Origin of the sequence: Pseudomonas sp. B10 (assembly GCF_900156235.1) — a bacterium.
Taxonomy (GTDB): Bacteria; Pseudomonadota; Gammaproteobacteria; order Pseudomonadales; family Pseudomonadaceae; genus Aquipseudomonas; species Aquipseudomonas siliginis.
This window is the reverse complement of sequence record NZ_LT707063.1, coordinates 2785986-2890000: the sequence shown is the minus strand read 5'-3', so window position 1 is coordinate 2890000 and position 104015 is coordinate 2785986. Positions and strand designations below refer to the sequence as shown.

At 59.0% G+C, this 104015-nt stretch carries 105 protein-coding genes, 4 tRNA genes and 2 rRNA genes (1 of these 111 only partly in view); 79 read left to right on the top strand and 32 right to left on the bottom strand.

From position 1 onward, the window contains the following. From BXA01_RS13130 to bfr, 52 genes are all read left to right on the top strand, one after another. Window positions 1-2792, top strand: a 23S ribosomal RNA gene (locus BXA01_RS13130); it begins 102 nt to the left of the window's first position. Between the two features lie 156 nt (window positions 2793-2948). Continuing rightward, a 5S ribosomal RNA gene (gene rrf / locus BXA01_RS13125) occupies window positions 2949-3064 on the top strand. A gap of 132 nt (window positions 3065-3196) precedes the next feature. After that, a complete protein-coding gene (gene birA, locus BXA01_RS13120; RefSeq protein WP_076564326.1) occupies window positions 3197-4150 on the top strand; it encodes a bifunctional biotin--[acetyl-CoA-carboxylase] ligase/biotin operon repressor BirA in 954 nt (317 codons plus the stop codon). Continuing rightward, window positions 4140-4892, top strand: coding sequence for a pantothenate kinase (locus BXA01_RS13115; RefSeq protein WP_076564325.1), 753 nt, complete (start codon window positions 4140-4142; stop codon window positions 4890-4892). The genes birA and BXA01_RS13115 overlap by 11 nt, the downstream gene beginning before the upstream one ends. Before the next feature lie 7 nt (window positions 4893-4899). Then, window positions 4900-5331, top strand: a complete 432-nt coding sequence (locus BXA01_RS13110; RefSeq protein WP_076564324.1) for a hypothetical protein — start codon at window positions 4900-4902, stop codon at window positions 5329-5331. A 142-nt stretch (window positions 5332-5473) separates the two neighbouring features. Beyond that, a tRNA-Tyr gene (locus BXA01_RS13105) sits at window positions 5474-5558 on the top strand. Between the two features lie 25 nt (window positions 5559-5583). Continuing rightward, window positions 5584-5657: transfer RNA gene (locus BXA01_RS13100), tRNA-Gly, on the top strand. A gap of 26 nt (window positions 5658-5683) precedes the next feature. Beyond that, window positions 5684-5759: transfer RNA gene (locus BXA01_RS13095), tRNA-Thr, on the top strand. Between the two features lie 85 nt (window positions 5760-5844). Beyond that, window positions 5845-7038 (top strand): elongation factor Tu, encoded by a 1194-nt coding sequence (gene tuf, locus BXA01_RS13090; protein ID WP_064361246.1) that lies wholly within the window; start codon window positions 5845-5847, stop codon window positions 7036-7038. Between the two features lie 53 nt (window positions 7039-7091). Beyond that, window positions 7092-7167: transfer RNA gene (locus BXA01_RS13085), tRNA-Trp, on the top strand. A 45-nt stretch (window positions 7168-7212) separates the two neighbouring features. Next, window positions 7213-7581, top strand: coding sequence for a preprotein translocase subunit SecE (gene secE, locus BXA01_RS13080; RefSeq protein WP_016772937.1), 369 nt, complete (start codon window positions 7213-7215; stop codon window positions 7579-7581). 9 nt (window positions 7582-7590) lie between these two features. Continuing rightward, window positions 7591-8124: a transcription termination/antitermination protein NusG gene (gene nusG, locus BXA01_RS13075; RefSeq protein WP_007957598.1), complete on the top strand. Its 534-nt coding sequence runs from the start codon at window positions 7591-7593 to the stop codon at window positions 8122-8124. Between the two features lie 118 nt (window positions 8125-8242). Beyond that, a complete protein-coding gene (gene rplK, locus BXA01_RS13070; protein ID WP_003176435.1) occupies window positions 8243-8674 on the top strand; it encodes a 50S ribosomal protein L11 in 432 nt (143 codons plus the stop codon). Further along, window positions 8674-9369 (top strand): 50S ribosomal protein L1, encoded by a 696-nt coding sequence (gene rplA / locus BXA01_RS13065; protein ID WP_024014523.1) that lies wholly within the window; start codon window positions 8674-8676, stop codon window positions 9367-9369. Before rplK ends, rplA begins: the two co-directional genes overlap by 1 nt. A gap of 198 nt (window positions 9370-9567) precedes the next feature. After that, complete coding sequence (gene rplJ / locus BXA01_RS13060; RefSeq protein WP_008081912.1) at window positions 9568-10068, top strand: 50S ribosomal protein L10; 501 nt, start codon at window positions 9568-9570, stop codon at window positions 10066-10068. A gap of 73 nt (window positions 10069-10141) precedes the next feature. Continuing rightward, window positions 10142-10507, top strand: a complete 366-nt coding sequence (rplL, locus tag BXA01_RS13055) for a 50S ribosomal protein L7/L12 (protein WP_007962228.1) — start codon at window positions 10142-10144, stop codon at window positions 10505-10507. Window positions 10508-10728: 221 nt separating this feature from the next. Next, window positions 10729-14802: a DNA-directed RNA polymerase subunit beta gene (gene rpoB, locus BXA01_RS13050; RefSeq protein WP_076564323.1), complete on the top strand. Its 4074-nt coding sequence runs from the start codon at window positions 10729-10731 to the stop codon at window positions 14800-14802. Window positions 14803-14866: 64 nt separating this feature from the next. Then, a complete protein-coding gene (gene rpoC, locus BXA01_RS13045; RefSeq protein WP_016772940.1) occupies window positions 14867-19066 on the top strand; it encodes a DNA-directed RNA polymerase subunit beta' in 4200 nt (1399 codons plus the stop codon). 216 nt (window positions 19067-19282) lie between these two features. Further along, on the top strand, window positions 19283-19654 hold the full coding sequence (rpsL, locus tag BXA01_RS13040; protein WP_003186084.1) for a 30S ribosomal protein S12: 372 nt from the start codon (window positions 19283-19285) through the stop codon (window positions 19652-19654). A 107-nt stretch (window positions 19655-19761) separates the two neighbouring features. Then, complete coding sequence (rpsG, locus tag BXA01_RS13035; RefSeq protein WP_016772941.1) at window positions 19762-20235, top strand: 30S ribosomal protein S7; 474 nt, start codon at window positions 19762-19764, stop codon at window positions 20233-20235. Window positions 20236-20265: 30 nt separating this feature from the next. Then, window positions 20266-22371: an elongation factor G gene (gene fusA, locus BXA01_RS13030; protein ID WP_016772942.1), complete on the top strand. Its 2106-nt coding sequence runs from the start codon at window positions 20266-20268 to the stop codon at window positions 22369-22371. 31 nt (window positions 22372-22402) lie between these two features. Continuing rightward, window positions 22403-23596, top strand: a complete 1194-nt coding sequence (tuf, locus tag BXA01_RS13025; RefSeq protein ID WP_076564322.1) for an elongation factor Tu — start codon at window positions 22403-22405, stop codon at window positions 23594-23596. A gap of 154 nt (window positions 23597-23750) precedes the next feature. Beyond that, the gene (gene rpsJ / locus BXA01_RS13020) at window positions 23751-24062 is read left to right on the top strand and encodes a 30S ribosomal protein S10 (RefSeq protein ID WP_003186070.1); all 312 of its coding nucleotides are present in this window, start codon (window positions 23751-23753) and stop codon (window positions 24060-24062) included. 80 nt (window positions 24063-24142) lie between these two features. After that, window positions 24143-24778 carry a 50S ribosomal protein L3 gene (rplC, locus tag BXA01_RS13015; RefSeq protein ID WP_003228738.1) on the top strand — a complete coding sequence of 212 codons (636 nt, stop codon included), beginning with the start codon at window positions 24143-24145 and terminating at the stop codon, window positions 24776-24778. A 12-nt stretch (window positions 24779-24790) separates the two neighbouring features. Beyond that, window positions 24791-25393: a 50S ribosomal protein L4 gene (gene rplD, locus BXA01_RS13010; protein WP_003228735.1), complete on the top strand. Its 603-nt coding sequence runs from the start codon at window positions 24791-24793 to the stop codon at window positions 25391-25393. Next, a complete protein-coding gene (rplW, locus tag BXA01_RS13005; RefSeq protein WP_002555488.1) occupies window positions 25390-25689 on the top strand; it encodes a 50S ribosomal protein L23 in 300 nt (99 codons plus the stop codon). Before rplD ends, rplW begins: the two co-directional genes overlap by 4 nt. Window positions 25690-25703: 14 nt before the next feature. Further along, the gene (gene rplB, locus BXA01_RS13000) at window positions 25704-26528 is read left to right on the top strand and encodes a 50S ribosomal protein L2 (protein ID WP_016772943.1); all 825 of its coding nucleotides are present in this window, start codon (window positions 25704-25706) and stop codon (window positions 26526-26528) included. Between the two features lie 16 nt (window positions 26529-26544). Then, window positions 26545-26820 (top strand): 30S ribosomal protein S19, encoded by a 276-nt coding sequence (gene rpsS / locus BXA01_RS12995; RefSeq protein WP_011336172.1) that lies wholly within the window; start codon window positions 26545-26547, stop codon window positions 26818-26820. A gap of 11 nt (window positions 26821-26831) precedes the next feature. Then, on the top strand, window positions 26832-27164 hold the full coding sequence (gene rplV, locus BXA01_RS12990) for a 50S ribosomal protein L22 (protein WP_003103908.1): 333 nt from the start codon (window positions 26832-26834) through the stop codon (window positions 27162-27164). 13 nt (window positions 27165-27177) lie between these two features. Then, window positions 27178-27864, top strand: coding sequence for a 30S ribosomal protein S3 (gene rpsC, locus BXA01_RS12985; RefSeq protein WP_003176422.1), 687 nt, complete (start codon window positions 27178-27180; stop codon window positions 27862-27864). A 12-nt stretch (window positions 27865-27876) separates the two neighbouring features. Beyond that, window positions 27877-28290: a 50S ribosomal protein L16 gene (rplP, locus tag BXA01_RS12980; RefSeq protein ID WP_003228729.1), complete on the top strand. Its 414-nt coding sequence runs from the start codon at window positions 27877-27879 to the stop codon at window positions 28288-28290. Then, a complete protein-coding gene (gene rpmC, locus BXA01_RS12975) occupies window positions 28290-28481 on the top strand; it encodes a 50S ribosomal protein L29 (RefSeq protein WP_002555481.1) in 192 nt (63 codons plus the stop codon). Before rplP ends, rpmC begins: the two co-directional genes overlap by 1 nt. Before the next feature lie 2 nt (window positions 28482-28483). Continuing rightward, entirely contained in the window at window positions 28484-28750 is a 267-nt protein-coding gene (gene rpsQ, locus BXA01_RS12970) for a 30S ribosomal protein S17 (RefSeq protein ID WP_003194644.1), read from the top strand. Between the two features lie 23 nt (window positions 28751-28773). Next, a complete protein-coding gene (rplN, locus tag BXA01_RS12965) occupies window positions 28774-29142 on the top strand; it encodes a 50S ribosomal protein L14 (RefSeq protein ID WP_002555479.1) in 369 nt (122 codons plus the stop codon). 11 nt (window positions 29143-29153) lie between these two features. Beyond that, on the top strand, window positions 29154-29468 hold the full coding sequence (gene rplX, locus BXA01_RS12960; RefSeq protein ID WP_003186046.1) for a 50S ribosomal protein L24: 315 nt from the start codon (window positions 29154-29156) through the stop codon (window positions 29466-29468). 20 nt (window positions 29469-29488) lie between these two features. Beyond that, entirely contained in the window at window positions 29489-30028 is a 540-nt protein-coding gene (gene rplE / locus BXA01_RS12955) for a 50S ribosomal protein L5 (RefSeq protein WP_003210069.1), read from the top strand. A gap of 13 nt (window positions 30029-30041) precedes the next feature. After that, a complete protein-coding gene (rpsN, locus tag BXA01_RS12950; protein WP_003186042.1) occupies window positions 30042-30347 on the top strand; it encodes a 30S ribosomal protein S14 in 306 nt (101 codons plus the stop codon). A 208-nt stretch (window positions 30348-30555) separates the two neighbouring features. Then, window positions 30556-30948 (top strand): 30S ribosomal protein S8, encoded by a 393-nt coding sequence (rpsH, locus tag BXA01_RS12945; RefSeq protein WP_016772944.1) that lies wholly within the window; start codon window positions 30556-30558, stop codon window positions 30946-30948. A gap of 12 nt (window positions 30949-30960) precedes the next feature. After that, window positions 30961-31494 (top strand): 50S ribosomal protein L6, encoded by a 534-nt coding sequence (rplF, locus tag BXA01_RS12940; RefSeq protein ID WP_003228722.1) that lies wholly within the window; start codon window positions 30961-30963, stop codon window positions 31492-31494. A 10-nt stretch (window positions 31495-31504) separates the two neighbouring features. After that, window positions 31505-31855 (top strand): 50S ribosomal protein L18, encoded by a 351-nt coding sequence (gene rplR / locus BXA01_RS12935; RefSeq protein ID WP_003186037.1) that lies wholly within the window; start codon window positions 31505-31507, stop codon window positions 31853-31855. Window positions 31856-31858: 3 nt separating this feature from the next. Further along, window positions 31859-32359 carry a 30S ribosomal protein S5 gene (gene rpsE, locus BXA01_RS12930; protein WP_007955637.1) on the top strand — a complete coding sequence of 167 codons (501 nt, stop codon included), beginning with the start codon at window positions 31859-31861 and terminating at the stop codon, window positions 32357-32359. Between the two features lie 2 nt (window positions 32360-32361). Next, window positions 32362-32538 (top strand): 50S ribosomal protein L30, encoded by a 177-nt coding sequence (rpmD, locus tag BXA01_RS12925; RefSeq protein WP_003176408.1) that lies wholly within the window; start codon window positions 32362-32364, stop codon window positions 32536-32538. A 3-nt stretch (window positions 32539-32541) separates the two neighbouring features. Further along, the gene (rplO, locus tag BXA01_RS12920) at window positions 32542-32979 is read left to right on the top strand and encodes a 50S ribosomal protein L15 (RefSeq protein ID WP_003228720.1); all 438 of its coding nucleotides are present in this window, start codon (window positions 32542-32544) and stop codon (window positions 32977-32979) included. Further along, window positions 32980-34308, top strand: coding sequence for a preprotein translocase subunit SecY (gene secY, locus BXA01_RS12915; RefSeq protein ID WP_016772945.1), 1329 nt, complete (start codon window positions 32980-32982; stop codon window positions 34306-34308). It abuts the gene before it with no gap. A gap of 27 nt (window positions 34309-34335) precedes the next feature. Then, window positions 34336-34452, top strand: coding sequence for a 50S ribosomal protein L36 (gene rpmJ, locus BXA01_RS12910; protein WP_002555468.1), 117 nt, complete (start codon window positions 34336-34338; stop codon window positions 34450-34452). Between the two features lie 130 nt (window positions 34453-34582). Further along, window positions 34583-34939 (top strand): 30S ribosomal protein S13, encoded by a 357-nt coding sequence (rpsM, locus tag BXA01_RS12905; RefSeq protein WP_003186020.1) that lies wholly within the window; start codon window positions 34583-34585, stop codon window positions 34937-34939. A gap of 30 nt (window positions 34940-34969) precedes the next feature. Further along, complete coding sequence (gene rpsK, locus BXA01_RS12900) at window positions 34970-35359, top strand: 30S ribosomal protein S11 (protein WP_002555466.1); 390 nt, start codon at window positions 34970-34972, stop codon at window positions 35357-35359. 18 nt (window positions 35360-35377) lie between these two features. Further along, on the top strand, window positions 35378-35998 hold the full coding sequence (gene rpsD, locus BXA01_RS12895) for a 30S ribosomal protein S4 (RefSeq protein ID WP_003176404.1): 621 nt from the start codon (window positions 35378-35380) through the stop codon (window positions 35996-35998). A gap of 22 nt (window positions 35999-36020) precedes the next feature. After that, entirely contained in the window at window positions 36021-37022 is a 1002-nt protein-coding gene (locus BXA01_RS12890; RefSeq protein WP_016772946.1) for a DNA-directed RNA polymerase subunit alpha, read from the top strand. A 42-nt stretch (window positions 37023-37064) separates the two neighbouring features. Then, entirely contained in the window at window positions 37065-37451 is a 387-nt protein-coding gene (rplQ, locus tag BXA01_RS12885; RefSeq protein WP_003176402.1) for a 50S ribosomal protein L17, read from the top strand. A 239-nt stretch (window positions 37452-37690) separates the two neighbouring features. Continuing rightward, window positions 37691-39127, top strand: coding sequence for a catalase (locus BXA01_RS12880; RefSeq protein WP_076564321.1), 1437 nt, complete (start codon window positions 37691-37693; stop codon window positions 39125-39127). A gap of 167 nt (window positions 39128-39294) precedes the next feature. Then, the gene (gene bfr / locus BXA01_RS12875) at window positions 39295-39762 is read left to right on the top strand and encodes a bacterioferritin (protein ID WP_016772947.1); all 468 of its coding nucleotides are present in this window, start codon (window positions 39295-39297) and stop codon (window positions 39760-39762) included. Window positions 39763-39826: 64 nt separating this feature from the next. On the opposite strand, the gene uvrA is transcribed toward bfr, so the two are convergent. Beyond that, a complete protein-coding gene (gene uvrA / locus BXA01_RS12870) occupies window positions 39827-42661 on the bottom strand; it encodes an excinuclease ABC subunit UvrA (RefSeq protein ID WP_041477664.1) in 2835 nt (944 codons plus the stop codon). 191 nt (window positions 42662-42852) lie between these two features. On the opposite strand from uvrA, the gene BXA01_RS12865 reads away from it, so the two are divergent. Together BXA01_RS12865 and BXA01_RS12860 are read left to right on the top strand one after the other, a co-directional pair. Then, window positions 42853-44250 (top strand): MFS transporter, encoded by a 1398-nt coding sequence (locus BXA01_RS12865; RefSeq protein ID WP_041477665.1) that lies wholly within the window; start codon window positions 42853-42855, stop codon window positions 44248-44250. A gap of 9 nt (window positions 44251-44259) precedes the next feature. Beyond that, entirely contained in the window at window positions 44260-44781 is a 522-nt protein-coding gene (locus tag BXA01_RS12860; protein WP_041477666.1) for a single-stranded DNA-binding protein, read from the top strand. Window positions 44782-44975: 194 nt separating this feature from the next. Here BXA01_RS12860 and BXA01_RS12855 read toward each other — a convergent pair whose 3' ends face one another. From BXA01_RS12855 to BXA01_RS12825, 7 genes are all read right to left on the bottom strand, one after another. Next, on the bottom strand, window positions 44976-46133 hold the full coding sequence (locus BXA01_RS12855; RefSeq protein WP_076564320.1) for a glutathionylspermidine synthase family protein: 1158 nt from the start codon (window positions 46131-46133) through the stop codon (window positions 44976-44978). Window position 46134: 1 nt separating this feature from the next. Continuing rightward, window positions 46135-46839: a DUF1190 domain-containing protein gene (locus BXA01_RS12850; protein ID WP_076564319.1), complete on the bottom strand. Its 705-nt coding sequence runs from the start codon at window positions 46837-46839 to the stop codon at window positions 46135-46137. A gap of 18 nt (window positions 46840-46857) precedes the next feature. Continuing rightward, complete coding sequence (locus BXA01_RS12845) at window positions 46858-47283, bottom strand: DUF350 domain-containing protein (protein ID WP_016772952.1); 426 nt, start codon at window positions 47281-47283, stop codon at window positions 46858-46860. A gap of 15 nt (window positions 47284-47298) precedes the next feature. Beyond that, the gene (locus tag BXA01_RS12840; RefSeq protein WP_076564318.1) at window positions 47299-47949 is read right to left on the bottom strand and encodes a DUF2491 family protein; all 651 of its coding nucleotides are present in this window, start codon (window positions 47947-47949) and stop codon (window positions 47299-47301) included. 210 nt (window positions 47950-48159) lie between these two features. Beyond that, window positions 48160-48858: a PspA/IM30 family protein gene (locus BXA01_RS12835; RefSeq protein WP_041477670.1), complete on the bottom strand. Its 699-nt coding sequence runs from the start codon at window positions 48856-48858 to the stop codon at window positions 48160-48162. A gap of 17 nt (window positions 48859-48875) precedes the next feature. Further along, a complete protein-coding gene (locus BXA01_RS12830; RefSeq protein WP_408005061.1) occupies window positions 48876-49457 on the bottom strand; it encodes a YjfI family protein in 582 nt (193 codons plus the stop codon). A 230-nt stretch (window positions 49458-49687) separates the two neighbouring features. Then, complete coding sequence (locus BXA01_RS12825) at window positions 49688-50242, bottom strand: cysteine hydrolase family protein (protein ID WP_076564316.1); 555 nt, start codon at window positions 50240-50242, stop codon at window positions 49688-49690. Between the two features lie 101 nt (window positions 50243-50343). Between BXA01_RS12825 and BXA01_RS12820 the strand changes: the two genes are divergently transcribed. The 3 genes from BXA01_RS12820 to BXA01_RS12810 all read left to right on the top strand — a co-directional run bounded on the left by BXA01_RS12820 (window position 50344) and on the right by BXA01_RS12810 (window position 53480). Next, entirely contained in the window at window positions 50344-51324 is a 981-nt protein-coding gene (locus BXA01_RS12820) for a GlxA family transcriptional regulator (RefSeq protein WP_076564315.1), read from the top strand. 298 nt (window positions 51325-51622) lie between these two features. After that, complete coding sequence (locus tag BXA01_RS12815; RefSeq protein ID WP_076564314.1) at window positions 51623-52732, top strand: DUF3182 family protein; 1110 nt, start codon at window positions 51623-51625, stop codon at window positions 52730-52732. Continuing rightward, window positions 52722-53480, top strand: coding sequence for an alpha/beta hydrolase family protein (locus tag BXA01_RS12810; RefSeq protein WP_076564313.1), 759 nt, complete (start codon window positions 52722-52724; stop codon window positions 53478-53480). Before BXA01_RS12815 ends, BXA01_RS12810 begins: the two co-directional genes overlap by 11 nt. Window positions 53481-53591: 111 nt before the next feature. On the opposite strand, the gene BXA01_RS12805 is transcribed toward BXA01_RS12810, so the two are convergent. From BXA01_RS12805 to BXA01_RS12790, 4 genes are read right to left on the bottom strand one after another with little or no spacing between them, the layout of a single operon-like run. Next, complete coding sequence (locus tag BXA01_RS12805; protein WP_024014510.1) at window positions 53592-54578, bottom strand: lysylphosphatidylglycerol synthase domain-containing protein; 987 nt, start codon at window positions 54576-54578, stop codon at window positions 53592-53594. Next, on the bottom strand, window positions 54575-55849 hold the full coding sequence (clsB, locus tag BXA01_RS12800) for a cardiolipin synthase ClsB (protein ID WP_016772961.1): 1275 nt from the start codon (window positions 55847-55849) through the stop codon (window positions 54575-54577). The genes BXA01_RS12805 and clsB overlap by 4 nt, the downstream gene beginning before the upstream one ends. Further along, complete coding sequence (locus BXA01_RS12795; RefSeq protein WP_076564312.1) at window positions 55846-56643, bottom strand: endonuclease/exonuclease/phosphatase family protein; 798 nt, start codon at window positions 56641-56643, stop codon at window positions 55846-55848. Before BXA01_RS12795 ends, clsB begins: the two co-directional genes overlap by 4 nt. Then, window positions 56640-57566, bottom strand: a complete 927-nt coding sequence (locus tag BXA01_RS12790) for a DUF72 domain-containing protein (protein ID WP_076564311.1) — start codon at window positions 57564-57566, stop codon at window positions 56640-56642. The genes BXA01_RS12795 and BXA01_RS12790 overlap by 4 nt, the downstream gene beginning before the upstream one ends. Before the next feature lie 291 nt (window positions 57567-57857). Here BXA01_RS12790 and BXA01_RS12785 point away from each other — a divergent pair, with 291 nt between their 5' ends. Next, window positions 57858-59960, top strand: a complete 2103-nt coding sequence (locus BXA01_RS12785; protein WP_076564310.1) for a mechanosensitive ion channel family protein — start codon at window positions 57858-57860, stop codon at window positions 59958-59960. A gap of 121 nt (window positions 59961-60081) precedes the next feature. Here BXA01_RS12785 and BXA01_RS12780 read toward each other — a convergent pair whose 3' ends face one another. Then, window positions 60082-64368: a DEAD/DEAH box helicase gene (locus BXA01_RS12780; protein WP_076564309.1), complete on the bottom strand. Its 4287-nt coding sequence runs from the start codon at window positions 64366-64368 to the stop codon at window positions 60082-60084. 303 nt (window positions 64369-64671) lie between these two features. Between BXA01_RS12780 and BXA01_RS12775 the strand changes: the two genes are divergently transcribed. Together BXA01_RS12775 and BXA01_RS12770 are read left to right on the top strand one after the other, a co-directional pair. Then, on the top strand, window positions 64672-65556 hold the full coding sequence (locus BXA01_RS12775; protein WP_076564308.1) for a sugar nucleotide-binding protein: 885 nt from the start codon (window positions 64672-64674) through the stop codon (window positions 65554-65556). After that, a complete protein-coding gene (locus BXA01_RS12770; RefSeq protein ID WP_076564307.1) occupies window positions 65549-66481 on the top strand; it encodes an NAD-dependent epimerase/dehydratase family protein in 933 nt (310 codons plus the stop codon). Before BXA01_RS12775 ends, BXA01_RS12770 begins: the two co-directional genes overlap by 8 nt. A gap of 184 nt (window positions 66482-66665) precedes the next feature. Here BXA01_RS12770 and BXA01_RS12765 read toward each other — a convergent pair whose 3' ends face one another. From BXA01_RS12765 to BXA01_RS27305, 8 genes are all read right to left on the bottom strand, one after another. Then, a complete protein-coding gene (locus BXA01_RS12765) occupies window positions 66666-67364 on the bottom strand; it encodes an OmpW/AlkL family protein (protein WP_016772968.1) in 699 nt (232 codons plus the stop codon). A gap of 220 nt (window positions 67365-67584) precedes the next feature. Further along, complete coding sequence (locus BXA01_RS12760; protein WP_024014502.1) at window positions 67585-68103, bottom strand: DUF3299 domain-containing protein; 519 nt, start codon at window positions 68101-68103, stop codon at window positions 67585-67587. Between the two features lie 11 nt (window positions 68104-68114). Beyond that, window positions 68115-69380 (bottom strand): ABC transporter permease, encoded by a 1266-nt coding sequence (locus tag BXA01_RS12755; RefSeq protein WP_024014501.1) that lies wholly within the window; start codon window positions 69378-69380, stop codon window positions 68115-68117. Between the two features lies 1 nt (window position 69381). Next, entirely contained in the window at window positions 69382-70092 is a 711-nt protein-coding gene (locus BXA01_RS12750; protein WP_076567723.1) for an ABC transporter ATP-binding protein, read from the bottom strand. Between the two features lie 139 nt (window positions 70093-70231). Then, window positions 70232-70825: a DUF2796 domain-containing protein gene (locus tag BXA01_RS12745; protein ID WP_076564306.1), complete on the bottom strand. Its 594-nt coding sequence runs from the start codon at window positions 70823-70825 to the stop codon at window positions 70232-70234. A 155-nt stretch (window positions 70826-70980) separates the two neighbouring features. Then, window positions 70981-71547, bottom strand: a complete 567-nt coding sequence (locus BXA01_RS12740) for a hypothetical protein (RefSeq protein ID WP_024014498.1) — start codon at window positions 71545-71547, stop codon at window positions 70981-70983. Beyond that, window positions 71544-72491 carry a CHAP domain-containing protein gene (locus BXA01_RS12735; RefSeq protein ID WP_056790741.1) on the bottom strand — a complete coding sequence of 316 codons (948 nt, stop codon included), beginning with the start codon at window positions 72489-72491 and terminating at the stop codon, window positions 71544-71546. Before BXA01_RS12735 ends, BXA01_RS12740 begins: the two co-directional genes overlap by 4 nt. Next, the gene (locus BXA01_RS27305; protein ID WP_225930982.1) at window positions 72488-73069 is read right to left on the bottom strand and encodes a PAAR domain-containing protein; all 582 of its coding nucleotides are present in this window, start codon (window positions 73067-73069) and stop codon (window positions 72488-72490) included. Before BXA01_RS27305 ends, BXA01_RS12735 begins: the two co-directional genes overlap by 4 nt. 135 nt (window positions 73070-73204) lie before the next feature. Between BXA01_RS27305 and BXA01_RS12720 the strand changes: the two genes are divergently transcribed. After that, window positions 73205-73564: a hypothetical protein gene (locus BXA01_RS12720; protein ID WP_076564305.1), complete on the top strand. Its 360-nt coding sequence runs from the start codon at window positions 73205-73207 to the stop codon at window positions 73562-73564. Window positions 73565-73568: 4 nt separating this feature from the next. On the opposite strand, the gene trxA is transcribed toward BXA01_RS12720, so the two are convergent. The 3 genes from trxA to BXA01_RS12705 all read right to left on the bottom strand — a co-directional run bounded on the left by trxA (window position 73569) and on the right by BXA01_RS12705 (window position 75760). Then, the gene (gene trxA, locus BXA01_RS12715; RefSeq protein ID WP_076564304.1) at window positions 73569-74441 is read right to left on the bottom strand and encodes a thioredoxin; all 873 of its coding nucleotides are present in this window, start codon (window positions 74439-74441) and stop codon (window positions 73569-73571) included. 204 nt (window positions 74442-74645) lie between these two features. Next, the gene (locus tag BXA01_RS12710; RefSeq protein ID WP_076564303.1) at window positions 74646-75299 is read right to left on the bottom strand and encodes a class I SAM-dependent methyltransferase; all 654 of its coding nucleotides are present in this window, start codon (window positions 75297-75299) and stop codon (window positions 74646-74648) included. Further along, window positions 75296-75760 (bottom strand): YbaY family lipoprotein, encoded by a 465-nt coding sequence (locus tag BXA01_RS12705; protein ID WP_024014493.1) that lies wholly within the window; start codon window positions 75758-75760, stop codon window positions 75296-75298. The genes BXA01_RS12710 and BXA01_RS12705 overlap by 4 nt, the downstream gene beginning before the upstream one ends. 128 nt (window positions 75761-75888) lie before the next feature. Here BXA01_RS12705 and nrdR point away from each other — a divergent pair, with 128 nt between their 5' ends. The 12 genes from nrdR (at window position 75889) to BXA01_RS12645 (ending at window position 84604) form a co-directional block, all read left to right on the top strand. Beyond that, a complete protein-coding gene (gene nrdR / locus BXA01_RS12700) occupies window positions 75889-76353 on the top strand; it encodes a transcriptional regulator NrdR (protein ID WP_007910946.1) in 465 nt (154 codons plus the stop codon). Further along, a complete protein-coding gene (gene ribD / locus BXA01_RS12695) occupies window positions 76350-77483 on the top strand; it encodes a bifunctional diaminohydroxyphosphoribosylaminopyrimidine deaminase/5-amino-6-(5-phosphoribosylamino)uracil reductase RibD (protein ID WP_076564302.1) in 1134 nt (377 codons plus the stop codon). The genes nrdR and ribD overlap by 4 nt, the downstream gene beginning before the upstream one ends. Before the next feature lie 47 nt (window positions 77484-77530). Then, window positions 77531-78193, top strand: coding sequence for a riboflavin synthase (locus BXA01_RS12690; protein WP_016772981.1), 663 nt, complete (start codon window positions 77531-77533; stop codon window positions 78191-78193). 21 nt (window positions 78194-78214) lie between these two features. Beyond that, window positions 78215-79306: a bifunctional 3,4-dihydroxy-2-butanone-4-phosphate synthase/GTP cyclohydrolase II gene (gene ribBA, locus BXA01_RS12685; RefSeq protein ID WP_039761895.1), complete on the top strand. Its 1092-nt coding sequence runs from the start codon at window positions 78215-78217 to the stop codon at window positions 79304-79306. 90 nt (window positions 79307-79396) lie between these two features. After that, window positions 79397-79873 (top strand): 6,7-dimethyl-8-ribityllumazine synthase, encoded by a 477-nt coding sequence (gene ribH, locus BXA01_RS12680; RefSeq protein ID WP_003228649.1) that lies wholly within the window; start codon window positions 79397-79399, stop codon window positions 79871-79873. Beyond that, window positions 79870-80370 (top strand): transcription antitermination factor NusB, encoded by a 501-nt coding sequence (nusB, locus tag BXA01_RS12675; RefSeq protein WP_024014489.1) that lies wholly within the window; start codon window positions 79870-79872, stop codon window positions 80368-80370. Before ribH ends, nusB begins: the two co-directional genes overlap by 4 nt. A 27-nt stretch (window positions 80371-80397) precedes the next feature. Further along, the gene (gene thiL, locus BXA01_RS12670) at window positions 80398-81363 is read left to right on the top strand and encodes a thiamine-phosphate kinase (RefSeq protein WP_076564301.1); all 966 of its coding nucleotides are present in this window, start codon (window positions 80398-80400) and stop codon (window positions 81361-81363) included. Further along, entirely contained in the window at window positions 81360-81863 is a 504-nt protein-coding gene (locus BXA01_RS12665; protein WP_076564300.1) for a phosphatidylglycerophosphatase A family protein, read from the top strand. The genes thiL and BXA01_RS12665 overlap by 4 nt, the downstream gene beginning before the upstream one ends. A 25-nt stretch (window positions 81864-81888) precedes the next feature. Beyond that, a complete protein-coding gene (locus tag BXA01_RS12660) occupies window positions 81889-82626 on the top strand; it encodes a substrate-binding periplasmic protein (RefSeq protein ID WP_076564299.1) in 738 nt (245 codons plus the stop codon). Between the two features lie 144 nt (window positions 82627-82770). Then, window positions 82771-83388: a GTP cyclohydrolase II gene (gene ribA / locus BXA01_RS12655; RefSeq protein WP_024014485.1), complete on the top strand. Its 618-nt coding sequence runs from the start codon at window positions 82771-82773 to the stop codon at window positions 83386-83388. After that, the gene (locus BXA01_RS12650) at window positions 83385-83804 is read left to right on the top strand and encodes a hypothetical protein (RefSeq protein ID WP_041477693.1); all 420 of its coding nucleotides are present in this window, start codon (window positions 83385-83387) and stop codon (window positions 83802-83804) included. Before ribA ends, BXA01_RS12650 begins: the two co-directional genes overlap by 4 nt. Continuing rightward, a complete protein-coding gene (locus BXA01_RS12645; protein ID WP_076564298.1) occupies window positions 83804-84604 on the top strand; it encodes a cobalamin-binding protein in 801 nt (266 codons plus the stop codon). The genes BXA01_RS12650 and BXA01_RS12645 overlap by 1 nt, the downstream gene beginning before the upstream one ends. 137 nt (window positions 84605-84741) lie before the next feature. Here BXA01_RS12645 and BXA01_RS12640 read toward each other — a convergent pair whose 3' ends face one another. The 5 genes from BXA01_RS12640 to BXA01_RS12620 form a co-directional block, all read right to left on the bottom strand. Continuing rightward, window positions 84742-86622: a TonB-dependent receptor domain-containing protein gene (locus BXA01_RS12640; protein ID WP_076564297.1), complete on the bottom strand. Its 1881-nt coding sequence runs from the start codon at window positions 86620-86622 to the stop codon at window positions 84742-84744. 165 nt (window positions 86623-86787) lie between these two features. Then, window positions 86788-88686, bottom strand: a complete 1899-nt coding sequence (gene dxs, locus BXA01_RS12635) for a 1-deoxy-D-xylulose-5-phosphate synthase (protein WP_076564296.1) — start codon at window positions 88684-88686, stop codon at window positions 86788-86790. 91 nt (window positions 88687-88777) lie between these two features. Beyond that, the gene (ispA, locus tag BXA01_RS12630; RefSeq protein WP_056790708.1) at window positions 88778-89665 is read right to left on the bottom strand and encodes a (2E,6E)-farnesyl diphosphate synthase; all 888 of its coding nucleotides are present in this window, start codon (window positions 89663-89665) and stop codon (window positions 88778-88780) included. After that, a complete protein-coding gene (locus BXA01_RS12625; RefSeq protein ID WP_016772991.1) occupies window positions 89662-89904 on the bottom strand; it encodes an exodeoxyribonuclease VII small subunit in 243 nt (80 codons plus the stop codon). The genes ispA and BXA01_RS12625 overlap by 4 nt, the downstream gene beginning before the upstream one ends. A 105-nt stretch (window positions 89905-90009) precedes the next feature. After that, a complete protein-coding gene (locus tag BXA01_RS12620) occupies window positions 90010-91143 on the bottom strand; it encodes a Fic family protein (protein WP_076564295.1) in 1134 nt (377 codons plus the stop codon). Between the two features lie 278 nt (window positions 91144-91421). Here BXA01_RS12620 and BXA01_RS12615 point away from each other — a divergent pair, with 278 nt between their 5' ends. The 6 genes from BXA01_RS12615 to BXA01_RS12590 are packed head-to-tail and all read left to right on the top strand — an operon-like array spanning window position 91422 to window position 101601. Then, entirely contained in the window at window positions 91422-92213 is a 792-nt protein-coding gene (locus BXA01_RS12615) for a YfaP family protein (protein ID WP_076564294.1), read from the top strand. 35 nt (window positions 92214-92248) lie between these two features. Then, the gene (locus BXA01_RS12610) at window positions 92249-93961 is read left to right on the top strand and encodes a DUF2138 domain-containing protein (protein WP_076564293.1); all 1713 of its coding nucleotides are present in this window, start codon (window positions 92249-92251) and stop codon (window positions 93959-93961) included. Continuing rightward, window positions 93946-94596 carry a DUF1175 domain-containing protein gene (locus tag BXA01_RS12605; protein ID WP_076564292.1) on the top strand — a complete coding sequence of 217 codons (651 nt, stop codon included), beginning with the start codon at window positions 93946-93948 and terminating at the stop codon, window positions 94594-94596. Before BXA01_RS12610 ends, BXA01_RS12605 begins: the two co-directional genes overlap by 16 nt. Next, the gene (locus BXA01_RS12600; protein WP_076564291.1) at window positions 94593-99164 is read left to right on the top strand and encodes an alpha-2-macroglobulin family protein; all 4572 of its coding nucleotides are present in this window, start codon (window positions 94593-94595) and stop codon (window positions 99162-99164) included. The genes BXA01_RS12605 and BXA01_RS12600 overlap by 4 nt, the downstream gene beginning before the upstream one ends. 1 nt (window position 99165) lies before the next feature. Beyond that, a complete protein-coding gene (locus tag BXA01_RS12595) occupies window positions 99166-100785 on the top strand; it encodes a DUF2300 domain-containing protein (protein ID WP_076564290.1) in 1620 nt (539 codons plus the stop codon). 3 nt (window positions 100786-100788) lie between these two features. Further along, window positions 100789-101601 (top strand): YfaP family protein, encoded by an 813-nt coding sequence (locus BXA01_RS12590; RefSeq protein ID WP_076564289.1) that lies wholly within the window; start codon window positions 100789-100791, stop codon window positions 101599-101601. Between the two features lie 6 nt (window positions 101602-101607). Here the strand turns inward: BXA01_RS12590 and BXA01_RS12585 are convergent, their stop codons facing one another. From BXA01_RS12585 to ppa, 3 genes are all read right to left on the bottom strand, one after another. Further along, window positions 101608-102042, bottom strand: a complete 435-nt coding sequence (locus BXA01_RS12585) for a hypothetical protein (RefSeq protein ID WP_076564288.1) — start codon at window positions 102040-102042, stop codon at window positions 101608-101610. Between the two features lie 408 nt (window positions 102043-102450). Beyond that, the gene (locus tag BXA01_RS12580; RefSeq protein ID WP_071173711.1) at window positions 102451-103197 is read right to left on the bottom strand and encodes a S24 family peptidase; all 747 of its coding nucleotides are present in this window, start codon (window positions 103195-103197) and stop codon (window positions 102451-102453) included. A 217-nt stretch (window positions 103198-103414) separates the two neighbouring features. Then, a complete protein-coding gene (ppa, locus tag BXA01_RS12575) occupies window positions 103415-103942 on the bottom strand; it encodes an inorganic diphosphatase (RefSeq protein WP_003205933.1) in 528 nt (175 codons plus the stop codon). Between the last annotated feature and the right edge of the window lie 73 nt (window positions 103943-104015).

Sequence of the window (104015 nt, the reverse complement as noted above, 5' to 3'; positions counted from 1 at the left end):
ATCCGGAGATGTCTGAATGGGGGAACCCAGCCATCATAAGATGGTTATCTTGTACTGAATACATAGGTGCAAGAGGCGAACCAGGGGAACTGAAACATCTAAGTACCCTGAGGAAAAGAAATCAACCGAGATTCCCTTAGTAGTGGCGAGCGAACGGGGACTAGCCCTTAAGTGGCTTTGAGATTAGCGGAACGCTCTGGAAAGTGCGGCCATAGTGGGTGATAGCCCTGTACGCGAAAATCTCTTGGTCATGAAATCGAGTAGGACGGAGCACGAGAAACTTTGTCTGAATATGGGGGGACCATCCTCCAAGGCTAAATACTACTGACTGACCGATAGTGAACTAGTACCGTGAGGGAAAGGCGAAAAGAACCCCGGAGAGGGGAGTGAAATAGATCCTGAAACCGTATGCGTACAAGCAGTGGGAGCAGACTTTGTTCTGTGACTGCGTACCTTTTGTATAATGGGTCAGCGACTTATTTTCAGTGGCGAGCTTAACCGAATAGGGGAGGCGTAGCGAAAGCGAGTCTTAATAGGGCGTCTAGTCGCTGGGAATAGACCCGAAACCGGGCGATCTATCCATGGGCAGGTTGAAGGTTAGGTAACACTGACTGGAGGACCGAACCGACTACCGTTGAAAAGTTAGCGGATGACCTGTGGATCGGAGTGAAAGGCTAATCAAGCTCGGAGATAGCTGGTTCTCCTCGAAAGCTATTTAGGTAGCGCCTCATGTATCACTGTAGGGGGTAGAGCACTGTTTCGGCTAGGGGGTCATCCCGACTTACCAAACCGATGCAAACTCCGAATACCTACAAGTGCCGAGCATGGGAGACACACGGCGGGTGCTAACGTCCGTCGTGAAAAGGGAAACAACCCAGACCGTCAGCTAAGGTCCCAAAGTTATGGTTAAGTGGGAAACGATGTGGGAAGGCTTAGACAGCTAGGAGGTTGGCTTAGAAGCAGCCACCCTTTAAAGAAAGCGTAATAGCTCACTAGTCGAGTCGGCCTGCGCGGAAGATGTAACGGGGCTCAAACCATACACCGAAGCTACGGGTATCACCTTCGAGTGATGCGGTAGAGGAGCGTTCTGTAAGCCTGTGAAGGTGAGTTGAGAAGCTTGCTGGAGGTATCAGAAGTGCGAATGCTGACATGAGTAACGACAATGGGTGTGAAAAACACCCACGCCGAAAGACCAAGGTTTCCTGCGCAACGTTAATCGACGCAGGGTTAGTCGGTCCCTAAGGCGAGGCTGAAAAGCGTAGTCGATGGAAAACAGGTTAATATTCCTGTACTTCTGGTTATTGCGATGGAGGGACGGAGAAGGCTAGGCCAGCTTGGCGTTGGTTGTCCAAGTTTAAGGTGGTAGGCTGAGATCTTAGGTAAATCCGGGATCTTAAGGCCGAGAGCTGATGACGAGTGTTCTTTTAGAACACGAAGTGGTTGATGCCATGCTTCCAAGAAAAGCTTCTAAGCTTCAGGTAACCAGGAACCGTACCCCAAACCGACACAGGTGGTTGGGTAGAGAATACCAAGGCGCTTGAGAGAACTCGGGTGAAGGAACTAGGCAAAATGGCACCGTAACTTCGGGAGAAGGTGCGCCGGTGAGGGTGAAGGACTTGCTCCGTAAGCTCATGCCGGTCGAAGATACCAGGCCGCTGCGACTGTTTATTAAAAACACAGCACTCTGCAAACACGAAAGTGGACGTATAGGGTGTGACGCCTGCCCGGTGCCGGAAGGTTAATTGATGGGGTTAGCTAACGCGAAGCTCTTGATCGAAGCCCCGGTAAACGGCGGCCGTAACTATAACGGTCCTAAGGTAGCGAAATTCCTTGTCGGGTAAGTTCCGACCTGCACGAATGGCGTAACGATGGCGGCGCTGTCTCCACCCGAGACTCAGTGAAATTGAAATCGCTGTGAAGATGCAGTGTATCCGCGGCTAGACGGAAAGACCCCGTGAACCTTTACTATAGCTTTGCACTGGACTTTGAATTTGCTTGTGTAGGATAGGTGGGAGGCTTTGAAGCGTGGACGCCAGTTCGCGTGGAGCCATCCTTGAAATACCACCCTGGCAACTTTGAGGTTCTAACTCAGGTCCGTTATCCGGATCGAGGACAGTGTATGGTGGGTAGTTTGACTGGGGCGGTCTCCTCCTAAAGAGTAACGGAGGAGTACGAAGGTGCGCTCAGACCGGTCGGAAATCGGTCGTAGAGTATAAAGGCAAAAGCGCGCTTGACTGCGAGACAGACACGTCGAGCAGGTACGAAAGTAGGTCTTAGTGATCCGGTGGTTCTGTATGGAAGGGCCATCGCTCAACGGATAAAAGGTACTCCGGGGATAACAGGCTGATACCGCCCAAGAGTTCATATCGACGGCGGTGTTTGGCACCTCGATGTCGGCTCATCACATCCTGGGGCTGAAGCCGGTCCCAAGGGTATGGCTGTTCGCCATTTAAAGTGGTACGCGAGCTGGGTTTAGAACGTCGTGAGACAGTTCGGTCCCTATCTGCCGTGGACGTTTGAGATTTGAGAGGGGCTGCTCCTAGTACGAGAGGACCGGAGTGGACGAACCTCTGGTGTTCCGGTTGTCACGCCAGTGGCATTGCCGGGTAGCTATGTTCGGGAAAGATAACCGCTGAAAGCATCTAAGCGGGAAACTTGCCTCAAGATGAGATCTCACTGGAACCTTGAGTTCCCTGAAGGGCCGTCGAAGACTACGACGTTGATAGGTTGGGTGTGTAAGCGCTGTGAGGCGTTGAGCTAACCAATACTAATTGCCCGTGAGGCTTGACCATATAACACCCAAGCAATTTGCTGACCTGAGAAGGCACCAGATTGCGGTGTGTGAAGACGAAACGAACCGAAAGTTCGAAACGCACAAACACCGAAAGCTGTCACATACCCAATTTGCTGAAGCGAGGCCATCTGGTCACGAGTCAGTACCCGAATTTCTTGACGACCATAGAGCGTTGGAACCACCTGATCCCATCCCGAACTCAGCAGTGAAACGATGCATCGCCGATGGTAGTGTGGGGTTTCCCCATGTGAGAGTAGGTCATCGTCAAGATTAAATTCCGAAACCCCAATTGCGAAAGCAGTTGGGGTTTTGTTTTGCCTGCGAAAAATGTGTCCGCTTGATTTCTATGCAACGGCCCGGGGCATGGCTATTATGCGGGCCTCATTGTGAGGCGATACCTGCATGCTGACGTTGTTGAATCTACTGAAGGATGGACGATTCCATTCCGGACAGGACCTGGGCGTTGCCCTGGGAATAAGCCGAAGTGCTGTATGGAAGCAGCTACAACAGCTTGAAGCTGAACTTGGCCTGTCGATCCATAAAGTTCGCGGTCGCGGATATCAATTGTCTACGCCTCTGACGCTCCTTGATCCTCGTGAAATATTCAGGAAAATGCCTCAATGGCCGGTGCGTGTGTTCGACTCCGTCGACTCGACAAATGCCGAAGCTCTGCGCTCCATCAGTGAGGGCGCCCCCGCGCCGTTTTTGGTGCTCGCGGAGCGACAATTGGCAGGCCGTGGTCGTCGAGGCCGCAAGTGGGTGAGCCCATTTGCGGAAAATCTTTATTACAGCCTGGTTCTTCGAATAGATGGCGGCATGCGTCAGCTTGAGGGGTTGAGCCTTGTTGTTGGCTTGGCCGTGATGCAGACCTTGCGAAGCGCCGGCGTGCCCAATGCCGGTTTGAAGTGGCCCAACGATGTTTTGGTGGGTAACAAGAAAATAGCCGGCATCCTGCTCGAACTCGTCGGCGATCCGGCGGATGTATGTCATGTTGTATTGGGTATAGGAATCAACGTGAATATGCAGGTTGCCGATGAGGTCGACCAGCAATGGACTTCTATAAAGCTGGAGTCAGGGAAAGCCTGCGATCGCAATGCTCTGGTGGTTGAGTTGAGTAATCAACTCAAAGCTTATACCCATAAACACCAGCTCAACGGGTTCGCAAGTCTGCAGGCAGAATGGGCGGAAAATCACCTGTGGCAGGGGCGGTCCGTGTCGTTGATCGCGGGTAACAGCCATATCGATGGGATAGTGCTCGGGATTGATAACCAAGGCGGGTTGCGCTTGATTGTAGATGGTGTTGAAAAAGTCTTTAGTGGTGGAGAGCTCAGCCTGAGGTTGCGTGATGATTCTTGAGCTTGACTGCGGCAATAGTTTTATCAAATGGCGCGTGCTGGATGCGTCGGCGAGTGGGCTGGTTTCGGAAGGGGTTGTAGATTCCAATCAGGCTTTGCTTGAGAGTCTACAGATCATAAAGCCGCTCTCGCTGCGCAAGTGTCGTTTGGTAAGCGTCAGGACTAACGAGGAAACCAGCGCTTTAATCGAAATGCTTGAGCGTGCGTTCGGTATTCCTATCGTGTGTGCGAAACCCGCCCGCGAGATGTCCGGTGTTCGAAACGGCTATGAAGACTATGAGCGTCTGGGGCTTGATCGCTGGCTGGCGATGCTCGGCGGCTTCCATCTGGCTGCCGGAAGTGCTTGCCTGGTTCTCGACTTCGGTACCGCGGTCACTGCCGATTTTGTCGCGGCTGACGGTGAGCATCTCGGGGGGTTCATTTGTCCTGGTATGCCTTTGATGCGAAACCAGTTGCGCACCCATACCCGTAAAATTCGTTATGGTGATGAAGCAGCAGAGCGCGCCCTTTCCAGTCACGTCCCGGGACGGACCACCGTTGAAGCGGTGGAGCGCGGTTGTTCTTTGATGCTGAGGGGCTTCGTTCTCACTCAATTAGAGCTGGCTCGAGCGTACTGGGAAGAGCAATTCACCGTCTTTATTACGGGAGGGGATGCCGAGCTGGTTAAAGGCGTCGTGCCTGACGCCAGGGTTGTGCCCGACCTGGTTTTTGTCGGCTTGGCGATGGCTTGTCCCTTGTCTTGAGGTTTATATGCGTTGGCTGTTCCTGCTGCTGGTTGTACTCAATGTTTTTTACTATGTCTGGCATCAGCAGGAAGCGCCCTTGCGAGCCAAAGATGTAACGCCTCTTAATCTGTATCGTGGTTCGCAGCAGGATATCCGTCTGCTGAGCGAAACCGCAGGTGAAGGTCGAAGAGGCGAGGTGGCGCCGCGTCAGCAGTGCTTGTTCCTTGGTGGATTTTCTGACGAAGATTCAATTGCCAGGTTGCAACAGCGTCTGGTGGCGATGAAAGTCAATGTGCAATCTGTGCCGAAATATGCTGCCGGAAGCGGGTACTGGCTGGCAGCTGCGCCGGACAGCCAGCGTTTGTTAGGCGATCAGCAGTTGCAAAACCTTTCCAAGGAATTCAATGAGTTAAAACATAAAATAATGCTGTGCGAAGGGGTTGCACCTGCTCAATAGTTTGCATAGAATGGCGCCCGCTCCACAGCGAACACCTTAATCGGGATTCGAAGTGAAGTGTGTCAACGCAGCTAACCTCAGGTTTTTAAATGAGAAAATGCTTGACAGAGGCTTGGCATGATATAGAATGCCGGCCTGATTAGGAGGGGTTCCCGAGCGGCCAAAGGGATCAGACTGTAAATCTGACGTCTACGACTTCGAAGGTTCGAATCCTTCTCCCTCCACCAGATTTAAGCGTGAGCTGCAGGCTCCGCGGGTATAGTTTAGTGGTAGAACCTCAGCCTTCCAAGCTGATGATGCGGGTTCGATTCCCGCTACCCGCTCCAAGTTTGCAGGTTGTGCAAGGGGTTTTGCTCTTGTAGCTCAGTTGGTAGAGCACACCCTTGGTAAGGGTGAGGTCAGCGGTTCAAATCCGCTCAAGAGCTCCATATAACAAGGCAGATATGAAAATATCTGCCTTTGTTTTAATGGTTGATATTGTTTGTCTAATTTCTTCTGTAGAGGGTGATATCGATGGCTAAGGAAAAATTTGATCGTTCCCTGCCCCACGTCAACGTTGGGACCATTGGTCACGTTGACCACGGTAAAACCACTCTGACTGCTGCTCTGACTCGCGTTTGCTCCGAAGTTTTCGGTTCTGCAATCGTTGACTTCGACAAGATCGACAGCGCACCAGAAGAAAAAGCTCGCGGTATCACCATCAACACCGCGCACGTTGAGTACAACTCGAAGATCCGTCACTACGCTCACGTTGACTGCCCAGGTCACGCTGACTACGTGAAGAACATGATCACCGGTGCTGCTCAGATGGACGGCGCTATCCTGGTTTGCTCGGCCGCTGATGGTCCGATGCCGCAAACCCGTGAGCACATCCTGCTGTCTCGTCAGGTTGGCGTTCCGTACATCGTGGTCTTCCTGAACAAGGCTGACCTGGTAGACGACGCTGAGTTGCTGGAATTGGTTGAGATGGAAGTTCGTGACCTGCTGTCGACTTACGACTTCCCGGGCGACGACACTCCGATCATCATCGGTTCGGCTCGTATGGCGCTGGAAGGCAAAGACGACAACGAGATGGGCACCACTGCCGTCAAGAAACTGGTTGAAACTCTGGATGCCTACATCCCAGAACCAGTTCGTATGATCGACAAGCCATTCCTGATGCCAATCGAAGACGTATTCTCGATCTCGGGTCGCGGTACTGTTGTGACTGGTCGTATCGAGCGCGGTATCGTTCGCGTTCAGGATCCGCTGGAAATCGTTGGTCTGCGTGACACCACCGTTACTACTTGCACCGGTGTTGAAATGTTCCGCAAGCTGCTCGACGAAGGTCGTGCTGGCGAGAACTGCGGCGTTCTGCTGCGTGGTACCAAGCGTGACGACGTTGAGCGTGGCCAGGTTCTGGTCAAGCCAGGTTCGGTCAAGCCGCACACCAAGTTCACCGCAGAAGTTTACGTTCTGAGCAAGGAAGAAGGCGGTCGTCACACTCCGTTCTTCAAAGGCTACCGTCCACAGTTCTACTTCCGTACTACTGACGTGACTGGTAACTGCGAGCTGCCAGAAGGCGTTGAAATGGTAATGCCAGGTGACAACATTCAGATGACTGTTACCCTGATCAAAACCATCGCGATGGAAGACGGTCTGCGTTTCGCTATCCGTGAAGGCGGTCGTACCGTCGGCGCTGGCGTCGTAGCCAAAATCATCGAATAAGCGGTTGTAATGTATTTTTCGGGCCGGCATAATGGTCGGCCTGATTTTGTTTTAGGTCAGTAGCTCAATTGGCAGAGCGACGGTCTCCAAAACCGTAGGTTGGGGGTTCGATTCCCTCCTGACCTGCCAGATTCACTCGGTGTGTCTGGCTTTCTTTTCACAGGATCTTCATAGATGACTCCTAAAGCTGAAGCTCAAGGCTCTCGCTTCGATCTGCTCAAGTGGCTTGTAGTAGTCGCTTTGGTGGTTGTTGGCGTTGTTGGCAATCAGTATTACGCTGCTTCGCCGATCCTGTACCGTGTACTTGCTTTGCTTGCCATTGCTGCCGTAGCTGCCTTTGTAGGCCTGCAGACCGCGAAGGGCAAGTCTTTCTTTGTACTGGTTAAGGAAGCTCGCACCGAGATTCGTAAAGTCGTGTGGCCAACTCGCCAAGAAACCACGCAGACCACGCTGATTGTCGTGGCTGTTGTTCTGGTTATGGCGTTGCTGCTGTGGGGGCTTGATTCCCTGCTCGGCTGGCTTGTTTCCTTGATTGTCGGCTAAGGGTGTCCCGTGGCTAAGCGTTGGTATGTTGTGCATGCTTACTCGGGTTACGAGAAGCATGTGATGCGCTCGCTGATCGAGCGCGTAAAGCTGGCTGGCATGGAAGATGGCTTCGGCGAAATTCTGGTTCCCACTGAAGAAGTGGTAGAGATGCGTAACGGCCAGAAGCGCAAAAGCGAGCGGAAGTTCTTTCCAGGCTATGTGCTGGTCCAGATGGATATGAACGAGGGTACTTGGCACTTGGTCAAGGATACTCCTCGGGTGATGGGTTTCATCGGAGGTACTGCCGACAAGCCTGCACCAATTACCGATAAAGAGGCAGAAGCGATTCTGCGTCGCGTTGCTGATGGTAGCGACAAGCCTAAACCGAAGACATTGTTCGAGCCAGGTGAGACGGTGCGTGTCAACGACGGCCCATTCGCTGATTTCAACGGCGTTGTGGAAGAAGTTAACTACGAAAAGAGCCGGATCCAAGTGGCAGTGCTCATTTTCGGTCGCTCTACTCCGGTGGAGCTCGAGTTCAGTCAGGTCGAGAAGGTCTAGCTGGGCAAGCAATCCCAACCCCGCAGCCTTAGGCTGTGGGGTTTTGTCGTCACTGGGATAAACGCGCAAGTAACCGGGGAGCCTTTCGAGGCGTTCGAACCCGTAATTGGAGTGCCTCATGGCCAAGAAGATTACCGCTTACATCAAGCTGCAAGTGAAGGCCGCTCAGGCTAACCCAAGTCCACCGGTTGGTCCTGCTCTGGGTCAGCACGGCGTGAACATCATGGAATTCTGCAAGGCTTTCAACGCCCGTACCCAGGGTCTTGAGCCAGGTCTGCCGACTCCAGTGATCATCACTGTCTACAGCGACCGTAGCTTCACTTTCGAAACCAAATCCACCCCTGCTTCGGTTCTGCTGAAGAAGGCGGCCGGTCTGACCAGCGGTTCCGCTCGTCCGAACACCGTTAAGGTTGGCACTGTTACCCGTGCTCAGCTGGAAGAAATCGCGAAAACCAAAAACGCGGATCTGACTGCAGCTGATATGGATGCAGCCGTGCGTACTATCGCCGGTTCTGCTCGTAGCATGGGCCTTAACGTGGAGGGTGTGTAATGGCTAAGCTGACCAAGCGTCAAAAGGCTATCGCCGGCAAAATCGAAGCAGGCAAGGCCTACAACATTGTAGACGCCGCTGCTCTGCTGGCCGAGCTGTCGACAGTCAAGTTCAGCGAGTCGTTCGACGTTGCTGTAAACCTGGGTGTAGATCCGCGTAAATCCGACCAGGTTGTTCGTAGCGCTACTGTGCTGCCACACGGCACTGGCAAGACTGTTCGCGTTGCTGTGTTCACCCAGGGTCCAGCTGCTGAGGCCGCTCTGGCTGCCGGCGCTGACCGTGTAGGTATGGACGACCTGGCTGCCGAAATGAAAGGCGGCGACCTGAACTATGACGTAGTGATCGCATCCCCGGATGCCATGCGCGTTGTGGGTCAGTTGGGTCAGATCCTCGGTCCACGTGGCCTGATGCCTAACCCGAAAGTCGGCACCGTAACTCCAGACGTAGCCAACGCGGTCAAGAACGCCAAGGCTGGTCAGGTTCGTTATCGCACCGACAAAAACGGCATCATCCACACTTCCGTTGGCAAGATCGGCTTCGACGCCGTCAAGCTGAAGGAAAACGTTGAAGCCCTGATCGCTGATCTGAAGCGTATCAAGCCAGCTTCCTCGAAAGGTATTTACGTCAAGCGCGTTACCCTGAGCACCACTATGGGCCCAGGTCTGGTTATCGATCAGAGCTCGCTCGACGCGTAAGACAAAGGTTGGCGCGGATTGTCGCGCCAATTGAAAGATTGGGGTCCCTGCCTGGCGGGGGCTATCCAAGACCGTAGGCGGCGCAAGCCTTAAACCTCAAGCCTACGCAGATGGTGCTCCCGGTTCCTTACCGAATCAGACACCAAAACGACATTCGGTTCCGATCGAATGAAACGGTAACAAGCAGGAGTTAAACCCGTGGCAATTAATCTCGAAGACAAGAAGGCCATCGTCGCTGAAGTCAACGAGGCTGCCAAAGTCGCTCTGTCCGCTGTCGTGGTTGATGCACGTGGCGTAACAGTAGGCGCAATGACCGGACTCCGTAAAGAGGCTCGTGAAGCTGGCGTTTACGTACGTGTTGTACGTAACACCCTGCTCAAGCGCGCTGTTGCTGACACTCAATACAGTGTCCTCAACGACGTGTTCACCGGCCCGACCCTGATTGCATTCTCGAACGAACATCCGGGCGCTGCTGCCCGTATCTTCAAAGAGTTTGCCAAGGGTCAGGACAAGTTCGAGATCAAGGCAGCTGCGTTCGAGGGCAAGTTCCTCGCAGCTAATCAGATCGACGTACTGGCAACTCTGCCGACCCGTGACGAAGCAATTTCTCAGCTGATGAGCGTGATTCAAGGCGCAACCAGCAAATTGGCTCGTACTCTGGCGGCAATTCGCGACCAGAAAGAAGCTGCCGCAGCCTAAGGCTCGTCACTTCTCGCGTTTTTTGTTTATTTCGATGGTCGCGTAGGCCGTCCCCCAATTCAGGAATTGAGTCATGTCTCTGACTAACGAACAAATCATCGAAGCAATCGGCCAGAAATCCGTAGTGGAAATCGTTGAGCTGATCAAAGCGATGGAAGAAACCTTCGGTGTTACCGCTGCTGCCGCTTCGGCTGGCCCAGCTGTAGCTGCTGCTGCTGTTGAAGAGCAAACCGAGTTCAACGTTGTTCTGCTGGAAGCTGGCGAGAAGAAGGTTAACGTGATCAAGGCAGTTCGTGAACTGACCGGTCTGGGCCTGAAAGAAGCCAAAGAGAAAGTAGACGGCGCTCCTCAGGTTGTAGCTGAAGGCGTTTCGAAAGAAGCGGCTGAAGACGCCAAGAAGAAGCTGGAAGAAGCAGGCGCTAAAGTCGAGCTGAAGTAAGCATCGACTTTGCTCCTCCAGCCCGAGCGTCAAGCGACAGGCTGATGGCTGGTGGCTCTTGCCACCGGCCTTTTTCCGTTATTGGCAGCCGACTGGGTCGGTGCTGATAAAGGCGCTGTAACCACCCGATGCGGTGGCGCAAACCATGGGGTTTGCACGATTTTCTGGCTGCTCCCGTCGGGAGGGGCCAAACAAGCAGGTGACCAAGCTGGGGAACGCTGATGGCTTACTCATATACTGAGAAAAAACGTATCCGCAAGGACTTTAGCAAGTTGCCGGACGTCATGGATGTGCCTTACCTCCTGGCCATCCAGCTGGATTCGTATCGTGAATTCTTGCAAGCGGGAGCGACTAAAGATCAGTTCCGCGACGTGGGCCTGCATGCGGCCTTCAAATCCGTTTTCCCGATCATCAGCTACTCCGGCAATGCTGCGCTGGAGTACGTCGGTTATCGCCTGGGCGAACCGGCATTTGATGTCAAAGAATGCGTATTGCGCGGTGTAACTTTCGCCGTACCTTTGCGGGTAAAAGTGCGCCTGATCATCTTCGACAAAGAATCGTCGAACAAAGCGATCAAGGACATCAAAGAGCAAGAAGTCTACATGGGTGAAATCCCCCTGATGACTGAGAACGGTACCTTCGTAATCAACGGTACCGAGCGTGTTATCGTTTCCCAGCTGCACCGTTCCCCGGGCGTGTTCTTCGACCACGACCGCGGCAAGACGCACAGCTCCGGCAAACTGCTGTACTCGGCTCGCATCATTCCTTACCGCGGTTCGTGGCTGGACTTCGAATTCGACCCGAAAGACTGCGTCTTCGTGCGTATCGACCGTCGTCGCAAACTGCCGGCTTCGGTACTGCTGCGCGCACTCGGTTACACCACCGAAGAAGTGCTGGACGCGTTCTACACTACCAACGTATTCCACCTGAGCGGCGAAACCCTCAGCCTGGAACTGGTGCCATCGCGCCTGCGTGGTGAAGTTGCGGTTCTGGACATCCAGGACGAGAAGGGCAAGGTCATCGTTGAGCAAGGCCGCCGTATTACCGCGCGCCACATCAACCAGATCGAGAAAGCCGGTATCAAGACGCTGGACGTGCCACTGGACTACGTCCTCGGCCGCACCACCGCCAAGGCTATCGTGCACCCGGCTACCGGCGAAATCCTGGCCGAATGCAACACCGAGCTGAACACTGAAGTCCTGGCAAAGATCGCCAAGGCCCAGGTCGTTCGCATCGAGACCCTGTACACCAACGACATCGACTGCGGTCCGTTCGTCTCCGACACACTGAAGATCGACTCCACCAGCAACCAATTGGAAGCGCTGGTCGAGATCTATCGCATGATGCGTCCAGGCGAGCCGCCAACCAAAGACGCTGCCGAGACCCTGTTCAACAACCTGTTCTTCAGCCCTGAGCGTTATGACCTGTCTGCGGTCGGCCGGATGAAGTTCAACCGTCGTATCGGTCGTACCGAGATCGAAGGTTCGGGCGTGCTGTGCAAGGAAGACATCGTCGCGGTCCTGAAGACTCTGGTCGACATCCGCAACGGTAAAGGCATCGTCGATGACATCGACCACCTGGGTAACCGTCGTGTTCGCTGCGTAGGCGAAATGGCCGAGAACCAGTTCCGCGTTGGCCTGGTACGTGTTGAGCGTGCGGTCAAAGAGCGTCTGTCGATGGCTGAAAGCGAAGGCCTGATGCCGCAAGACCTGATCAACGCCAAGCCAGTGGCTGCGGCGGTGAAAGAGTTCTTCGGTTCCAGCCAGCTGTCGCAGTTCATGGGCCAGAACAACCCGCTGTCCGAGATCACCCACAAGCGTCGTGTCTCTGCACTCGGCCCTGGCGGTCTGACTCGTGAGCGCGCAGGCTTCGAAGTCCGTGACGTACACCCGACTCACTACGGTCGTGTCTGCCCGATTGAAACGCCGGAAGGTCCGAACATCGGTCTGATCAACTCCTTGGCTGCGTACGCTCGCACCAACCAGTACGGCTTCCTGGAAAGCCCGTACCGTGTGGTGAAAGAGGGTGTGGTCACCGACGAGATCGTGTTCCTGTCCGCTATTGAAGAAGCCGATCACGTGATCGCGCAGGCTTCGGCGACCATGAACGAGCAGAAAGTCCTGATCGACGAACTGGTTGCCGTGCGTCACCTGAACGAATTCACCGTCAAGGCGCCGGAAGACGTCACCCTGATGGACGTTTCGCCGAAGCAGGTTGTGTCGGTTGCAGCGTCGCTGATTCCGTTCCTCGAGCACGACGACGCCAACCGTGCGTTGATGGGTTCGAACATGCAGCGTCAGGCTGTACCGACTCTGCGCGCTGACAAGCCGCTGGTAGGTACCGGCATGGAGCGTAACGTAGCCCGTGACTCCGGCGTTTGCGTCGTGGCTCGTCGTGGTGGCGTGATCGACTCCGTCGACGCCAGCCGTATCGTGGTTCGTGTTGCCGATGACGAAGTTGAAACCGGTGAAGCCGGTGTCGACATCTACAACCTGACCAAGTACACCCGCTCGAACCAGAACACCTGCATCAACCAGCGTCCGCTGGTGCGTAAAGGTGATCGCGTTCAGCGTAGCGACATCATGGCCGACGGCCCGTCCACCGACATGGGTGAGCTGGCACTGGGTCAGAACATGCGCATCGCGTTCATGGCATGGAACGGCTTCAACTTCGAAGACTCCATCTGCCTGTCCGAGCGTGTGGTTCAGGAAGACCGTTTCACCACGATCCACATTCAGGAACTGACCTGTGTGGCCCGTGACACCAAGCTTGGCCCAGAGGAAATCACTGCGGACATCCCGAACGTGGGTGAAGCTGCACTGAACAAGCTGGACGAAGCCGGTATCGTTTACGTAGGTGCTGAAGTAGGCGCAGGCGACATCCTGGTTGGCAAGGTCACTCCGAAAGGCGAGACCCAACTGACTCCGGAAGAAAAACTGCTGCGTGCAATCTTCGGTGAAAAAGCCAGCGACGTTAAAGACACCTCCCTGCGCGTGCCAACCGGCACCAAAGGTACTGTCATCGACGTACAGGTCTTCACCCGCGACGGCGTTGAGCGTGATGCTCGTGCACTGTCGATCGAGAAGTCCCAGCTGGACGAGATCCGCAAGGATCTGAACGAAGAGTTCCGCATCGTTGAAGGCGCGACTTTCGAACGTCTGCGTTCCGCACTGGTAGGCCACAAGGCCGAAGGCGGCGCCGGCCTGAAGAAAGGTCAGGACATCACCGACGAAGTACTCGACGGTCTTGAGCACGGCCAGTGGTTCAAACTGCGCATGGCTGAAGATGCTCTGAACGAGCAGCTCGAGAAGGCTCAGGCCTATATCGTTGATCGTCGCCGTCTGCTGGACGACAAGTTCGAAGACAAGAAGCGCAAACTGCAGCAGGGCGATGACCTGGCTCCAGGCGTGCTGAAAATCGTCAAGGTTTACCTGGCAATCCGTCGCCGCATCCAGCCGGGCGACAAGATGGCCGGTCGTCATGGTAACAAGGGTGTGGTCTCCGTGATCATGCCGGTTGAAGACATGCCGCACGATGCCAATGGCACCCCGGTCGACGTGGTCCTCAACCCGCTGGGCGTACCTTCGCGTATGAACGTTGGTCAGATTCTCGAAACCCACCTGGGCCTCGCGGCCAAAGGTCTGGGCGAGAAGATCAACCGGATGGTCGAAGAGCAGCGTAAAGTCGCTGAACTGCGCACTTTCCTGGACGAGATCTACAACCAGATCGGCGGTCGTAACGAAGATCTGGACAGCTTCTCCGATCAGGAAATCCTTGATCTGGCGAACAACCTGCGTGGCGGCGTTCCAATGGCCACTCCAGTGTTCGACGGCGCCAAGGAAAGCGAAATCAAGGCCATGCTGAAACTGGCAGACCTGCCGGAAAGCGGCCAGATGCAACTGACCGACGGCCGTACCGGCAACAAGTTCGAGCGTCCAGTTACCGTTGGCTACATGTACATGCTGAAGCTGAACCACTTGGTAGACGACAAGATGCACGCGCGTTCTACCGGTTCTTACAGCCTGGTTACCCAGCAGCCGCTGGGTGGTAAGGCGCAGTTCGGTGGTCAGCGTTTCGGGGAGATGGAGGTCTGGGCACTGGAAGCATACGGTGCTGCTTACACTCTGCAAGAAATGCTCACAGTGAAGTCGGACGATGTGAACGGCCGTACCAAGATGTACAAGAACATCGTGGATGGCGATCACCGTATGGAGCCGGGCATGCCCGAGTCCTTCAACGTGTTGATCAAGGAAATTCGTTCCCTCGGCATCGATATCGATCTGGAAACCGAATAACACGTGACGCGAATCGAGAGCGGGGCAGGATTGCCCGCTCTCTGCTCCGCCAGGAGGAAAGGCCTTGAAAGACCTACTGAATTTGCTGAAAAACCAGGGTCAAGTCGAAGAGTTCGACGCCATCCGTATCGGATTGGCCTCGCCGGAGATGATCCGTTCGTGGTCGTTCGGTGAAGTTAAAAAGCCGGAAACCATCAACTACCGTACGTTCAAACCCGAGCGTGACGGCCTGTTCTGCGCCAAGATCTTTGGCCCGGTAAAGGATTACGAGTGCCTGTGCGGTAAGTACAAGCGCTTGAAGCACCGTGGTGTGATCTGCGAGAAGTGCGGCGTTGAAGTTGCACTGGCCAAGGTTCGTCGTGAGCGCATGGCGCACATCGAACTGGCTTCGCCGGTTGCCCACATCTGGTTCCTGAAATCGCTGCCGTCGCGTATCGGCCTGCTGATGGACATGACCCTGCGTGATATCGAGCGCGTTCTCTACTTCGAGAGCTATGTCGTTATCGATCCAGGCATGACCACCCTTGAAAAAGGTCAGCTGCTGAACGACGAGCAGTACTTCGAAGCGCTGGAAGAGTTCGGTGACGATTTCGACGCCCGCATGGGTGCCGAAGCTGTCCGTGAACTGCTGCACGCTATCGACCTGGAGCACGAGATTGGCCGTCTGCGCGAAGAGATTCCGCAAACCAACTCGGAAACCAAGATCAAGAAGCTGTCCAAGCGACTGAAGTTGATGGAAGCCTTCCAGGGTTCCGGCAACCTGCCAGAGTGGATGGTGCTGACCGTTCTGCCGGTTCTGCCGCCAGATCTGCGTCCACTGGTCCCGCTGGATGGCGGTCGTTTCGCGACCTCCGATCTCAACGATCTGTATCGTCGAGTGATCAACCGTAACAATCGTTTGAAGCGCCTGCTGGATCTGTCCGCTCCGGACATCATCGTGCGCAACGAAAAGCGTATGTTGCAGGAAGCGGTCGATGCATTGCTCGACAACGGTCGTCGTGGCCGCGCTATCACCGGTTCTAACAAGCGTCCTCTGAAATCCCTGGCTGACATGATCAAGGGTAAGCAAGGTCGTTTCCGTCAGAACTTGCTCGGTAAGCGTGTTGACTACTCCGGTCGTTCGGTAATTACCGTAGGCCCGACCCTGCGTCTGCACCAGTGCGGTCTGCCGAAGAAGATGGCTCTCGAGCTGTTCAAGCCGTTCATTTTCGGCAAGCTGGAAATGCGTGGTCTGGCGACCACCATCAAAGCGGCCAAGAAAATGGTCGAGCGCGAACTGCCAGAGGTTTGGGACGTTCTTGCTGAAGTGATTCGCGAACACCCGGTTCTTCTCAACCGTGCACCGACCCTTCACCGTCTGGGTATCCAGGCGTTTGAACCGGTACTGATCGAAGGTAAGGCTATCCAGCTGCACCCTCTGGTCTGCGCCGCGTACAACGCCGACTTCGACGGCGACCAAATGGCCGTGCACGTACCGCTGACACTGGAAGCCCAGCTCGAAGCGCGTGCGTTGATGATGTCGACCAACAACATCCTGTCGCCAGCCAACGGTGAGCCAATCATCGTTCCGTCGCAGGACGTTGTATTGGGTCTGTACTACATGACTCGTGAAGCGATCAACGCCAAGGGCGAAGGTCGTGTGTTCGCGGATCTGCAGGAAGTCGACCGTGTGTTCCGTGCCGGCGAAGCCGCACTGCACGCCAAGGTCAAGGTTCGTATCAACGAAACCGTCAACGACCGTGACGGCAACAGCGTGAGCGGTACCCGTATCGTCGACACCACTGTCGGCCGTGCGCTGCTGTTCCAGGTTGTGCCGAAAGGTCTGTCGTTCGACGTCGTCAACCTGCCGATGAAGAAAAAGGCGATCTCCAAGCTGATCAACCAGTGCTACCGCGTGGTTGGTCTGAAAGAGACCGTGATCTTCGCTGACCAGTTGATGTACACCGGTTTCGCTTACTCGACCATCTCCGGCGTTTCCATCGGTGTTAACGACTTCGTTATCCCGGATGAAAAAGCCCGCATCATCGGTGCAGCCACCGACGAAGTGAAAGAGATCGAGAGCCAGTACGCCTCCGGCCTGGTAACCCAGGGCGAGAAGTACAACAAAGTGATCGACCTCTGGTCGAAAGCGAACGACGAAGTTTCCAAGGCGATGATGGCCAACCTCTCGAAAGAGAAAGTCATCGACCGTCACGGCGACGAAGTCGACCAAGAGTCTTTCAACTCGATGTACATGATGGCCGACTCGGGTGCGCGGGGTTCCGCAGCACAGATTCGTCAGCTGGCCGGTATGCGTGGTCTGATGGCCAAGCCGGACGGTTCCATCATTGAAACGCCGATTACTGCGAACTTCCGTGAAGGTCTGAGCGTACTTCAGTACTTCATCTCGACTCACGGTGCTCGTAAAGGTCTGGCGGATACCGCGTTGAAAACTGCGAACTCCGGTTACCTGACTCGTCGTCTGGTAGACGTGGCGCAGGATCTGGTAGTAACCGAGATCGATTGCGGCACCGAACACGGTCTGCTGATGACTCCGCACATTGAAGGCGGTGACGTTGTAGAACCGTTGGGTGAGCGCGTATTGGGTCGTGTGATTGCCCGTGACGTGTTCAAGCCGGGTACCGAGGACGTTATCGTTCCTGCTGGCACTCTGGTTGACGAGAAGTGGGTCGAGTTCATCGAGCTGAACAGCATCGACGAAGTGATCGTGCGTTCGCCGATCAGCTGCGAAACCCGCTACGGTATCTGCGCCAAGTGCTACGGCCGTGATCTGGCTCGTGGTCACCAGGTGAACATCGGTGAAGCGGTCGGCGTTATCGCTGCCCAGTCCATCGGTGAGCCGGGTACCCAGCTGACCATGCGTACGTTCCACATTGGTGGTGCGGCAAGCCGTACTTCCGCAGCCGACAGCGTTCAGGTGAAGAATGGCGGTACCGTCCGTCTGCACAACCTGAAGCACGTTGAGCGAGTGGATGGCCATCTGGTTGCTGTGTCCCGTTCCGGTGAGCTGGCAATCGCGGACGACTTCGGTCGTGAGCGCGAGCGTTACAAGCTGCCGTACGGTGCTGTGATTTCGGTTAAGGAAGGTGACAAGGTCGACGCTGGCGCAATCGTGGCCAAGTGGGATCCGCACACTCACCCGATCGTTACCGAAATGAAAGGTACCGTGACCTACGTGGGCATGGAAGAAGGCATCACGATCAAGCGTCAGACTGACGAATTGACCGGTATGACCAACATTGAAGTACTTGACGCGAAAGATCGTCCAGCTGCCGGTAAGGAAATCCGTCCAGCAGTGAAGATGGTCGACGACAACGGCAAGGATCTGTTGCTGCCAGGCACTGACGTTATCGCTCAGTACTTCCTGCCAGCCAACGCCCTGGTCGGTGTGGCTGACGGTGCGAAGATTGCGATCGGTGATGTTATCGCTCGTATCCCGCAGGAAACTTCGAAGACCCGTGACATCACCGGTGGTCTGCCGCGTGTTGCTGACCTGTTCGAAGCCCGTCGTCCGAAAGAAGCGTCGATTCTGGCTGAAGTCAGCGGCACCATCGCGTTCGGTAAAGAGACCAAAGGCAAGCGCCGTCTGGTCATTACCCCGAACGACGGTAGCGATCCGTACGAAGAGCTGATTCCGAAGTGGCGTCACCTGAACGTCTTCGAAGGCGAACAGGTAAACCGCGGCGAAGTTATCTCCGACGGTCCAAGCGATCCGCACGACATCCTGCGTCTGCTGGGTGTAAGCGCGCTGGCCAAGTACATCGTCAACGAGATCCAGGACGTTTATCGTCTGCAAGGCGTGAAGATCAACGACAAGCACATCGAGACCATCCTGCGTCAGATGCTGCGTAAAGTTGAGATCTCCGAGTCCGGCGATTCCAGCTTCATCAAGGGCGACCAGATGGAACTGACTCACGTTCTGGTAGAGAACGAGCGTCTGAGCGCGGAAGACAAGTTTGTCTCCAAGTTCACTCGCGTTCTGCTGGGTATCACCAAGGCGTCGTTGTCCACCGAATCGTTCATCTCGGCGGCTTCCTTCCAGGAAACCACTCGCGTACTGACCGAAGCGGCAGTCACCGGCAAGCGCGATTACCTGCGCGGCCTGAAAGAAAACGTAGTCGTGGGTCGTCTGATCCCGGCCGGTACCGGTCTTGCCTATCACAGCGAGCGCAAGCGTCGCCGTGATGCCGACAAGCCGTTGCGCGTAAGCGCCAGTGAAGTGGAAGCTGCACTGACCGAAGCGCTGAACTCGAGCGGTAACTGAGTTCTGCGATAAACGAGCGTGAGGCCCTGATCGCTCCGTTCGTCGAATCGAGACATCAAGTCAAGGTTCGATGGGCGGGGAGGTCGGGGCCTTGCCTTGACTGGAATCAAGATCCTCTTTAGACTCTTGATCCCCTAAATTTGGCGGGAATTCGTTCCTGCCATTTTGCTTTTCTTGCAAGACAATAGCGTCGCAAGACAACAGTGGAGCTAGTAGATGGCAACTATCAACCAGCTGGTACGTCAGCCGCGTAAGCGTATCGTCGAGAAATCCGACGTACCTGCGCTGCAGAACTGCCCGCAACGTCGTGGCGTGTGCACCCGTGTGTACACCACCACGCCGAAAAAACCTAACTCGGCACTGCGTAAAGTATGCCGTGTGCGTCTGACCAACGGTTTCGAGGTTTCCTCGTACATCGGTGGTGAAGGCCACAACCTGCAAGAGCACAGCGTGGTACTGATCCGCGGCGGTCGTGTAAAAGACTTGCCAGGTGTTCGTTACCACACCGTTCGCGGCTCCTTGGATACTTCCGGCGTTAAAGGCCGTAACCAGGGTCGTTCGAAGTACGGTACCAAGCGTCCGAAGTAATCGGCCGTTTTGCAGATTTTTATTTTATTGAGTCGATAAGAGTAAGGTCGGGCACGCATCCTCTGGATCTGTCCCGAGCTAACCTGAAGACCGCTTGAGGGCTTATCATGCCAAGACGTCGCGTAGCAGCAAAGCGTGAGATTCTGGACGATCCGAAATACGGAAGCCAGATCCTCGCCAAATTCATGAACCACGTTATGGAAAGCGGCAAGAAAGCCGTTGCCGAGCGTATCGTTTATGGTGCCCTGGAAACCGTTGCGGCCCGTAAGGCTGGCACCGATCCCCTGGAACTCTTCGAAAAAGCACTCGACGCCATCGCTCCGCTGGTCGAAGTGAAGTCGCGCCGCGTTGGTGGTGCTACTTACCAGGTTCCGGTCGAGGTTCGTCCTTCCCGTCGTAACGCTCTGGCAATGCGCTGGTTGGTAGACTTCGCCCGTAAGCGCGGCGAGAAGTCTATGGCTCTGCGTTTGGCTGGCGAACTGCTGGATGCTGCTGAAGGTAAAGGTGCTGCTGTTAAGAAGCGTGAAGACGTGCACCGTATGGCCGAAGCTAACAAAGCTTTCTCGCACTACCGCTTCTAATTTTAGCTTCACTAATTTTGCGAGGGCTTTATGGCTCGTACTACTCCGATTAGCCGCTACCGTAACATCGGTATCGTCGCTCACGTGGATGCTGGTAAAACCACAACCACCGAGCGCGTGCTGTTTTACACCGGCAAAAGTCACAAAATGGGCGAGGTGCATGATGGCGCCGCGACCACAGACTGGATGGTTCAGGAGCAGGAGCGTGGTATTACCATTACTTCTGCTGCCATTACCGCCTTCTGGAAAGGTTCCGAGAAGCAGTACTCTCACGAGCACCGTTTCAACGTAATCGATACCCCGGGCCACGTTGACTTCACCATTGAAGTTGAGCGTTCCCTGCGCGTACTCGACGGCGCTGTCGTTGTGTTCTGCGGTACTTCGGGTGTTGAGCCGCAGTCGGAAACCGTATGGCGTCAAGCCAACAAATACGGCGTTCCACGTCTTGTTTACGTAAACAAGATGGACCGTGCCGGCGCCAACTTCCTGCGCGTGATCGGTCAGATCAAGCAGCGTCTGGGTCACACTCCGGTGCCGATCCAGTTGGCCATCGGTTCCGAAGACAACTTCCAGGGTCAGATCGATCTGATCAACATGCAAGCTGTCTACTGGAACGACTCTGACAAAGGTATGGTCCCTGTTCGCAAGGATATTCCTGCCGAGCTGCAAGAGCTGGCGGAAGAGTGGCGCAACAACATGGTTGAAGCTGCCGCCGAAGCCAACGAAGAGCTGATGAACAAGTACCTGGAAGGCGAAGAGCTGTCGATCGAAGAGATCAAGGCTGCTTTGCGTCAGCGTACTATCGCCGGCGAAATCGTTCTGGCCGTATGCGGTTCTTCGTTCAAGAACAAGGGCGTTCCCCTGGTTCTCGACGCCGTTATCGACTACCTGCCTGCTCCGACCGACATTCCTGCTATCAAGGGTTCCAACCCTGATAACGAGGAAGAAGAGATGGAGCGTCATGCAGACGACAACGAGCCTTTCGCGGCTCTGGCGTTCAAGATCGCTACCGACCCATTCGTGGGTACTCTGACCTTCGTCCGCGTTTACTCGGGCGTGTTGAACTCCGGCGACGGCGTGATCAACTCGGTCAAAGGCAAGAAAGAGCGCGTGGGTCGTATGGTGCAAATGCACGCAAACGCCCGTGAAGAGATCAAGGAAGTACGCGCTGGTGACATCGCGGCCCTGATCGGCATGAAGGACGTCACCACTGGTGAAACCCTCTGCAACGCTGACAAGCCAATCATCCTGGTTCGCATGGACTTCCCGGAGCCGGTTATTTCGGTTGCCGTAGAGCCTAAGACCAAGGATGACCAGGAAAAAATGGGTATCGCTCTGGGCAAACTTGCTCAGGAAGACCCGTCTTTCCGCGTTAAAACTGATGAAGAGACTGGTCAGACGATCATCTCCGGCATGGGCGAGCTGCACCTGGACATCCTGGTTGACCGGATGCGCCGTGAGTTCAACGTCGAAGCCAACATCGGCAAGCCTCAGGTTTCGTATCGTGAGCGCATCACGAAGAACTGTGAAATCGAAGGCAAGTTCGTTCGTCAGTCCGGTGGTCGCGGCCAGTTCGGTCACTGCTGGATCCGTTTTGCTCCTGCTGACGAAGGTCAGGAAGGTCTGCAATTCGTGAACGAAGTTGTAGGTGGTGTGGTTCCTAAGGAATACATCCCGGCTATCCAGAAGGGTATCGAAGAGCAGATGAAGAACGGCGTTGTTGCCGGCTATCCGCTGATCGGCCTGAAGGCTACCGTGTTCGATGGTTCTTACCACGACGTCGACTCCAACGAGATGGCGTTTAAAGTGGCTGCTTCCATGGCGACCAAGCAACTGGCCCAGAAGGGTGGTGGTGAGTTGCTCGAGCCGATCATGGCGGTAGAGGTTGTTACGCCTGAAGACTATATGGGTGATGTGATGGGCGACCTTAACCGTCGTCGCGGCATGATCCAGGGTATGGAAGACACAGTGTCCGGCAAGGTTATCCGTGCCGAGGTTCCACTGGGTGAGATGTTCGGTTATGCGACCGACGTTCGTTCCATGTCCCAGGGTCGCGCAAGCTACTCTATGGAATTCAAAAAATATGATACGGCTCCGTCGCACATCGTCGAATCCGTAACCAAAAAACAAGGCTGATTCAGCCCCTTTAGGCTAGGAGTTAATTGTCGTGGCTAAAGAAAAATTTGATCGTTCCCTACCGCACGTCAACGTTGGCACCATCGGTCACGTTGACCACGGTAAAACCACTCTGACTGCTGCTCTGACTCGCGTTTGCTCCGAAGTTTTCGGTTCTGCAGTCGTTGACTTCGACAAGATCGACAGCGCACCAGAAGAAAAAGCTCGCGGTATCACCATCAACACCGCGCACGTTGAGTACAACTCGAAGATCCGTCACTACGCTCACGTTGACTGCCCAGGTCACGCTGACTACGTGAAGAACATGATCACCGGTGCTGCTCAGATGGACGGCGCTATCCTGGTTTGCTCGGCCGCTGATGGTCCGATGCCGCAAACCCGTGAGCACATCCTGCTGTCCCGTCAGGTTGGCGTTCCGTACATCGTGGTCTTCCTGAACAAGGCTGACCTGGTAGACGACGCTGAGCTGCTGGAACTGGTTGAGATGGAAGTTCGTGACCTGCTGTCGACTTACGACTTCCCGGGCGACGACACTCCGATCATCATCGGTTCGGCTCGTATGGCGCTGGAAGGCAAAGACGACAACGAGATGGGCACCACTGCCGTCAAGAAACTGGTTGAAACTCTGGATGCCTACATCCCAGAACCAGTTCGTATGATCGACAAGCCATTCCTGATGCCAATCGAAGACGTATTCTCGATCTCGGGTCGCGGTACTGTTGTGACTGGTCGTATCGAGCGCGGTATCGTTCGCGTTCAGGATCCGCTGGAAATCGTTGGTCTGCGTGACACCACCGTTACTACTTGCACCGGTGTTGAAATGTTCCGCAAGCTGCTCGACGAAGGTCGTGCTGGCGAGAACTGCGGCGTTCTGCTGCGTGGTACCAAGCGTGACGACGTTGAGCGTGGCCAGGTTCTGGTCAAGCCAGGTTCGGTCAAGCCGCACACCAAGTTCACCGCAGAAGTTTACGTTCTGAGCAAGGAAGAAGGCGGTCGTCACACTCCGTTCTTCAAAGGCTACCGTCCACAGTTCTACTTCCGTACTACTGACGTGACTGGTAACTGCGAGCTGCCAGAAGGCGTTGAAATGGTAATGCCAGGTGACAACATTCAGATGACTGTTACCCTGATCAAAACCATCGCGATGGAAGACGGTCTGCGTTTCGCTATCCGTGAAGGCGGTCGTACCGTCGGCGCTGGCGTCGTAGCCAAAATCATCGAGTAAGACTTTTAAAGTCAGCTTGATGGATTGAAAAAGCCCCCGCTCAGCGGGGGCTTTTTTATTGGGTTGACACCTATCGGGGGCGTCTATAGAATTGCGCCTCCTTTTAACGGGCGTATTGCGCCCGGTGGGAATAGCAGCCGGAGTCTGAAATCCAATGCAAAATCAGCAAATCCGTATCAGGTTGAAGGCTTTTGACCATCGCCTGATCGACCAATCAACCCAGGAAATCGTGGAAACCGCGAAACGTACTGGTGCTCAAGTGCGTGGTCCAATTCCACTGCCTACCCGTAAAGAGCGGTTCACCGTTCTGGTTTCCCCGCACGTCAACAAAGACGCGCGTGACCAGTACGAGATCCGCACTCATAAGCGTGTTCTGGACATCGTCCAGCCAACGGATAAAACCGTTGACGCGCTGATGAAGCTTGATCTTGCGGCCGGTGTGGAAGTGCAGATCAGCCTCGGCTAAGACTCGGTCTTGGTCGTGTAACGCTCTGAAATGGGCGGCCATAGCGGGTGAAAGCCCCGTACACTCATGAGGTTTACAACATGACTATTGGTGTAGTCGGTCGTAAATGCGGTATGACCCGTATTTTCACCGAAGAAGGTGTCTCCATTCCGGTCACGGTCATTGAGATCGAGCCGAATCGCGTCACCCAGTTCAAAACTGAAGAGACCGATGGCTATCGTGCAGTGCAAGTCACTGTCGGCGAGCGTCGCGCTTCGCGTGTAACAGCAGCTCAGGCTGGCCACTTCGCTAAAGCGAACGTTGCCGCTGGTCGCACCACCATGGAATTCCGCCTTGAAGAAGGCGAGTACCAGGCTGGCGATCTGATCAACGCTGAAATCTTCGCCGCTGGTCAACTGGTTGATGTAACCGGTCAGTCCAAGGGTAAAGGCTTCCAGGGTACGATCAAGCGTTGGAATTTCCGCGGGCAAGATAACACCCACGGTAACTCCGTATCCCACCGCGTCCCAGGCTCTATCGGCCAGTGCCAGACTCCTGGTCGTGTATTCAAGGGCAAAAAAATGTCCGGTCATATGGGCGCTGAGCGCGTGACCGTGCAGTCCCTGGAAGTAGTGCGCGTGGACGCTGAACGCAATCTGTTGTTGGTCAAGGGTGCTGTTCCTGGCGCTACTGGCGGCAACCTGGTTGTACGTCCAGCAGCCAAGGCTCGCGGTTAAGGGGAAGCTGACATGCAATTAAATGTAAATGACGCTCAAGCGATCGAAGTTTCCGAACTGACATTTGGCGGCGAATTCAACGAGACGCTGGTTCACCAAGCAGTCGTGGCCTACATGGCCGGCGGCCGTCAAGGTAGCAAGCAGCAGAAGACCCGTTCCGACGTTCGTGGTGGCGGCAAGCGCCCATGGCGTCAGAAAGGTACTGGCCGTGCTCGTGCCGGTACTATCCGTAGCCCAATCTGGCGTGGCGGCGGTACCACTTTCGCAGCTCGTCCACAGGATCACTCCCAGAAGCTGAACAAGAAGATGTATCGCGCAGCAATGCGTTCCATCCTTGCTGAGCTGGTGCGTACTGATCGTCTGGTCGTGGTTCAGGATTTCGCTGTTGAAACTCCGAAAACCAAAGATCTGCTGGGCAAACTGAACAACATGAGCCTGACCGACGTTCTGATCGTGTCGGACGCTGTTGATCAGAACCTGTACCTGGCTGCTCGCAACCTGCCGCACGTAGATGTACGTGACGTGCAAGGTTCCGATCCAGTTAGTCTGATCGCATACGACAAGGTGTTGATCACCGTGTCGGCCGTGAAGAAATTCGAGGAGCTGCTGGGATGAACCAGGAACGCGTATTTAAAGTTCTGCTTGGCCCGCACGTTTCCGAGAAGGCTACGGTTCTGGCAGACAAGAAAGGCCAGTTCGTTTTCAAGGTTGCTACCGATGCAACCAAGCTGGAAATCAAGAAGGCCGTCGAAAGCCTGTTCAGCGTGAAAGTAGAGCGCGTCACTACCCTGAACGTTCTGGGTAAGAGCAAGCGCACTGCTCGCGGTCTGGGCAAGCGTAATGACTGGAAGAAGGCAGTTATCTCCCTTCAGCCAGGCCAAGATCTCGATTTCAGCAGCAGTGCTGAGTAAGGAAGGGGTGCATCATGGCAATCGTTAAATGCAAACCGACTTCCCCTGGCCGCCGTTTTGTGGTCAAGGTGGTCAACCAGGAGCTGCATAAAGGCGCTCCTCACGCACCGCTGCTCGAGAAAAAATCGAAGTCTGGTGGTCGTAACAACAATGGCCGTATTACCACTCGTCACATCGGTGGTGGTCATAAGCAGCATTACCGTATGGTCGATTTCCGTCGCAACGACAAAGATGGCATCGTCGCCACTGTCGAGCGTATCGAATACGATCCAAACCGTACTGCTCACATCGCACTGCTGTGCTACGCAGACGGCGAGCGCCGCTACATCATCGCGCCTAAAGGCGTGAGTGCTGGCGACCAGCTGATTGCAGGCGCTCTGGCTCCAATCAAGCCAGGCAACGCTCTGCAACTGCGCAACATTCCAGTCGGTTCTACCGTACACGGCATCGAATTGAAGCCAGGTAAAGGTGCACAGATCGCTCGTTCCGCTGGTGCTTCGGCTCAGCTGATCGCTCGTGAAGGTGTCTACGTGACCCTGCGTCTGCGTTCCGGTGAAATGCGTAAAGTCCTGGCTGAATGCCGTGCGACCCTGGGTGAAGTCTCGAACTCCGAGCACAGCCTGCGTTCGCTGGGTAAAGCTGGTGCCAAACGCTGGCGTGGCGTTCGCCCAACCGTTCGTGGTGTTGCCATGAACCCGGTTGACCACCCACATGGTGGTGGTGAAGGTCGTACCTCTGGTGGTCGTCATCCGGTATCGCCATGGGGCTTCCCGACTAAGGGCGCGAAGACTCGTGGTAATAAGCGTACCGACAAAATGATCGTCCGTCGTCGCAAGTAAATAGAGGGATACGACAGTGCCACGTTCTCTGAAAAAAGGTCCTTTTATTGATCTTCACCTACTGAAGAAGATCGAAGTGGCGGCGGAAAAGAACGATCGCAAACCAATTAAAACCTGGTCGCGTCGTTCGATGATCCTGCCACAAATGGTCGGTCTGACCATCGCAGTACACAACGGTCGTCAGCACGTCCCAGTTCTCGTTAACGAAGACATGGTCGGCCACAAACTGGGCGAGTTCGCCGGTACCCGCAACTATCGCGGGCACGTGGCTGACAAGAAAGCCAAGCGTTAAGGGGTAAGGAAATGGAAGTAGCCGCTAAGTTGTCGGGCGCTCGAATCTCCGCCCAGAAAGCCCGCTTGGTCGCCGACCAGATCCGCGGGAAGAAGGTGGGCGAAGCGCTCAACCTGTTGGCTTTCAGCAGTAAGAAAGCCGCCGAGATCATGAAGAAAGTGCTGGAGTCGGCCGTAGCCAACGCCGAGCATAACGAAGGCGCGGACGTTGATGACCTCAAGGTCAGCACCGTTTTCGTCAACGAAGGGCGTTCGCTGAAGCGCATCATGCCACGTGCCAAAGGCCGTGCTGATCGCATCGTCAAGCGGTCTTGCCATATCACTGTCAAGGTTGCTGACAAGTAACGGAGTCGAAGAGATGGGTCAGAAAGTACATCCCATTGGCATTCGCCTGGGAATCGTCAAGGAGCACACCTCCGTCTGGTACGCAGACGGTCGGACTTATGCGGACTACTTGTTCGCAGATCTGAAAGTGCGTGAGTATCTCCAAGACAAACTAAAAAGCGCGTCCGTAAGCCGTATCGATATCCATCGTCCGGCCCAAACTGCACGCATCACCATCCACACCGCTCGTCCAGGTATCGTTATCGGGAAGAAAGGTGAAGATGTTGAGAAACTGCGTCAGGACCTGACCAAGCAAATGGGTGTGCCTGTGCACATCAATATCGAAGAGATCCGCAAGCCGGAGCTCGACGGTATGCTGGTTGCGCAGAGCGTAGCTCAGCAGCTGGAGCGTCGTGTAATGTTCCGTCGCGCTATGAAGCGCGCTGTACAGAACGCCATGCGCATTGGTGCCAAAGGCATCAAAATCCAAGTGAGCGGTCGTCTCGGCGGTGCTGAAATCGCACGTACTGAATGGTATCGCGAAGGTCGTGTGCCACTGCACACCCTGCGTGCCGACATCGACTATGCCAACTACGAAGCTCACACCACTTACGGTGTGATCGGTGTAAAGGTTTGGATCTTCAAAGGCGAAGTTATTGGTGGTCGCCAAGAAGAACTGAAACCACAAGCACCAGCGCCTCGTAAAAAAGCTGCTAAGTAAGGGGTGCGCCAAATGTTGCAACCAAAGCGTACGAAGTTCCGCAAGCAGATGACCGGCCACAACCGTGGTCTGGCACTGCGCGGTAGCAAAGTCAGCTTCGGCGAGTTCGCGCTGAAGTCTGTTGCTCGTGGTCGTCTCACCGCTCGTCAGATCGAGTCAGCGCGTCGTGCTCTGACCCGTCACGTAAAACGTGGCGGCAAGATCTGGATCCGTGTATTCCCGGACAAGCCGATCTCCAAGAAACCTCTCGAGGTTCGTATGGGTAAAGGTAAGGGTAACGTGGAGTACTGGGTTGCCCAGATTCAGCCAGGCAAAGTCCTGTATGAAATCGAGGGTGTTTCTGAAGAGCTGGCGCGTGAGGCTTTCGCCCTGGCTGCTGCAAAGCTGCCGCTCGCCACCTCCTTTGTTAAACGGACGGTGATGTGATGAAAGCGAATGAACTTCGTGAAAAATCCGCACAGCAGCTGAACGAGCAACTGCTCGGCTTGCTGCGCGACCAGTTCAATCTGCGTATGCAGAAAGCAACTGGCCAGTTGGGGCAGTCTCATCTGCTCTCGCAAGTTAAGCGTGACATCGCTCGCGTGAAGACTGTGCTCAACCAGCAGGCAGGTAAGTGATCATGGCTGAAGCCGAAAAAACTGTCCGTACGCTGACTGGCCGTGTTGTCAGCGACAAGATGGACAAAACCATCACCGTTCTGATCGAGCGTCGCGTAAAGCACCCGATCTACGGTAAATACGTTAAGCGTTCGACTAAGCTGCACGCGCACGACGAAACCAATCAGTGCCACATCGGCGACAAAGTCACTATTCGTGAAACTCGTCCGATGGCCAAGACCAAGTCTTGGGCGCTGGTTGATGTTCTCGAACGCGCTGTGGAAGTCTAAGGGCTAGGGGTCGGAGAAATTATATGATTCAGACTCAATCCATGCTCGATGTGGCCGATAACAGCGGCGCTCGCCGTGTTATGTGCATCAAGGTGCTGGGTGGCTCCCATCGTCGTTACGCTGGTATCGGTGACATCATCAAAGTTACCGTGAAGGAAGCAATTCCTCGCGGTAAAGTGAAAAAAGGCCAAGTGATGACTGCTGTTGTAGTCCGCACTCGTCACGGCGTACGTCGTGCTGATGGCTCCATTATCCGCTTTGATGGCAACGCTGCTGTTCTTCTGAACAACAAGCAAGAGCCGATCGGCACCCGTATCTTTGGGCCAGTGACCCGTGAGCTTCGTACTGAGAAGTTCATGAAGATCGTCTCGCTCGCCCCAGAAGTGCTGTAAGGAGATCCGACATGCAAAAGATTCGTCGTGACGACGAGATCATCGTGATCGCCGGCAAAGACAAAGGTAAGCGCGGTAAGGTGCTGAAGGTTCTTGCTGACAACCGTCTGGTTGTTGGTGGTCTGAACCTGGTCAAGCGTCATACCAAGCCTAACCCGATGTCGGGCGTACAGGGCGGTATCGTCGAGAAAGAAGCGCCACTGCACGCTTCCAACGTCGCCATCTTCAACGGCGAAACCAACAAGGCTGACCGCGTTGGTTTCAAAGTAGAAGACGGTAAGAAAATTCGTGTCTTCAAGTCGACCCAAAAAGCGGTTGATGCTTGAACACTGCTAGGTAGAAGACCATGGCACGACTAAAAGAGATTTACCGGAAGGAAATCGCTCCGAAACTTAAGGAAGAACTTAAGCTTTCGAACGTGATGGAAGTTCCGCGCGTTACCAAAATCACCCTGAACATGGGTCTGGGCGAAGCGATCGGCGACAAAAAAGTCATCGAGCACGCTGTTGCTGACCTGGAAAAGATCACCGGCCAGAAAGTCGTTGTGACCTACGCTCGTAAATCCATCGCTGGCTTCAAAGTCCGCGAAGGATGGCCGATCGGCGTCAAAGTGACCCTGCGCCGTGAGCGTATGTACGAGTTCCTGGATCGTCTGCTGTCGATCTCCCTGCCTCGGGTTCGCGACTTCCGCGGCCTGAATGCCAAGTCCTTCGATGGTCGTGGCAACTACAGCATGGGCGTGAAAGAGCAGATCATTTTCCCGGAAATCGACTACGACAAGATCGATGCTCTCCGCGGTCTGGACATTACCCTGACCACCACTGCCAAGAACGATGATGAAGGCCGCGCTCTGCTGCGTGCTTTCAAATTCCCGTTCCGCAACTGATTGGAGTAGGAAAATGGCCAAGAAGAGCATGAAGAACCGTGAGCTGAAGCGTCAGCTCACCGTTGCCAAGTACGCCACCAAGCGTGCAGCGCTGAAAGCTATCATCGTCGATCTGAACGCAAGTCCAGAAGCGCGTTGGGAAGCTACCGTAGCTCTGCAGAAGCAACCACGTGACGCTAGCGCTTCGCGCATGCGTAACCGTTGCCGCCTGACTGGTCGTCCGCACGGCGTGTACCGCAAGTTCGGCCTCGGCCGTAACATGCTGCGTCAAGCTGCAATGCGTGGTGACGTGCCAGGTCTGGTTAAAGCCAGCTGGTAATTGTTGTCAAAGTCTCGATGTTCGGGTTCGCAAGAACCTGACCATCGGTGGCCTTGAATCTGAATCAAGCCCCTTTTGGGGCTTGATTCATTTCTGGGGTGTGTCTAGAATGACCGGCTCGCCTGAGCCCGTGTTTTTCTGCCCGGAAGTTCTCGGCGACAAGTAGTAGCCGCAAGGCTAATTTTTTTGTATTAGGAGCGTCTAGCCCATGAGTATGCAGGACCCGTTAGCGGACATGCTAACTCGAATCCGTAATGCCCAGATGGCTGAAAAGTCTGTCGTAAGCATGCCGTCTTCCACGTTGAAGGCTGCTGTAGCAAAAGTCCTGAAGGACGAAGGTTACATCGCGGATTTTCAGATCACCACCGACGCCAAGCCGTCGCTGTCCATCTCGCTGAAGTACTTCGAAGGCCGTCCGGTTATCGAAGAAGTGAAGCGCGTTAGTCGTCCAGGCCTGCGTCAGTACAAGTCCGTTGAAGATCTGCCGAAAGTTCGTGGCGGTCTTGGCGTGTCTATCGTCTCCACCAACAAAGGTGTGATGACTGATCGTGCTGCGCGCGCTGCCGGTGTCGGCGGCGAAGTTCTTTGCACTGTGTTCTAAGGGGGGATAAGCATGTCTCGCGTCGCTAAGAACCCCGTTAAGCTGCCAGCCGGTGTCGAAGTCAAATTCGCAGGCCAACAGCTTTCGGTGAAGGGTGCCAAGGGCACTCTTGAACTGAACATCCATTCGTCCGTTGAGATCGTTGAAGAAGCTGGTGAGCTGCGTTTCGCTGCTCGCAATGGCGATCAACAAACTCGCGCAATGGCCGGTACCACGCGTGCGTTGGTAAACAACATGGTCCAAGGCGTAAGCCAAGGCTTCGAGCGTAAGCTCCAGCTGGTCGGTGTTGGTTACAAAGCGCAAGCAAAAGGTCAGGTTCTGAACCTGGCTCTTGGCTTCTCGCACCCAGTGGATTACGAACTGCCGGAAGGCATCACCGCTGAGACTCCTAGCCAGACCGATATCCTGATCAAGGGCATCGACAAGCAGCTGGTAGGTCAAGTGGCCGCCGAGATCCGCGACTTCCGTCCACCAGAGCCGTACAAAGGCAAAGGTGTGCGCTACGCGGACGAAGTCGTCCGTCGTAAAGAAGCCAAGAAGAAGTAGGGCATAGCAAATGACCGACAAAAAAGTTACTCGACTGCGTCGCGCTCGCAAAGCACGCCTGAAAATGCACGAACTCGAAGTCGTGCGTCTCTGCGTGTTCCGCTCGTCGCAGCACATCTACGCCCAGGTCATCTCGGCCGACGGCAACAAAGTCCTGGCAAGTGCCTCGACTTTGGATAAAGAACTGCGTGATGGTGCCACTGGCAACATCGACGCGGCCACAAAGGTTGGCCAGCTGGTCGCTACGCGTGCTAAGGCCGCTGGCGTATCGCAAGTGGCTTTCGACCGCTCTGGCTTCAAGTACCATGGCCGCGTTAAAGCGCTGGCTGATGCTGCTCGTGAAGCTGGGCTGGAGTTCTAAGTTATGTCAAATAACGACCAAAAGCGCGACGAAGGCTACATCGAGAAGCTGGTTCAAGTTAACCGCGTAGCCAAAACCGTTAAAGGCGGCCGTATCTTCACTTTCACCGCGTTGACCGTGGTTGGTGATGGTAAAGGGCGTGTTGGCTTCGGCCGTGGCAAGTCGCGTGAAGTGCCTGCTGCGATCCAGAAGGCAATGGAAGCTGCTCGCCGCAACATGATTCAAGTTGACCTGAACGGCACCACTCTGCAGTACGCAATGAAGTCCGCTCACGGCGCTTCGAAGGTGTACATGCAGCCTGCTTCTGAAGGTACCGGTATCATCGCTGGCGGCGCTATGCGTGCTGTCCTCGAAGTTGCTGGCGTTCAGAACGTTCTGGCCAAGTGCTACGGCTCGACTAACCCGGTAAACGTGGTTCACGCCACTTTCAAGGGTCTGAAGGCTATGCAGTCTCCTGAGTCCATCGCTGCCAAGCGTGGCCTGCGTGTTGAGGAGATCAAGTAATCATGGCTACCGTTAAAGTTACGCTGATCAAAAGCATGACCGGCCGCATCCCTAACCACAAACTGTGCGTTAAGGGTCTGGGTCTGCGTCGCATCGGTCACACTGTAGAAGTCCAGGATACTCCCGAGAATCGCGGGATGATCAACAAGGCTTACTACATGCTGCGTGTCGAGGGTTAATCGATGAAACTCAATGATCTGAGTCCAGCGCCGGGTTCCCGTCGCGAAAAGCATCGTCCGGGCCGTGGTATCGGTAGTGGTTTGGGCAAGACTGGTGGCCGTGGTCACAAAGGTCAGACCTCCCGCTCCGGTGGCACCATCGCTCCAGGCTTTGAAGGCGGTCAACAGCCGCTGCATCGTCGTCTGCCTAAGTTCGGTTTCGTTTCCCTGAAAGCCATGGATCGCGCAGAAGTGCGTTTGTCCGAGCTGGCCAAAGTGGAAGGCGACATCGTTACTGTGCAGTCCCTGAAAGATGCCAACGTGATCAACGTCAACGTACAGCGTGTGAAAATCATGCTGTCCGGTGAAGTGACTCGCGCTGTCACTATCGGCAAGGGAATCGGCGCCACCAAAGGTGCGCGTGCGGCTATCGAAGCAGCTGGCGGCAAGTTCGAGGAATAAATGGCTAAGCAAGGTGCTCTCTCTGCGCTCGGCAAAGGCGGTATGTCTGAACTCTGGGCTCGTCTGCGTTTTCTGTTCCTGGCGATTATCGTCTACCGAATAGGCGCACACATCCCGGTTCCAGGTATCAACCCGGACCGACTCGCAGACCTGTTTCGACAGAATGAGGGGACCATTCTTAGCTTGTTCAACATGTTCTCCGGCGGCGCGCTGGAACGGATGAGCATTTTTGCACTGGGGATCATGCCGTACATTTCGGCATCGATCATCATGCAACTGATGACCGCCGTCAGCCCGCAGCTGGAGCAGTTGAAGAAGGAAGGTGAAGCTGGCCGTCGCAAGATTAGCCAGTACACCCGCTACCTCACCGTCGCTCTCGCTCTGGTCCAGGCTATTGGCATGTCCATTGGTCTGGCGGGGCAGGGCGTCGCGTTCACTGGTGACTTTGGCTTCCATTTCGTCGCGGTAACCACATTTGTGGCTGGTGCGATGTTCATGATGTGGCTGGGTGAGCAGATTACTGAGCGTGGTGTTGGCAACGGTATCTCGATGTTGATTTTTTCGGGTATCGTCGCCGGTCTTCCGAGAGCAATCGGGCAGTCTTTCGAGTCTGCGCGTCAGGGCGATATCAACATCTTCGCCCTGGTTGCCATCGGTTTGCTGGCAGTAGCGATTATCGGTTTCGTGGTGTTCATTGAGCGTGGTCAGCGTCGTATCGCTGTTCACTACGCCAAGCGTCAGCAGGGCCGCAAGGTTTTTGCTGCGCAGACAAGCCACTTGCCGCTGAAGGTGAACATGGCCGGTGTTATTCCGGCTATTTTCGCGAGCAGCATTTTGCTGTTCCCGGCTTCGTTGGGTGCCTGGTTCGGTCAGTCTGAAGGTATGGGCTGGTTGCAGGACATCTCGCAGTCGATCGCTCCTGGTCAGCCGTTGAATATTCTGCTGTTTAGTGCAGGGATTATTTTCTTCTGCTTCTTCTATACGGCGTTGATGTTCAATCCGAAAGACGTAGCGGAAAACCTGAAGAAGTCCGGTGCCTTTATTCCGGGCATTCGTCCAGGTGAGCAGTCTGCGCGCTATATTGATGGCGTTCTGACCCGCTTGACCCTGTTCGGTGCTCTTTACATGACGGCCGTGTGCCTGTTGCCCCAATTCCTGGTGGTTGCAGCAAACGTTCCGTTCTACCTTGGCGGGACCTCGTTGCTGATCGTGGTCGTGGTTGTGATGGACTTCATGTCCCAAGTACAATCGCACCTCGTTTCGCACCAGTATGAATCCCTGATGAAGAAAGCCAACCTGAAGGGTTACGGCAGCGGCATGTTGCGCTGAGTACCCATAAGGTTCGAGGAGTTGGTGATGAAAGTTCGTGCATCGGTGAAAAAGCTGTGCCGTAACTGCAAGATTATTCGCCGCGAAGGTGTTGTTCGAGTAATTTGCAGCGCGGAACCGCGTCACAAACAGCGCCAAGGCTGAGTGTGATTGTGCTTCAAGCCCGGTAGCTAGTGCGCTACCGGGTTGATTATTTGTTATTACAGCGATATTATCTCGCGCCCTATTTCTTGGCTTCCGGGGCGTAGGTAGCTGTCAATTGGAGTCCCACTGAATGGCCCGTATTGCAGGCGTTAACATTCCAGATAACAAGCATACTGTTATCTCGCTGACCTACATCTATGGTGTTGGTCGCACTACTGCGCAGAAGATCTGTGCAGTGACTGGGGTAAACCCAGCAGCAAAGATCAAAGATCTGAGCGACGAGCAAATTGAACAGCTGCGTGGCGAAGTGGCGAAGTTCACCACTGAAGGTGACCTGCGTCGCGAAATCAACATGAAAATCAAGCGCTTGATGGACCTCGGTTGCTATCGCGGTCTGCGTCATCGTCGTGGTCTGCCAGTACGCGGTCAGCGTACCAAGACCAACGCGCGTACCCGTAAAGGTCCGCGTAAGCCGATCCGCAAGTAATCGCCCCAGCGAATCGACAGGAATTTAATCATGGCAAAACCTGCTGCTCGTCCTCGTAAAAAAGTTAAAAAGACAGTGGTTGATGGCATCGCCCACATCCATGCATCTTTTAACAACACCATCGTGACCATTACCGACCGTCAAGGTAACGCTCTTTCCTGGGCTACCTCCGGTGGTTCGGGTTTCCGCGGTTCCCGCAAGTCCACCCCGTTCGCTGCTCAAGTAGCTGCTGAACGTGCTGGTCAAGCTGCGCTGGAATACGGCCTGAAAAACCTCGACGTCAACGTCAAGGGTCCAGGTCCAGGTCGTGAATCCGCAGTCCGCGCTTTGAACGGCTGTGGCTACAAGATCGCCAGCATCACCGACGTGACGCCAATCCCGCACAACGGGTGCCGTCCGCCGAAGAAGCGCCGCGTGTAATCCAGGAGATTGTAAAGAATGGCTCGTTACATTGGTCCAAAATGCAAACTCGCTCGTCGCGAAGGCACCGATCTCTTCCTGAAGAGCGGCGTGCGCGCGATCGAATCGAAGTGCAACATTGAAGCAGCACCTGGTATCCACGGCCAGCGCCGCGGTCGCCAGTCCGACTACGGCACCCAACTGCGTGAAAAGCAGAAGGTCCGTCGTATCTACGGCGTTCTCGAGCGTCAGTTCAGCGGCTACTACAAAGAAGCTGCTGGCAAGAAAGGTGCAACCGGTGAAAACCTGCTGCAACTGCTCGAATGCCGTCTGGACAACGTTGTATACCGTATGGGCTTTGGTTCGACTCGTGCCGAATCCCGTCAACTGGTATCGCACAAGTCGATCAGCGTTAACGGTCAGACCGTAAACGTTCCGTCGTATCAGGTTCGTGCTGGTGACGTGGTTGCAGTTCGCGAGAAAGCAAAAAACCAGCTTCGCATTGTCCAAGCTCTCGATCTGTGTGCCCAACGTGGCCGCGTAGAATGGGTAGAAGTAGACACTGAGAAGAAGTCGGGCGTTTTCAAGAACGTTCCTGCTCGCAGTGATCTGTCCGCCGACATCAACGAAAGCCTGATTGTCGAGCTCTACTCCAAGTAAGGGCTAGAAAATAGGTGCATCCATGCAGATTTCGGTAAATGAGTTCCTGACACCCCGCCACATTGATGTGCAGGTTGTCAGTCCAACCCGCGCCAAGATCACTCTCGAGCCTCTCGAGCGTGGTTTTGGCCACACCCTGGGCAACGCGCTGCGCCGCATCCTGTTGTCCTCAATGCCCGGCTGCGCAGTAGTCGAGGCCGAGATTGACGGTGTGCTCCACGAGTACAGCGCCATCGAAGGTGTACAGGAAGACGTAATTGAAATCCTGTTGAACCTTAAAGGTCTGGCCATCAAGCTGCACGGTCGTGACGAAGTTACGCTGACCTTGTCGAAGAAGGGTTCGGGGGTGGTTACCGCTGCCGATATTCAGCTGGATCATGATGTCGAGATCGTTAATCCCGATCACGTAATCGCTAACCTGGCGTCTAACGGCGCCCTGAACATGAAGCTCACCGTAGCTCGTGGTCGTGGTTATGAACCAGCCGACTCGCGTCAGAGCGATGAAGACGAAAGCCGCAGCATCGGTCGCTTGCAGCTCGACTCTTCGTTCAGCCCGGTTCGCCGTATCGCTTACGTGGTGGAAAACGCCCGTGTCGAACAGCGTACCAACCTCGACAAGCTGGTTATTGATCTGGAAACCAACGGTACCCTGGATCCTGAAGAGGCTATCCGTCGCGCTGCAACCATCCTGCAACAGCAGCTGGCTGCGTTCGTCGACCTCAAAGGTGAAAGTGAGCCGCTGGTTGTCGAGCAGGAAGACGAGATCGATCCGATCCTGCTTCGCCCGGTTGACGATCTGGAACTGACTGTACGTTCGGCTAACTGCCTTAAGGCGGAAAACATCTACTACATCGGCGACCTGATTCAGCGTACCGAAGTAGAGCTGTTGAAGACTCCGAACCTGGGCAAGAAATCCTTGACTGAAATCAAGGACGTTCTGGCCTCCCGCGGTCTGTCCCTCGGCATGCGCCTCGACAACTGGCCGCCTGCAAGTCTTAAGAAGGACGACAAGGCGACTGCCTGATCGTCGTAATCACCGAACGTAGTGTTTGGTAAGGAATGAACCATGCGTCATCGTAAAAGTGGTCGTCACCTGAGCCGCACCAGCTCGCACCGCAAGGCCATGTTCCAAAACATGGCGGTGTCGCTGTTCGAGCACGAGCTGATCAAAACTACTCTGCCAAAAGCCAAAGAACTGCGCCGCGTTGCCGAGCCGCTGATCACTCTGGCCAAGACAGACAGCCTGGCTAACCGCCGTCTGGCTTTCGACCGTACTCGTTCGAAAGCTATCGTTGGTAAGCTCTTCAACGACCTGGGCAAGCGTTACGCTACCCGTGAGGGTGGCTACCTGCGCATCCTCAAGTGCGGTTTCCGCGCTGGCGACAACGCGCCTATGGCGTACGTCGAGTTGGTTGATCGTGCTACTGCTGGCGAAGCTGTATCCGCCGAGTAAGACGTCAGTCTGAAACAAAGAACCGGGCCTAGTGCCCGGTTTTTTGTGTCTGTAAGAAATGCGCCGTCCATACAAGTTTCTGACATGGCTGAACTGCCACTATGTGCCGGGAAAACATAATTAGTAATTATCTATCGATGCTTGCAGGTTAATGAATTTGTAGCTGTAACGTCGATGATCAATACTTCCCGCCAAGCCCACTAGCCGGCAGTTCAAGACTGACAGAGGAAGAAGACCGCATGAGCCAGACCAAGACGCTTACAACCGCCAGTGGCGCGCCAGTCGCTGATAACCAGAATTCCCGTTCCGCCGGCCCACGCGGTCCGCTGCTTCTCGACGATTTCCATCTCATCGAAAAACTCGCGCACTTCAACCGTGAAAACATTCCTGAGCGCCGTGTCCACGCTAAAGGCTCGGGCGCCTACGGCACGTTCACCGTTACCCGTGACATCACTGAATACACCAGTGCGAAGTTGTTCGAGACGGTAGGCAAACAAACGCCAACCTTTCTGCGCTTTTCCACCGTAGGTGGCGAGCGTGGTTCGGCCGACACCGAGCGCGATCCGCGCGGCTTCGCCTTGAAGTTCTACACCGAGGAAGGCAACTGGGACATCGTTGGCAACAACACGCCAGTGTTCTTCATCCGTGATCCGTTGAAGTTTCCTGACTTTATCCATACGCAAAAACGTCTGCCGCAAAGCAACCTGAAAAGCGCGCAGATGATGTGGGATTTCTGGTCGCATTCGCCTGAAGCGTTGCACCAAGTCACCATCCTGTTTTCTGATCGTGGCATCCCTGACGGCTATCGCCACATGCACGGCTTCGGCAGCCACACCTACAGCCTGATCAACGCCAAAGGCGAGCGTCACTGGGTGAAGTGGCACTACAAGACCCGGCAGGGCATCAAGAACCTGGCGCCGGCCGAGGCCGCCCGTTTGGCCGGTACCGACCCGGACTATGCGCAGCGTGACCTGTTCGAGGCTATCGAGCGCGGCGAATTCCCGAAATGGCGCGTGTGCATTCAGATCATGACCGAAGCGCAAGCGGCGGCTCATTACGAGAATCCGTTCGACGTGACCAAAACCTGGTCGCAGAAGGAGTTTCCGTTGATCGAAGTTGGTGAGCTGGAATTGAACCGCAACCCGCTTAACTACTTCGCTGAAGTCGAACAGGCTGCATTTGGCCCGAGCAACATGGTGCCAGGCGTCGGTCTGTCGCCAGACCGCATGCTGCAAGGTCGCGTATTCGCCTACGCTGACGCACACCGCTATCGCGTAGGTACCAATCACCAGCAATTGCCGGTGAACGCCCCGCGCAGCCCGGTGAATACTTATCAACGTGACGGCTCCATGGCGTTCGGCAGCAACGGCGGCGCGACGCCTAACTATGAACCGAACAGCTACGTTGAGTCGCCGAAGCAAGCGCCGCATTACGCGGAGCCAGCGCTGGCCTTGAGCGGTGCCGCTGATCGCTATGATCACCGCGAAGACACCGACTACTACAGCCATGCCGGTGCCTTGTTCCGCTTGATGAGCGACGAGCAAAAAGCGCTGCTGGTCAGCAACATCGCCGGTGCGATGGCGGGTGTTTCCAGCGACGTCGTCGATCGTCAGTTGCAGCATTTCTACAAAGCCGATCCGGCGTATGGAGAAGCAATCGCAAAGCTGCTCAACTGACAGCTTAACGTAGTCTAAACGAGAAGCAGAACCGCCCTCATTTGGGCGGTTTTTGCGTTATTTGGCCTGCTTTTCTCAGAATATCTTCGCTTTTATTGCGCGAAGCGAGTGACCTTCCGGTCAGGTTGGTTCAAACTACAGACTTTCAGGAAGGGAGATGTAGGGCGATGCAAGGCCACCCAGATGTAATCGATTACCTCAATACGTTGCTGACCGGCGAACTGGCCGCGCGTGACCAATATTTCGTTCATTCGCGGATGTATGAGGACTGGGGGTTCACCAAGCTCTACGAGCGCATCAACCACGAGATGGAAGAAGAAGCCGGCCACGCCGATGCGTTGATGCGGCGGATTCTGATGCTCGAAGGCACGCCGCGCATGCGTCCGGACGATCTGGATGTCGGCACCACGGTGCCTACGATGCTCGAAGCGGATCTGCGCCTCGAATACAAAGTCCGCGCTGCGCTGTGCAAAGGCATCGAACTTTGCGAGCAACACAAGGACTATGTCAGCCGCGAAATTCTGCGGGTTCAGCTCAACGACACCGAAGAAGATCACACCTACTGGCTGGAAAAGCAGCTGGGCCTGATCAAGCTGATCGGTCTCGAGAACTACCTGCAATCCCACGCGTCCTGATTGCACGGCTACAAAAAAGCCCCTGTCACTTCAACGGTGACAGGGGCTTTTTCATGCCTGGCAGTTAAGCCCGATCGCGGATCAGCAGTGGCTTGAGGTAATGGCCGGTGTGAGATTGCTTCATCTCGGCGACTTCCTCCGGCGTACCGGTGGCAATGATCTGCCCGCCCTTGGAACCGCCTTCAGGACCGAGGTCCACCAGCCAGTCAGCGGTCTTGATCACATCGAGGTTGTGCTCGATGACCACCACGGTGTTGCCGTGGTCGCGCAGACGATGCAGAACATCAAGCAATTGCTGGATATCGGCGAAGTGCAGACCGGTGGTTGGCTCGTCGAGGATGTACAGGGTCTTGCCGGTATCGCGTTTGGACAGCTCGCGCGACAACTTGACCCGCTGTGCTTCACCGCCGGACAGGGTCGTCGCCGACTGCCCGAGCTTGATGTAGGACAGGCCGACATCCATCAGCGTTTGCAGCTTGCGCGCCAGTGCCGGCACCGCATCGAAGAATTCCCGTGCTTCCTCGATGGTCATTTCGAGGGTTTCGTGGATGCTCTTGCCCTTGTACTTGATTTCAAGGGTTTCGCGGTTGTAGCGCTTGCTCTTGCACACATCGCAGGGCACGTAGATGTCCGGCAGGAAGTGCATTTCCACCTTGATCAGGCCATCGCCCTGGCACGCTTCGCAGCGACCGCCCTTGACGTTGAACGAGAAGCGCCCTGGGCCGTAACCCCGGGAGCGCGACTCGGGCACGCCGGCAAACAGTTCGCGGATCGGCGTGAACAGCCCGGTGTAGGTCGCCGGGTTGGAGCGCGGCGTACGGCCGATCGGGCTCTGGTCGATGTCGACGACTTTGTCGAGATGTTCCAGACCTTTGATGCTGTCATGCGCAGCCGCTTCAAGCGTGGTCGCGCCATTCAGTGCCGTGGCGCTGAGCGGGAACAGCGTGTTGTTGATCAGTGTCGATTTGCCCGAACCGGATACGCCTGTCACGCAAGTCAGCAGGCCGATCGGGATGTCCAGATCGACGTTGCGCAGGTTGTTGCCACGCGCACCTTTGAGCGACAGGTTGAGCTTCTTGTTGCGCGGCGTGCGTTTGGCCGGCACTTCGATCTTCACCCGGCCGGACAGGTATTTGCCGGTCAGCGAATCCGGGTGTGCCATGACTTCGTCCGGCGTGCCCTCGGCAACGATCTGCCCGCCGTGCACACCGGCGCCCGGGCCGATATCGACGACATAGTCAGCCAGACGAATCGCGTCTTCATCATGCTCGACCACGATCACCGTATTGCCAATATCGCGCAAATGCTTGAGCGTACCGAGCAGCCGATCGTTGTCGCGCTGATGCAGGCCAATGGATGGTTCATCGAGGATATACAGCACGCCGACCAGGCCCGCGCCAATCTGGCTGGCCAGACGAATCCGTTGCGCCTCGCCACCGGACAATGTGTCGGCACTGCGATCCAGCGACAGATAGTCGAGGCCGACGTTGACCAGGAATTGCAGGCGCTCGCGGATTTCCTTGAGGATCTTGTCGGCGATCTCGCCGCGGCGACCGGTCATCTTCAGCGCGCCGAAATATTCGCAGGCATCGCCGATCGGCAAATTGGTCACTGCCGGCAAGGTTTTCTCGCCGACCCAGACGTGCCGCGCTTCACGGCGCAGACGCGTGCCACGGCAATCCGGGCAGGCCTGATGGCTGAGGAATTTGGCCAGCTCTTCGCGCACGCTCGCCGATTCGGTTTCGCGATAGCGACGCTCAAGATTCGGCACGATGCCTTCGAACGGGTGCGAGCGTTTGACGATGTCGCCACGGTCGTTCAGGTATTTGAAGTCGACGTTCTGCGAGCCGCTGCCATGCAGGATGAACTTCTGCTGCTCGGCACTCAGCTCGTTGAAGGGCTTGTCCAGGCTGAACTTGTAGTGCGAGGCGAGTGAGCCAAGCATCTGGAAGTAATAGACGTTGCGCCGGTCCCAGCCACGGATCGCGCCCTCGGCCAGGGTCAGCTCGCCATTGACCAGACGCTTGATGTCGAAGAACTGCTTCACACCTAGGCCATCACAGGTCGGGCAGGCGCCGGCCGGGTTGTTGAAGGAAAACAGCTTGGGCTCCAGTTCGCTGATTGCGTGGCCGCAGATCGGGCAGGCGAAGCGTGCGGAGAAGATCATTTCTTCGCCCGGCTCGTCGTCCATCGGCGCCACCAGGGCAATGCCGTCGGCGAGTTTCAGCGCGGTCTCGAAAGACTCGGCCAGACGTTGCTGCAGATCGGCGCGGACCTTGAAGCGGTCAACGATCACATCGATCGAATGCTTCTTCTGTTTATCCAGCTTCGGCAGCTCGTCGAGCTCGCAAATGCGTCCGTTGACCCGGGCGCGGACGAAACCCTGCGCACGCAATTCTTCGAAGACCGACAGGTGTTCGCCTTTGCGTTCGCGGATCACCGGTGCCAGCAACATCAGTTTGCTGCCTTCCGGCTGCGCCAGCACCAGATCGACCATCTGGCTGACGGTCTGCGCCTCCAGTGGAATGTCGTGATCCGGGCAACGCGGCGTACCCACGCGGGCATAGAGCAAGCGCAAGTAGTCGTAGATTTCGGTGATGGTGCCGACCGTCGAACGCGGGTTGTGCGAGGTCGACTTCTGTTCGATGGAGATCGCCGGCGACAGGCCTTCGATGGTGTCGACGTCGGGTTTTTCCATCATCGACAGGAACTGCCGGGCGTAGGCCGACAGCGATTCGACATAGCGGCGCTGACCTTCGGCATACAGCGTGTCGAACGCCAGGGACGACTTGCCGGATCCGGACAGGCCGGTGATGACGATCAGTTTGTCCCGTGGCAGGGTCAGGTCGATGTTCTTCAGGTTGTGGGTACGGGCCCCACGTATCAGGATCTTGTCCAAAGTGGCCTCGCTTGGCGGGCGTCGAAAACGTAGGAGTATACGGGCAAATACTGGATGGATGCACACTATCAAACGAAGGGCGTTTTGCCGTTCATGAAGAGAGTTTCATCTATACGCGTCATAGCGTCGCGATATACCCCGTCTTCCGATGGGACTGGTAGAATCGCCGCCGGTTCACACGAGGTTTTTCCATGCACGATCCCCACAGCGAACGCATGAGTGGCAGCGAGACCCGCGCGGCGAGCGGTCTGGCCCTGGTGTTCGCCTTTCGTATGCTTGGCATGTTCATGGTGTTGCCGGTGCTGGCGACCTATGGCATGGATCTGGCGGGAGCGACCCCGGCCCTGATCGGGCTGGCGATTGGCGCTTACGGTCTGACCCAGGCAATTTTCCAGATTCCGTTCGGGATCATTTCCGACCGCATCGGTCGCCGGCCGGTGATCTACCTCGGCCTGATCGTGTTCGCTCTCGGCAGTGTTCTGGCTTCGCAGGCCGATTCGATCTGGGGCGTGATCGCCGGGCGGATCCTGCAAGGCGCCGGGGCGATTTCCGCAGCGGTGATGGCGCTGCTTTCCGATCTGACTCGCGAGCAGCATCGGACCAAAGCCATGGCGATGATCGGCATGACCATCGGCCTGTCGTTCGCCGTGGCCATGGTGGTCGGGCCGTTACTGACCAGTGCGTTCGGGCTGTCCGGGCTGTTCCTCGCCACTGGCGCCATGGCGCTGGTCGGCATCCTGATCATCATGTTCATGGTGCCGCAATCCACCGGGCCGTTGCAGCACCGTGAGTCCGGCGTGGCCCGACAGGCACTGATGCCGACGCTCAAACACCCGGACCTGCTGCGCCTGGATCTGGGCATCTTTGTGTTACATGCCATGTTGATGTCGAGCTTCGTCGCCTTGCCGCTGGCACTGGTGGAAAAAGCCGGTTTGCCCAAGGAACAGCACTGGTGGGTCTACCTCACCGCGTTGCTGATTTCGTTCTTCGCCATGATCCCGTTCATTATCTACGGCGAGAAGAAACGCAAAATGAAACGAGTTTTGCTCGGCGCCGTCATGACATTGATGCTGACTGAACTATTCTTCTGGCAGTTCGGCGACAGCCTGCGTGCTCTGGTGATCGGCACGGTGGTGTTTTTCACCGCGTTCAATCTGCTCGAGGCATCGTTGCCGTCGCTGATCAGCAAGGTTTCACCGGCAGGCGGCAAGGGCACGGCCATGGGCGTGTACTCCACCAGCCAGTTCCTCGGTTCGGCACTCGGCGGGATACTCGGCGGCTGGTTGTTCCAGCATGGCGGTCTGTCGGTTGTGTTCCTCGGATGCGCCGCGCTGGCTGCACTTTGGCTGGCCTTTGCTGTTACCATGCGCGAACCTCCCTACGTGACGAGCCTGCGCTTGCCGTTGTCGCCCGAAGCGATCCGCGAAGCGGGTCTGGTCGAGCGCCTCAAGGCCCTGGTAGGGGTAACAGATGCAGTGATAGTCGCCGAAGAGGCGGCTGTTTACATCAAACTGGACAAAGAATTAGTGGATCGCACCACCCTCGAACGCCTGGTCAACAACCCGGCCGGGGCTGCGTGCGACGCTTAGGAGAACGTTATGGCCCGTGGGGTTAACAAAGTCATATTGGTCGGCACTTGCGGCCAGGATCCCGAAGTTCGCTACCTGCCTAACGGTAATGCCGTGACCAACCTGAGTCTGGCCACCAGCGAACAATGGACCGACAAGCAGACCGGTCAGAAGGTCGAGAAGACCGAGTGGCACCGTGTGTCGATGTTCGGCAAGGTTGCCGAGATCGCCGGTGAATACCTGCGCAAGGGTTCGCAGGTCTACATCGAAGGCAAACTGCAGACCCGCGAGTGGGAAAAGGACGGCATCAAGCGTTACACCACTGAAATCGTGGTCGACATGCAAGGCACCATGCAACTGCTCGGCGGCCGTCCACAACAGGGCGACCAGCAAGGCGGCGGCAACAACTACCAGCAGCAGGCGCCACGTCAGCAGGCTCCACGCCCGCAGCAGTCGGCTCCACAGCAGCGTTCGGCTCCGCAAGCACCGCAGCAGGCCGCACCGCAACCGGCTCCGGATTTTGACAGCTTCGATGACGATATTCCGTTCTGATTTGCCGCTGTAACCGCTTTGAATGAAAAAGGCCCGTCGCTTAAACGACGGGCCTTTTTTGTTCAGGAAATTCCTGGCTACTCACAATCTCCTGTGGGAGCGAGCCTGCTCGCGAATGCGTCAGATCAGTCGATGCACCTGTAACTGACAGGACGCTTTCGCGAGCAGGCTCGCTCCCACAAGGTAACTTCGTCTTAATCCAAGATCAGGTGCGGCAAAAATCGACTTGAATCCTTGGTGATCAGACTATCGTCCTCACGCACACCAATCCCCGCCGCCTCATCACCAATCACCCACGAGCCAATCAGCGTGTAGCTGTCGCCAAACTTCGGCAGCGGCGCGAACTCCTGCAGGATGAACGGCGCATCGGTGTAAGGCCCGTCCTCTTTGACGATCAGACCTTCTGCCGTTTGCAGTTCGATGTTGGCACCTTCCCGGGAAAAGTACGGCTTGCGCACCCAGCCCTTCGGCACCGCACTCTGCGGATTCGGATCAAGGTGCGCAGCGAGCAGATTCGGATGTCCCTTGTGCAATTCCCACAGCAGCGGCAGCGCACCCTTGTTCGACAGAATCGCCTTCCACGCCGGTTCGAAAAACTGCGTATCGCATTCGGCGATCGCTGCGCCGAACGGTTCGTGGAAGATGAATTCCCAGGCGTGCAGCTTGAACAGGTGCGGGATCCAGCGATCCTGCAGATCGACGAAACGACCCTCAGCCGTCAGGCCGATGTCTTCGATATCGATATGGCGTGATTCGATGCCGACCTTTTCCGCGATCAGCCGCAGGTAGTCGGTGGTGCCTTTGTCCTCGACCGAGTCCTTCATCGAGGCAAAGTAGAACGGCCGCTTCAACTGCAATTCGGCGAAGGCCTGATGCAGCTTGGTGTCGATGCTGTTGAACTGGTCAGCATGCGGCGGCAGCGTGCCACGCTCGATGCACTGTTCCAGCCAGCCCCACTGAAAGGCCGCCGCTTCATAGAGACTGGTCGGCGTGTCGTAGTTGAGCTCCAGCAGTTTCGCCGGCCCGTTGCCGCTGTAGGAAAAGTCCATGCGACCGTACAGATGCGGATGACCCTCGCGCCAGGAGGTGCGGATCATGTCGTAGTACGCCGCCGGGATACTCAGGCGATCGAGCAACTCTTCGCTGTTGACGACGCGATCCACCAGATCCATGCACATCTCGTGCAGTTCGGTGGTCGGGTCTTCCAGATCGTTTTCGATCTGCGCGAGGCTGAACTGGTAGTAGGCGCTTTCGTCCCAGTACGGTTCGTCGTCGATGGTGTGGAACAGGAAACCGAGGCTTTCGGCGGTGTGTTTCCAGTCGGGGCGCTCGGCGCAGTGGATCTTTTTCATGTCAGCTGCTCGAGCGTCCGGAACTGCTGCCCCAGCCACCCCAACCGCTGCGGGCGCTGGACTGACTGCCGAAGCCGCCGCGCGAAGTCGACGACGCAACGTTCACCGGTTTGCTCTTGCTGCTCTCGTAATCCGACTGGCTGCGCGAGGTTGTGTCAGCTCGGCGGTACTGCGTTGAGGTGTTGTACGGCTGGCGCGTTTCGCGATCACGGTAAACGGTGCGTTCGGCGTTGTTGCTCATTGCGTTGCCGATCAGCCAGCCGGTCAGCCAGCCATTGCCGCCGCCACCTGAGCCACCGGAATAGTGCGAGCCGCCGTGGCTGGCACTGCTGCTGGTGGTGGTGGTGTCGCCCGCGGGCATTTGCGAATTGGCGATGGCATCGAGATCTTGCGGCGTCTCGGCATTGCCGGGCACTTTGAAGCCGCCGAGTTTCGGCACGAAACGGCCATCGGAATTTTTCTGACACCAGCCAGCGGCAAAGTCTGCGTCGCACTTGGCCTTGTCGGTGTAGGCCGGGGCGATGCGCCGGTGCTCGTTCAGGGCGGCGACGTAGGCGCTGGAGCAGAGATCGGCGGCCACTTCGGCGTCGACACACTGTTCGACGCTCTGGAAGTTGCGCGGCTGATCCAGCGCCGCTGCTTCACCGGAAATCGCCATCGCCACCGACGCGGCGAGGGACAATTGCACGTATTTGCTGCGTTTCATCGAGAGGCTTCCTGCCGGTCAGTGGGACGGGGTCATGCACGCGGCATTGAGCATGCCGACGCTGATCGCCACGGCAGCCACATAGATGCCGGCGGCGACTTCGCCGTTGGCGATGCGCTGGGACGTGCCCTTGAGCACCAGCCCGGTCGCAACGAACGCCAACAGCTGCACGACGGCGGCGATGACCGCCCAGAGGACGAAGTCGAGCACGTTGACCGAGTAGGCGATCACGTTGCTCGCAGGAATCGCGAAACCGATAATTGCCCCGGACAGGGCAATGGCGGCGGCAGTGTTGCCGGCGCGGATCAGCTCGAATTCCTTGTGCGCGGTGATGCGCGTGTAGACGAATTGAAACAGCATGAACAGCAACACGGCGCCGATCAGGTAGACGACAAAACCGACCAGCGCGGTTTTGTTCAGGGAAACGGCCAAGACTTCCAGCATGAAAAACTTCCTTTTTTAGATGGCGCTCAAATCAGTCGTGTACAGCGAGATGCCCAGCGAGGTGCTCAGGCTGACGGTGCCTTCTTCGTCCTGTTCGACGGAGAACAGCAGCAGTTCGCGGCGATCGGTCAGGCCGGTGTCGCGGGCATACAGCATGGCGTGGTGCTTGATGGTGTAGGACTCGTCCGGATTGACCACGTGCTCGGTCATCGGCACCAGTTCGGTCTGCTGCAGCTCGGTGCCCCATTCACGGCTGTATTCGACACCGTCGTGATTGTAGGTCGGCAGACCGATCAGGCTGTTCGGGCCGGCCAGACGCTGCAGTTCGGCGTCACTGTTGACCGTTACATAGCTGAGGTAATTGAACAGGGTGACCGACTCGACCTGATCATCGCCGGTGACGTGGATCTGCACCCAGAAATCCTCGTCGTTCATGTAATAGCGATGCAGTTTGTTGGACTGACCGAGGTCGACCCAGCCGGCGCTCCACACCGCTTGATCGAATGGCACCCGCACCGACGTCGAGCCTTCCAGCAGCAACGCCAGGGTCGTGTCGAAGCGCACGCCCTTGCCTTGTGCCATGCCCAGCGGACCGCTGGCGGCGGTGGTCGTTGGCGCAGCGGTCTGCCAATTGCTGGTGCCGAGCAAGTCTTTAAACCATCCCATGGGTACGTTCCTTGAAGCGGGTGGAGGTGTTCGGGGGTGAAAAAGTGGCGGTAGTGTAACGGGCGAAGCGGTGAACGAGCAGGGGCAATTACGCCGCAAAACCATGTGGGAGCGAGCCTGCTCGCGAATGGGGTGTGTCAGTCACTCGATTCTTTGACTGTCACGACGCTTTCGCGAGCAGGCTCGCTCCCACAGGTTACCGATCAGTCATTACTGCGCGGACTTCTGCTTCAGCCGCTCAAGGATCGCATTGGCGCTGCCTTCGTTCGGCGTGATGCCGGCGTCGCGCAGTTTGCGTTCCAGATCGTTGCCGGTGGAGGCGTCGGCCAGTTCGTCCGCTGCGCTCAGTTCGGCAGCGCGTTGCTGCTGCTTGGCTTGCAGGCGGTTCAGGGTGCCGACTGCGGTTTCCAGTTTGCCGTTGGCGCCGCCGCTGGCAATCGAGGCGCTGACTTGGGCTTTCTGCACGCTGTCGCGGGCCTTGGCCATGTCCACTTGCTGGCGCAGGCTCTTGATCCGCGATTCGGCTTTGCTGATGTCTTTGCGCATGTTGTCGGCGTAGGCGCCGAATTCATCGCTGAGTTTCTTCTCGGCAGCGAGGTCGTTGGTCAGGGTCGAAATCGCTTCGGCCACTTCCAGCGCCAGGTCTTCACGGCCGGCATTCAACGCGGCCACAGCCTTGGCTTCGAGGTCCTTAATCTTGGCGTCGTATTCGCTGACGCGGTCGGCGGCCAGTTTGTGCTTGGCCATGATCGTTACCAGTTCGCGGCGGGCGTTGGACAGCGCGGTGTCCGCGTCGCGGATTTCCTGATCGAGGATGCGCAGGGCCTGCTGGTCGGCGATGGCTTCGCCGACTTCATTGGCGCCGCCGCGCAGTGCGGTGAACAACTTGCTCCAGATGGACTGAGTCATTGGATATTCCCTGTTGATTACTTGAAGAAGTGTTCGAAGGCTTCGCTGGCGCGCTGCACGTTGTCGACCAGGGTTTTCACCTCGGTGACGACGTTGGTCAGGCTCGAATCAGCACTGAGGGCGCCGAACATGTTGTAGACGGTCTGCCCGTTCGGCATCGATTCGATTCCGATCGACGACAGCGGGAACATCTCGCGGCTGCGCAGCACGGCATCGTTGAACGCCTGGACATTGCTGATCGAATCGATGTCCACCAGCACGGTGTCGACGATGATCTGCTGGCCGGCCAGGGCGATGTGAATCGGCAGACCACCGAATTCGTTCATTTCCAGCTTGATGCTCGGTTCGGAGCTCTGGATCAGGGACAGCGAAATCTCTTGGGAAGCCACCTCGTCCAGCGCCTTGAGGGCATTGAAGAGGCTGTCGATGGTCCAGTTGTTGCCTGCGCTCATGTAGTTCTCCGACATGAAAGAGCCAGCCAGAATCGGTTGGCGTAGCTGTTGCTCCATTTGCTTGAGCAAGCTTCGGTTTTCCGGAAGCACCCAAGTTTCGTGTTTCACATAACCGGCGGCGGCCAGGCCTGCGCGCATCTGCTTCATGTAGAAGCTCGACGGTTTTTTCGCTGACGTCTTGCCACGCTCGCCCTTGGGGCTGGCTGCGGCAGGCGTCGGAGTGCGGCTTGTCATGGCTGGAATCCGGTTATGAGCGTCTCACGCGTGGGCCACACTACAACCAATGCAAAGTGCCATCAATGACTCACGCGTGAGATTTTCATGACAGACGCAAAAAGGCCCGCAACGGGGCGGGCCAGGGGATTGCGCAGTTGTTGCTAGGCGTTGCTGCCCAGGAACTGCTCAGTCGATACCACGCTGGCATAGGCAAAACCCAGCGCCGCCATGAATGCTGCGTGCACATGAGCGGCCGGCACCGTCAGGCCGTTGAATTCCAGATCACGGCTGGCGCAGGCATCGTGAATCACGGTCACGCTGTAACCCATGTCCGCCGCCGCGCGGGTGATGCCATCGACGCACATATGGCTCATGCTGCCGACCACCACCAGGTCGGTGATGCTGTGTTCGTCGAGCACCGCTTTCAGTTCGGTTTCACGGAACGAGTTGACGAAGTGCTTGAGCACCACCGGCTCGTCGGCGCGGTTGAGCACTTTCGGATGCAGTTTCGCGCCCTCGGAGCCGGGAGTGAAAAACGGCGCGTCGTCGGAGGTGAATTCATGCCGAATGTGCACCACCGGATTGCCCGCTTCGCGAAAGGCAGCGATCAGCCGTGCGGCGTTGTCGGCAGCGGCGTCGGCGCCGACCAGCGGCCACTTGCCTTGGGGGAAGTAGTCGTTCTGGATATCGACTACGATGAGCGCTTGCTTGGCCATGGGATTGTCCTCGAGACGGTGATTGGGTGTGGCCTCAGTATTGACGCTGGCCGAGGATTCGAGGATTGGCCGCACCGACAATAGGCAGGGGAAAACTGACAATGGCTGCACAAAGAGCCGCCACCGCTGAACTGGGCGTGCTGATTTATCCCGGCGCGCAACTGGCGGCGGTGCACGGTCTGACCGATCTGTTCGCCGTGGCCAACCGCATCGCCGCCGAGTATCAGGCTGTGCAATTGCCCTTGCTGCGGGTCAGTCACTGGCAGGTCGAGGGCGAGCAGTTGCCGACGCGGGTTTACGACAGTCATCCCGGTGCCGAAGACGCTTTGCTCGCCGTGCTGATTCCGCCGTCCCTCGGCGGGTTCGATGCGGCACAGATGACTGCGAGTCTTGCGCAATGGCTGCGCGATCAGCATGCGCACGGCGCAACCCTTGGTGGTGTTTGCGTGGGCTCGTTGATGCTCGCCGAAAGCGGCTTGCTCGACGGTCGCAGCGCCACCACCCACTGGACCTCGGCCCAGGCTTTTGCCGAGCGTTACCCGAAGATCAAACTGAAGGCCGACACGCCGATTGTCGACGACGGTGACCTGATCACCACGGCGGGGCTGATGGCCTGGTCGGAACTGGGACTGCGCCTGGTCGATCGCTTGCTCGGCCCGAGCATCGCCACCGCGACCGCGCGTTTTCTGGTGATGGAACACAGCGACAGCGCCAGTGAATGCGGGAGCAATTTCGCACCGATCCTCAGCCATGGCGACGCGGCGATTCTCAAGGTCCAGCACTGGCTGCAAAGCACCGGGGCGACGGATGTTTCGCTGAACGCGATGGCCGAGCGCGCGGGCCTTGAAGAACGCACTTTCCTGCGCCGATTCCGCGCCGCGACAGGCTTGAAACCGACCGAGTATTGCCAGCACCTGCGGGTTGGCAAAGCGCGAGAAATGCTCGAGTTCACCAATGGCACGATCGACCACATTGCCTGGACGGTGGGCTATCAGGATCCGGGCGCGTTTCGTGCGATCTTCAAGAAGATTACCGGGTTGGGGCCGAGTGAGTACCGGGGGCGGTTTGGTCTGACGCGTTAGCCTGGGCACTGGAGTAACCCTGTGGGAGCTGGCTTGCCAGCGATGCGATCAATCAGTTGCAAAACAGGTGACTGATCCACCGCCATCGCTGGCAAGCCAGCTCCCACAGGTTTTTGCACGGGACCACGGATCGTGCAATTTGCCGGAATTTTGCCCGCTGTCGTGCAGTTTGAAACAGGCGTGATGCCAGCACAGTCACGGCAAACTCCCGATTATCGGGCGGTTCGTGGGGATCGTTGATTGGCCTGATCTCTGCAATTTCCCTGAGTGAACCCATCGACTGATGCAAGGGGAACGCATGACCCCGACACCCAGCAACAAAATCGTCGTGGCCCATTCGGTGCGTGCCGAGGCGCCGCAACATGAAATCGAGACCAACAAGGCACTGGCGCGTTGGCTGGCGCAGATTCTCGGCTGCAAATTCGGCGGCAGTTACGATCCGGCCAAACATCAGGGCCGCGAGCTGTATCTGCTGCCAACGCAGACCATCGTCGGCGCCGCCCACGCGCAAGCGCTGGGCATCAACGGCCCCGATGATTTGTGGGGCGGTTACGTCGAATACGATTTCATCTGCACCAAAGCCATCAGCCACGGTTTGCGCAGTCATCTGGCGCACGCGCCGCAGGGCTGGTCGCCGCTGTTCTCGGAGCGGGTGCGCAACGTTGTGCTCGACGGTCTCAGCGTATTTGCCCTGGAAGATGCACGGCCCGCCGCCGAACATCTGCTGTACGCCGGGCCGATCCGCTTGAAGCCGGTTCACGCTTGCGCCGGTCGTGGTCAGGAAGTGATCACAAGCCTCGACGCGTTCGATGAGATCCTCGCGCGGCCCGAGGCGCAAAATCTGTTCAAGGACGGCGTAGTGCTGGAGCAGGACTTGAGCAACGTCGTCACCCACAGCGTCGGCCAGTCGTTCATCGGCGGCCAAGTGTTGAGCTACTGCGGTGATCAATACTTGACCGAGGACGGCCTGGGCGAAGAGGTCTACGGCGGTTCGAATCTGCTGGTGGTGCAGGGCGGCTATGACCAATTGCTCGAGCTGGATCTGCCTGACGATGTGCGTCTGGCCATCGAGCAGGCGCAGGTCTTCGACAGTGCCGCCAACGAAGCTTACCCGCGCTTCTTCGCCTCGCGGCGCAATTACGATATCGCCCAAGGCCTCGACGCCAGCGGCAACCCGCGCAGCGGCGTGCTCGAACAATCCTGGCGCATGGGCGGTGCCAGCAGCGCCGAAGTGGCGGCGCTGCAAAGCTTCGTCAACGATCCACAGATGCGCGCGATTCGCGTGTCGTCGGTGGAAACCTACATCGATCAGGCGCTGCCGGCGGACGCCATCGAGGTCTATCGCGGCCCGGCGGAAAACAGCGCGTTTCTTCTCAAATATGTGACGGTCCAATCCTATGACGGCTAGAAGCGAAAGCATTCAAATCGACATTGATGACGAACAGATGAGCGGGACTTTTCTCAGTCCCAAATCGAAAGTTCCGGGGGTGTTGTTTGTTCACGGTTGGGGCGGCAGTCAGGAACGTGATCTGGAGCGGGCCAAAGGTATCGCCGGCCTGGGTTGCGTTTGCCTGACCTTCGACCTGCGCGGTCACACCGGCGGCACCGGAATTCCGCTGACCCGGGTGACCCGTGAAGACAATCTGCGTGATTTGCTGGCGGCCTACGATCGCTTGCTGGCGCACCCAGCCCTCGACACTTCGGCGATCGCCGTGGTCGGCACCAGTTATGGCGGCTATCTGGCCTCGATCCTGACGTCACTGCGCCCGGTGCGCTGGCTGGCGCTGCGCGTGCCGGCGCTGTACCGCGACGAGCAATGGCACACGCCCAAACGCGATCTGGACAAGGCCGACCTGCGCGATTATCGCAATACGCTAGTGCGCGCCGACAGCAATCGCGCCCTGCATGCCTGCTCGCGATTCACTGGCGACGTGCTGTTGGTGGAATCGGAAACCGACGATTTCGTGCCCCACGCGACGATCATGAGTTACCGCGCCGCATGTCAGCAGACTCACTCGTTGACGCACCGGATCATCGATGGCGCGGATCACGCATTGAGCGATCCGGTTTCGCAGCAGGCCTACACCTCGATTCTGGTGGACTGGATTACCGAGATGGTGGTGGGGGAGCGGTTGAGCATTATCCAATCCAGATGATGTTTCGCATGTACCGGCCCCTTCGCGAGCTGGCTCGCTCCCACAGGTTGAACGCATTTCAACTGTGGGAGCGAGCCTGCTCGCGAAAGGGCCATCCGCAGCAATGCATGGTCAGGAAGGTTTCTTCTCGATCCGCAACGCCTTGGCCTTCGCTTCCACCACCAGATACATCACCACCGTAATCAACAGCGGCAGCAGAAAATAAATCGCCCGATATGCCAGCAATCCCGCGACCAGACTGCCGCGCGATGCCTCGTGCTGCAGCAGCGCCACAAACACCGCCTCCAGCACCCCCAGCCCCGCCGGAATATGCGTGATGACCCCGGCAATCGCGCTGATCAACAGCACGCCGAGCACCAGCGGATAATCCAGTTTGCTTGGCAGCAGAGTGAAGATCACCGCCGCCATCAGCGACCAGTTCAGCGCGCCCAAAAGCAATTGCAGCACGGCCATGCGCAGCGACGGCAGGTTGATTTCCACGCCGCGTATCGACCACTCGCGGCGCTTGGAAAACTGACACGCCGCCAGATAGCCGGCGCTGACCAGCAGCAATAACACACCGACCAGTTGCAAGGCCGAACTGCTGAGTTTCCAGCCCGGTGGCATCGTCACCAGACCGCTGCTGAACACTACGCCTGCGATGGTCATGTAGCCGAACCAGTTGGTTGCCAGGCTCAGGCCGAGAATCTTGGCAATGTTGCCTTTGCTCACGCCCAGCCGCGAATACAGGCGATAGCGCATGGCGATGCCGCCAACCCAGGCGCTGAGATTGAGATTGAAGGCGTAGCTGATGATGCCCACCGGCAGGATCTGCTTCCACGTCAGATCTTGACGAATGTAAGTGCGGCCGATCAGGTCGAAACTGGCGTACACCAAAAAGCTCAGCAGGGTCAGGCTGGCGGCGATGATCAGCGTGCGCACCTTGAAATCGGCGAGGGTCTCCAGCACCTCGGCCCATTCGATGCGGGTGGCGAACATCGTCAGCAGGACGATCAGCGCGAGGAAAAACAGGATGGTAAGCGGGCGTTTCCAGCGGCTCCATTTCGACGGCGCCGCTTGTGCCGAATGGCTATCGGAGTGCACTTCGGAATGACTCATGGACGCGCACCTCGGAAAGGCTTCAGACGCGGTTTATGCGCCGGCAGCCAACCGGCCATGGCCGGGAAGTGCCGCAGGAAGTGGAACACCAGAAAACCGACGGTCATGTGCCAGATACGCCCACGCGGCAACAGTTTGGCGTCCATGGCCTTGCAGTGGTTCTGGCTGAGGTCTTCGAGGCGTTCGTACAGGTGCTGATTGAACGCGCGGTCGCGGATCAGTACGTTGGCTTCCAGATTCAGCGACAGGCTCAGCGGGTCGAGATTGCTTGAGCCCACGGTGCTCCAGTCATCGTCGACCAGCGCGACCTTGCCGTGCAGCGGGCGCTGGCAGTATTCGTGAATCTGCACGCCGGCGCGCAACAGATAATCGTAGGTCATGCGCGCCGCCAGTTTCGCCACGAGCATGTCCGGCTGGCCTTGCAGGATCAGCCGCACCTCGACGCCACGGCGGGCGGCGTTGCGGATTTCGCGCAGCAAACGGTAGCCGGGAAAGAAGTAGGCGTTGGCGATGATTACCCGGCGCTTGGCCTTGCGCAGCACCTGCAAATACACGTCTTCGATATCGGTGTTGTGTTGATCGTTATCGCGGAACACCAGGCGCACCTGGCCGTCGTGGTCGGTGAAGGCCATTTCCTCCAGACGCTGGCGCCGGCGCTGCCACCAGAACCGCGCGCGCCCGGGGCGACCGCTTTGCAGCAGGGCGAAGTGATGGATATCGGCGACCACCGGGCCCTGGATCTCCACCGAGTAATCCTGCTTGGCTTCGGGGCCGAAATCGGCCAGGTGATCGCCGGAAAAATTGATCCCGCCAATGAACGCGATCAAACCATCGACCACTACGATCTTGCGGTGCAAGCGGCGGAACCAGTTGGTGCGGATGCCCAAATGCTTTGGCGCCGGATCGAAGATCTGCAGATGCACGCCGGCATCGCTCAAGGCCGACAGATAGCCGGTGCTCAGCTCGCCACAGCCGAAGCCGTCGAGGCTGACCGTGGTGCGCACGCCGCGCTGGGCGGCTTCGATGAGGATCTGCTGCAACTCGGCGCCGACCTTGTCTTCGAAGACGATGAAGGTCTCCAGCAGGATCTCGCTCTTGGCTGCGCGCATCGCTTCGAACACGCGGGGGAAATACTCCTCGCCGTTCTCCAGCAGCTCTACGCGGTTGTTGCTGTGCCATTGATACTCGACGTCAACGTGGCCGGGCTCGCGCACCGGCGGGTTCAACGGGACCGGGTCGACGGCGGATTTTTCCAGTGGCGCACTGTTCATAGTTCAATCTCCACCGATAACGGTGCGTGGTCGGAAAGGTGGGACCAGGGCCGGTTGGTCAAAACTTTCGGCCGGCTGGCCTTGAGGTTGCGTACGTAGATGCGGTCGAGTCGTAGCGCTGGCAGCCGCGCGGGAAAACTGCGCGCGGGTTTGCCGTACTGCTCGGCGAACACTTCGCGCAGGCCACAGGGCTTGAGCTGCGCATCGGCGCGCTGCCGCCAGTCGTTGAAGTCGCCAGCGACGATCACCGGGGCGTCGGCGGGCAATTCGGCGAGGCGTTGCATCAGCAGATCCAGTTGCGCGTTGCGGTGGCTCTCGCGCAGGCCAAGGTGCACGCAGATCGCGTGCACTTCGGTGCCGTCGCCAGGCAGGCGCAGCACGCAATGCAGCAGGCCACGGTTTTCATGGCCGCTGATCGACACGTCGAGGTTGTCGTGGCGGATGATCTGGAATTTCGACAACAGCGCATTGCCGTGATCGCCCGCCGGGTACACGGCGTTGCGCCCGTAGGCGAATTGCGGCCAGAGGCTGTCTGCGAGAAATTCGTATTGCGGCATCGTCGGCCAGTTGTCGTAGCGTTTCGGATGCTGCTCGTGCGTGCCGTGCACTTCCTGCAGAAACACCATGTCGGCGGCGACGCTGCGCACCGCTTCACGCAGCTCCGGCAGAATGAAACGCCGGTTCAGCGCAGTGAAACCCTTGTGAGTGTTGACCGTCAGTACGGTGAAAGTGCGCACCGAGGGCGCAACCACGGAGCCTTCGTCGGTGAAACCGACCGGTTCGGGAATACTCATGACAGAACTCCTTCTGCCGCGACTTGCCCGGGAGTTGTGGCGAGGTCTTTGTCGAGGTCGAAGCGCTGCAACAAGTTGCGTGCGTCGTAGGGCGCGCGGACTTTGATGTCGTTGTCGAAGTAGCAGAACACTTCGCGGGATTTGCGGGCGCGGGGTTTCAGGCGTGGGGCTATCAGGTGGGCGTCCTCTGGCTGTTTACCGTGATGCCAGGCGTCGATGCGCTCGGCCCAGCGCTTGAGCGCTTGTTCGGAATAACCGCTGGCGTAGAGCTCTTCGGCGCCGTGCAGGCGCAGATAGACGAAGTCGCTGGTGAGGTCTTCGCGGTACGGCCATTTGCCGGCGGTGTCGGCGACCACCAGCGCGGTGTTATGGCGCTTGAGCAGGCGCACGAACTCCGGGTCGATAAAGCTCTCGTGACGGATTTCCACGGCATGGCGCAGTGGCTTCTTGCGCCAGGCTTTGATGCTGGCGTGGCCGGGCAGATGCGAGTCGTGCTGGCGGGCGAGGGCGGCTGCGGCTTGGGTGTCGTGGGGCAGTTGCGCGAGAAACTGGTCGAAACGCTCGGCATCGAACTTGAAGTTCGGCGGAAACTGCCAGAGGATCGGCCCGAGTTTTTCCTTCAGCTCCAACACGCCCGAGGCAAAGAAATTCGCCAGCGGTTTTTCGATTTCGCGCAAACGGCGCACGTGGGTGATGAAGCGCGGCGCCTTCACGCTGAACACGAAGTCATCAGGGGTTTCGGCGTACCACTGGGCGTAACGTTCAGGGCGTTGCAGGGCGTAGAACGATCCATTGATTTCGATGCTGTTGACCGCGCGGGAGGCGAACTGCAATTCGCGCTTCTGCGCCAGTCCCTTCGGGTAGAAATCCCCGCGCCACGGGGCGTAGCGCCAGCCTGAAATACCGATGTGAATCGTCGCCATCCCATCCTCCCGTAGAAAGTCCTCGTGTTGCCGATGTTCTGTGATGACTGCGGCGGGGGCGGGAAAGTTTCGGTGGTGTTACGGGCGGTCGCGATTGGCAATTGCCGCCGATCCATTGTGGGAGCGAGCCTGCTCGTGAATACGGACTGTCAGTAGACGATCCATCGACTGTCCCAGCGCTTTCGCGAGCAGGCTCGCTCCCACAGGGGATGTGTGTGGCTCTGGTCGCTGAACTTGCCGCGCAATTACCGATCAGTTCCTTACCAGGGTCAGCCACGGGAGATCGGAGCTTTGCGCAATTTCAGGATCGCCATTCTGCTGGGAGCGCTGCTGTGCTTGGGCGTCAACACATCGCAAGCCGCCGCGCTACCGGGCGTTCCGGCTGCCGCCGATACGGCGGAAAAACCTGCCGAACCGGAACCGCTGGTGCAGGGCGGTCTGCTCGGGGCGATCAGTACGAGCATCGACGATGTGCAGGAAAAACTCGATCTCAACGAACACTTGGTCGATGCCTGGCGGCTGCGTGCTGACCGCGCGGCGGATGAGGTCGATCGGCTGGTCAAGCAACCGTCGAACCGCTCGGGCTGGAGCGTGGCCGGGGATTTCCTCACGTTATCGGGAGTGTGGCTGGGCAGTTTTGCCCTGCTCACCGTGCTCGGCAGTCTGCTGGCAAAGCGTCTGCGTGAAGGTCGCTGGTTGCGCACCCGCCAGCGCAGTCAGGATCTCCTCGGCTACGTGCTGCCTTACACGGTGCCGGCGCTGATCTGCCTGCCGCTGACGCTGTATGTCAGCCATTTTCTGCAAGCTTCGGTGGGCCGTGCGCTGGCGCTGTGTCTGGCCTATGCCACCAGCAGCGGCATTTTTTCCACCTCGATGTTGTTGTGCGTGGTGGTGATGTTCAATGTCGGCCACAAGCGCGCCGCCGCGCGAATCATCCGTGAATACTGCCCGCGTCCGCTGTTCCTGATCGGCTTTCTCGCCGCCCTCAGCGATGCCCTGACCAGCCCGCAGATCGCCCGGCAATTGGGCGGCAATATCACCAGCAGCATCGCCGTGTTCACCGGGCTGATCGCCTCGGTGATTTTCGGTTTGCTGGTGATTCGCCTGCGCCGGCCGGTGGCACATCTGATCCGCAATCGCCCGCTGGCCCAGCGTTTGAAACAACCGTCGCTGCAGGAATCGCTGCGGATATTTTCCGGGCTGTGGTACTGGCCGATCGTGCTGATGGTGCTGGTCTCGGCAGTCAGCCTGATCGGCATTGGCGAGGACAATCAGAAAGCCCTGCGCTGTGCCTTGTTCACCACCGTGCTGCTGATCGCCACGGTGTTTCTCAGCACGGTGTTGCAGCACCTGTTCAAGTCGCGCAAAGCCGAGGCGATCCAGCGCAGCAGTGCCTACAAGGAACGTTTTCTCAGCCTGTTGCATGCGTTGCTGCGGATCGTCATGGCGATTGTATTCATCGATATTCTCGGGCGGATCTGGGGCGTGTCGTTGCTCGATTTCGCCCAGAGCAGCACGGTCGGCCGGGCGATCAGCAACGCCTTGAGCAGCATTGGTCTGATCTTCCTGGTGACGTGGCTGCTGTGGGTGGTGCTCGACACGGCGATTCAGGAAGCACTGAAACCGCCGCTGAGCAAACGCGCGGCACGCCAGCCGAGCACGCGGGTGAAAACCATCCTGCCGCTGCTGCGCAATGCGATCAAAATCATCCTCGTGGTGATCTGCGCGATTACCACCATGGCCAACCTCGGCATCAACGTCGCGCCGCTACTGGCCGGTGCGGGCGTGGTCGGTCTGGCGATCGGTTTCGGTTCGCAGCAACTGGTGCAGGACGTCATCACCGGGTTGTTCATCATCATCGAAGACACCCTGTCGATCGGCGACTGGGTGGTGCTCGATTCCGGCCACGCTGGCACCGTGGAAGGCCTGACCATTCGCACCTTGCGCCTGCGCGACGGCAAGGGTTTTGTGCACTCGGTGCCGTTCGGCCAGATCAAGGCTGTGACCAACCAGTCACGCCAGTTCGCCTTCGCATTTTTCTCGGTGCAGTTCACTTACGACACCGACGTCGACAAGGCCATCGAGCTGATCCGCGAGGCCGGCGATTCGATCCGCGAAGACCCGTTCCTCAAGTACAACCTGCAAGGGCCGCTGGATGTGTTTGGCGTGGACAAGATGGACTTGAACGGCGTGGTGTTGACGGCGCAATTCCGCACGGTGTCCGGTGGCCAATATGCGGTGAGCCGCGCGTTCAACCAGCGCTTGAAGAAGCTTGTGGATAACACACCGAATGTGCATTTTGCGCAGACTTATCCACAGCAGGTGCTGTTGCCGAAGCGCCATGAGGAGGGGGCGGTGGTTGCGGGTGAGGTGCCGCAGGAGTCGCGGACCTGATCTGAATTTTGCGTTGCATGTCCCGGCCTCATCGCGGGCAAGCCCGCTCCCACATTGGTTTTGTGTACGCCGCAGAACCCTGTGGGAGCGGGCTTGCCCGCGATGAGGCCAGAACAGACCCTCAATTGCGGATGAGTTTCCTGCCTATCTGCTCAACGACCACCTGATCCCATTCCCCCCAGATCTGCGGCTTGCCCGCAACCATAGCGGCCACCGGCACCCCATCGCGATACACCAGCCGATTGCTCACCAGCGCCGGCACTTTCGCCCCCGGCAACAAGGTTCCGGCCAGATTCAATGGATCAACTCCGCACACCGCCACCAGGCTGCCGTCCTGCGGGCGGCGGCGTACTTCGCGCAGCAAGGGAATGGCTTCGGGCAAGGCAAACTGCTCGCCAGCCAGACCACTGACAAACCGCCCGCCACGAATCTCGCCCCGCGCCTCCAGACGATGAAAGGTGCGCAGCAATTCCCGCCAGCTCGGCAACCAGTCCGCTTCGCGTTCCAGCAGACGCCAGAACACCACGCCGTAGCGGCGCAGCAGGGTCATGGCGACGTGTTCGAGCGTCTCGGCGGCATCGGCTGACGAACCTCGGCGCAGTAATGCCCAGCGCCCGGCATCGTCCATGCCGCCGATAAACGCGCCGCGCCCGCGTCGACTGCTGCGCTGCTGGCGCTTGCTTGCAGGAGTGATCAACGCGCGCAGGCCGGCGAAGCTGTCGGCGTTCACCAAACCTGCGGCGACCAGTTCCTGCAGGGCGATTTCCAGTTCGCTGCGCAGCAGGCGCGCTTCATGAATCAACTCATCGAAAAACAGCGCGCCATGCTGACTCAGCGCCTCGAAGACTTTCTGCGTTTTCGGCGATAACTCACTCACTGGCGTCTGCTCAGCCAACGCACTCCACAAACCCACTTGGCTACGCGGCAGCAGCACAATCGGTGTACTGCGCAATGCCGAGCCGCTGACCTTCTGCCGCGCGCTGATGCGCGTCCACACCAGTTTGCCGTTGCGGCACAGCTCATCCAGCCAGCTCGGCGAATAGTCCTTGAGGCGTGCCGGCAGAATGTCGCTATCCCACGCCGAAGCTGCCGCCGGGTAACCTTCGAACTGGCCGACAATCGCCGGCAACACCGCACTGCCCTGGCCTTGGGTGGCCGGCGTCAGATGCTGCCAGTCGAACAGAAAACGCATGAAGTCCTGCAATGCCACCGGTTCGATTTCCCGGCGCAGGCGCTTGACCGTGTAGCGATGGATGCGCGCCAGCAGATGGCGTTCGCACCATTCTTCAATCGCGTTGTTCGGCGTGAACTGGCCGCGCAAGACGTAGCCTTCACGCTCCAGTCGGGCGAGGGCCTGATTGACTTGCGCGGCGGGCAGGGCGAGCGGCTCGGCAATGGCGGGCAACGGGATTGGCCCAAAGGCGCCGAGGCGGGCGCGGATCACTTCGACCAGCGCCTCATCGAATGTCCACGCTTCGTCGAACCCGGGCAGCGCGACTGCTTCAGTCAGCAGCGTGGCTTGTGGATAAAGTGCCTGCAGGCAACTCAGGCGTTCGCGAGCCAGCCACAACTGATGCTCGGCGTCGATCTGCAACCGGCACGCGCGCCCGCTGGCCATCAGCGTTTGCAGCCAGTCCGGCCAGCCCGCGTTGGCTCGGGCTTCGGCGTCACTGATGCAGGCGAGGCTCATCAGCGCTTCATGCATTTCATCCAGGGAGTTGGGCGACGGCCAGGCTTCTTCGCGCACTGCGGTGATCGCATCGGCATCGAGCGCGCCGAGATCATCGGTCGACTGCGGATCGCTCCAGCGCCGGTTGATCACCGCTTGGGTACGGCGTTCCTCCAGCGGCGCGTCGTCGAGAAACGTGTAGGGTCGGGCGCTGAGAATTTCTGCCGCCAGCGGCGACGGCGCCGGTAAATCCCGGGCGATCAGGCGCACCTCGCCACGCTCCATGCGACGCAGCAGGGTCAGCCAGCCTTCGCTGTCCATCGCTTCGTGCAGGCAATCGTCGAGGGTCTGTTCCACCAGCGGATGTTCGGGGACTTCGCGCTCGCCGGCGAGGTTTTCCAGGCAGGCGATCTGGTCGGGAAACACACTGGCGATGAGGTCTTCGCTCTTCATCCGTTGCAGTTGCGGAGCGACTTTGCGTCCGCCGGTGAAGCGCGGCAACGCCAGCGCCACTCCGGCATTCCAGCGCCAGCGCACGCCGAACAACGGCGCATCAAGCACCGCTTGAATGAGCGTGTGTTCGGCGCTGTTGCTGTGCAGGTAACGCCAGACTTCGTCGAGCTCGAAGCTGTGGCTGGTGGACAGCGACAGCACGATCGCGTCTTCGCTGGCGGCGGCCTGCAACTCGAAGTTGAAGGTGCGGCAGAAACGCTTGCGCAAGGCCAGGCCCCAGGCGCGGTTGATGCGGCTGCCGAACGGCGTGTGGATGATCAGTTGGGTGCCACCGGACTCGTCGAAAAACCGCTCCATCAACAGCGTGTCCTGCGAGGGCAGGGCGCCAAGGGTTTGCCGTGCGCGCGCCAGATATTCGACCAATTGCTCGGCGCTGGCGAGGTTGAGGCCGAGTATGGTGGTCAGCCAGTCGAGCGCCGGTTGCAGATTCCCGGGGCTGGCGCTGAGCAATTCGTCCAACTGCGCTTGCAGGCGCGCGACGGCCGCCGACAGTTCATCACTGCGCCCCGGCGCTTCGCCGAGCCAGAACGGAATGGTCGGTGGCATGCCCTGCGCATCCTCGACCCGCACCTTGCCGCTTTCTACCCGCAGAATGCGGTACGAGGTATTGCCGAGCTGGAACACGTCGCCGGCGATACTTTCCACGGCGAAATCTTCGTTGACGCTGCCGATGTTCAAGCCCTGCGGTTCGAGCAGCACGCTGTAGTCGGCGTTGTCCGGAATGGTGCCGCCGCTGGTCACGGCGGTCAGCTGCGCACCACGCCGGCCACGCAAGGTGCGACTGACGGCGTCGCGGTGCAGGTAGGCGCTGCGGATGCCCTGACGGCCGTTGTAACCCTCGGCCAGCATGCTCAGCAGGGCCTGATAGTGTTTTTCATCGAGGTCGCGATACGGCCAGGCTCGGTGGAACATCGCCTGCAACGCATCCTCCGACCATTCCTGACAACTGACCTCGGCAATGATCTGCTGCGCCAGCACGTCCAGCGGTTTTTCCGGAATGTGCAGCGTATCGAGCTCGCCCCGTCGCACGCAGTCGAGCAGGGCGGCGCACTCGATCAGGTCGTCGCGGGTGGTGGCGAACAAACGACCCTTGGGGGTGCCGCCGACCTGGTGTCCGGAACGGCCGACCCGTTGCAGAAATGCTGCAATCGAACGCGGCGAACTGATCTGGCAGACCAGATCGACTTCACCGATATCGATGCCCAACTCCAGTGATGCCGTGGCGATCAGCACTTGCAGCTCGCCGCGCTTGAGCCGTTGTTCGGCGTCGAGGCGAAACTCCTTGGCCAGGCTGCCGTGGTGCGCCGCTACGGCCTGCTTGCCGAGGCGTTCGCTCAGATGCCGGCTGAGGCGTTCGGCAAGGCGTCGGGTGTTGACGAAAATCAGCGTGGTGCGGTGCTCGCGGGCGAGTTCGGCGAGGCGCTCATACACCAGTTCCCATACATCATTGGCCATCACCGCCGACAACGGCACCGGCGGCACCTCGATGCCCAGATCCCGAGGGCGGGCGTGGCCGATGTCGACGATTTCGCAGGGCCGGGCATGACCGACCAGAAACCGCGCCACGGCTTCTACCGGTTTCTGCGTGGCGGACAGGCCGATGCGGGTCAGCGGTTCGGCGCACAACGCTTGCAGGCGTTCAAGGCTCAAGGACAGATGACTGCCACGCTTGCCGGCGGCCATCGCGTGGATTTCGTCGATGATCACCGTGCGCGTGGTGCCGAGCATCCTGCGCCCGGATTCCGAGCCGAGCAGCACGTACAGCGATTCCGGGGTAGTCACCAGAATATGCGGCGCGCTCTTGCGCATCGCGGCGCGGTCTTTCTGTGGCGTGTCGCCCGTGCGCACGGCGGTGGTGATGGTCAGCTCCGGCAGGCCCATTTCGCGCAAATGCGCGGTAATGCCGGCGAGCGGATTCTGCAGGTTGATCTGAATGTCGTTGGACAGTGCCTTCAACGGCGAGACATAGACCACCAGGGTTTCGGCGGGCAAACCGTCAGGATGCTCAAGACCTCGGTGCACAAGCTCATCGAGCACGGCGAGAAACGCGGTGAGGGTTTTGCCGGAGCCGGTGGGCGCGGCAATCAGCGTCGACCGGCGCTGGCGAATCAACGGCCACGCACGGGCCTGAGCGGCGGTGACCGCCGGGAAAGTCTTGTTGAACCAGGCACTGACGGCGGGGTGAAAACCGGCCAGCGCACTGTTGGCGGGGAGGGGCAGATTCATGACTGAAGTTATGCGGGCGGGGGCGGGAAGATGCAAGTACCGCTGGGGATCTTCAGCGACAGTCAGGCCCTCATCGTCGGCAAGCCAACTCCCACAGGATTCATGCCTGGCACAAAACCTGTGGGAGCTGGCTTGCCAGCGATGGGGCCGGTGGCCTCGATACAATTTCCAGCTTCTACACTTTACGGATGACGGTTGCGCACTAAACCCGCAAAATGCAACGATTCCGGCAATTATCGACGACGGTTCCACAAGAACCGTCGCTAAAGCCATCGTTCCAATCAGACTGGGCCTGCTGACTCTATGCGAATGCGCCTTATGTTACTGGGCGGCGGAAATGCCCTTGGGCAGGCGCTGATTCGCCTCGGTGCGGAAGAAGACATCGGTTTCCTCGCCCCCCGCCCGCCCGAAAACGGCTGGGATGCCGCGAGCCTCACCCAATTGCTCGACGACACCCGTCCCGATGCGTTGATCAACCTCGCCTACTATTTCGACTGGTTCCAGGCCGAGAGCGTCAGCGAAAGCCGCATGAGCGGCCAGGAACGCGCCATCGAGCGTCTGGCCGAACTGTGCCAGCACCACAACATTGTCCTCGTGCAGCCGTCGAGCTATCGCGTGTTCGACGGCTCGCGAGCCACGGCCTACAGCGAAAAAGACGAACCGGTGCCGCTGGGCCTGCGCGGTCAGGCCTTATGGCGCATCGAGCAAAGCGTGCGCGCGACCTGCCCGCAACATGTACTGCTGCGTTTCGGCTGGCTGCTCGACGACAGCCCGGACGGCACCCTCGGACGCTTCCTCGCTCGCGCGGAAAAACCCGAAGAGTTGTTGCTGGCCGATGATCGGCGCGGCAATCCGACCCCGGTCGATGACGCCGCTCGAGTGATCATCTCCGTGCTCAAGCAACTCGACTGCGCCGCGCCGCTTTGGGGCACTTACCATTACGCCGGCCACGAAGCGACCACCCCGCTGGCGCTGGGCCAGGCGATTCTCACCGAAGCACGCAGCATGCATCCGCTGGCGATCGAAGCACCGACTGCGCAGGCACATGCCGCGCGCCCGGACGCCGCCGAAGAGCCGCAACATGCAGTGCTGGCCTGCAAGAAAATTCTCCACACTTTCGGGATCAAACCGCGCGCCTGGCGTGCTGCACTCCCGGGTCTATTGGACAGGTTCTACCGACATGGCTGAAGCAACGGTTCTAATCACTGGCGGAGCCGGATTCATCGGCTCGCACCTGACCGATGCCTTGCTCGCCAAGGGCTATGCGGTACGCGTGCTTGACGATCTGTCGACCGGCAAGCGCAGCAACCTGCCGCTGGACAATTCCAAGGTCGAACTGGTGGTCGGCGATGTCGCCGATGCCGCTTTGGTCGCCCGCGCCATGCAAGGCTGCGACGCTGTCGCGCATCTGGCGGCCGTGGCCTCGGTGCAGGCCTCGGTGGACGATCCGGTGAAAACCCACCAGAGCAATTTCATCGGCACCCTGAATGTCTGCGAAGCCATGCGTCTGGCCGGGGTCAAGCGCGTGGTGTATGCCTCCAGCGCGGCGGTGTACGGCAACAATGGCGAGGGCGAGTCGATTGATGAAGACACGCCAAAAGCGCCGCTGACACCCTATGCCTCGGACAAACTGGCCGGTGAGCAGTACTTCGATTTCTACCGTCGCCAGCATGGCCTGGAACCGGCAATTTTTCGCTTCTTCAACATCTTCGGCCCACGCCAGGATCCGTCCTCGCCGTATTCCGGGGTGATCAGCATCTTCAGCGAACGCGCGTCGAAAGGTTTGCCGATCACCGTGTTTGGCGATGGCGAGCAAACTCGCGATTTCCTCTATGTCGGTGATCTGGTCGACTTGCTGGTGCAGGCGCTGGAAAAGCCTGAAGTGCAGGAAGGTGCGGTCAATGTCGGCTGGAACCAGGCAATGAGCCTGAAGCAGATGCTCGAAGCATTGAAATCAGTGGTCGGTGAACTGCCGCCCGTGAGCTACGGGCCGGCGCGTTCGGGTGATATCCGCCATTCGCGAGCCGATAACCGACGCTTGCTGCAGCGCTTCGAAATGCCGCCGCAGACGCCGATGAGTGTGGGCTTGGCGCGCTTGCTCGGGCGCGGATGAAACAAGCTTTCGGACATGAAAAAGGCGCCCTTCATAAGGCGCCTTTTTCACGGCCGGAATATTGCTATCCCTGTGGCGAGGGAACGTTGTCCCCCGATCGACTGCGTACGGTCGTCGTCAGGTCTGTGCCTGCCCGCTACCAAGCCTCATTCACCACCACGTGAACGTTCAGTAAAAAATCGACTTAGAACTTATAGCCCAAACCGACCATGTAGATGAACGGATCGACATCCACATTCACCCGTGCACGGGTGCCCGGCGCGACGGCGTTGTTCTCGACGGTCGCGCGGGTATCGATATCGATGTAGCGCACCTGGGCGTTGAGCATGATGTTGTCGGTGATCATGTAGTCGGCACCGACCTGCCAGGCCAGACCCCAGGAGTTTTTCGCCTTGAAGTTGCTGAAGCCGTTGGCGCTGGCTTCGCTGCCGACGTGTTCGTCGTAGATCCAGGTGTAGTTGATGCCACCGCCGACATAGGGCTGGAAAGCCGATTTCGAATCCAGCGGGTAGTAGACGACGCTGAGGGTCGGCGGCAGGTGTTTCAGGGTGCCGAGCTTGCCATTGGCAGCGGGCAGGGCGGTGCCCTTGAGCTTGACGTCATGCTCGAACGGCGTGGCTGCCAGCAGCTCGATACCGATGTTGTTGGTGAGCATGTAGGCGAAGTTCAGACCCAGTTGGGTATCGCTGCTCATGGTCGCCTTGCCGCCCAGATTGGTGCCGCTCAGCGGACCCTGATCGACCTTGACGCTGGAGCTGTCGGCCTTAGGGTTGACGGTGATCGCACCGGCGCGCACAAGGATGTCACCGGCTTCGTGGGCGTGGGCGAGCGGGGCTGCGAGCGCGAGGGCAAACAGCGAGGCGCTGAGCAAGGACTTGTTCATGGGGGCTCCGAAAGGACATAAAAATTCGATGTCCTAGGGTACGAAGCCGTCTGATACGGTGTTTTGACTCAGCTCAATGAAACAGTGAAGGGGCGGGTTTCTGTGAAACCTTTGAAGGCCCCTTCGCGAGCAAGCTCGCTCCCACCTTGGAATGTGATCACCTGTGGGAGCGAGCCTGCTCGCGAAGACGATAGACCAGCCAATACAAAACTACCGGGACTCACTCCGGCAGTTCATACGCATAAATCTTCTCCGCCTCCATCTGATACCCGGCATCGGCCAGCTCACTGCTCGAGGCTTTCACCTGCAACGGTCCCTCAACCCAATACGGCTGATACAGCTCATCGAGCTTCACGCCCAGTTCGCTTTTCACGTGGACGATCTGGTTCGACGGCGGTGGCGGTACGTGGATGCAGGCGCCGAAGTACGGCACCAGCAAAAAGTCCGTGGTGCGCCCCTCTTCGCTGACTTCCAGCGGCACGATGTAACCGGGCAGGCGAATGTTCTGCCCGTCGAGGCTCTTCACTACCGGTGCATTGGGCATGTCCTGCTTGGCCGCCGGCGCGGACTCGGCAGAGAGTGCGTCGCCCATCTTCGACAGGTCGTGCAGCGGGGTCATGTTCGGCACTTCCGGCGCAGCGTCCGGCGGGATCATTTCCGACCAGGTCAGGTCTTTCGGCGCCGCTGCCCACACGGGCAGGGCGACCAGCATCAGCAGCGCAAGCAGGGCGCGGGGCATGGTGAACATCCTCATAAACGGATCGACAGGCCATCGGCCAAGGATTGGCGATACGCGCGCCAGGCCGGCACGCTGCCCATCAGCAGCGCGGCCGCCAGAATGCCACCGAGCAGCGTCCATTCATACTCGCTCGGCCATGCCAGCGGCAGGTACAAACCATAATTGGCCTGCACGTACCCTTGCGCAGCGGCGATGCCGACGTACAGCAGCGCCAGCCCGGCGATCACCCCGGTCAGGGCCAGGGCGAAAGCTTCCAGCACCAGCAGACTTGCGATGTGCCACGGCCGCGCGCCCACCGAACGCAGAATCGCCATCTCGCGGCGACGCTCGTTGAGGCTGGTGAGAATCGCCGTGAGCATGCCGATCAGCCCGGTCAGCACAACGAACAGCGAGACCACGAACAAGGCTTTCTCGGCCGTACTCATCAGGCTCCACAATTCCTGCAAGGCCACGCCCGGCAGGATCGCCAGCATCGGTTCGCCACGGTATTCGTTGATCTCGCGCTGCAAGGCGAAGGTGGAAATCTTGCTGTTGAGGCCGAGCATGAACGCGGTGATGGCTTGCGGCGTCAGGTCCATGTTGCGCGCCTGATCAGCGCTGATTCTGCCGTTGCCGCGCGCCGGCACGCCGTTGTGCCAGTCGATGTGGATCGCCTCCATGCCGCCGAGGCTGATGTGCAACGTGCGGTCCACCGGGGTGCCGGTACGCTGGAGGATGCCGACCACGGTGAAGGGTTTGTCGTCATGCTTGACCAGGCTGATCGCCGCCACGCCGTGGGCCAGTACCAGTTTGTCGCCGAGCTTGTAGTGCAGCGCTTCGGCGACTTCGGCACCGAGCACCACTTCGAAAGGATCGGTGGCAAACGCGCGACCGTCGGCCAGCGCCAGGTGTTGCTGGCGCCCGTACTGGTAGTGCTCGAAGTAGGCTTCGGTGGTGCCCATCACGCGATAGCCGCGATGGGAATCGCCTAGGGACATGGGGATTGCCCACTTCACTTTCGGGTTGTTGGCGAAGTGTTCAAAGCTGTCCCAGCGGATGTTGTTGGTAGCGTTGCCGATGCGGAACACCGAATACAGCAGCAGGTTTACCGAGCCGGAGCGGGCACCGACGATCAGGTCAGTGCCGCTGATGGTGCTGGCGAAACTGGCCTTGGCTTCGGTGCGCACGCGCTCGACGGCGAGCAGCAGGCACACCGACAGGGCGATGGCGAAAGCGGTGAGCAATGCGGTGAAACGGCGGTTGGCCAGGCTGGCCATGGCCAGACGAAACAGATACATCTCAGACCTCGGCGGACGTGGCGGCGCGATTGAGTTCGGCCAGGGACAGATGACGGTCGAACAGCGGCGCCAGGCTCTGGTCATGGCTGACGAACAACAGACTCGATCCGGCCTCGCGGCACTCGGCAAACAGCAGGCGAATGAAGTTCTCGCGGGCGTCGTAATCCAGTGCCGAGGTCGGTTCGTCGGCGATCACCAGCTCCGGTTGGCCGATCAACGCGCGGGCGGCAGCGACCCGTTGTTGCTGGCCGATCGACAGCGAGTCGGCGCGGCGGCTGAGGATGCTTTCGTCTTTCAGACCCAAGTGGGCGAGCAGGGTGGCGGCGGCCTGATCGACGCTGCCGTGGCGCTGTTTCGCCCGTTGCGCACGCAGTTTCGAGAAGTGACACGGCAACTCAACGTTCTCGCGCACCGAGAGAAACGGCAGCAGGTTGAATTGCTGGAAAATGTAGCCAGTGTGATCGACACGAAACGTATCGCGCTTGCCGGCAGAAAGCTCGGTCAGCTCCTGGCCGAGCAGGCGAATGCTGCCCCGATTGGGCTTCTGCACCCCGCCAAGCAGGCCGAGCAGGGTGGTCTTGCCACTGCCGCTGGGGCCTTTGAGAAACAGGGTTTCGCCGGCTTCCAGACGAAACGCCGGGATGTCCAGCAGCGGCGGGTGACCGGGCCAGTTGAAGCCAAGGTCGGAAAGTTCGATGAGTGCTTGGGTCATGGCACCGATTTTCATGAAGTGAACACATAACCCTGTGGAAGCGAGCCTGCTCGCGAAAGCGCTGGGTCAGACACCCACCTGTCAACTGACACGCCGCCTTCGCGAGCAGGCTCGCTCCCACAGGGGATTTCGGTGGATCCTAGAATTTCAGCGCAGCCGATTTCGCCGTCACTTCGGTACCTTGCTGGCCGGTCGCGCTGATTAGTTGTACCTGAATCTTCTGCGTTGCCGGGAAGGTTTTGAAGATGTTGGCCAGATTCAGCGTGTTCAGCGCGCCCGGTGTGGCGCAGCTGAATTGGTAATGCGCGTGGATTTCGCTGTGGTCGTGGTGATGCTCGTGACCGTCCTTGTCTGCTTCATCTTCGTCGTGATCATCGGCGTCCGGCTTGTCGCCGAACAGCGGGCTTTCCAGTTCCTGGCTGACCACTTTGCAACCGGCCGCAGCGGGCAGACTGAACAGGGCCAATGGTTTTTCCAGTTGCGCACGAGCGGCGGCCACTTTGGCCTTGTCGGCATCCGACGTCGCGGCGTGTTCAAAACCCACCAGATTCATCGCTGGACTTTCCAGCTCAAGCTCCAGGGTCTGACCATCGAGCGCGGCATTCAGACGACCCACACCATGCTCATGGGCGCCGAGGCTGCCGTGCTCATGATCGTGATCGTGCTCATCCACCGCATGGGCAGCGGCCAGCGGCAACAGGGCAAACGGCAAAGCGAGCAGCAAACGATGCATGACGGACTCCGAGAAAAATGAAAAGTTTGTTATGTAATCTTATAACGAAAGTGCGCAGAGTGTGCCCGTGCGCTTGAGATTGCGCAAGACATGGCTAAGCACCGCCCGGGATGAGTTCGCGGGCGGTGCTGGGATTGGATGTCATGCTTGCAGAATCAGAAGCCTGCGCCGGGATAGTCGAACCAATAGTGTCCCGAAAGAACATCGTTGATCAGATTTGCGTCGAGCACGCTCGGGGCATCGCGACTGAAACGCTGTCGCCAAGCCGGAAGCCACCAGTAGTTGATGGCTGTTCCGCGCGGAAATACCACCAGAGTCAGCACCTCCTTATCCATTTTGCCCTGCGTGTAGAGTTGATGACTGCGATCCATCAGGGCCATGTACTGGTCGATTGGCAGTCTGAACATAAGTGCCATGGTGAAGATTTTTTCACTCTGACTGAACGCCGGACTCTGCAGTACCCGCAATGCTTCGCAAGTGTGTGAATTCGGTTGACTCGCTATGCTCTGGCCTTCGGGGGTTGAAAGTATGTCGAAACGATCATCCATGTCTCGCCAGTCGGTCCGGCTATTGCGCTCAAAGTAATCACGAATAACAAGGGTCAGTGGACCTGCAGTTTCCCCGTCAGCGGGACAAGCCGAAAGATCGGCAGGCAACCAGATGCGCCATGCCACGATGAGCAAAAACGGAATTATGAGGAGGAGCGAATAAGGGCGTTTCATTGTGGCGTGCTGTGTTTGTAGCGTCGGAAAATAGTGAAGTCATGGTCACTGGGATTTGCATTACCGGTCGCATGGCGAAAACCTGCGTCGTTAACTTCAACTTTTTCCCACCCTGCAGAAATGCATACGCCCTTCGTTAGAACGAAGCCGACATGGCCGCTGGCGTCGGAATAATTCATTGCGTAAGCGCCGACGTCCCCGGGCAACGGCGTGCGCTCGACTTTCCAGCTGTTGAGCAATCGTTGTCCATTCGCCCATTCACCCGCGAGCGGAGGACTAACCTTGGAGAAATATGGCAGGTATTTCGATTTGCCATGTTCAATCAACGCCACGTTGACCCCAATTGCGGTCAGCACGTCGTAGACGAACAGATTGCATTTATTTGTGTTTGGTGGAAATTCCACGCTCTGCCTGAGCGTAGGGTGTGGCAGCGACTTTTTGCTTTTATTCCCTGCCCACTGTGTTGATCCCCGGTGTGACAGCGCCTCCATCAGTATCCTGCGCGGCATGTCCTGAATGACGACTTTCACCGTTCGGGTTTCATTTGTACGTTTCACACCATATTCGACTTCGTAGAACGCGTCGTTCGAGACAGCGCCGCTGGTCGTTAGCGGGACTTTTACCCACGGTGATATCGCTACGATCGAAAGAGACTTCCCTGGATTCAACGTAGCAGTGTGCATACCTTTTTTTGTACCGGAGTTCCCCACAATCTGAACCGTCACTTCGTGGGTGTCTCGGGTTTTGATCGACGGTAGTTCCTTGCCCGCGAGCGTTATAGCGATCTGGCCGTTTTTGGATATCAATGAATAAATGCGAGGCCTGTCATCGTTTTGAACGATGTTGTCATCTACGACCTGACCGTCGATAAGCAGCTGAAATTTTACGCCTGGCGGTGGCTGCATCAGAAAGTCTTTAAAGATGAGTTTGATTTCCGATTTCATGACAAATCCTGTGTCAGGGGCTCTTCATAGGCATAGAAAGTCCATTCGGAATCTTCCCCTACCAACAGGGTGTCGTAATCCGAAGCGTTTTTTACCGGGTGTTCGCAGCCTTCGCCTGTGAGGTTGCAAGTGCTGTCTTGTAAAACGGCAACCTTCGCCTTGTCCTTGAGTTTGTAAGCCAAACCTGGCTTTTCCGTGTCATCAAGGCGTTCGATGATGACCTGCAAGTAGCGATAAGAGGTCAGGGCAGCAATCGGTGGCCCCATGTCAATTGGAGCGGGCCGGCCAATTCCTGCGAAACCACTGTGTTGCTGAGTGAGCAGCTTATTGGTCATGGGCGGACAACCGCAGGCGACGTAGTCACCCTCTAGCGCAGCTGGTCCGGCAGGTAAAATCAGCGTTCTTTCACCCACTGCTACGATGGGGCCTTTGCCAGGCCCACAGACCGGACAACTGGCGAGTTGTCCAATGGAAGCGATTATTCTTCCTTCGATATTGAGGTTCTCATTTCCTTCAAGTATCACGCCACCTGTAGAGGTCGGGCCTCCTTTAGAGGCCAGTTTTCGTCCTGAAGACATTGGGAATCCTTCCCGCAAAAAGAGATTAATTTAGCCGATCAACCGGGAATTACCAGATGTGTTTGGCGCCCTTTACTTGGCGTTGCACAAGTCCCGTGGGAGCATGCAGGTCAGAAAAGTGCAGGAGCGAACTCGATGTTGCGGATACGCGGAACGGTCGGCGAGGTGCCGGTGGATTTGACGGTGGAGCTGGATGACAGCGATTGGGCCAGGCTGGGTTCGGCGCTGAGCGGGCAGGCGCCGGTCGCGCAGTCCGAGGCAGTGGCGTCGGCCCCGGCGGCGAAGCCGGTGAATCAGGATGATGCGCTGTGGCAGGTGGCCAAAGACTTGTTGCGCAACGCCGGGCAACTTAGCGGGCCGGATCTGCTCGATCAACTGGAAGCGCTGACCGGCAGTGCGGCAGCGGGCAAGCGTTTGCTCGTGCGCTTGCGCCACAGTTCCGATGTGAAAGTGGCGAGCGGCGGGGATACGCCGCTCTATAGCTGGATCGGGTAAGGCCTTAATACAGCGCCGCAAACACTTTGCGACGGTAAGCCGTCACCAACGGATGATCATTGCCCAGCAGTTCGAACACCTGCAGCAAGGTCTTGTGCGGCAAGCCTTCGCCGTAGCTGCGGTTACGGATGAACAGTTTGAGCAAGGCGTCCAGCGCCGCTTCGTATTGCTGGCGCGCCAGTTGCTGGATCGCCAGTTGGTACACCGCTTCATCATCCTGCGGATTTTGCGCCAGGCGGCTCTTAAGGTCGGCGGCGTCCGGCAGGTCGCGGGCGAGGCCGAGGAACTGGATCTGCGCCTTGGCCCCAGCGAGTGCGGCTTTGTGCTCATCGCTCTTGACCGCGTCGAGCACGGTTTGCGCTTCGCCCAGCTCACCGCGTTCGGTCAGGCAGCGTGCGTAAAGGATCAGCGCCCTGGCGTTGGTATTGTCTTCATTGAGCAGGGTCACCAGCGCCGCTTCCGCCTCGGCGAAGTGACCTTCGTCGAACATCGCTTGGGCCTGTTCGAACGGGTCGGCAGCGGCCGGTGGCGGCATCTGCACATGCGGTTCCAGCAGCGCGCGCACGGCGGATTCCGGTTGTGCCCCGGCAAAGCCATCGACCGGCTGACCATCCTTGAACAGCACCACGGTCGGCAGGCTGCGAATGCCGAAGCGGGCGACGATGTCCTGCTCGATGTCGCAGTTGACCTTGGCCAGCAGCAACTCGCCCTGATAGCTCTCGGCAATGCCTTGCAACATCGGCATCAACGCCTTGCACGGCGCACACCATTCGGCCCAGAAATCCACCAGCACCGGTTTGTTGAAGGAGGCTTCGATCACCGACTGGTCGAAATCGGCAGTCGTGGCGTCGAAGATGTACGGCGTTTGCTGACTCATGGGGGATCTCGTCGAAGAAGCTTGGAATGGGGCAACTATACGGCTTGGCGGGGGGTGGCCGGAAGCGGGGCAGGTTTTGAGATATGTGTCGCCTGGAAGGACGCTATCGCGGGCAAGCCCGCTCCCACAGTGTTTTGGGTATTACGCAAAATCTGCGGACGACTTCAGACCCTGTGGGAGCGGGCTTGCCCGCGATGCTTTTAGCTAGCGCCGTGCATGGTAGAGGCTGACATGTCTGAATTCTTCGGGCTCGGCCAGATCGGGGAGGGTCATCGCCTCCAGCATCTCGATCCGTTCATACAACGGATGCCGAAAATCCCGCACCCGTGAATCCGCCACCAGCGCCTCGCGTCCGCGACTGAGAAACGCGTCGAGCAGCGGCAAGTTCGCCCGGTCGTACAACACGTCGGCGACCAGAATCAGATCGAAGCGATCGGCCTCGGCAAAGAAATCCGTCGAGTAGCTCATCTGCACAGCATTGAGCTCGGCATTTGCCCGGCAAGCGGCGATCGCCAACGGATCGAGATCGCAGGCCACCACTTCCAGCGCCCCGGCCCTCACCGCCGCGATCCCGGCGATCCCGGAGCCGGCGCCGAAATCCAGCACGCGCTTGCCGCGCACCCACTCTGGAAACTGTGCCAGATAACGCGCCACGGCCAGGCCGCTGGCCCAGCAAAAGCTCCAATAGGGCGGTTCATGCAGGATGCGCTGGGTCTCTTCCTGGCTGAATTCGCGGGCCATGTTGTCACCGTCGATCAGCCACAGCTGCAAATCGGTGCCGGGCAACGCGCAGGCTTTCAGTCTGGCGTCGCCGAGCAATTCCCCCAAGGCCTGCTGCAGGTCGAGCGGTGCTGTCATGGCGCTTTGACGAATTGCAGCTGGCCCAACGCCTGAGTGGTCGGTTGAGTGATGGTCTGCGACGGCAGGTGCAGGATCAATTGCCCGGACTGGCTGGCGCGACCGCGCAGCTCGACCCGTGCGCCGGCCGGAAACGCCTCGGGGTTGAACCGCAGGTGGAACGGCAGAATCTGGTTGTTGCCGATCAGGCTGGAACTGGCGAGCAGTTGCTGTGGGCGGTCCTTTTCATCGATCACCAGCAGCGCCAGTTCGACTTCGGCGCCGGCCGGCACCCCTTGCAGGCTGCCGCTCAATTCGCGCTGATGCGCCGGCAGCGGGCCGAGTTCGGCAGCCTCTTTGGCTTTTTTCTGCGCCTGCTGCGGCGCGGGGCCTGGCGTCGGCGGTTGCGGCTTGGGTGCGTCGCTGCCACAGGCCACCAGCAGGCTGAAAAGACTGAGCAGAACGAGCGGACGTAACGGCATTGGAGGCTCCGGCAGAATGAATTCCATGGATCAGACGATCATGCCGTTCTGTATACCGCAAAGCCTATGGCTTGTCTTGCCACGGGGATGCGCTACCATGGCCCTCCCATTTTTTGTTGCCAGCCACCATGCACTGTCCCTTCTGCGGTGCCAACGACACCAAGGTCATCGACTCGCGTCTGGTCGCCGAGGGCGAACAGGTGCGCCGCCGGCGTGAATGCCTGGCCTGCGGCGAACGTTTTACGACGTTCGAGACGGCCGAACTGGTGTTGCCGCGCCTGATCAAAACCGACGGCAGCCGCCAACCGTTCGACGAAGAAAAACTCCGCGCCGGCATGCAACGCGCGCTGGAGAAACGTCCGGTCAGCGTCGAGCGCCTCGAATCCTCTCTGGTTCACATCAAGCACAAGCTGCGCGCCACCGGCGAACGCGAGGTCAAATCCCTCGTGGTCGGCGAGCTGGTGATGGCCGAGCTGCAAAAGCTTGATGAAGTCGCCTATATCCGTTTTGCCTCGGTGTACAAGCGCTTCCAGGACCTCAATGAATTCCGCGAAGAGATCGACCGCCTCGCCCGCGAACCGGTGAAAGAATGACCACCGCCGCCGAGCAGGCGATCCTCGACGCGCATTTCATGGCCCGCGCGCTGGAACTGGCGCGCAAGGGCCACTACACCACCCATCCCAATCCGCGAGTCGGTTGCGTGGTGGTGCGTGACGGCCAGATTGTCGGCGAAGGCTGGCATGAGCGCGCCGGCGAACCCCATGCTGAAGTCCACGCCCTGCGCGCCGCTGGCGAGCAGGCCCGGGGCGCGACGGCGTATGTCACCCTCGAGCCTTGCAGCCACCACGGGCGCACGCCGCCGTGTGCCGATGCCTTGGTGACCGCTGGCGTTGCCCGGGTCGTGGCGGCGATGCGTGATCCCAATCCGCAGGTCGCCGGGCGCGGTTTGCAGCGCTTGGCCGAGGCTGGTATTGCCACCGAAAGTGGTGTGCTGGAGGCTGAAGCACGCAAGCTCAATCAAGGTTTTCTGAAGCGCATGGAACATGGCTTGCCGTTCGTGCGGGTCAAGTTGGCCATGAGCCTCGACGGGCGCACGGCGATGGAAAGCGGCGAGAGCCAATGGATCACCGGCCCGGCGGCGCGTTCGGCGGTGCAGCGTTTGCGCGCTGAGGCGGCGGTGGTGCTGACTGGCGCCGATACGGTGCTGGCTGACGGCGCACGCTTGACCGTGCGCGCGGACGAACTCGGTCTCGACAGCGAGCAAACCGCGCTGGTCATGAGTCGCCCGCCATTGCGCGTATTGATCGATGGCCGCCTGCGGGTGCCGCTGGATGCGCCGTTCTTCAAGGCCGGGCCGGCGCTGGTCGCCACCTGTGTCGCGGTCGAGGAGCAATACGCCAATGGCCCGGAATGCCTGATCGTCCCGAGTGACGACGGCCAGGTCGATCTGCATCAATTGCTCATCGAACTGACCAACCGTGGCACCAACGAGGTGCTGGTCGAGGCCGGGCCGCGTCTGGCCGGCGCCTTTGCGCAACTGGGGCTGGTCGACGAATTCGTGATCTTCATTGCCGGCAAATTCCTCGGCTCCACGGCGCGTCCGCTGCTCGACTGGCCGCTGGCGCAGATGAAAGATGCGCCGGAGCTGAAAATCACTGAAATCCGCGCGGTGGGCGATGACTGGCGAGTCACTGCGATCCCTGTCCCTTCAGCCCGCGTATAATTCCCGGCCATCGCGTTAGCGCTGGCCTCGTTCTCAAGGAGAACCCCATGTTCACCGGCATCATCGAATCCATCGGCAGTATCCGCGCACTGACCCCAAAGGGCGGTGATGTACGGGTGCACGTCGCAACCGGCAAGCTCGATCTGAGTGACGTCAAACTCGGCGACAGCATCGCGGTCAACGGCGTTTGCCTGACCGCCGTCGAGTTGCCGGGCGACGGCTTTGCCGCCGACGTCAGCCGTGAAACCCTCGATTGCACCGCCATGAATGACCTGAAAAGCGGCAGTCCGGTCAATCTGGAAAAAGCCCTGACCCCGACCACTCGCCTCGGCGGGCATCTGGTCAGCGGTCACGTCGATGGCGTCGGTGAAGTGGTCTCGCGCAGCGACAATGCCCGCGCCGTTGAATTTCGCATCCGCGCGCCGAAAGAGCTGGCCAAGTACATCGCCCACAAAGGCTCGATCACCGTCGACGGCACCAGCCTGACCGTGAACGAAGTCGATGGCGCCGAATTCATGCTGACGATCATTCCGCACACCCTCAGCGAAACCATCATGGCTTCATACAAGCCGGGCCGCCGGGTGAATCTGGAAGTCGACCTGCTGGCGCGTTATCTGGAGCGTCTGCTGCTGGGTGACAAGGCTGCAGAAAAGACCGCCGGCAGCACCATCACCGAAAGCTTTCTGGCCCAAAACGGCTACCTCAAATAATTCAAAAGAAGGGGGTGCCTTGTGGCGCTCAATAGCATCGAAGAACTGGTTGAAGACATCCGCCAAGGCAAGATGGTCATCCTCATGGATGACGAAGACCGCGAGAATGAAGGCGACCTGATCATGGCCGCCGAATGCTGCCAGGCCGAACACATCAACTTCATGGCCAAGCACGCCCGTGGCCTGATCTGCATGCCGATGAGCCGCGAGCGCTGCGAACTGTTGAAGCTGCCGCTGATGGCGCCGCGCAACGGTTCCGGTTTCGGCACCAAGTTCACCGTTTCGATCGAAGCCGCCGAAGGCGTGACCACCGGCATCTCCGCCGCCGATCGCGCGCGCACCGTGCAAGCGGCAGCCGCCAAAGACGCCAAGGCTGAAGACATCGTCAGCCCGGGTCACATTTTCCCGCTGATGGCCCAGGCCGGCGGCACCCTCGCTCGCGCCGGCCACACCGAAGCCGCTTGCGACCTGGCGCGCATGGCCGGTTTCGAGCCGAGCGGGGTGATCTGCGAAGTGATGAACGACGACGGCACCATGTCCCGTCGCGCTGAACTCGAAGCTTTCGCCGCTGAACACAACATCAAGATCGGCACCATCGCCGACCTGATTCACTACCGGATGATCCACGAACGTACCGTTCAGCGGATTGCCGAGCAGCCGCTGGACAGCGAACTGGGCCAATTCAACCTGGTGACCTATCGTGATTCGGTGGAAGGCGACGTGCACATGGCCCTGACGCTGGGCACTGTCTGCGCTGAGGAGCCGACGCTGGTTCGCGTGCACAACATGGACCCGCTGCGCGACCTGCTGATGGTCAAGCAACCGGGCCGCTGGAGCCTGCGCGCCGCCATGGCTGCGGTCGCCGAGGCTGGCAGCGGTGTGGTGCTGCTGCTCGGTCACCCGCTCGATGGCGACGTGCTGCTGGCGCATATCCGTGAAACCGGTGAGCAGGCAGCGCCGAAAAAACCGACCACTTACAGCATTGTCGGTGCCGGTTCGCAGATCCTGCGTGACCTCGGCGTGCGCAAAATGCGCTTGATGTCGGCACCAATGAAGTTCAATGCGATATCCGGTTTCGATCTGGAAGTTGTAGAATACGTGCCCTCCGAATAATGACCGGCTGTTTCCGGACTCCGATTCGCGGCAAATAATCACTGAGGGACGCGTAGCAGACGCGTCCCGGCTCTTTAAGAGAACTGACGAATGACCCTGAAGACCATCGAAGGTACCTTCATCGCCCCTAAAGGCCGCTACGCTCTGGTAGTGGGCCGCTTCAACAGCTTCGTGGTTGAAAGCCTGGTCAGCGGTGCCGTTGATGCCCTGGTTCGCCACGGCGTGAGCGAAAGCGACATCACCATCATCCGCGCACCGGGCGCCTTCGAAATCCCGCTGGTTGCGCAGAAAGTCGCCCAGAAAGGCGAGTTCGCAGCGATCATCGCCCTCGGCGCGGTCATTCGTGGCGGTACTCCGCACTTCGAATACGTGGCTGGCGAGTGCACCAAAGGCCTGGCCCAGGTCTCCATGGAATTCGGCGTACCGGTTGCGTTCGGTGTGCTGACCGTTGATTCCATCGAACAAGCCATCGAACGTTCCGGCACCAAGGCCGGTAACAAAGGTGCCGAAGCTGCCCTGTCCGCTCTGGAAATGGTCAGCCTGCTGGCACAGTTGGAGGCCAAGTGATTAGCGACGAAAGCGATCGTTTCAACCCGCGCGATCCGAAACCCGCGGATGCCGGCAAGCCGTCGAAGAGCGCCAAGCGTCGCGAAGCCCGTCAGCTCGCGACTCAAGCGCTGTACCAGTGGCACATGGCCCGGCAATCGCTGAACGAGATCGAAGCGCAGTTTCGCGTTGATAACGATTTCACCGATGTCGACGGCGCCTACTTCCGTGAAATCCTTCACGGGGTTCCGCAGTTCAAGACCGAAATCGACACTGCCCTGACGCCTTGCCTGGATCTGGCGATCGAAGAGCTCGACCCGGTTGAACTGGCGGTTCTGCGCCTGTCGACCTGGGAACTGCTCAAGCGCGTCGACGTGCCGTACCGCGTTGTGATCAACGAAGGTATCGAACTGGCCAAGGTGTTCGGTTCGACCGACGGCCACAAGTTCGTCAACGGTGTGCTCGACAAGCTGGCCCCGCGCCTGCGTGAAGCTGAAGTGAAGGCGTTCAAGCGCTGATCGGCGCTTGAATACTTTTTCTCGGCCATGGGCGAGTTTGAGCTGATCCGCAATTTCTTCGCCGCCGCGCCTTGTGCGCAGGGCGGCGAAGGCGTTGCTCTGGGGATCGGCGACGACTGCGCCTTGCTGGCAGTTCCCGTTGGGGAACTGCTGGCGGTTTCCACCGATACGCTGGTGGCCGGTGTGCATTTCGCCGACCCCTGCGATCCGTTTCTGCTCGGTCAGCGCTCGCTGGCCGTCGCGGTCAGTGACCTGGCCGCCATGGGCGCCGCGCCCGTTGCCTTCACCCTTGCCCTGACATTGCCGACGGTAACCGCCGATTGGCTGCAAGCCTATGCCCGTGGTCTGAACCGCATGGCGCAAAGCTGCGGCGTCGCACTGGTCGGCGGCGACACCACGCGCGGACCGTTGAGCCTGACGGTCACCGTGTTCGGCCGCGTACCCGCTGGCCAGGCCTTGACCCGCAGCGGTGCGCAGGCCGGTGATCTGCTCTGCGTCGGCGGCGAACTGGGCAATGCCGCCGGCGCCTTGCCGCTGGTATTGGCCCAACGTGATGCCGAAGCGCATATCGCCCAGCCGCTGCTCGAGCATTACTGGTCGCCGCAGCCGCAACTGGCCCTCGGTCAGGCCCTGCGCGGCAAGGCTACGGCGGCGCTGGACATCTCCGATGGCCTGCTCGCCGATTGCGGGCATATCGCGCTGGCGTCGAAGGTGCGACTTGAGATTGAACGCGAGCGTGTACCGTTGTCGGATGCTTTAGTCGCGTTTCTCGGCCAGCGCGGTGCCGAGCGCGCGGCATTGAGCGGTGGTGATGACTACGTACTGGCCTTCACCTTGCCGTCCGCCGAGTTGCCGGCACTGCTGGCCGACGGCTGGCCGATCCATGTGATCGGGCGAGTGCTGCCGGGCCAGGGCGTGGCGCTGCTGGACCGCGACCGACGCGACATCACTCCGCAGATTCGCGGCTACCAACATTTTCAGGAGACACCGTGACAGATCACCCGAAACAGGTCCCTGCCGAATTCGTGCCTCCCTCGGTCTGGCGCAATCCGTGGCATTTCCTCGCGTTCGGCTTCGGCTCCGGCACCTTGCCAAAAGCGCCGGGCACGTGGGGCTCGCTGGTGGCGCTGCCGTTCATTCCGTTGTGGCAGATGCTGCCCGATTGGGGCTACTGGCTGATGCTCGGCATCACCATGCTGTTCGGCTTCTGGCTGTGCGGCAAAGTCGCTGACGATTTGCGCGTGCACGACCACGAAGGCATCGTCTGGGACGAAATGGTCGGCATGTGGATCACCCTGTGGCTGGTGCCGGAAGGCTGGTACTGGTTGCTCGTGGGTTTTCTGGTGTTCCGCTTCTTCGATATTCTCAAGCCGTGGCCGATCCGCTGGATCGACAAGCACGTGCATGGCGGCGTCGGCATCATGCTCGACGACGTGCTGGCCGGTGTGTTCGCCTGGCTGGCGATGCAAGGGCTGGTCTGGGTATTCGCCTGATTCGACTCACGTGAGGAAACACGCAATGCTGCGACGCGGGTTGGCGCTGCTGCTTCTGGCTCTGCTGGGCACGTTCGCCCACGCGCAGGCCGCCGCGCCTGTGCCTGCGGTGATCCATCTGGCCAGCGAAGACTGGGAGGATTACACCGCCGCTGACGGCCATGGTCTGGCCTGGGACGTGTTGCGCAAAGTCTTCGAGCCGGCCGGGGTCAAGCTGGATATCCGCACGGTGCCGTACACCCGTTCGATCGGGCTAGTGCAGTTGAAGGAAGTCGACGCGCTGGTCGGCTCCTACCGCGACGAAGCCGAGCACGTGCTGTACCCGCAATCGAAGTTCGATTCTGATCACATCTACGCGCTGGGCCTGGCCAGCAGCCCGCGGCCGACCCAGGCGACCCTGGGCAAATATCGTCTGGCCTGGGTGCGCGGCTACCGCTACGAGAACTACTTGCCGAACATCCAGCGCTTCAACCAGATCGAACGACGTACCGGCATTCTGCTGATGCTCAAGCAGGGCCGGGCGGATTACTACATCGATGCGCTGACCGAGATTGAAGCGGTCGTGCGCGATGCTGCAGATCCAGCGCAGTACCGCTATTCGCATCTGGCTGAGTTGCCGCTGTTTCTCGGTTTCGCCGATACCCCACAGGCTCGCGCGTTAATGGCGCTGTATGACCGGCGCATGGCGGAACTGGTCAAGAGCGGGGAGTTGAAGCCGGTCTTTGAGAGGTGGCAGCAGCCGTATCCGTTTGATCCAAAATGATCACAATGTCCTGTGGGAGCGCATGGCAGCTGTCATCAAACTTTTTGATGGTTATGCCCGATAATTCAGCCTAAGCGTCCACAGGAACCTGCTGTTACAATGCCCGCCTGCGAATTTTCAGTCTTCTAGATCAGGAGCACATCGGTGCCTGTCGTCTTCGTCGCCGCTTCCAAGCTGCCAACGCCTTTTGCGCAATTCACCATGCACGGCTTTCTCGATGAGAGCACCGGGCGTGAGCACGTCGTGCTGAGCCTCGGTGAAATTGCCGATGGCGCCCCGGTACTCGGTCGCCTGCATTCCGAATGCCTGACCGGCGATGCCTTGTTCAGCCAGCGTTGCGACTGCGGCTCGCAACTGGAAGCCGCGTTGCAGGCGATTGCCCGCGAAGGCCGTGGCGTGCTGCTGTATCTGCGTCAGGAAGGGCGCGGCATCGGGCTGCTGAACAAGATACGCGCCTACGAATTGCAGGACGGCGGCGCCGACACCGTGGAAGCCAACGAGCGTCTGGGCTTTGCTGCCGATCAGCGCGACTACGCCATGTGCCTGCCGATGCTCGAACATCTGGGCGTGAAATCCCTGCGCCTGATGACCAACAACCCGCGCAAGGTCAAAGCGCTGACCGACATGGGCATCGTCGTCGCCGAGCGCGTGCCGCTGCACACCGGGCACAATCCGCACAACAAACTCTATCTGGCGACCAAGGCCAGCAAGCTCGACCACATGATGGGCAACGAGCACCAGGGCGAGGTCGACCGCGCGTGACCCGCGGCCAGGTGCGGCGGCGGTTGGCGGTGGCCTGGTGGCAATACCTGGCGCTGGCGCTGTTGCCGCTGTTCGTGCTCAACGCGCTGTTCGGTGAAGGCCAGGGCCTGTTGCCAGTGCTGGCGATGCCTTTGTTCATCGCTGGCGTCGCCTCGATGTTTGTCAGCCTCAAGTATTTCGCCCGCTACAAACACGCGTTGATCGCCACGCAAAAAGCCCTCGATACCGCCGAAGAACCCGCCGCCTGGATTGCCCTTGCGGCGCGTCGGCGTACGGCGTTGCTGGTAGCGTCCCTGCCGGCCTGGATTGGCGCACTGGCGGTGTTCGTCGGCCTCGAAGCCGTGCCGTTGATGCTGCTGGCGCTGTCCACCGCCGTGCTGTTCTACCTCTATCGTATTCCGCGTCAACTCGGTTGATGCCTCGCCTGTGGCTGGCGGTTGTGCTGCTCGTTCTGAGCAGCCCGGTGCTGGCTGCATTGCGGGTGGTCAGCCTCGCCCCCTCGCTGTCTGAAATCGTCGTTGAACTGGGCTCTGCCGACCTGTTGGTCGGCGTGCTGGATGCGGGCGAGCGGCCGGCAGCCATTGCCGATGTTCCATCAGTGGGCCGCTACGGCCAGCTCGATATGGAGCGCTTGCTAAGCCTGAAACCGGATTTGCTGCTGCTCTGGCCCGGCAGCGTCGGCGCCGGGCAGCGTGATCAGCTCAAGCGCCTGAACATTCCAACCTTCGTCGCCGAGCCGCATACGTTGACGCAACTGGCGACGCAAATTGAAGCGATCAGCAAACAGCTCGGGCGTCCAGAACGTGGGGCGAAACGAGCGGCCGAATTGCGCGAGCAACTGAATGATCTGCGCCAGCGTTATAGCCGTGACGAACCGCTGCGGGTTTTCTATCAAGTCTGGGACAAACCGCTATACACCGTCGGTGGCGGGCAGATCATCAGCGATGCGCTTGAAGTGTGCGGTGCGCGCAATGTGTTTGCCGAGCTGAATCTGCCGGCACCGCAGGTGAGTATCGAGGCGGTATTGCAGCGTGATCCCGAAGTGATTGTCGCCGGTGACCAGGCCCAGCTAGGGGCGTGGAAGGCCTGGCCGCAGGTGGCGGCGGTCAGGCAGGGGCGGTTGTTGCTGGTCAGTGACAAAGGTCTGGAAAGGCCCAGTGGTCAGATGATCAGTGCGACCGCCAAACTCTGCCAATTGATCGCGCCGGATCGGTAGACCGCATCGCCTGTATTCGCGAGCAGGCTCGCTCCCACACTGGATTTGCGTTGAAAACAAACTGTGTGGCTGCACTCAGTCTACTGTGGGAGCGAGCCTGCTCGCGAAGAGGCCAGCCAGCCAATACAAATCTCAGCTCAGAGTTCAGGGGTCCACGTCACCCCGAACATCCACGCCCGACCTTCCTCGCGATAGCCATACTGCGCGCCGTCATAGCTGTAATTCGCCCGGCTGTAGCCCTTGTCCAGCAAGTTATCCACCTTCAGATCCAGCTTGATCTCACGGTTCAGCGCCCAACTGCTGCGCAGCCCGAGTGTGCCGTAGCCGCCAAGCGACTGGGTGTTGTTCAAGTCGTCGTAACTGCCACTGACCAATTGCCAACTGGCGCCCACACCCAAGCGATCGAACTGCCGATCCAGATCCCAACTGGCCGTGCGCCGCGCCCGTCGCGCCAGCGTATGCCCGGTATCGCGATCACGTGGGTCAATGATCGCCACGCCGAGATTGCTCTGCCAGCCAAACAGCTCCTGCTTCAACGCTGCTTCAAAACCGTTGATGCGCGCTGACGCAACGTTCTGCGGGCGGGAGTTGCTGCCGAAGATGATCGCGTCTTCCAGGTCGGTACGGTAAATCGAGGCTTCCAGCCGCGCGCTGTCGCTCAACTGGCTGCGCCATTGCAGTTCGTAGCTTTTCGAAGTTTCCGGTTTCAGGTCGGGATTGCTGAAATCCGGGTAGTACAGGTCGTTGAAGGTCGGCGCGCGGAACCCTTCGCTGTAGCTCAGCAGCACGTCGTTGTCCGGGTTCAGCGGCAGTGTGAAGGTGCCGCTCCAGGTGTTCTGGCTGCCGAACTGCTGGTTGTCGTCGTGGCGCAGGCCGATCTCGGTAGAAAAGCTGTCGGCCTGGTAGCGATGCTGGATGAACGCGGCGCGATTCCAGCGGCTGTCCTCGTCAAACGCAGTGCTGCTGTTGACCCGGTCTTCATACCAGTCGCCGCCCAGAATCAGGCTGTTGCGCGCGTCCAGCGCCAGGTCGTTCTGCCAGTTCACCGAGTCGCGATAGGTGTTGAACACCGTGCGCTCGTCACTGAGCTTGTCGAAAGTCTTCTCGCGGTTTTCGCTGTGGCCGAATTCGACGCGGGTTTTCCAGGTTTCGTTGACCCGGGCATCGACGTAACTGCTCACGCTGCTGACATTGAAGTCGCTGTACGGCTGCTGTTGCACCGACTCAAACGTGTCTATGTCGAAGCGGCCGAACGGGTTGTCGAATTCGCTCCTGCCACGGTTATCCAGCAGATTGGCGCCGACTTCGACGTCATCGGTCAGTGCGTGGCTGAGGCTCAGGCTCAGGGATTTGTTGCGGTAGGCGTCATGATCGCCATCGCTTGGAAACGAGTCGTGGGTGCGGTCGATCCCGGCGCTTTCGTCGAGGCTGGCGCCGAGGTTGAAACGGGTTTTGTCGTCACCGCCGGACAAACCGAGGCTGCGCTGCCAACTCTGTTGGCTGCCGAAGCCGAAGTGCAGGCGTGGCTGCAAGCCTTGCCCAGTGCCGCGCCGGGTGAAAATCTGGATCACCCCGCCGATTGCATCGCTGCCGTAAATCACCGAGCGTGAACCACGCAGCACTTCGACGCGCTCGATCTGCTCGATGTTCAGATGCTGCAGGTTGCTGTCGCCGGAAGTCGAATTGCCGATGCGCTGGCCATCGACCAGCACCAGACTCTGCGCCGATTGCGTGCCGCGAATGTAGATCCCCGGCAGACTGCCGCGCCCGCCGGTCTGCGCCACTTGCACGCCGGGCACGCGCCGCAGTAGATCGGGCACGTCGCTGGGTTGCAGGCGATCAATGTCTTCGCGGGTGAAAACGGTGTTGGCGGCGCTGCTGTCGTTGCGCGCCTCGACCTGACGATTGGCGCTGATCAGCGTGTCCGGCAGCTTCAGCGCCTGATCGCGTTCGAATGTATCGGCAAGGGCGCTGGCGGTTGGCAGCAGGAGGAAGGGCAGGGCGAGGCGGAGGTTCATCGGTGGTCCGTGAGAAATTGCAGATGTACACAAATTTTATGCTTCCACAAAACACTATGGGAGCGGGCTTGCCCGCGAAGAGGCCGGTACATTCAACATCGAGGTTGACTGTGCCGACGCCTTCGCGGGCAAGCCCGCTCCCACAGGTATTGTGTGTTCAGCGAGTTAGCGGGCGAGCAATGCCAGGCGCTGGCGAACCGACGCTTCGATCCCGGCCTCATCCAGCCCGCACTCGGCGAGCATCTGCGCCGGTTTCGCATGCTCGACATAGATATCCGGCAAGCCCAGATGCAGCATCGACTTGAGGATGTTCTCGCGGGCGAGGAATTCGCTGACCGCGCCACCGGCGCCGCCCATGATCGCGTTCTCTTCGATGGTCACCAGCAACTCGTGGCCACCGGCGATCTCGCGCACCAGCGCTTCATCCAGCGGTTTGACGAAACGCATGTCGACCACGGTGGCGTCGAGCTTCTCGGCAACTTTCAAGGCTTCGCTCAGTTGCACGCCGAACACCAGCATGGCGACCTTGCTGCCCTGACGACGGACGATGCCCTTGCCGATTTCGATCGCTTCGAGATCTTTTTCGATGACTGCATTCGGGCCGCTGCCGCGTGGGTAACGCACTGCCGCCGGGCCATTGTAGAGATGGCCGGTGGTGAGCATTTTGCGCAATTCGTTTTCATCGCTCGGGGTCATGATGAGCATGCCCGGGATGCAGCGCAGGTACGAAAGGTCGTAGCTGCCAGCGTGGGTCGGGCCGTCTTCGCCGACCAGACCGGCGCGGTCGATGGCGAACAGCACGTCGAGGTTCTGCACGGCGACGTCGTGCACCAATTGGTCGTAACCGCGTTGCAGGAACGTCGAGTAGATCGCCACCACCGGTTTCGCGCCTTCGCAGGCCATGCCGGCGGCGAACGTTACCGCGTGCTGCTCGGCAATCGCCACGTCGAAATAACGCTCCGGGAAACGCTCGCTGAACGCCACCAGATCCGAGCCTTCCTTCATCGCCGGGGTGATCCCGACCAGACGAGCGTCAGCCGCCGCCATGTCGCACAGCCACTCGCCGAAGACCGCCGAATACTTTGGCCCGCTGGCGGCTTTCGGCGCAGCGGCGGGGGCGTCCAGAGGTTCTAGTTTGGTGATGGCGTGGTAGCCGATCGGGTCGACTTCCGCCGGGGCGAAGCCTTTGCCTTTCTTGGTGACGATGTGCAGGAACTGCGGGCCTTTGAGATCGCGCATGTTGCGCAGGGTTGCGATCAAGGTTGGCAGATCGTGGCCGTCGATCGGGCCGATGTAGTTCCAGCCCAGCTCTTCGAAAAGGGTGCCGGGAACCAGCATGCCCTTGGCATATTCTTCGGTGCGACGGGCGATTTCCCAAGCGCCGGGCAGGCGCGAAAGGACTTTCTTGCTGCCCTCGCGCATGCTCGCGTAGGTGCGACTGGAAAGGATCTTCGCCAGATAATTCGACAACCCGCCGACGTTGCGCGAGATCGACATATCGTTGTCGTTGAGGATCACCAGCATGTTGGCGTTGACTTCAGGCGCATGGTTCAGCGCCTCGAAAGCCATGCCGGCGGTCAGCGCGCCGTCGCCGATCACGGCGATGGCCTTGCGATCGCTGTCCTGCAGGCGGGCAGCAATGGCCATGCCCAGCGCAGCGCTGATCGAGGTGCTGGAGTGGCCGACGCCGAAGGTGTCGTACTCGCTCTCGGAGCGGCGCGGGAATGCGGCAATGCCGTCCTTCTGACGCAGGCTGGCCATGCGCTCGCGGCGACCGGTGAGGATCTTGTGCGGATACGCCTGATGCCCGACGTCCCACAGCAGACGGTCGTCCGGGGTGTCGAAGACGTAATGCAGCGCGATAGTCAGCTCGATCACGCCCAGGCCGGCACCGAAATGCCCACCGGTCTGGCCGACCGTGTAGAGCAATTCCAGGCGCAACTCATCGGCCAGGGTTTCCAGCTCGGCTTCGCCTAACCGGCGCAGGCCGTCCGGCGTGTTCGCGCGGTCGAGCAGGGGCGTGGTCGGGCGCTTGCGGGGAATCTCATGAAACGTCGTGGGCATCAGGCGAATCGTTATAGGTATAAAAGATGCGGCAGTTTACCTGATGCATCGCCCCCTGCCCACGCGTTGGTCTTTTTTGGCCGATACGCCGTCAGTTGCGTCGCTCGACGATATACCGCGCCAGCTCGCGCAACGGCTCGGCGGCCGCGTCAAACGGTCGCAGCGCCTGCAGGGCCTGATCGCGCAGTTCCAGAGCGTAGGCCTTGGCAGCGTCGAGGCCGAGCAGGGCCGGGTAGGTCGGTTTGTCCCGGGCAATGTCGGCGCCCTGACGTTTGCCGAGGGTAGCGGTATCGCTTTCCACGTCGAGGATGTCGTCCTGCACCTGAAAGGCCAGGCCGATGGCCTGTGCATAAGTCTGCAGGGCCTGTAGCTGATCGGGTTGGGCGCGGCCGCTGGCCAGGGCACCAAGCTTGACGCTGACTTCAATCAGCGCGCCGGTCTTGTGTCGGTGCATCTGCTCGAGGGCCGTTTGATCGAGCTTGAGACCGACCGAGCCGAGGTCGATGGCCTGGCCACCGACCATGCCCGCCGGACCGGCTGCGTGGGCCAGCGCCGTGACCATCTGCAGACGGATTTCGCTGCTGCAATCGCTCAGGCGCGGGTCGAGCAGGGCGCTGAAGGCCAGGCTCTGCAAGCCGTCACCGGCAAGGATCGCGCAGGCTTCGTCGAATTTCTTGTGGGTGGTCGGCTGGCCGCGACGCAGATCGTCATCGTCCATCGCCGGCAAATCGTCATGCACCAGCGAGTAGGCGTGGATCAACTCGACCGCACAGGCCGCGCCGCTGGCCTGTTCAGCCTGGCCACCGAGGGCTTCGCACGCCGCGTAAGCCAGCAACGGGCGCACGCGTTTGCCGCCGTTCATCACGCTGTAGCGCATCGCTTCGTAGAGCCGCGCCAGTTCCGGCAGCGGCGCGTTGAACAGCGTCTCCAGCGCCGCGTTGACCCGGGCCTGACTGCTCGCCGAATATGCCGCGATCATTCTGGCTCATCCGCGTCGAAGGGTTCCTCGGCGAGCTCGCCATCGCGCTCCAGCAGCACCTGCACTTTCTGCTCGGCCTGGGCCAGCGCCGCCTGGCAGTCACGGGTCAGACCGATGCCCTGCTCGAAAGCGGTCAGCGAGTCTTCCAGCGACAATTCACCGTTCTCCAGACGCTCGACCAGTGTTTGCAGGTCGGCGAGGGATTGTTCGAAATCCAGTGCAGCTTTTTTGCGGGCCATGGCGGCAATTTCCGGTAGACGTTAAACCGGCGCGACACTAGCAGATAGGGGGGGTATGGGCAAATGAGCGGGCCGTCGCCAAGCCTCTCCATAACGGTCGGCGAGTCAATCCGGATAGCTGATTTTGTAACGCGTACTGCGTCCGCCGCCCGGCAGGCGTTGCAGGCAGCCCTTGTCCAGCAACTCCGCCAGATGCCGCGTCGCGGTGGCTTTGGAAACTTTCGCAACCGCTTGATATTGCCCTGCGTTGAGGCCCTGTTCGAAACCGCGCTCACCGCCATCGAGCAAGCGATTGAGCACTTTGATCTGCTCCGCTGAAAGGTCGGACTCGCGGTGCGCCTGCCAGAAGCGCGTCTTGCCCAACACCGAATCTATACGGGTGATGGCTTGCTGCAGGCTGCGCAGCAGTGTCTGCAAAAACCAGGTCAGCCATTCGGTGATATCGAGCGTGGCCTTTTGGCTCGACTCCAGAATCCGGTAATAACCGGCGCGATCCTCGAGAATGCTTGCGGACATCGCATAGAAGCGGATCGCCTGCGCTTCGCCTTGAGCCAGCGCCAGATCGGTGATGGTGCGGGTCAGACGCCCGTTGCCGTCGTCGAAAGGGTGCAGAGTGACAAACCAGAAATGCGCGATGCCAGCGCGTAACAGCGGATCCAGCGAAACCTGATCGCGGCTGGCTTCGAACCAGCTCAAAAAACGCTCTATTTGCTGTTCCAGCCGTTGGCGCGGTGGCGCCTCAAAGTGAACCGTTGGCCGGTCGAGTCGTCCGGACACCACCTGCATCGGTTCGTCGCCGCGCAAGGTACCGACGAGTATTGGCCGCGCGCTCAACATCGCTTCCTCGGCGGGGAAAAGCCAGGTGTGCCATTCCAGCAATCGTGCCAGGGTCAGCGGCTCGTCGAAGCCATGGGTGGCATCGAGCATCAATTGCGCCAAGCCCTCGCTACGCTGGCTGACGCTATCGCGATCAACCCATTCCAGACCCAGGCGCCGGGCCAGAGAAGAACGCACGGAGCCGACATTCAGTTGCTCACCTTCGATGGCGGAGGAGGTGACGATGTTCTGAAGCAACGCATCGAGCTCGCTCTGTGCGCTCATCGAATCGCCCACTGAGCCGGCCATTCCCAAGAGTCGGCCCTGCGTCTGCACGCACTCGCGCAGCAGCGGGGCGAGGCGCTCTGCTTGCCAGTTGAAGTCGGGCCAATCCGGTTGTTGCCAGATCCAGTGCGCGGTCATTGATCACCTGTCGTAGAAGCGTGAGCCGAATAAAAACGCTATTCGGCTCATTCGGTGAGCCGAATATGCCGGCTATTCGGCTCATCGTCTACCCGGATGGCGCGATTCCTACAGCAATCACACATGTATCCGATTGTTAAAAAACTGCCGAATCGCTACTCTTCGCGGCTTATACGGCCCCGACAGTTGCGGGGCATTCAGACGAAACGCAGTTCACCGCTGTGAAGTACCGAGGATCGGGTGCAAGGTTTCGTTCAAGGCATGGCAGGAGGCGTCACATGCGTTCATTTCTTTTGCTGCTGATCGGCTTCGCCTGCGCGCCTGTGCTGTGGGCCGCGCCGACTGCGCAATTGTCCGAGCCGGTCGGCGGCTGGCGTTATCACGGCTTGCTCGATCGCTCGGAAAATCCGCAGGTCGCTTACCCGACGCCGCCGATCGATCGCGGCATCCAGCGCAATCGCACGATGATCCAGGGCCAGCTCAAAGCCCTCGGCCACATGCGTCCGCCGCACAGCCTCGCCGTCAACGGCAATCCATTGAATCTGTACACCGATGATCAGGGGCGTTTCGCCCGGCCCTACGCATTTGGCGCCGGCTCCAACAGCGTCGAAGTGATCAGCGCCGAAGGCCAGTCGCTTAAGCGCGTGCAATTTTATGAAGCAAATAATCTGCGCACGCCGGCGAAGATTCGTCTTGTCTTGGGATGGGACGACCCGAAAGCCGAGCTGGATCTGCATATAGTCACCCCCGACGGTCAGCATGCCTTTTGGGCGCGGCCGGCGCTGAGCAATGGCGGCGGCCTTGACCCGGATGGTGTCGACGGCCCCGGCCCGGAAATGTTCACCATGACCGCGCCGCTGCACGGCACGTATCTGGTCTACGTCAACTACTGGGGCAACTACGGCGATGGTGGCTATAACTTCGAGCAAACCAGTAATCAGAACGAGGTGATCACCTCGCAGATCACCCTGGTGCTCAACGAAAACACCGTCGACGAAAAACGCGAAACCTTCATCGTGCCCCTGCGGGCGATCGGTGATCTGCTGCTGGTCAAGACTTTCAACTATTAAGCATCCCGCCACGGATGAACTCGGATGTTGTGAACATGAGCGATAACACTGTGACTCCAGCTGCCGCGACACCGGCGGCCAAACCTTCGCGGCGCTGGCCGCTGGTATTGCTCGGCCTGTGCCTGGTGGCCGGTGTGGCGGGCGGTTTCGGCTGGCTGCTGCTCAAGCCCAAAGCGCCGCCGGCGACACTTGCCAGTGACAAGCTCGGCCTCGGCCGTCCAGACGCCTTGCTCGAAACTCGCTCGCTGAGCCAGTTGCCCAAGGACCTCCTGACGGTGCCGTTTCTCAAGGCCACGCTCACCGAGGATTTCGTCTTCTATTACGAAACTCACGCCGACCGCCTCGGCCTGATCGGCAGCCTGCGCCGGATCATCTACGAGCATGACCTGAAGTTGCAGGACAGCCTGATCGAGCAGCTTTTCGATCAACCGGCCGATGTTGCGCTGTGGCGTGGCGCCGATGGCCGCTTGAAGGATTTCCTGCTGGTGATGGATCGCGGCGGATTGGCCAAGCTGCTCGAGCCGTTGGCGAAAGTGGCGCTGGATGACACTCAGCTCAGCATCTTCGGCACTCTCAAAGTCGGCGGCGATGACGTGCCGCTGTATCAACTCAGCTACAACGCCAGCAAATCACTGCTGTTCGCGTCGCGCGGCGACAAACTGGTGGTGTTGTCCAATCCAGCCAAGTACTACGACCCCGAGAGCGGCGTCTCGGAGGAGTCGGGCCGCGTTTCCGCGCAAGCGCTGGCGGCGTTGCTCAACGGCGAAAAACTCTTCCCCGAAGCGTTCGGCTTGCCGGCGAAAAGCCCGGAAACCAAGCAGCGTCTGTCGGTCAATTCCAGCGTCCTCGCGATGGGCTATCAGCGCTTCATCCCGAATTTCGCCGGGCTGCGTTTCGACATGGACGACAAGGGCTGGCACAGCTATCTGGCCATGGATGAGCTGGAAAACCAGCCGGACTTCGACTTCAAACCGGTCTGGCAAGCGATGCCGCTGGGGGCGAGCGCTTGCGTGGCCCTGCCGGTGGCGGCCGAGCCGCAGAAGCCGATATTGATCAAACTCGGTGCCGATGAAGCTGTTGCGCAAACGCTGACCGAACACGTCGCTGGCGCGGCTGGCCTGTGCTGGTACGCCGATTCGCGGCTGTACACGCCACTGCTGGTCGCCAGCCTCAAAGACGAGGACAGCAGCAAGCTTGATGGTGATCTGGGCAAGTTGTTCGGCTCGATGGTCGGCGCGTTCGAAGCCAATGTCGCCGAAAGCGTATTCCCGGTGATCGACAAGCAGGAAGGCCAGAGCCACGTCTGGCAGCGTCAGGTCAGTTCCAGTTTCGGGCCGTACGCGGCGAAGACCGCCGAGAACCCGGAGGCGATTTCCGGCAAGGCGTTCATGAAAGTCAGCCTCGCCCGTCATGGCTCGACGCTGCTGTTTTCCCTCGACGACAAACTCGTCGATAAAGCCCTCGGCACCCTCGACAAGCGCTTCCCGCCGATGGCGGACGTTTTGCCAAAAGACGTACTGATGCCGATCTACTTCGGCCCGGACGCGATGGCGCAACTGATGCAGCGCGAAACCCTCGACAGCCTGCCGCAGGACATGGAGCCGGTGTTTTATAACGCTGCGCAAACCTACCTGATGCCGAAACTGCGCACCCTCGGCGGCTACGGCAAATATGCCCTGACCCTGCCCGAAGGCAGTGAGCCGGACGGCCACTGGCAATGGCTGCCGCTGGAATGGAAGGCGTTGTGAGCGCACTGATCCGCAGCCTCGGCTTGCTTGCTTTGCTGCTGAGCGCAGGCGCCCGTGCGGTTGAAGCGCCAGCGCTCGACCCGGCGCAATCCCAAGTGTTTCGCGCCTGGTTTGTGCGTATTGCTCAAGAGCAATTGAGCCAAGGCCCAAGCCCGCGCTGGTATCAGCAGGACTGCGCCGGCCTGGTGCGCTTTGCCGCCAACGAAGCGCTGAAAGTCCACGACGACAAATGGCTGCGCAGCAATGGTCTGTCCAATCGCTATCTGCCGCCGGAACTGACCCTGAGCAACGCGCAACGCAAGCTCGCGCAACAGTGGCAGCAGGGCGACGGCAAGGTCGGGCCGTACGTCAACGCGATCAAACTGATTCAGTTCAACAGCCACCTGGTCGGCCGCGATGTGGCGCAGGCGCGGCCCGGCGACCTGATGTTTTTCGATCAGGGCGACGATCAGCACCTGATGATCTGGATGGGCCGCTACATCGCCTATCACACCGGCACCACCACCCCCACTGACAACGGCATGCGTTCGGCAAGCCTGCAGCAACTCATGACATGGAAGGACACCCGATGGATACCCGACGCAGCCAACCCCAACTTCATCGGCGTCTATCGACTGAACTTTCTCTCCCAATGACCGGTGCCCGCATGTTGCGTATCTGTTCGCGAATTTCTTTGCTGTTGGCGTTGTTGCTGCCGTTTTCCTGCGTCAACGCCGAAGACTCGGTGGAACCGAGCAATTACACGCCGGTGGCCGGTGAGAGTTTCTTCCTGCTTGCCGACAGCAGTTTTGCCAGCGACGAGCCGGCGATGGTCCGCCTCGAAGCCCCGGGTCGTGACTACCGGCGCTTTCGCATGGAACCGTACGGCGGCGCCGACATTCGCGTGTATCGCATCGACAAGCCGCTGGATTTCCTCAAGCGCCAGAAGAACCTGCATCGCGTCGTCAGCGACGGCCAGTTCAAGGGCGAAGGTCTGTCCAACACCCTCGCGTATCTGTGGGACAACTGGTATCGCAAATCCCGCCGGGTGATGCAGCGTGCGTTCTCCTACGAGTCGCGCAAGCAGGTCACCGAAGAAGTGCCGGAGCTGAAAATGGGGGAGGCCATGGCCGCGCCGACGCCGTACGACGCGCAGCCGCAATTCGCGCTGATCCCGGGTCTGCCGGTGGTCAGCCAGTTCCGTTATCCACTGTGGCAGGCCAAGCCGATCCAACCACCGGCCGGGGTCAATCTGGCCGGCTCGTCCAGCGACTTTGTCAGCGTCGCACCGGGCAACGTTTACATCCCGTTGGGCAACCTGAAGCCTGGGCTGTATCTGGTCGAAGCGCTGATCGGCAAGTACCGCGCGACCACCATGGTTTTCGTCTCCAACACCGTCGCGGTGAGCAAGATTGCCGGTGATGAACTGCTGGTCTGGGCCGCGCGCAAACACGAGGGCAGCTCGGTGCCGAAGGTCAATGTGCTGTGGACCGATGGCCTCGGCGTGATGAGCAGCGGTGCTACCGATGCCGACGGTCTGCTGCGCCTGAAACACGTCAGCCCGGAGCGTTCGTTCGTCATCGGCGAGGACGAAGAGGGCGGCGTGTTCGTCTCGGAAAACTTCTACTACGACAGCGAAATCTACGACACCAAACTGTATGCCTTCACCGACCGGCCGCTGTATCGTCCGGGCGATTGGGTGTCGTTGAAAATCGTCGGTCGCGAGTTCAAGAATGCCCGGGATTCGGTTCTGCCGGGCGCGGCGGATGTCAGTGTCAGCGTGCTTGATGCCACGGGGACCGAACTGCAGACCCTCGATCTGAAGCTTGATTCGAAAGCAGGTACCCAGGGCCGTTTCCAGTTGCCGGATAACGCCGTGGCCGGTGGTTACGAGATCCGTTTCAACTACAAGGAGCAGGCCTACAGCAGCGCCTTTCGTGTGGCTGAGTACATCAAGCCGCACTTCGAGATCTCGCTGAATCTGGCCAAGCAGGATTACCGCACCGGTGAGCCGGTGAAAGGCAGTCTGGTGCTGCTCTACCCCGACGGCAAACCGGTGGCCAATGCCAAATTGAGCCTGAGCCTGCGCGCCCAGCAACTGTCCATGGTCGACAACGAGCTGCAATACCTCGGGCAATTTCCGGTGGAGCTGACCAGCACCGAACTGACCACCGACAGCAAGGGCAACGCGACCCTCGATTTGCCGGCAGCCGATAAACCGAGCCGCTACATGCTCACCGTGTTCGCCAGCGACGGCGCGGCGTATCGGGTCAAGACCACCAAGGAAATCCTCATCGACCGTGGCGCGGCGAGTTTCCGCTTGAGTGCGCCGCAGCGTTTCAGCGCGGTCGGTGACAAGGTTGCCTTCAGCTACGCCAACGAGGGCGGCACCGAACAAAGCAAAGCCGTACCGAGCAGCTACGCCTGGGTGCGCCTGGAAGATCAGAGCACCGGCGAAGGCAAACTCGCGGCGAATGACAAAGGCTTCAGCATGGCCTTCGAACGCCCGGGCACTTACAACCTGACCTTGAAAGATCAACACGGTCGCGTCCTCGGCGCCACCGGCCATTCGGTCACCGGCGACGGTGTGAAAGCGGTGCCGGGCACAGTGGAAATCGTCCTCGACAAACCCGAGTACAAGGCGGGCGAAGAAGCGCTGGCGCTGATTACCTTCCCTGAGCCGGTCAGCGATGCACTGCTGTCGCTGGAGCGCGACAAGGTCGAGGCCACTGCGCTGCTGGCCAAGGGCGCTGACTGGTTGAAGCTGGAAAAACTCAGCGACACCCAATACCGCGCGCGCATTGCGGTGAAGAATAACTTCGCGCCGAACCTGACCTTCTCCGTGCTCTACACCAAGGGCGGTCAGTACAGTTTCCAGAACGCCGGGATCAAAGTGGTCGCGCCGCAAATCGACGTGGCGATCAGCACCGACAAAGCGGTGTACCTGCCGGGCGATACGGTCACGGTCGACCTCACCACGCAGTTCGCCGGCAAAGCGGTTCCGGCGCATCTGACGGTCAGCGTGGTCGACGAAATGGTCTACGCGCTGCAACCGGAAGTCGCGCCGAGCATCGACCAGTTCTTCTATCACCCGCGGCGCAACAACGTGCGTACCAGTGCCAGCCTGTCGTTCATCAGCTACGACGTGGCATTGCCGGGCAGCCCCGGCGCACCGGGCAAGGCCAATCGCAGCGAGCGCGGCGTGAAAGTGCTTGAGCGTCCGCGCCGTGAAGACGTCGACACCGCTGCATGGCAGCCGGAGTTGTTGACCGGCGCCGACGGCAAAACCCGCTTCACCTTCAAGATGCCGGACTCGCTGACCCGCTGGCGCATCACCGCGCGGGCGATTGCCGATGACGGTCAGGTCGGGCAGAAGAAGCAGTTTGTACGCTCGGAAAAACCGCTGTACCTGAAGTGGAGCGGGCCGAGCAAATTCCGCAAAGGCGATCAGCCGCAGCTTGGCGTGTTTGCGTTCAGTCAGGCCGAAAAAACGGTCAAGGCTGAACTGGTGACTCACTATGCCGGCACCGAACAACGTCTGCCGGTGACCCTGAACAGCGGCATCAATTACTTGCCGCTGCCGGCGTTTGCCCTGGCCTCTGGCGAGTGGACAGCGGAGCTGGTGCAGGACGGCAAAGTCGCCGATGCCCTGGCTGTGCGCTTGAGTGCAACCGGAGAAGGTTGGCAGGTTACCCAGACACAAAGCCTCGACGTGGTCAGCGGCGATACGCCATTGAGTTTACCGGCGGATGCTACGGATATTCGCCTGCGTCTGGACGACAGTCCCCAAGCGCTGTTCCGTTCCGCCCTCGATGATCTGCTGAGCTACCCGTACGGCGGCGTCGAGCAGACCGCCAGTCGCTTGTTGCCATTGAGCATCGCTTATCCGTCGCTGGCCTCGAACCCGCAGATTCGCGATCGCTTGCGTCTGATCATGCAGAACAGCCGCCTGCGTCTGGTGCAAATGGCCGGGCCGTCGGCGAGTTTCACCTGGTGGGGCTACGACGGCGAGCCGGATGCATTTCTCACCGCCTATGCCTATTACGCTGACTGGAATGCCAGCCGCGTACTCGACCTGAGCCTGCCGCCGGAGCACTGGCAGCGCGTACTCGAGGTGTACGCCAAGCAAGCGCCGAATACGCCATTGCTGCAGCGGGCGCTGATTCTGTCGTTCGCCAAACAGATGCAGCTGCCAGTGAACACGCTGCTCAGCGGTTTGATTGAGGATCTGGTCAAGGCCGGTGAAGGCGCTGCCGAAACCTTGCTCGACGACGGCCAGGACAGTCTGGTGATGAACGACCCGGATTCGGCGCTGGGTCTAGCGGCGGCGCGGGTACTCACTGCATCGTTGGCGACGCAGGCGAAAGTTGCTTTGCCGGAGGCGTTCAATCGGCAACTGGGCGCAGCGCAACAACGTCTGGCGGTCAGCTCGCAGCCCTTCGTCGAAGCACTGAACCTGTCGCTGCAACCGTTTGATCAGGCCCGTGCGACGGCGTTGTTGCAACGCCTGTTGCCGCAGCAATCGACGCTGGAACGTGCACTGGCGCTGACCTGGCTGCAACGCAGCATCGCTCAGGCTTCGCCGACCATCGCGCTGATGCCGGGTGAGGGCTGGAAGAAAAACTACGGCGCCAGCGGCGAGATGTACTGGATATGGCAAGGCGCGACGCCGTTGCCGAATGTGCTGAGCGTGTCCGGCACGCAAGAGCGGCCGCTGCGTGCAGCTTTGAGCTTCCAGACGCAACAGCCGCAGGTCGATCCGATGGCCGTGACCATCACCCGGCGCCTGTCGCGGCTGGTGCCGGGCGACGAAGCGTTCACCTTCAAACTCGAGCCGGTCGGCACTAAACCGCTGTCCAGCGACAGCCTGTACCTGGATGAGGTGATCCTCACCAGCAAGGCACCGAAACCGCTGCGCTACGGCATGCTTGAAGTGCCGCTGCCACCGGGCGCGGATGTCGAGCGCACGACGTGGGGCATCAAATTGCAGGGCAAGGACGGCACCGAGCCGACCGCGCTGGAGAAGGCGCGTTTCGAACCGGGTCAGTTGGCTTACGCGGTGCCGGTCGATGCATTGAGCGGTGAGTTGCGCCTGCGCCATCTGGTGCGCTTCTCGCAGAAGGGCCAGTTCAACCTGCCGCCGGTACGCTTCAAGCAGGTGTATGCACCGCAGCATCAGGCCCAGGAGGCGAAAGCCGCCCTCGGTCAGGTCACGGTCAACTGACATGCCCCGGCCGCTGTTGTGGCTGCTGATGTGCGTGATGCCTGCGCTGGCGACAGCGCAGGATGAGCCGTTGCGCGTGGCCTATCAGGGTGAGTTGTTGTCGTTGAGTCAGACGCAACTGATCAAGCGCGAACCGTTGCCAGTGTCGCTGGATGCGCCGCTGGGCAGTCTGTGGAAGTTGTTCGTCTACGCGTGGCTGGTGGATACCGGTGCACGGGAACCGGCTTATGAATGTCGCGGGCAGTCCAATGAAGAAGTTTATTGCTGCTCGGCGGGCGGCAAGATCGAGCGGGATCAGGCACTGGTGAAGTCCTGCGGTCTGTATTTCGAACCGGCGCGGTTGGGCATTGCAGCGACGGATTGGCGTGAGTATTGGCAGGCGCGGCAGGCGCCGTCGTGGTTGCTGGATTTGCCAGCCGTGCAACCGGCAACAAGGGTTTCGGTTGCCGAGTTATTGGGCGTTCTGGCGTTGCTGCCAGCGCAGGATCAGATGCGTCGCGTGTTGCTCGATGTCGTGCTGAACGCGGCGGACGGCAATGTCGTCGGCGAGTTGGGCGGGCGTTTGCGGGTGAAAACCTGGAGCTGGCTCGGCGACCAGGACGCACTATCGCGGCAAGGTGGATTCGCTGGCTGGACCACCGATGGCGCGCCGATCTGGGCGGGCGGGCGCGGCACCAGTCAGATGGTCCTGCGTCATTACGGCCAAGCGTTGGCCAGCGTATTGCCGACGGCGTGGCCAGCGGACGCAGGACGTTGTGTGGAAGTCGGGCTGTTCTCGAAATACCCGGTGTCGAAAGTTCTGGCCGGAGATCGTGTTGCCACGTCCGGGCCATTGCGCGGCGACTACCGCGTCGAATTCGCCAACGGCAACGCGCTTGACATCCACAGCGATGGCGAATTGTTTCTGCTCAACGACAAACTCGTCGCAAGGCTTGATCGCGAAGAATATGTAGCCCGCGTTCTTGAGCGCGAAGCCAAACCGCAACCCGCCGAAGCCGCCAAGGCGCTGGCCGTAGCGATCCGCACTTATCTGCTGCAAAACGCCAGACGCAACGGCGACTGCCTGAGCATCGACGATAGCAGCAATCGCCAGCGCGTCGCCCCGCGTCCAGCCTCGGCCGAGTCACGCAACATCGCGGCGTGGACGGCGGATCTGGTACTGGCCGGCAGCACCGTCACCTATCACTCCGACCAGCCGGGCCCAGACAAACTCGCCTGGCAGCAAGCCGTCGAGCAAGCGAATGCCGGCCAGCGCTACGACGCGATTCTGCTGCACGCCTATCCACGCGCCAGCCTCAGCCGCTGGGACAACCCGGTCGCCTCCTGCGAAGCATTACCCGCCGCGCAAGACTGGCTGCAGAAGCAGCGGCGCGGCTGGCGTCCGAGGCTTGAAAGCGAAACCGGCTACAACGAAGTCAGCACTTTCGCCGTGTGCAAACTCGCCTTCGGCCGGCCCTTCGTCGACCGCGAGCGTCAGCGCATTTATGTGCGCGGCGTGCTGACCCTGCAGGATCGCCTCGATCTGGCCCACGAATATCTGCACCTGGCCTTCGAAGCACACCCCAACGGCCAGGATGAAACCTACATCGAAGGGCTGGCCCGTCACCTTTTGCTGGAATAGACCATGACACTCCGTTATCCACAGGTCTTGCTGCTGCTCTGTGCCCTCAACTTACTGCCGCAAGCGTTCGCCGCCGATGGCGTCAAACTCGACACCCCGGTCGGCGGCTGGCGCAGCGGCGCACCGCAAGGCGAGGGCGAGAGCTTTCGCCAGACCGTCAACTACCCGGCCTCGTCGGTCAACACACCGCTTGGCCAGGCCAATACCGCGAGAATCAGCGGCCAGATCAAAGCCGTGCCGAAAAACAACGAACCCGGCCGCCTGATCGTCAACGGCGTCAGCATGCCACTGAAAATCGACCCAACCGGCGGCTTCGATCGCCCGTTCTCCTTCCCCAACGGCAGCAACAGCGTCGAAGTGCGCAGCGCCGACGGCCAGCAACGCCACCGCACGCAATTCCTCAACGCCCGCGGCGGCGCCACCCCGGCCAAATTGCGCGTGCTGCTGGCCTGGGACAGCGACGGCACCGACCTCGACCTGCACCTCGTCACCCCCGACGGCGCCCACATATGGTACGGCAACCGCGTCGCACCCAACGGCGCCGCCCTCGACGTCGACGTCACCACCGGCTACGGCCCGGAAATCGCCGCCATGCCCGCGCCGATCAAGGGGCAGTATCTGGTGTATGTGAATTATTACGGCGGCGGATATCGCGGAGATGACGAAGGTGGGGATGAAGCTGTTCAGGCGCTGACCACGGCGCAGGTGACGGTGATTACTGAAGAAGGCACGCCGAGCGAGAAGATGGAGACGTTTGTAGTGCCGATGCGGACGGCGGGGGAATTGACGCTGGTGAAGTCGTTCAGTTATCCGTGAATCCGGCTAATCAGGAAAAACGCCGCAAAGCGCATTGCCCTGATAACCATGCACGATCGGCCCCAGCATCATGAACGGCCCGCAGGCGTAGAACGGCGACGGCACCGTTTGTTTTGAATAGAGCAAAACAATTTCATTGCCGGACTCGTCACTGCCAAAGGACTGCTCGGAGTACGAAGTACACACGGGCAATTTGAGCGGAACAGGAATGATCAACGCCCAAACCGTGATGCCACACCATTCTCGGGTAGGCGCTGATTGCGCGGTTCGGGTAATCGCTGGCGTGAGCGAACGAGCGCTTAGAGCTTTGTACTCGTCAGTTCTGAGTGTGGTTTTCTCAGGCAAAGCCACGATGGCACCGACGCAGCCTGAGAGATAGAAACTTATCGCAGCGATCAGGATGACCGGTCCAAGCAGTGTGAGACGAGGGGCAAATCGCACGTTTTAACTTCCTTGTGAAGCGCTTGGGAACTGTAGTGCCCAGCTTGTTTGATTCCTTCCAAGCGAGAGGCGTAGCCTTTTCGCAGGCATTAAAAAGCCGGCTTGTGGCCGGCTTCTCGGGGACTGGCTTGGTTTATTTTTGGTAAACCGCGCCAGCCTTCAAAACGTACATCCGGATCTGCGTCCGGCTGTGGGACTTGGTCAGACGTTGGTCTGCCTCGTCGGGCGTCATCCGAGCCGCAGGGCGGGTCGATGCGCGAATGTGGGGCGCAGGATACTGAGTTTTGCTCTGGATTCCCAGCCTCGAGTGCGGTTTAGAGCGACTGAAGCAGTACAAATCCTGGATTTGTACCGGTTATCAGGGCCATCTTCGCGGGCAAGCCCGCTCCCACAGGTTCTGGCAAACAATCACAGAAACGGCACCACCGGCCGGCGCTTGCCCAGTGTCGACCACCAGAATACCCAGCCAAGAATGTGAATCCGCTGCTCTTCGATCTGCGCCGGCCGGAAGACCTCGTCGGGGTATTCGGCGCTGTTGTGGCTGCGCATGCGCAGGCCATTGCCGGGCATGCGGTGCAGGTATTTGATGCGCAGCATGCCGTCGTGTTCGATGGCGTAGATTTCGCCGTCGACGACCTGGGTCAGGCCGCGGTCGATGGCGACGATGGAGCCGTCTTCGATGCGATCGGCCATGCTGTTGCCGATCATGTGCGCGCAGATGGCGTTGGCGTGCTGGATGTCGAGTTGATCGAGGTGGGCGCGGGGCAGGCGCAGGGACTGGTCGGGGTCGAGGATGACGTGGGTTTTGCCATCGCCGTTGGCGATCGGGGTTTCCTTGAAAAATGCCAGGTCGATGTCGCTGGGGTTGATGACGGTGTAGACGCCGCAGATGGACTGGGCATCGAACGTGTCGCCGTTGCTGGCGGGTGGGTGCAGGCGCGCGACCTCCTTGACGCCTTCCCCGGTTTTCAGCCATTCACTATTGACCGACAACAGGCGTGAGACTTCTTCCATGCGATACGCCGGGACGCCCCGGGTGTACCAGTTATGAACGTTTTGGGCTTCCGTGCCCCAGAACCTTGCGAAATCCGTGGTGCTGATGTTCGCTGCTTCCAGGAGTGCCTTGAATCGTGGACCGCTAGTGTTCTTTCTCATAAACACAGAGTCTACGGCCGGACTAGAGCGGTTTGAATAAACCTGGCGTTCAAAAAAAGCCTGTATTTTGCGACGGGATGTAAGACGTACTTGTGGGAAATTAAACAGATTAAAACTGCATGTAGGAAATTAAACGCTTTGTTTATTCGAAGCTCGCAGACACAAAAAACCCCGGAAATCCGGGGTTTTTTTCAAGCGTCACGCAAGGCGCAATGGCTTAGCCCTTGTAGGCGGCAACCGACTTGGTGATCGCTTCGCGGGCGGCGTCTGCACCGGCCCAGCCTTCGATCTTGACCCACTTGCCCTTCTCGAGATCCTTGTAGTTCGCGAAGAAGTGCTCGATCTGCTGGATCAGCAGGGGTGGCAGGTCGGTGTATTCCTTCACATCGACGTACAGCTGCGACAGCTTGTCGTGTGGCACGGCGATGACTTTGGCATCGCCGCCGCCGTCGTCGGTCATGTTCAGGATGCCGACTGGACGGGCGCGGATCACCGAGCCTGGAGCAACCGGGTAAGGAGTCACGACCAGCACGTCGAGGGGATCACCGTCGTCAGCCAGGGTGTTCGGGATGTAACCGTAGTTGGCCGGGTAGAACATTGGGGTGGCCATGAAACGGTCAACGAACAGGCAATCGCTGTCTTTGTCGATTTCGTATTTGATCGGCGCGTGGTTGGCCGGGATCTCGATCGCGACGTAGATGTCGTTCGGCAGGTCTTTGCCAGCCGGAATCTTGCTGTAGCTCATTGGGCGTTGCCCCCGTAGTTGACCAAAAACACTTGGCCGGATTGACCAAAAAGTGGCGGCGATTATAGGCACA

Coding starts and splice junctions, on each gene's coding strand:
- rplL (WP_007962228.1), top strand. CDS start 10,142: ATGTCTCTGACTAACGAACAAATCATCGAAGCAATCGGCCAGAAATCC.
- BXA01_RS12805 (WP_024014510.1), bottom strand. CDS start 54,578: ATGAGTCATTCCGAAGTGCACTCCGATAGCCATTCGGCACAAGCGGCG.
- rpsC (WP_003176422.1), top strand. CDS start 27,178: ATGGGTCAGAAAGTACATCCCATTGGCATTCGCCTGGGAATCGTCAAG.
- BXA01_RS13115 (WP_076564325.1), top strand. CDS start 4,140: ATGATTCTTGAGCTTGACTGCGGCAATAGTTTTATCAAATGGCGCGTG.
- rplD (WP_003228735.1), top strand. CDS start 24,791: ATGCAATTAAATGTAAATGACGCTCAAGCGATCGAAGTTTCCGAACTG.
- rplP (WP_003228729.1), top strand. CDS start 27,877: ATGTTGCAACCAAAGCGTACGAAGTTCCGCAAGCAGATGACCGGCCAC.
- BXA01_RS12795 (WP_076564312.1), bottom strand. CDS start 56,643: ATGAGTATTCCCGAACCGGTCGGTTTCACCGACGAAGGCTCCGTGGTT.
- BXA01_RS12640 (WP_076564297.1), bottom strand. CDS start 86,622: ATGAACCTCCGCCTCGCCCTGCCCTTCCTCCTGCTGCCAACCGCCAGC.
- BXA01_RS27305 (WP_225930982.1), bottom strand. CDS start 73,069: ATGTCTTCAGGACGAAAACTGGCCTCTAAAGGAGGCCCGACCTCTACA.
- rpsQ (WP_003194644.1), top strand. CDS start 28,484: ATGGCTGAAGCCGAAAAAACTGTCCGTACGCTGACTGGCCGTGTTGTC.
- rpmJ (WP_002555468.1), top strand. CDS start 34,336: ATGAAAGTTCGTGCATCGGTGAAAAAGCTGTGCCGTAACTGCAAGATT.
- thiL (WP_076564301.1), top strand. CDS start 80,398: ATGGGCGAGTTTGAGCTGATCCGCAATTTCTTCGCCGCCGCGCCTTGT.
- BXA01_RS12840 (WP_076564318.1), bottom strand. CDS start 47,949: ATGGGATGGTTTAAAGACTTGCTCGGCACCAGCAATTGGCAGACCGCT.
- rplR (WP_003186037.1), top strand. CDS start 31,505: ATGACCGACAAAAAAGTTACTCGACTGCGTCGCGCTCGCAAAGCACGC.
- BXA01_RS12620 (WP_076564295.1), bottom strand. CDS start 91,143: ATGACCGCGCACTGGATCTGGCAACAACCGGATTGGCCCGACTTCAAC.
- BXA01_RS12600 (WP_076564291.1), top strand. CDS start 94,593: ATGACCGGTGCCCGCATGTTGCGTATCTGTTCGCGAATTTCTTTGCTG.
- BXA01_RS12720 (WP_076564305.1), top strand. CDS start 73,205: ATGTTGCGGATACGCGGAACGGTCGGCGAGGTGCCGGTGGATTTGACG.
- BXA01_RS12865 (WP_041477665.1), top strand. CDS start 42,853: ATGCACGATCCCCACAGCGAACGCATGAGTGGCAGCGAGACCCGCGCG.
- BXA01_RS12830 (WP_408005061.1), bottom strand. CDS start 49,457: ATGAAGCAGATGCGCGCAGGCCTGGCCGCCGCCGGTTATGTGAAACAC.
- BXA01_RS12580 (WP_071173711.1), bottom strand. CDS start 103,197: ATGAGAAAGAACACTAGCGGTCCACGATTCAAGGCACTCCTGGAAGCA.
- BXA01_RS12590 (WP_076564289.1), top strand. CDS start 100,789: ATGACACTCCGTTATCCACAGGTCTTGCTGCTGCTCTGTGCCCTCAAC.
- fusA (WP_016772942.1), top strand. CDS start 20,266: ATGGCTCGTACTACTCCGATTAGCCGCTACCGTAACATCGGTATCGTC.
- rpsG (WP_016772941.1), top strand. CDS start 19,762: ATGCCAAGACGTCGCGTAGCAGCAAAGCGTGAGATTCTGGACGATCCG.
- BXA01_RS12750 (WP_076567723.1), bottom strand. CDS start 70,092: ATGACCCAAGCACTCATCGAACTTTCCGACCTTGGCTTCAACTGGCCC.
- ribH (WP_003228649.1), top strand. CDS start 79,397: ATGACCCTGAAGACCATCGAAGGTACCTTCATCGCCCCTAAAGGCCGC.
- BXA01_RS12710 (WP_076564303.1), bottom strand. CDS start 75,299: ATGACAGCACCGCTCGACCTGCAGCAGGCCTTGGGGGAATTGCTCGGC.
- BXA01_RS12770 (WP_076564307.1), top strand. CDS start 65,549: ATGGCTGAAGCAACGGTTCTAATCACTGGCGGAGCCGGATTCATCGGC.
- BXA01_RS12610 (WP_076564293.1), top strand. CDS start 92,249: ATGAGCGATAACACTGTGACTCCAGCTGCCGCGACACCGGCGGCCAAA.
- rplK (WP_003176435.1), top strand. CDS start 8,243: ATGGCCAAGAAGATTACCGCTTACATCAAGCTGCAAGTGAAGGCCGCT.
- BXA01_RS12625 (WP_016772991.1), bottom strand. CDS start 89,904: ATGGCCCGCAAAAAAGCTGCACTGGATTTCGAACAATCCCTCGCCGAC.
- rplV (WP_003103908.1), top strand. CDS start 26,832: ATGGAAGTAGCCGCTAAGTTGTCGGGCGCTCGAATCTCCGCCCAGAAA.
- BXA01_RS12835 (WP_041477670.1), bottom strand. CDS start 48,858: ATGACTCAGTCCATCTGGAGCAAGTTGTTCACCGCACTGCGCGGCGGC.
- rpsJ (WP_003186070.1), top strand. CDS start 23,751: ATGCAAAATCAGCAAATCCGTATCAGGTTGAAGGCTTTTGACCATCGC.
- nrdR (WP_007910946.1), top strand. CDS start 75,889: ATGCACTGTCCCTTCTGCGGTGCCAACGACACCAAGGTCATCGACTCG.
- secE (WP_016772937.1), top strand. CDS start 7,213: ATGACTCCTAAAGCTGAAGCTCAAGGCTCTCGCTTCGATCTGCTCAAG.
- rplA (WP_024014523.1), top strand. CDS start 8,674: ATGGCTAAGCTGACCAAGCGTCAAAAGGCTATCGCCGGCAAAATCGAA.
- BXA01_RS12825 (WP_076564316.1), bottom strand. CDS start 50,242: ATGGCCAAGCAAGCGCTCATCGTAGTCGATATCCAGAACGACTACTTC.
- BXA01_RS12660 (WP_076564299.1), top strand. CDS start 81,889: ATGCTGCGACGCGGGTTGGCGCTGCTGCTTCTGGCTCTGCTGGGCACG.
- BXA01_RS12845 (WP_016772952.1), bottom strand. CDS start 47,283: ATGCTGGAAGTCTTGGCCGTTTCCCTGAACAAAACCGCGCTGGTCGGT.
- BXA01_RS12755 (WP_024014501.1), bottom strand. CDS start 69,380: ATGTATCTGTTTCGTCTGGCCATGGCCAGCCTGGCCAACCGCCGTTTC.
- BXA01_RS12705 (WP_024014493.1), bottom strand. CDS start 75,760: ATGCCGTTACGTCCGCTCGTTCTGCTCAGTCTTTTCAGCCTGCTGGTG.
- BXA01_RS12735 (WP_056790741.1), bottom strand. CDS start 72,491: ATGAAATCGGAAATCAAACTCATCTTTAAAGACTTTCTGATGCAGCCA.
- rplO (WP_003228720.1), top strand. CDS start 32,542: ATGAAACTCAATGATCTGAGTCCAGCGCCGGGTTCCCGTCGCGAAAAG.
- rplB (WP_016772943.1), top strand. CDS start 25,704: ATGGCAATCGTTAAATGCAAACCGACTTCCCCTGGCCGCCGTTTTGTG.
- BXA01_RS12690 (WP_016772981.1), top strand. CDS start 77,531: ATGTTCACCGGCATCATCGAATCCATCGGCAGTATCCGCGCACTGACC.
- rplE (WP_003210069.1), top strand. CDS start 29,489: ATGGCACGACTAAAAGAGATTTACCGGAAGGAAATCGCTCCGAAACTT.
- BXA01_RS12645 (WP_076564298.1), top strand. CDS start 83,804: ATGCCTCGCCTGTGGCTGGCGGTTGTGCTGCTCGTTCTGAGCAGCCCG.
- dxs (WP_076564296.1), bottom strand. CDS start 88,686: ATGCCCACGACGTTTCATGAGATTCCCCGCAAGCGCCCGACCACGCCC.
- rpoB (WP_076564323.1), top strand. CDS start 10,729: ATGGCTTACTCATATACTGAGAAAAAACGTATCCGCAAGGACTTTAGC.
- BXA01_RS12890 (WP_016772946.1), top strand. CDS start 36,021: ATGCAGATTTCGGTAAATGAGTTCCTGACACCCCGCCACATTGATGTG.
- tuf (WP_064361246.1), top strand. CDS start 5,845: ATGGCTAAGGAAAAATTTGATCGTTCCCTGCCCCACGTCAACGTTGGG.
- rpmC (WP_002555481.1), top strand. CDS start 28,290: ATGAAAGCGAATGAACTTCGTGAAAAATCCGCACAGCAGCTGAACGAG.
- BXA01_RS12860 (WP_041477666.1), top strand. CDS start 44,260: ATGGCCCGTGGGGTTAACAAAGTCATATTGGTCGGCACTTGCGGCCAG.
- rpsL (WP_003186084.1), top strand. CDS start 19,283: ATGGCAACTATCAACCAGCTGGTACGTCAGCCGCGTAAGCGTATCGTC.
- rplN (WP_002555479.1), top strand. CDS start 28,774: ATGATTCAGACTCAATCCATGCTCGATGTGGCCGATAACAGCGGCGCT.
- rplX (WP_003186046.1), top strand. CDS start 29,154: ATGCAAAAGATTCGTCGTGACGACGAGATCATCGTGATCGCCGGCAAA.
- rplQ (WP_003176402.1), top strand. CDS start 37,065: ATGCGTCATCGTAAAAGTGGTCGTCACCTGAGCCGCACCAGCTCGCAC.
- rpsM (WP_003186020.1), top strand. CDS start 34,583: ATGGCCCGTATTGCAGGCGTTAACATTCCAGATAACAAGCATACTGTT.
- rpsH (WP_016772944.1), top strand. CDS start 30,556: ATGAGTATGCAGGACCCGTTAGCGGACATGCTAACTCGAATCCGTAAT.
- BXA01_RS12615 (WP_076564294.1), top strand. CDS start 91,422: ATGCGTTCATTTCTTTTGCTGCTGATCGGCTTCGCCTGCGCGCCTGTG.
- BXA01_RS12855 (WP_076564320.1), bottom strand. CDS start 46,133: ATGAAAAAGATCCACTGCGCCGAGCGCCCCGACTGGAAACACACCGCC.
- rpsK (WP_002555466.1), top strand. CDS start 34,970: ATGGCAAAACCTGCTGCTCGTCCTCGTAAAAAAGTTAAAAAGACAGTG.
- BXA01_RS12760 (WP_024014502.1), bottom strand. CDS start 68,103: ATGCCCCGCGCCCTGCTTGCGCTGCTGATGCTGGTCGCCCTGCCCGTG.
- BXA01_RS12765 (WP_016772968.1), bottom strand. CDS start 67,364: ATGAACAAGTCCTTGCTCAGCGCCTCGCTGTTTGCCCTCGCGCTCGCA.
- rplW (WP_002555488.1), top strand. CDS start 25,390: ATGAACCAGGAACGCGTATTTAAAGTTCTGCTTGGCCCGCACGTTTCC.
- trxA (WP_076564304.1), bottom strand. CDS start 74,441: ATGAGTCAGCAAACGCCGTACATCTTCGACGCCACGACTGCCGATTTC.
- BXA01_RS12790 (WP_076564311.1), bottom strand. CDS start 57,566: ATGGCGACGATTCACATCGGTATTTCAGGCTGGCGCTACGCCCCGTGG.
- BXA01_RS12775 (WP_076564308.1), top strand. CDS start 64,672: ATGCGAATGCGCCTTATGTTACTGGGCGGCGGAAATGCCCTTGGGCAG.
- BXA01_RS12810 (WP_076564313.1), top strand. CDS start 52,722: ATGACGGCTAGAAGCGAAAGCATTCAAATCGACATTGATGACGAACAG.
- ispA (WP_056790708.1), bottom strand. CDS start 89,665: ATGATCGCGGCATATTCGGCGAGCAGTCAGGCCCGGGTCAACGCGGCG.
- rpsD (WP_003176404.1), top strand. CDS start 35,378: ATGGCTCGTTACATTGGTCCAAAATGCAAACTCGCTCGTCGCGAAGGC.
- BXA01_RS12850 (WP_076564319.1), bottom strand. CDS start 46,839: ATGAAACGCAGCAAATACGTGCAATTGTCCCTCGCCGCGTCGGTGGCG.
- BXA01_RS12740 (WP_024014498.1), bottom strand. CDS start 71,547: ATGAAACGCCCTTATTCGCTCCTCCTCATAATTCCGTTTTTGCTCATC.
- birA (WP_076564326.1), top strand. CDS start 3,197: ATGCTGACGTTGTTGAATCTACTGAAGGATGGACGATTCCATTCCGGA.
- bfr (WP_016772947.1), top strand. CDS start 39,295: ATGCAAGGCCACCCAGATGTAATCGATTACCTCAATACGTTGCTGACC.
- BXA01_RS12880 (WP_076564321.1), top strand. CDS start 37,691: ATGAGCCAGACCAAGACGCTTACAACCGCCAGTGGCGCGCCAGTCGCT.
- rplF (WP_003228722.1), top strand. CDS start 30,961: ATGTCTCGCGTCGCTAAGAACCCCGTTAAGCTGCCAGCCGGTGTCGAA.
- rplC (WP_003228738.1), top strand. CDS start 24,143: ATGACTATTGGTGTAGTCGGTCGTAAATGCGGTATGACCCGTATTTTC.
- BXA01_RS12815 (WP_076564314.1), top strand. CDS start 51,623: ATGACCCCGACACCCAGCAACAAAATCGTCGTGGCCCATTCGGTGCGT.
- rpmD (WP_003176408.1), top strand. CDS start 32,362: ATGGCTACCGTTAAAGTTACGCTGATCAAAAGCATGACCGGCCGCATC.
- ribD (WP_076564302.1), top strand. CDS start 76,350: ATGACCACCGCCGCCGAGCAGGCGATCCTCGACGCGCATTTCATGGCC.
- rpsN (WP_003186042.1), top strand. CDS start 30,042: ATGGCCAAGAAGAGCATGAAGAACCGTGAGCTGAAGCGTCAGCTCACC.
- BXA01_RS12605 (WP_076564292.1), top strand. CDS start 93,946: ATGGAAGGCGTTGTGAGCGCACTGATCCGCAGCCTCGGCTTGCTTGCT.
- BXA01_RS12595 (WP_076564290.1), top strand. CDS start 99,166: ATGCCCCGGCCGCTGTTGTGGCTGCTGATGTGCGTGATGCCTGCGCTG.
- BXA01_RS12745 (WP_076564306.1), bottom strand. CDS start 70,825: ATGCATCGTTTGCTGCTCGCTTTGCCGTTTGCCCTGTTGCCGCTGGCC.
- BXA01_RS12780 (WP_076564309.1), bottom strand. CDS start 64,368: ATGAATCTGCCCCTCCCCGCCAACAGTGCGCTGGCCGGTTTTCACCCC.
- secY (WP_016772945.1), top strand. CDS start 32,980: ATGGCTAAGCAAGGTGCTCTCTCTGCGCTCGGCAAAGGCGGTATGTCT.
- BXA01_RS13110 (WP_076564324.1), top strand. CDS start 4,900: ATGCGTTGGCTGTTCCTGCTGCTGGTTGTACTCAATGTTTTTTACTAT.
- BXA01_RS12820 (WP_076564315.1), top strand. CDS start 50,344: ATGGCTGCACAAAGAGCCGCCACCGCTGAACTGGGCGTGCTGATTTAT.
- clsB (WP_016772961.1), bottom strand. CDS start 55,849: ATGAACAGTGCGCCACTGGAAAAATCCGCCGTCGACCCGGTCCCGTTG.
- ppa (WP_003205933.1), bottom strand. CDS start 103,942: ATGAGCTACAGCAAGATTCCGGCTGGCAAAGACCTGCCGAACGACATC.
- rpsE (WP_007955637.1), top strand. CDS start 31,859: ATGTCAAATAACGACCAAAAGCGCGACGAAGGCTACATCGAGAAGCTG.